The 97,494-nt window shown below is 72.2% G+C and carries 82 protein-coding genes, 1 tRNA gene and 1 pseudogene (1 of these 84 running past the window's edge); 48 read left to right on the forward strand and 36 right to left on the reverse strand.

The genetic code is table 11. The features are described from left to right. The 7 genes from AB0C73_RS06720 to AB0C73_RS06750 all read left to right on the forward strand — a co-directional run. Window positions 1-848 carry the 3' portion of a 4-hydroxybenzoate 3-monooxygenase gene (locus AB0C73_RS06720; RefSeq protein ID WP_362525410.1) on the forward strand. Its footprint begins 373 nt before the window's first position, so the window shows 848 of its 1,221 coding nt (coding positions 374-1,221); the start codon falls outside the window, past its left edge; its stop codon occupies window positions 846-848. A 99-nt stretch (window positions 849-947) separates the two neighbouring features. Beyond that, entirely contained in the window at window positions 948-1,997 is a 1,050-nt protein-coding gene (locus AB0C73_RS06725; protein WP_362525412.1) for an amidohydrolase family protein, read from the forward strand. Window positions 1,998-2,022: 25 nt separating this feature from the next. Beyond that, on the forward strand, window positions 2,023-2,712 hold the full coding sequence (gene ligK, locus AB0C73_RS06730) for a 4-carboxy-4-hydroxy-2-oxoadipate aldolase/oxaloacetate decarboxylase (protein ID WP_362525414.1): 690 nt from the start codon (window positions 2,023-2,025) through the stop codon (window positions 2,710-2,712). A gap of 3 nt (window positions 2,713-2,715) precedes the next feature. Further along, window positions 2,716-3,675, forward strand: coding sequence for an amidohydrolase family protein (locus AB0C73_RS06735; protein ID WP_362525416.1), 960 nt, complete (start codon window positions 2,716-2,718; stop codon window positions 3,673-3,675). A gap of 13 nt (window positions 3,676-3,688) precedes the next feature. Beyond that, window positions 3,689-5,011 (forward strand): protocatechuate 4,5-dioxygenase subunit alpha, encoded by a 1,323-nt coding sequence (gene ligA, locus AB0C73_RS06740; protein ID WP_362525417.1) that lies wholly within the window; start codon window positions 3,689-3,691, stop codon window positions 5,009-5,011. Window position 5,012: 1 nt separating this feature from the next. Then, complete coding sequence (locus tag AB0C73_RS06745) at window positions 5,013-5,990, forward strand: Gfo/Idh/MocA family oxidoreductase (protein ID WP_362525419.1); 978 nt, start codon at window positions 5,013-5,015, stop codon at window positions 5,988-5,990. Further along, window positions 5,987-7,030: an aldo/keto reductase gene (locus tag AB0C73_RS06750; protein ID WP_362525421.1), complete on the forward strand. Its 1,044-nt coding sequence runs from the start codon at window positions 5,987-5,989 to the stop codon at window positions 7,028-7,030. Before AB0C73_RS06745 ends, AB0C73_RS06750 begins: the two co-directional genes overlap by 4 nt. 111 nt (window positions 7,031-7,141) lie before the next feature. Here the strand turns inward: AB0C73_RS06750 and AB0C73_RS06755 are convergent, their stop codons facing one another. After that, window positions 7,142-7,906, reverse strand: coding sequence for a FadR/GntR family transcriptional regulator (locus AB0C73_RS06755; protein WP_362525423.1), 765 nt, complete (start codon window positions 7,904-7,906; stop codon window positions 7,142-7,144). 176 nt (window positions 7,907-8,082) lie between these two features. On the opposite strand from AB0C73_RS06755, the gene AB0C73_RS06760 reads away from it, so the two are divergent. Next, window positions 8,083-9,321 carry an FAD-dependent oxidoreductase gene (locus AB0C73_RS06760; RefSeq protein ID WP_362525425.1) on the forward strand — a complete coding sequence of 413 codons (1,239 nt, stop codon included), beginning with the start codon at window positions 8,083-8,085 and terminating at the stop codon, window positions 9,319-9,321. Between the two features lie 76 nt (window positions 9,322-9,397). On the opposite strand, the gene AB0C73_RS06765 is transcribed toward AB0C73_RS06760, so the two are convergent. The 4 genes from AB0C73_RS06765 to AB0C73_RS06780 are packed head-to-tail and all read right to left on the reverse strand — an operon-like array spanning window position 9,398 to window position 13,250. After that, the gene (locus AB0C73_RS06765; protein WP_362525426.1) at window positions 9,398-10,393 is read right to left on the reverse strand and encodes an ABC transporter substrate-binding protein; all 996 of its coding nucleotides are present in this window, start codon (window positions 10,391-10,393) and stop codon (window positions 9,398-9,400) included. A 3-nt stretch (window positions 10,394-10,396) separates the two neighbouring features. Then, a complete protein-coding gene (locus AB0C73_RS06770) occupies window positions 10,397-11,422 on the reverse strand; it encodes an amidohydrolase family protein (protein WP_362525428.1) in 1,026 nt (341 codons plus the stop codon). Continuing rightward, window positions 11,419-12,138: a 4-carboxy-4-hydroxy-2-oxoadipate aldolase/oxaloacetate decarboxylase gene (locus AB0C73_RS06775; RefSeq protein ID WP_362525430.1), complete on the reverse strand. Its 720-nt coding sequence runs from the start codon at window positions 12,136-12,138 to the stop codon at window positions 11,419-11,421. The genes AB0C73_RS06770 and AB0C73_RS06775 overlap by 4 nt, the downstream gene beginning before the upstream one ends. Then, window positions 12,135-13,250, reverse strand: coding sequence for a zinc-binding dehydrogenase (locus AB0C73_RS06780; RefSeq protein WP_362525432.1), 1,116 nt, complete (start codon window positions 13,248-13,250; stop codon window positions 12,135-12,137). The genes AB0C73_RS06775 and AB0C73_RS06780 overlap by 4 nt, the downstream gene beginning before the upstream one ends. A 76-nt stretch (window positions 13,251-13,326) precedes the next feature. Here AB0C73_RS06780 and AB0C73_RS06785 point away from each other — a divergent pair, with 76 nt between their 5' ends. After that, a complete protein-coding gene (locus AB0C73_RS06785) occupies window positions 13,327-14,268 on the forward strand; it encodes an ABC transporter substrate-binding protein (RefSeq protein WP_362525434.1) in 942 nt (313 codons plus the stop codon). 42 nt (window positions 14,269-14,310) lie between these two features. Beyond that, on the forward strand, window positions 14,311-14,757 hold the full coding sequence (locus tag AB0C73_RS06790) for an RpiB/LacA/LacB family sugar-phosphate isomerase (RefSeq protein WP_362525436.1): 447 nt from the start codon (window positions 14,311-14,313) through the stop codon (window positions 14,755-14,757). Window positions 14,758-14,822: 65 nt separating this feature from the next. On the opposite strand, the gene AB0C73_RS06795 is transcribed toward AB0C73_RS06790, so the two are convergent. The 5 genes from AB0C73_RS06795 to AB0C73_RS06815 all read right to left on the reverse strand — a co-directional run bounded on the left by AB0C73_RS06795 (window position 14,823) and on the right by AB0C73_RS06815 (window position 18,818). Beyond that, window positions 14,823-15,686 carry an alpha/beta hydrolase gene (locus AB0C73_RS06795; protein WP_362525438.1) on the reverse strand — a complete coding sequence of 288 codons (864 nt, stop codon included), beginning with the start codon at window positions 15,684-15,686 and terminating at the stop codon, window positions 14,823-14,825. Between the two features lie 3 nt (window positions 15,687-15,689). Continuing rightward, window positions 15,690-16,568 carry a 3-methyl-2-oxobutanoate hydroxymethyltransferase gene (locus tag AB0C73_RS06800; RefSeq protein ID WP_362525441.1) on the reverse strand — a complete coding sequence of 293 codons (879 nt, stop codon included), beginning with the start codon at window positions 16,566-16,568 and terminating at the stop codon, window positions 15,690-15,692. A 49-nt stretch (window positions 16,569-16,617) separates the two neighbouring features. Further along, window positions 16,618-17,106: a 3-methyl-2-oxobutanoate hydroxymethyltransferase gene (locus tag AB0C73_RS06805; RefSeq protein WP_362525443.1), complete on the reverse strand. Its 489-nt coding sequence runs from the start codon at window positions 17,104-17,106 to the stop codon at window positions 16,618-16,620. A 3-nt stretch (window positions 17,107-17,109) separates the two neighbouring features. Continuing rightward, window positions 17,110-18,396 carry an aromatic ring-hydroxylating dioxygenase subunit alpha gene (locus AB0C73_RS06810; RefSeq protein ID WP_362525445.1) on the reverse strand — a complete coding sequence of 429 codons (1,287 nt, stop codon included), beginning with the start codon at window positions 18,394-18,396 and terminating at the stop codon, window positions 17,110-17,112. A 98-nt stretch (window positions 18,397-18,494) separates the two neighbouring features. Further along, on the reverse strand, window positions 18,495-18,818 hold the full coding sequence (locus AB0C73_RS06815) for a 2Fe-2S iron-sulfur cluster-binding protein (protein WP_362525447.1): 324 nt from the start codon (window positions 18,816-18,818) through the stop codon (window positions 18,495-18,497). A gap of 134 nt (window positions 18,819-18,952) precedes the next feature. On the opposite strand from AB0C73_RS06815, the gene AB0C73_RS06820 reads away from it, so the two are divergent. From AB0C73_RS06820 to AB0C73_RS06865, 10 genes are all read left to right on the forward strand, one after another. Then, window positions 18,953-19,705 (forward strand): 2,3-bisphosphoglycerate-dependent phosphoglycerate mutase, encoded by a 753-nt coding sequence (locus AB0C73_RS06820; protein ID WP_362525449.1) that lies wholly within the window; start codon window positions 18,953-18,955, stop codon window positions 19,703-19,705. Window positions 19,706-19,823: 118 nt separating this feature from the next. Next, the gene (locus AB0C73_RS06825) at window positions 19,824-20,951 is read left to right on the forward strand and encodes an ethanolamine ammonia lyase-activating protein (RefSeq protein ID WP_362525451.1); all 1,128 of its coding nucleotides are present in this window, start codon (window positions 19,824-19,826) and stop codon (window positions 20,949-20,951) included. A 76-nt stretch (window positions 20,952-21,027) separates the two neighbouring features. Beyond that, window positions 21,028-22,533: an ethanolamine ammonia-lyase reactivating factor EutA gene (locus AB0C73_RS06830; protein WP_362525453.1), complete on the forward strand. Its 1,506-nt coding sequence runs from the start codon at window positions 21,028-21,030 to the stop codon at window positions 22,531-22,533. Between the two features lie 168 nt (window positions 22,534-22,701). Continuing rightward, window positions 22,702-23,814 carry an extracellular solute-binding protein gene (locus AB0C73_RS06835; RefSeq protein WP_362525454.1) on the forward strand — a complete coding sequence of 371 codons (1,113 nt, stop codon included), beginning with the start codon at window positions 22,702-22,704 and terminating at the stop codon, window positions 23,812-23,814. A gap of 32 nt (window positions 23,815-23,846) precedes the next feature. Next, a complete protein-coding gene (locus AB0C73_RS06840) occupies window positions 23,847-24,962 on the forward strand; it encodes an extracellular solute-binding protein (RefSeq protein ID WP_362525456.1) in 1,116 nt (371 codons plus the stop codon). Between the two features lie 4 nt (window positions 24,963-24,966). Then, window positions 24,967-26,742, forward strand: coding sequence for an iron ABC transporter permease (locus tag AB0C73_RS06845; protein ID WP_362525458.1), 1,776 nt, complete (start codon window positions 24,967-24,969; stop codon window positions 26,740-26,742). A gap of 62 nt (window positions 26,743-26,804) precedes the next feature. Further along, the gene (locus tag AB0C73_RS06850; RefSeq protein ID WP_362525460.1) at window positions 26,805-27,941 is read left to right on the forward strand and encodes an ABC transporter ATP-binding protein; all 1,137 of its coding nucleotides are present in this window, start codon (window positions 26,805-26,807) and stop codon (window positions 27,939-27,941) included. A 36-nt stretch (window positions 27,942-27,977) separates the two neighbouring features. Continuing rightward, a complete protein-coding gene (locus AB0C73_RS06855; RefSeq protein WP_362525462.1) occupies window positions 27,978-29,207 on the forward strand; it encodes an MFS transporter in 1,230 nt (409 codons plus the stop codon). 54 nt (window positions 29,208-29,261) lie between these two features. Beyond that, entirely contained in the window at window positions 29,262-30,329 is a 1,068-nt protein-coding gene (locus AB0C73_RS06860; RefSeq protein WP_362525465.1) for a cupin domain-containing protein, read from the forward strand. 51 nt (window positions 30,330-30,380) lie between these two features. After that, the gene (locus tag AB0C73_RS06865) at window positions 30,381-31,286 is read left to right on the forward strand and encodes an AAA family ATPase (protein ID WP_362525467.1); all 906 of its coding nucleotides are present in this window, start codon (window positions 30,381-30,383) and stop codon (window positions 31,284-31,286) included. 71 nt (window positions 31,287-31,357) lie between these two features. On the opposite strand, the gene AB0C73_RS06870 is transcribed toward AB0C73_RS06865, so the two are convergent. Beyond that, window positions 31,358-32,356: a cupin domain-containing protein gene (locus AB0C73_RS06870; protein WP_362525469.1), complete on the reverse strand. Its 999-nt coding sequence runs from the start codon at window positions 32,354-32,356 to the stop codon at window positions 31,358-31,360. A 139-nt stretch (window positions 32,357-32,495) separates the two neighbouring features. Between AB0C73_RS06870 and AB0C73_RS06875 the strand changes: the two genes are divergently transcribed. The 3 genes from AB0C73_RS06875 (at window position 32,496) to AB0C73_RS06885 (ending at window position 35,790) form a co-directional block, all read left to right on the forward strand. After that, window positions 32,496-33,230: a class II aldolase/adducin family protein gene (locus AB0C73_RS06875; RefSeq protein WP_362525471.1), complete on the forward strand. Its 735-nt coding sequence runs from the start codon at window positions 32,496-32,498 to the stop codon at window positions 33,228-33,230. A 69-nt stretch (window positions 33,231-33,299) separates the two neighbouring features. Beyond that, window positions 33,300-34,577 carry an MFS transporter gene (locus AB0C73_RS06880; RefSeq protein WP_362525474.1) on the forward strand — a complete coding sequence of 426 codons (1,278 nt, stop codon included), beginning with the start codon at window positions 33,300-33,302 and terminating at the stop codon, window positions 34,575-34,577. Beyond that, a complete protein-coding gene (locus AB0C73_RS06885; protein ID WP_362525476.1) occupies window positions 34,570-35,790 on the forward strand; it encodes an MFS transporter in 1,221 nt (406 codons plus the stop codon). Before AB0C73_RS06880 ends, AB0C73_RS06885 begins: the two co-directional genes overlap by 8 nt. Here the strand turns inward: AB0C73_RS06885 and AB0C73_RS06890 are convergent. The 6 genes from AB0C73_RS06890 to AB0C73_RS06915 all read right to left on the reverse strand — a co-directional run bounded on the left by AB0C73_RS06890 (window position 35,774) and on the right by AB0C73_RS06915 (window position 44,219). Beyond that, window positions 35,774-37,192 carry an MFS transporter gene (locus AB0C73_RS06890; protein ID WP_362525478.1) on the reverse strand — a complete coding sequence of 473 codons (1,419 nt, stop codon included), beginning with the start codon at window positions 37,190-37,192 and terminating at the stop codon, window positions 35,774-35,776. The two genes, AB0C73_RS06885 and AB0C73_RS06890, sit on opposite strands and share 17 nt — an antisense overlap. A gap of 119 nt (window positions 37,193-37,311) precedes the next feature. Continuing rightward, complete coding sequence (locus tag AB0C73_RS06895; RefSeq protein ID WP_362525480.1) at window positions 37,312-37,671, reverse strand: metalloregulator ArsR/SmtB family transcription factor; 360 nt, start codon at window positions 37,669-37,671, stop codon at window positions 37,312-37,314. Between the two features lie 32 nt (window positions 37,672-37,703). Continuing rightward, window positions 37,704-39,122, reverse strand: a complete 1,419-nt coding sequence (pntB, locus tag AB0C73_RS06900) for a Re/Si-specific NAD(P)(+) transhydrogenase subunit beta (protein ID WP_362525482.1) — start codon at window positions 39,120-39,122, stop codon at window positions 37,704-37,706. A 5-nt stretch (window positions 39,123-39,127) separates the two neighbouring features. Beyond that, window positions 39,128-40,654, reverse strand: coding sequence for a Re/Si-specific NAD(P)(+) transhydrogenase subunit alpha (locus AB0C73_RS06905; protein ID WP_362525484.1), 1,527 nt, complete (start codon window positions 40,652-40,654; stop codon window positions 39,128-39,130). Window positions 40,655-40,869: 215 nt separating this feature from the next. Next, entirely contained in the window at window positions 40,870-42,141 is a 1,272-nt protein-coding gene (locus AB0C73_RS06910; RefSeq protein WP_362525486.1) for an acyltransferase, read from the reverse strand. A 2-nt stretch (window positions 42,142-42,143) separates the two neighbouring features. Beyond that, on the reverse strand, window positions 42,144-44,219 hold the full coding sequence (locus AB0C73_RS06915) for a glycosyltransferase (RefSeq protein WP_362525612.1): 2,076 nt from the start codon (window positions 44,217-44,219) through the stop codon (window positions 42,144-42,146). Between the two features lie 266 nt (window positions 44,220-44,485). Here AB0C73_RS06915 and AB0C73_RS06920 point away from each other — a divergent pair, with 266 nt between their 5' ends. The 4 genes from AB0C73_RS06920 to AB0C73_RS06935 all read left to right on the forward strand — a co-directional run bounded on the left by AB0C73_RS06920 (window position 44,486) and on the right by AB0C73_RS06935 (window position 47,699). After that, window positions 44,486-44,641, forward strand: coding sequence for a hypothetical protein (locus AB0C73_RS06920; protein ID WP_362525489.1), 156 nt, complete (start codon window positions 44,486-44,488; stop codon window positions 44,639-44,641). A gap of 401 nt (window positions 44,642-45,042) precedes the next feature. Continuing rightward, a complete protein-coding gene (locus tag AB0C73_RS06925; RefSeq protein ID WP_362525491.1) occupies window positions 45,043-46,005 on the forward strand; it encodes a glycoside hydrolase family 16 protein in 963 nt (320 codons plus the stop codon). Between the two features lie 156 nt (window positions 46,006-46,161). Next, window positions 46,162-46,692, forward strand: a complete 531-nt coding sequence (locus AB0C73_RS06930; protein ID WP_362525493.1) for a DUF6221 family protein — start codon at window positions 46,162-46,164, stop codon at window positions 46,690-46,692. A 230-nt stretch (window positions 46,693-46,922) separates the two neighbouring features. Beyond that, window positions 46,923-47,699: a hypothetical protein gene (locus AB0C73_RS06935; protein ID WP_362525495.1), complete on the forward strand. Its 777-nt coding sequence runs from the start codon at window positions 46,923-46,925 to the stop codon at window positions 47,697-47,699. An 18-nt stretch (window positions 47,700-47,717) separates the two neighbouring features. Here the strand turns inward: AB0C73_RS06935 and AB0C73_RS06940 are convergent, their stop codons facing one another. Next, a complete protein-coding gene (locus AB0C73_RS06940; protein ID WP_362525497.1) occupies window positions 47,718-47,933 on the reverse strand; it encodes a hypothetical protein in 216 nt (71 codons plus the stop codon). A gap of 644 nt (window positions 47,934-48,577) precedes the next feature. On the opposite strand from AB0C73_RS06940, the gene AB0C73_RS06945 reads away from it, so the two are divergent. From AB0C73_RS06945 to AB0C73_RS06955, 3 genes are all read left to right on the forward strand, one after another. Further along, on the forward strand, window positions 48,578-50,152 hold the full coding sequence (locus AB0C73_RS06945) for an AMP-binding protein (RefSeq protein ID WP_362525499.1): 1,575 nt from the start codon (window positions 48,578-48,580) through the stop codon (window positions 50,150-50,152). Window positions 50,153-50,217: 65 nt separating this feature from the next. Continuing rightward, window positions 50,218-51,720, forward strand: a complete 1,503-nt coding sequence (locus AB0C73_RS06950) for an FAD-dependent oxidoreductase (RefSeq protein WP_362525501.1) — start codon at window positions 50,218-50,220, stop codon at window positions 51,718-51,720. A gap of 273 nt (window positions 51,721-51,993) precedes the next feature. Continuing rightward, entirely contained in the window at window positions 51,994-53,238 is a 1,245-nt protein-coding gene (locus AB0C73_RS06955; protein WP_362525502.1) for a saccharopine dehydrogenase NADP-binding domain-containing protein, read from the forward strand. A gap of 14 nt (window positions 53,239-53,252) precedes the next feature. Here the strand turns inward: AB0C73_RS06955 and AB0C73_RS06960 are convergent, their stop codons facing one another. Further along, window positions 53,253-53,888 carry a TetR/AcrR family transcriptional regulator gene (locus AB0C73_RS06960; protein WP_362525505.1) on the reverse strand — a complete coding sequence of 212 codons (636 nt, stop codon included), beginning with the start codon at window positions 53,886-53,888 and terminating at the stop codon, window positions 53,253-53,255. 105 nt (window positions 53,889-53,993) lie between these two features. On the opposite strand from AB0C73_RS06960, the gene AB0C73_RS06965 reads away from it, so the two are divergent. The 4 genes from AB0C73_RS06965 to AB0C73_RS06980 are packed head-to-tail and all read left to right on the forward strand — an operon-like array spanning window position 53,994 to window position 59,739. Beyond that, window positions 53,994-55,514, forward strand: a complete 1,521-nt coding sequence (locus AB0C73_RS06965) for an NAD(P)/FAD-dependent oxidoreductase (protein ID WP_362525508.1) — start codon at window positions 53,994-53,996, stop codon at window positions 55,512-55,514. After that, a complete protein-coding gene (locus tag AB0C73_RS06970; RefSeq protein ID WP_362525511.1) occupies window positions 55,511-56,443 on the forward strand; it encodes an alpha/beta fold hydrolase in 933 nt (310 codons plus the stop codon). The genes AB0C73_RS06965 and AB0C73_RS06970 overlap by 4 nt, the downstream gene beginning before the upstream one ends. A 33-nt stretch (window positions 56,444-56,476) precedes the next feature. Then, window positions 56,477-58,024, forward strand: coding sequence for a GMC family oxidoreductase N-terminal domain-containing protein (locus AB0C73_RS06975; protein ID WP_362525513.1), 1,548 nt, complete (start codon window positions 56,477-56,479; stop codon window positions 58,022-58,024). Then, window positions 58,024-59,739 (forward strand): aldehyde dehydrogenase family protein, encoded by a 1,716-nt coding sequence (locus tag AB0C73_RS06980; protein ID WP_362525516.1) that lies wholly within the window; start codon window positions 58,024-58,026, stop codon window positions 59,737-59,739. Before AB0C73_RS06975 ends, AB0C73_RS06980 begins: the two co-directional genes overlap by 1 nt. 167 nt (window positions 59,740-59,906) lie before the next feature. Here the strand turns inward: AB0C73_RS06980 and AB0C73_RS06985 are convergent. After that, window positions 59,907-59,980, reverse strand: a tRNA-Pro gene (locus AB0C73_RS06985). 114 nt (window positions 59,981-60,094) lie between these two features. On the opposite strand from AB0C73_RS06985, the gene AB0C73_RS06990 reads away from it, so the two are divergent. Next, entirely contained in the window at window positions 60,095-60,601 is a 507-nt protein-coding gene (locus AB0C73_RS06990) for a DUF309 domain-containing protein (protein ID WP_362525519.1), read from the forward strand. Here the strand turns inward: AB0C73_RS06990 and AB0C73_RS06995 are convergent. From AB0C73_RS06995 to AB0C73_RS07005, 3 genes are all read right to left on the reverse strand, one after another. Further along, window positions 60,591-62,018 (reverse strand): cytochrome P450, encoded by a 1,428-nt coding sequence (locus AB0C73_RS06995; RefSeq protein ID WP_362525521.1) that lies wholly within the window; start codon window positions 62,016-62,018, stop codon window positions 60,591-60,593. The genes AB0C73_RS06990 and AB0C73_RS06995 overlap by 11 nt on opposite strands. A 127-nt stretch (window positions 62,019-62,145) precedes the next feature. After that, window positions 62,146-62,523, reverse strand: coding sequence for a DUF488 family protein (locus tag AB0C73_RS07000; protein WP_362525523.1), 378 nt, complete (start codon window positions 62,521-62,523; stop codon window positions 62,146-62,148). A 73-nt stretch (window positions 62,524-62,596) separates the two neighbouring features. Further along, the gene (locus AB0C73_RS07005) at window positions 62,597-63,217 is read right to left on the reverse strand and encodes a TetR/AcrR family transcriptional regulator C-terminal ligand-binding domain-containing protein (protein WP_362525526.1); all 621 of its coding nucleotides are present in this window, start codon (window positions 63,215-63,217) and stop codon (window positions 62,597-62,599) included. Between the two features lie 292 nt (window positions 63,218-63,509). On the opposite strand from AB0C73_RS07005, the gene AB0C73_RS07010 reads away from it, so the two are divergent. From AB0C73_RS07010 to AB0C73_RS07040, 7 genes are all read left to right on the forward strand, one after another. Beyond that, on the forward strand, window positions 63,510-64,301 hold the full coding sequence (locus AB0C73_RS07010) for a phosphatase PAP2 family protein (RefSeq protein ID WP_362525615.1): 792 nt from the start codon (window positions 63,510-63,512) through the stop codon (window positions 64,299-64,301). Continuing rightward, window positions 64,298-65,338 carry a DMT family transporter gene (locus tag AB0C73_RS07015; protein WP_362525529.1) on the forward strand — a complete coding sequence of 347 codons (1,041 nt, stop codon included), beginning with the start codon at window positions 64,298-64,300 and terminating at the stop codon, window positions 65,336-65,338. Before AB0C73_RS07010 ends, AB0C73_RS07015 begins: the two co-directional genes overlap by 4 nt. Window positions 65,339-65,605: 267 nt before the next feature. Then, window positions 65,606-66,637: an SPFH domain-containing protein gene (locus AB0C73_RS07020; RefSeq protein ID WP_362525532.1), complete on the forward strand. Its 1,032-nt coding sequence runs from the start codon at window positions 65,606-65,608 to the stop codon at window positions 66,635-66,637. Beyond that, the gene (locus AB0C73_RS07025) at window positions 66,634-67,527 is read left to right on the forward strand and encodes a hypothetical protein (RefSeq protein ID WP_362525534.1); all 894 of its coding nucleotides are present in this window, start codon (window positions 66,634-66,636) and stop codon (window positions 67,525-67,527) included. Before AB0C73_RS07020 ends, AB0C73_RS07025 begins: the two co-directional genes overlap by 4 nt. A gap of 225 nt (window positions 67,528-67,752) precedes the next feature. After that, window positions 67,753-68,601 (forward strand): GNAT family N-acetyltransferase, encoded by an 849-nt coding sequence (locus AB0C73_RS07030; protein WP_362525536.1) that lies wholly within the window; start codon window positions 67,753-67,755, stop codon window positions 68,599-68,601. 619 nt (window positions 68,602-69,220) lie between these two features. Next, window positions 69,221-70,918 (forward strand): S8 family serine peptidase, encoded by a 1,698-nt coding sequence (locus tag AB0C73_RS07035; RefSeq protein WP_362525618.1) that lies wholly within the window; start codon window positions 69,221-69,223, stop codon window positions 70,916-70,918. A gap of 243 nt (window positions 70,919-71,161) precedes the next feature. Next, the gene (locus AB0C73_RS07040) at window positions 71,162-74,278 is read left to right on the forward strand and encodes a LuxR C-terminal-related transcriptional regulator (RefSeq protein WP_362525539.1); all 3,117 of its coding nucleotides are present in this window, start codon (window positions 71,162-71,164) and stop codon (window positions 74,276-74,278) included. A gap of 60 nt (window positions 74,279-74,338) precedes the next feature. Here AB0C73_RS07040 and AB0C73_RS07045 read toward each other — a convergent pair whose 3' ends face one another. Next, complete coding sequence (locus AB0C73_RS07045; protein ID WP_362525540.1) at window positions 74,339-75,151, reverse strand: caspase family protein; 813 nt, start codon at window positions 75,149-75,151, stop codon at window positions 74,339-74,341. A gap of 141 nt (window positions 75,152-75,292) precedes the next feature. On the opposite strand from AB0C73_RS07045, the gene AB0C73_RS07050 reads away from it, so the two are divergent. The 3 genes from AB0C73_RS07050 to AB0C73_RS07060 all read left to right on the forward strand — a co-directional run bounded on the left by AB0C73_RS07050 (window position 75,293) and on the right by AB0C73_RS07060 (window position 83,510). After that, window positions 75,293-76,216: a DNA/RNA non-specific endonuclease gene (locus AB0C73_RS07050; RefSeq protein ID WP_362525543.1), complete on the forward strand. Its 924-nt coding sequence runs from the start codon at window positions 75,293-75,295 to the stop codon at window positions 76,214-76,216. Between the two features lie 183 nt (window positions 76,217-76,399). Then, window positions 76,400-82,297, forward strand: a complete 5,898-nt coding sequence (locus AB0C73_RS07055; RefSeq protein WP_362525545.1) for a trypsin-like peptidase domain-containing protein — start codon at window positions 76,400-76,402, stop codon at window positions 82,295-82,297. Window positions 82,298-82,406: 109 nt separating this feature from the next. Then, complete coding sequence (locus tag AB0C73_RS07060) at window positions 82,407-83,510, forward strand: serine protease (RefSeq protein ID WP_362525546.1); 1,104 nt, start codon at window positions 82,407-82,409, stop codon at window positions 83,508-83,510. 324 nt (window positions 83,511-83,834) lie between these two features. Here AB0C73_RS07060 and AB0C73_RS07065 read toward each other — a convergent pair whose 3' ends face one another. Further along, complete coding sequence (locus AB0C73_RS07065; RefSeq protein ID WP_362525621.1) at window positions 83,835-84,527, reverse strand: HAD-IA family hydrolase; 693 nt, start codon at window positions 84,525-84,527, stop codon at window positions 83,835-83,837. Window positions 84,528-84,757: 230 nt separating this feature from the next. Between AB0C73_RS07065 and AB0C73_RS07070 the strand changes: the two genes are divergently transcribed. After that, window positions 84,758-85,222: a GreA/GreB family elongation factor gene (locus AB0C73_RS07070; protein ID WP_362525549.1), complete on the forward strand. Its 465-nt coding sequence runs from the start codon at window positions 84,758-84,760 to the stop codon at window positions 85,220-85,222. Between the two features lie 30 nt (window positions 85,223-85,252). Here the strand turns inward: AB0C73_RS07070 and AB0C73_RS07075 are convergent, their stop codons facing one another. Further along, window positions 85,253-86,077, reverse strand: a complete 825-nt coding sequence (locus tag AB0C73_RS07075) for a family 1 encapsulin nanocompartment shell protein (RefSeq protein WP_362525551.1) — start codon at window positions 86,075-86,077, stop codon at window positions 85,253-85,255. A 5-nt stretch (window positions 86,078-86,082) separates the two neighbouring features. Beyond that, the gene (locus tag AB0C73_RS07080) at window positions 86,083-87,096 is read right to left on the reverse strand and encodes a Dyp-type peroxidase (RefSeq protein WP_362525554.1); all 1,014 of its coding nucleotides are present in this window, start codon (window positions 87,094-87,096) and stop codon (window positions 86,083-86,085) included. 210 nt (window positions 87,097-87,306) lie between these two features. Here AB0C73_RS07080 and AB0C73_RS07085 point away from each other — a divergent pair, with 210 nt between their 5' ends. Both AB0C73_RS07085 and AB0C73_RS07090 read left to right on the forward strand, forming a co-directional pair. Further along, window positions 87,307-89,829 carry an ATP-dependent Clp protease ATP-binding subunit gene (locus AB0C73_RS07085; RefSeq protein WP_362525556.1) on the forward strand — a complete coding sequence of 841 codons (2,523 nt, stop codon included), beginning with the start codon at window positions 87,307-87,309 and terminating at the stop codon, window positions 89,827-89,829. Window positions 89,830-89,850: 21 nt separating this feature from the next. Beyond that, window positions 89,851-90,324: a hypothetical protein gene (locus tag AB0C73_RS07090; protein ID WP_362525559.1), complete on the forward strand. Its 474-nt coding sequence runs from the start codon at window positions 89,851-89,853 to the stop codon at window positions 90,322-90,324. A gap of 89 nt (window positions 90,325-90,413) precedes the next feature. Here AB0C73_RS07090 and AB0C73_RS07095 read toward each other — a convergent pair whose 3' ends face one another. The 9 genes and pseudogenes from AB0C73_RS07095 to AB0C73_RS07135 all read right to left on the reverse strand — a co-directional run. Then, complete coding sequence (locus AB0C73_RS07095) at window positions 90,414-91,052, reverse strand: contact-dependent growth inhibition system immunity protein (RefSeq protein ID WP_362525560.1); 639 nt, start codon at window positions 91,050-91,052, stop codon at window positions 90,414-90,416. 8 nt (window positions 91,053-91,060) lie between these two features. Further along, window positions 91,061-91,381 carry an RNase A-like domain-containing protein gene (locus AB0C73_RS07100; protein ID WP_362525562.1) on the reverse strand — a complete coding sequence of 107 codons (321 nt, stop codon included), beginning with the start codon at window positions 91,379-91,381 and terminating at the stop codon, window positions 91,061-91,063. Between the two features lie 43 nt (window positions 91,382-91,424). Beyond that, window positions 91,425-91,727, reverse strand: a complete 303-nt coding sequence (locus AB0C73_RS07105; protein ID WP_362525564.1) for a WXG100 family type VII secretion target — start codon at window positions 91,725-91,727, stop codon at window positions 91,425-91,427. 61 nt (window positions 91,728-91,788) lie between these two features. Continuing rightward, window positions 91,789-92,181, reverse strand: coding sequence for a WXG100 family type VII secretion target (locus AB0C73_RS07110; RefSeq protein WP_362525565.1), 393 nt, complete (start codon window positions 92,179-92,181; stop codon window positions 91,789-91,791). Window positions 92,182-92,224: 43 nt separating this feature from the next. After that, window positions 92,225-92,884 carry a hypothetical protein gene (locus AB0C73_RS07115; RefSeq protein WP_362525568.1) on the reverse strand — a complete coding sequence of 220 codons (660 nt, stop codon included), beginning with the start codon at window positions 92,882-92,884 and terminating at the stop codon, window positions 92,225-92,227. 10 nt (window positions 92,885-92,894) lie between these two features. Further along, window positions 92,895-94,598, reverse strand: a complete 1,704-nt coding sequence (locus tag AB0C73_RS07120) for an RNase A-like domain-containing protein (RefSeq protein WP_362525570.1) — start codon at window positions 94,596-94,598, stop codon at window positions 92,895-92,897. 466 nt (window positions 94,599-95,064) lie between these two features. After that, window positions 95,065-95,943, reverse strand: a complete 879-nt coding sequence (locus tag AB0C73_RS07125; protein WP_362525572.1) for a geranyl diphosphate 2-C-methyltransferase — start codon at window positions 95,941-95,943, stop codon at window positions 95,065-95,067. A 40-nt stretch (window positions 95,944-95,983) separates the two neighbouring features. Continuing rightward, window positions 95,984-97,276 carry a family 2 encapsulin nanocompartment cargo protein terpene cyclase gene (locus AB0C73_RS07130; RefSeq protein ID WP_362525575.1) on the reverse strand — a complete coding sequence of 431 codons (1,293 nt, stop codon included), beginning with the start codon at window positions 97,274-97,276 and terminating at the stop codon, window positions 95,984-95,986. Window positions 97,277-97,374: 98 nt separating this feature from the next. Further along, window positions 97,375-97,494: pseudogene (locus AB0C73_RS07135) on the reverse strand (hypothetical protein); the annotation flags it as partial.

Below are 97,494 nucleotides of genomic sequence, written 5' to 3' on the forward strand. Positions count from 1 at the left end.
ACCGCGACGGCGGCACGGTCCGTTTCGGGGTCAGGGACACCGAGGTCCTCGACATCACGACCGGTGCTCCGCGGGTCCGTTACACGGCGCCCGACGGCTCCCGGCACGAGATCCGGGCACGGTACGTGGTCGGTGCGGACGGATCGCGCAGCATGTGCCGCGATCTGGTGCCGGAGGACCGGCGGGTGCGGTACGGCAAGGAGTACCCCTTCGCGTGGTTCGGGATCCTCGCCGAGGCGCCGATGAGCGCGCCCGAGCTGGTCTACGCCCACTCCGAGCACGGCTTCGCGCTGATCAGCCAACGCACCGAGTCCGTGCAGCGCATGTACTTCCAGTGCGACCCCGACGAGTCCGTCGACGACTGGTCCGACGACCGGATCTGGGAGACCCTGCAGGCGCGGGTGGCCGGTGAGGACGGCTTCCGGCTGAAGGAGGGGCCGGTCACCGAGAAGACGGTGCTGCGGTTCCGCTCCTTCGTTCAGGAGCCGATGCGCTGGGGTTCGCTGGTGCTCGCCGGGGACGCCGCGCACACGGTGCCGCCGACCGGCGCCCGCGGACTCAACCTCGCCCTGCACGACGTGAAGATCCTGGCCGACGTTCTTCCGCGGGCCCTCGGCGGCGCGGGTGAGGCCGCGCTCGACGCCTACCAGCCGCGCGCGCTGCAGCGGGTGTGGCGGGCGCAGAACTTCTCCCACTGGATGACCCAGCTGCTGCACACGGCGCCCGGCGACTCGCCGTTCGACGTGCGGCGCCGGCTCGGCGAGCTCGACAACGTCGTGGGCACGCGCGCCGGACGCGCCTATCTCGCCGAGCAGTACACCGGCTGGCCCGTCGGCTCCCAGGGCTGATCCAACCAACCCGGCCGACCCGCCGACCCCGACGACCCGGCCGACCCGGCCCAGCCGCCCCGCCGCCCCGCCGACCCCGACGACCTCAGGAGACAACTCATGATCATCGACTGTCACGGTCACTTCACCACGGCACCACCGCAGTTGGCGCAGTGGCGGGACCGGCAGGTGGCGGCGGTCGGCTTCCCCGAGGACGCGCCCGATCCCGACGACCTGGTCATCAGCGACGACGACCTGCGCCAGGCGATCGAGGGCAACCAGCTGCGGCTCATGGACGAGCGCGGCAGCGACCTGACGGTCTTCTCCCCGCGGGCCAGCTTCATGGCCCATCACATCGGCGACTTCCAGGTCTCCTCGACCTGGGCGCGGATCTGCAACGACCTGGTCCACCGGGTCAGCACGCTGTACCCCGGCCGCTTCGCCATGGGCGCGATGCTGCCGCAGTCCCCCGGCGTCGACCCCGCGACCTGCCTGCCCGAGCTGCGCCGCGCGGTCGAGGAACTCGGCGCGGTGACCGTCAACCTCAATCCCGACCCGTCGGGCGGCACGTGGACCGCGCCGCCGCTGACCGACCGCAGCTGGTATCCGGTCTACGAGGCGATGGCCGAGTACGAGATCCCCGCCATGATCCATGTCAGCACCTCGTGCAACCCCGCCTTCCACACCACGGGCGCCCACTACCTGAACGCCGACACCACGGCGTTCATGCAGCTGGTCCAGGGCGACCTGTTCACCGACTTCCCGACCCTGCGGTTCGTGATCCCGCACGGCGGCGGCGCGGTGCCGTACCACTGGGGCCGGTTCCAGGGTCTCGCGATGGCCCTCGGCCGGCCGGAGCCCGAGACCCTCCTCGACAACGTCTTCTTCGACACCTGCGTCTACCACCAGCCCGGCATCGACCTGCTGACCCGGGTGATCCCCAGCAGGTCCGTCCTGTTCGCCAGCGAGATGATCGGCGCGGTCCGCGACATCGACCCGCGTACCGGCCACCACTTCGACGACACGAAGCGGTACGTCGACGCCACCCCGCACCTGTCGGACGAGGAGCGTGCCGCCGTCTACTCCGGCAACGCCCTGCGCGTCTACCCCCGACTCGCCGACCGACTCGCCGCCCGGCTCGCCGACCGCCCCGCCGCGGCCGGCCGCTGACCCCCGCATTCCAGGAGACGTACGCATGGAACACACCGAGATCGGCGTCGTCCGCACCAAGGTCGACCGTGCCGCCCCGGAGGCCGTGGCCGCGCTGTCGGAGTTCGGCGTGGCGACGATCCACGAGGCCATGGGCCGGACCGGACTGATGCGGCCCTACCTGCGCCCGGTCCACCCGAAGGCCCGGATGTGCGGCACGGCCGTGACCGTGCTGCTCCAGCCCGGCGACAACTGGATGCTCCACGTCGCGGCCGAGCAGATCCGGGACGGGGACGTCGTCGTCGCGGCCTGCACGACCGAGAGCGAGGACGGCTTCTTCGGCGAACTGCTCGCGACCTCGTTCCGCGCCCGGGGCTGCCGGGGCCTGGTCATCGACGGCGGTGTGCGCGACGTGACCGACCTGGAGGGCATGGGCTTCCCCGTCTTCTCGCGCGCGGTCAACGCCAAGGGCACGGTGAAGGCCACCCTCGGCTCCGTCAACGTGCCCGTGGTCTGCGCCAACGCTCTCGTACGGCCCGGTGACGTGGTCGTCGCGGACGCCGACGGTGTCGTCGTGGTGCCGCGCGAACGGGCCGCCGACGTGGCGGCCGCCGCGGCGGCGCGCGAGGCGAACGAGGAGGGCAAGCGTGCGCGGTTCCGGGCCGGCGAGCTCGGCCTGGACATGTACGGCATGCGCGGCCCGCTGGCCGAGCTCGGACTCCGGTACGAGGACTGAACGATGACGACGAACGCAGAGAACACGACCTTCGAGAAGACCCCCGGCTGGCTGGACTGGTACGCCGGGCCGAGCACGCCCCGGTACCGGCTCCCCGACGGCGCCGTCGACACGCACTGCCACATCTTCGGCCCGGGCGCCGAGTTCCCGTACGCGCCCGAGCGCAAGTACACGCCGTGCGACGCGTCCAAGGACCAGCTCTTCGCACTCCGCGACCACCTCGGCTTCGCCCGTAACGTCGTGGTGCAGGCGACCTGTCACGGCGCCGACAACGCCGCCATGCTCGACGCCCTGCGGGCCTCCGGCGGGCTGGCCCGGGGTGTGGCGACGCTGCGGCCCGACGTCACGGACGCGCAGGTGCGGGAGCTGCACGAGGCGGGTGTCCGCGGGGTGCGGTTCAACTTCGTCAAGCGGCTGGTGGACGCGGCGCCGCAGCAGGACCTGCTGGACATCGCCGAGAAGATCGCGCCGTACGGCTGGCACGTCGTCGTCTACTTCGAGGCGGCCGACCTCGCCGGCCTGCGGGACTTCTTCCTGTCGATCCCGGTACCGCTGGTGGTCGACCACATGGGCCGGCCGGACACCGCGAAGGCCCCGGAGGGGCCCGAATTCGAGGCGTTCCTCGACTTCCTGCGGGCCCGGCCGGACATCTGGTGCAAGGTGACGTGCCCGGAACGGCTCTCGGTGACCGGCCCGCCGGCCCTCGACGGCGAGCGGCACGCGTACCGCGACGTCGTCCCCTTCGCCCGGCGCGTGGTCGAGGAGTTCCCCGACCGGGTGCTGTGGGGCACCGACTGGCCGCACCCCAACCTCACCGACCACATGCCCGACGACGGGCTGCTCGTCGACTTCGTCCCGCACATCGCGCCGACGCCCGAGCTCCGGCGCAAGCTGCTCGTCGACAACCCGATGCGCCTGTACTGGCCCGACACCGCCACCGACACCGACCGCCCCCTCCCCTGATCGGAGCCCCGGCATGGCACTGGACAAGACCTACAAGCTGGTTCCGGGAACGACCATCTTCGACTCCGAGCAGTCGGCCAAGGGATACCACCTCAACCAGTTCTGCATGTCGCTGATGACGGCGGAGAACCGGGCGAGCTATCTCGCCGACGAGCGCGCCTATCTGGACGCGTGGCCGCTGCGGGAGGAGCAGAAGCAGGCGCTGCTCGACCGCGACCTCAACGCGGCGATGCGCGAGGGCGGCAACATCTACTTCCTCGCCAAGTGGGGTGCGACGCTGGGGCTCTCGTTCCAGCAGATGGCGGGCTCGATGACCGGCATGGCCGAGCAGGAGTACCGCGACATGATGGTCGGCGGCGGCCGCCCGGTCGAGGGGAACCGGATCGACCGCGCCGTCCTCGAAGCGGCCCGTGCCGCGGCGAGCCACGACCCGGCGGCGCCCGCCGAGCATGCCGTGATCACCGGAGCCGTCTTCACCTCGCACGTGCCGGCGATCGGCGCGGCCCTCGACCACGGCAGGACCGCCGAGCCGTACTGGCAGCCGGTCTTCGAGGGGTACGAGTACTCCAGGGCGTGGGAGCGGGAGAACACCCCCGACGTCATCTTCCTGGTCTACAACGACCATGCCAGCGCCTTCGACCAGTCGGTGATCCCGACCTTCGTGCTCGGCACCGGCGCCTCCTACCCCGTCGCCGACGAGGGATACGGTCCCCGCCCCGTGCCCGGCATCGAGGGCGACCCCGACCTGGCCGCGCACATCGCGCACTCGCTGATCCGGGACGACTTCGACCTCACCCTCGTCAACGAGATGGCCGTCGACCACGGACTGACCGTGCCGCTGTCGCTGATGTTCGGCGACGACGTCGAGAAGTGGCCGTGCAAGGTCATCCCGTTCCACGTCAACGTGGTGCAGTACCCCGTCCCCTCCGGTGCCCGCTGCTTCAGGCTCGGTCAGGCGCTGCGCAAGGCCGTCGAGTCGTACGACCGGCCGGTCAGGGTGCAGGTGTGGGGCACCGGCGGCATGAGCCACCAGTTGCAGGGCCCGCGCGCCGGCCTGATCAACCGGGAGTGGGACAACGCCTTCCTGGACAGGCTGGTCGAGGACCCGGCCGGCCTGGCCGGGATCCCGCACCTGGAGTACGTGGAGGAGGCCGGCTCCGAGGGCATCGAGCTGGTCATGTGGCTGATCGCCCGCGGTGCGATGAGCGATGTCGACGGCTCCGGCGAGGTCGAGGTCAAGCACCGCTTCTACCATGTGCCGGCGTCGAACACCGCCGTCGGCCATCTGATCCTGGAAAACCACCCGCGGGTCGGCGAGCCCGCCGTGAAGGAGTGACATGACTGACGACCGGACCCTGCGGATCGCGCTGGCCGGCGGCGGTGCCTTCGGCGCCAAGCACGCGGCCGGGCTGAAGCGGATCGAGGGGGTCGAGGTGGCCGCCGTCGTGAGCGACAGCCTGGAGAACGCGCGGAAGTTCGCCGCGGAGCAGGGCGTCGGCCGCGCCGTCGCCTCCCTGGACGAGGTGCTGGCCATGGACGACATCGACGCCGTCATCCTCGCCACCCCCACACCGCTGCACGCCTCGCAGACCCTGGCCTGCCTCGAAGCGGGCAAGCACGTCGAGGTCGAGATCCCGCTCGCCGACTCGCTCGCCGACGCCGAGGCGTGCCGGGCGGCGCAGGAGCGCACCGGGCTGGTCGCGATGGTGGGCCACACCCGGCGCTTCAACCCCAGCCACCAGTGGGTGCGGCGGCGGATCGAGGCCGGTGAGTTCCACCTCCAGCAGATGGACGTGCAGACGTACTTCTTCCGCCGGACGAACCTCAACGCGCTCGGGCAGCCGCGCTCCTGGACCGACCACCTGCTGTGGCACCACGCCGCGCACACCGTCGACCTGTTCGCGTACCAGACCGGCTCGCCGATCGTGCAGGCCAACGCCGTGCAGGGCCCGATCCACCCCGAGCTCGGCATCGCGATGGACATGTCGATCCAGCTGCGCGCGGCGAACGGCGCCATCTGCACGCTGTCGCTGTCGTTCAACAACGACGGCCCGCTGGGCACGACCTTCCGCTACATCGGCGACACCGGCACGTACCTCGCCCGGTACGACGACCTGTTCACCGGCGAGGAGGAGCCGATCGACGTGAGCGGCGTCGACGTGTCGATGGACGGCATCGAGCTCCAGGACCGCGAGTTCGTCGCCGCGATCCGCGAAGGCCGCGAGCCCAACACCTCCATCGCCCGGGTGCTGGCCTGCTACCGGACGCTCGCGGCCCTGGAGGAGCAGCTGAACGCCGCCGGCGCGGGCGCGTGAGCGCGCCGACGGGTGCCGGCGCGGGGTATGCCCCGCGCCGGATCGGGCCGCGCCGGATCGGGCCGTTCGAGGTCCCGGCCGTCGGTCTGGGCTGCATGAACCTGAGTCACGCGTACGGTGTCCCGCCGGCGCCGGAGGCCGCGGAACGACTGCTCCTGACGGCCGTGGAGGAGGGCGTCACGCTCTTCGACAAGGCCGCCCTGTACGGCTTCGGCGCCAACGAGGAGCTGGTCGGCCGGGTCCTCGCCGGCCACCGGGACCGGATCGTGCTCGCCAGCAAGTGCGGGATGACCGGGGTCGACGGGCGCCGTGTCATCGACGGGCGTCCGGAGACGATCCGGCGCACCGCCGACGAGGCACTGTCCCGGCTGCGCACCGACGTCATCGACCTCTACTACCTGCACCGCCTCGACCCGAAGGTGCCGGTCGAGGAGAGCGTCGGGGCGATGTCGGAGCTGGTCGCGGCCGGGAAGGTGCGTGCCCTGGGCGTGTCGGAGGTGTCCGCGGCGACCCTGCGCCGGGCGCACGCCGTGCACCCGGTCGCCGCGCTGCAGAACGAGTACAGCCTCTGGACGCGCAACCCCGAGGAGGGCACGCTCGCCGCGGCCCGTGAACTCGGGATCGCCCTTGTGGCTTTCAGCCCGCTGGCCCGCGGGTTCCTCACCGGCGCCCCGCCGGACCCGGACGCCCTGCCGGCCTCCGACATCCGCCGGGGCATGCCCCGCTTCGACGCCCACCACTACCCCGCCAATCTGGCCCTGCGGTCCGAGCTCGCGCGGCTGGCGGAGAAGGCCGGAATCAGCCTTGCGCAGCTGGCCCTGGCCTGGGTCGTCTCCCAAGGTCCTCATGTCGTCGCCATCCCCGGGACCCGGTCGGTGGCCCATCTGCGGGAGAACCTCGCGACGCTCGACGCCGACGTGCCTGGCGAGGTCCTCGCCATGGCGGGGCGGGTGCTGAACGCGGCGACCGTGCGGGGCGCCCGGTACAACGAGGCCGCCCTCGCCGAGGTCGACACCGAGCGCTGCGGTCGGGCGGGCTGAGGCGGGGGCGAGACCCTCGTACCAGCGCATGGGAAAGCGCCCCGGACCGCGAGGGTCCGGGGCGCTTCGGTTCGCTCCGGGGCGCTTCGGGACAGGTCGGCGGCCGCCGGGTCAGTCCTTGACCCGGGAGGCCGTGCGCTCCAGATGGGTGCGCATCAGCGTGCTCGCGGCCTCGGTGTCGCGGGCGGCGATCGCCTCCACGAGTTCGCGGTGCTCCTTGGAACCGCGCCGGCCCATCGTGTCCGGCTCGTTGGCCTGGGCCTCTCGCAGGCTCATGAGCATCGGGCCGCGGAAGGACTCCACGAGCATCTCGATCGCCGGGTTGTGGGTGCAGGCCGCGAGACGGATGTGGAAGGCGGTGGAGAGTTCCATGGTGTACTCCCCCTTCCTCAGCGCCTTGGCGTGTGCCTCGCACATGGCCCGCAGATCGGCGATGTCCTCTTCGGTGGCCCGCTCCACGGCCAGCGGGACCACGCCCAGTTCGAAGATCAGCCGGGCCTCGGTGACCTGCGAGGCGGTGAGCGGGGAGAAGGTGAGCAGGTCGGCGAGGCCCTCGCTGACCCGGCTGGAGGTCGGGGCCGTGACGAAGGCGCCGCCGCGGGCGCCGACCCTGATCTCGACCAGGCCGTTGGCCTCCAGGATGCGCAGCGCCTCGCGGATGGTGACCCGGCTGCACCCGAACTGCACACACAGTTCGCGTTCGCTGGGCAGGCGGTCGCCGGGCTGCAGCCGGTCCTCCTTCAGCAGGTGCCGGATCTGCTCGACGATCACCTGGGACACACGGCTCGAGGAGACGGCCTTGAACAGCTCCTGCGGCACGGCCGGCTGCCTGGAGGTTGCCTCGTTCTCCGGGGTCTGACTCGCTCGGGGGGACATGGGGGCCATTCTTCCACGACGGAGCCGCTCCCAGGCCCTGTTATGACCGACGGAATAACGTCATACCAAAATACCTTTCCACCCGAGCCCCTACCCGCCCCGCCTTCTCCATTGGTAGAATGGTCTGACCATGCTGTATCGAGCTGTACTTCACCGAGCCGGGAGAGGGTCGCACCATGGGGAGTGGGACAGTCGTCGTCGGAGCCGGCCAGGCGGGACTGCAGCTGGCCGTGTCGCTGCGCCAGGCGGGCGACGAGGAGCCGATCGTGCTCGTGGGCGAGGAGCCGCACGCGCCCTATCAACGCCCCCCGCTCTCCAAGGACTTCCTCGCCGGAAGAGCCGGACAGGACTCCCTGGCCTTCCGGGACCCCGCCTACTACGAGCAGGCCGGCATCCGGCTGCTCACCGGTGAGCGGGTCACGGGGGCCGAGCCCGGCCTGCTGCACACCGCCTCCGGCCGCACACTGCCGTACGAGCGGCTCGCCCTGACCCTGGGCGCGGAGCCCGTACGCCTGCCGGTGGAAGGCGTCGGCCTCCAGGGGGTCTGCACCCTGCGCGGGATCGAGGACGCACGCACCCTGCGGGAACGCCTGGCCCGCGCCGAGCGGGTCGTCGTGGTCGGCGGCGGCTTCATCGGCCTGGAGACGGCCGCCGCGGCCCGCTCCCTGGGCGTGCACGTCACCGTGGTGGAGGCCGGGGACCGGCTGATGGCCCGCGCCGTGGCGCCCGTGGTCTCCGAGTTCTACCGGCAGGCCCACACCCGGCAGGGCACCGAGGTCCTGCTGTCCGCCGCCGTCGCCGGCTTCGAGGGCGCCGACGGGCACGTACGTGCCGCGGTGCTCGCCGACGGCACCCGGCTGCCCGCGGACCTGGTGCTGCTCGGCGTGGGCGTACGGCCGCGGACCGGGCCCGCCCGTGAGCTCGGGGTCGAGGTGGACGGCGGCATCGTCGTGGACGCCTGCTCGCGCACCAACGTGCCGGGCGTCGTCGCGGCCGGGGACTGCACCGTACGGCCCCACCCGCTCACCGGCGAGGGCCGGCTGCGGCTCGAATCGGTGCCGAGCGCCGTCGCACAGGCACAGGCCGCGGCGGCGAGCCTGCTCGGCCGCAGCGAACCGGACACCTCCGTCCCCTGGTTCTGGTCCAACCAGGGCGCACTGCGGCTGCAGATCGCGGGTCTGTCCGCCGGCCACGACACCACCGTGGTACGCGGTGACCCGGCGAGCGGACAGTTCTCCGTCCTCTACTACCGCCAGGGCACGCTCCTCGCCGCCGACGCCGTCAACCGGCCCGCCGACTACATGGCCGTCCGCCGGGCCCTCACGAAGGGCGAGCACCTGCCCGCGGACCGGGCCGGCGACGCCGGCGTGCCCCTGAAGCGGCTGCTGACCGAAGGTGCGGCCGGCGTGCGCTGAGCCGGACAGGCGCAGCACGAAGGAGCCGGACCCGATCGGGTCCGGCTCCTTTCACATGTGCCGCCGGTCGGCCCGGTCAGATCACCGCCGACTCCAGGGCCTCCGGGGCGAACAGCTCCTCCGGCCGGTACCGGCGCGGGGAAAGACCCTGCTCGTGGTGGTAGCGCAGGAAGGTCTCCAGCGTCTCCCGGTTGCCGTCGCCCAGGCCGTACGACCAGTAGTCGCGGCCGAACAGTGCGCGGGCCTCCTCCAGTTGGGGCGTGAGCCAGGGCAGCATGAAGCGCAGCGCGGAGGTGTCGTACAGGCTGTCGAGCGCCTGGTTCTTCGCCTCCAGGAGTGCCTTGTAGAGGGACTGGGCAACCCAGGGGTTCGCCTCGTAGACGTCCCGGCGGATGACGACCACATGCATGATCGGGAAGATGCCGGTGGCCGCCCAGTACTCCTTCTCGGCCGCCACCACGTCGGGGAAGACCCGGCGCACCCGCGGGTCACCGGCCTGGAAGGGGCTCGGCACGCGCGGTGTGCACAGGGCGTCGATCTCCCCCTCGGCCAGCATGCGGGCGAGCGTGTCGTCCTCGGCGATACGGCTGATGCGCACCGAGTCCGGCAGGGCGACCCCCGCCTTCTCGATCCGGCCCGGGGTCTCCTGGCCGCCGGTCACATGGGTGACCGAGTCGAAGGGGACTCCGTGCCGGTCACCGACGATGCCGCGCATCCACACGCACGCCGTCAGCTGGTACTCGGGGGTGCCGACCACCTTGCCGCGCAGGTCCTCCGGCTTCGTGATGCCGGAGTCGGCGTGGCAGTACAGCGCGCCGTGCCGGAACATGCGCGAGGTGTAGACCGGCAGCGCCACGAACGGGGACGGGTCGGCACTCAGCGAGAGGACGTACGAGGAGAGCGACAGCTCCGCCACCTCGAACTCGCGGTGGCGCATCATGCGGAAGAAGGTCTCCTCCACGGGCAGCCTGAGGTAGTTGACCTCGATGCCGTCCGGGCGGACGGTGCCCTCGGCGATCGCGCGTGTGCGGTCGTAGTCGCCGCAGGCGAAGGTCAGTCGTAGGGGTGCCATCGGTCACCTTCCCTGGGAACGGAGCCTGGCGTCCAGGCGCGGATAGACCCGGCGGGCGTTCGCCTCGTACACCTGGTGCAGCTGGTCCGGGGTGAGGCCGGCGGCGTCCACGTACGTCCGGGTGTCGTCCCAGGCGATGCCGGTCTCGGGGGCGACCCCGCGGACGGCGCCGAGCATCTCCGAGGCGAACAGCACGTGTTCGGTGCCGATCACCCGGGTCAGCAGGTCGATGCCGGGCTGGTGGTAGACGCAGGTGTCGAAGACGATGTTGCCGAGGAGTCCGGCCGGGTCCGCCAGGCCCATGCGGACCGCGAGGCCCCGGTAGCGGCCCCAGTGGTACGGCACCGCTCCCCCGCCGTGCGGGATCACGAAGCGCAGGCCGGGGAAGCGGGCGAAGAGTTCGCCGCCGCCCTGGAGGAGCTGCATGAACGCGGTGGTGTCGGCGTTCAGGTAGTGCGCGCCCAGGGTGTGGAAGACCGGGTTGCACGCGCTGGAGACGTGCACCATGGCCGGCACGTCGAGCTCGCACAGCGCCTCGTAGAGCGGGAACCAGGAGGGGTCCGTCAGCGGCGGGGCCGTCCAGTGGCCGCCGGAGGGGTCCGGGTTGAGATTGGCGCCGACGAAGCCCAGCTCACCGACGCAGCGGCGCAGTTCGGCGACCGCGTCGGCGACCCCGCCCGCGGGGGTCTGCGGGAGCTGGCAGACCGGGGCGAAGTGCTCCGGGAACAGCTCGCCGACCCGGTGCACCAGGTCGTTGGAGATCCGCGCCCAGGCCCGGGCGGTGGCCGGGTCCGTGACGTGGTGCTCCATGCCCGAGGCCTTCGGGGAGAACAGCATCAGGTCGCCGCCGCGCTCGCGCAGGACCTTCAGCTGGTTGTGCTCCACGCTCTCGCGCAGGGCGTCGTCACTGATCGGCGCCGGCCGCGGGACCGGCAGCGAGGAGTCGGCCAGGCGGGCCAACTGGGCGTCCCGGAAGGCCTGGAGGGGGGCGGGGGCCGTGGTGTAGTGGCCGTGGATGTCGATGATCACGCGTCGGCCTCCACGGATCCGTCGGGCTCCCCTGGTCCGCCGGCCTCCACGTAGGTGAGGCCCTTGGCGGCGAGCCGCTCGCGCATGTGGTTCACGTCCAGGCCGAGTTCGCCGCCCTGGTAGCGCTTGCGCAGGGCCGCCTCCTTCTCCTCGCGGGCCCGGGAGGCGGCCAGGACAACGGCGGCCCGCGCGCGCGGCACGACCACCACGCTGTCGTCGTCGGCGACGATCACGTCCCCGGGGTGGACGATCTGCCCGGCGCAGGCCAGCGGCAGGTTCACGTCGCCCAGGGTCTCCTTGACGGTGCCGAAGGCGCTGATGTGCCGGGCCCACACGGGGAATCCCATCTCCCGCAGGTCGGCCACGTCGCGGCAGCCCGCGTCGATGACGAGGCCGCGCACCCCGCGCGCGGCCACCGAGGTGGCGAGCAGGTCGCCGAAGTAGCCGGCCTCGGAGGGGGTGGTCGGGGAGACGACCAGGATGTCGCCCTCGCGGCACTGCTCGACCGCGACGTGGATCATCCAGTTGTCGCCGGGCGGGACGCTGACCGTGACCGCGTTGCCGGCCACATGGGCGCCCGGCCACACCGGGCGCAGCGCGGGTGCGAGCAGGCCGGTGCGGCCCTGCGCCTCGTGCACGGTGGCGACGCCGTACCGCGCGAGGGCGTCGACGACGGCCAGGTCGGTGCGGGGGGTGCGGGTGACGACCGTGCTCATGCGGCCGCCCAGGGCAGCAGGGACACGTGGACGGCGTCCTCTCCGGTCTCGCCGCCGACGGTCCGGATCGCCCGGTCCGCCTCGTGCAGCGGGAAGGTGTGCGTGGCCAGCTTCTCCAGCGGGAAGCGGCCCGACGCGAGCTGCTCCAGGGCCAGTTCGCAGGAGCGGTAGCTGTGGCCGCGGGCGCTCTTGAGCGCGATGGACTTCTCGGTGAGCTTCTTCAGCGGGAAGTCGGGGAACGCGGCGAGCTCGCCCTGGGAGACCATGACGCCCTCGCGCCGCTTGAGCGCGTTGATGCCGAGGAGTACGGGTGAGGTGCCCGCGCCCGCCGTGCAGTCGAGGACCACGTCGACACCGCGGCCGCCGGTGAGCTCCCTGACCCGGCTCAGGGCGTCCTCCTCCAGGACGTCGATGACGTGGTCGGCGCCGAGTTCCTGCGCGAGCGAGAGGCGGGCGGCGTCCCGGGTGGTGCCGGTGACGATGATCTGCGAGGCGCCCGCCTGCTTGCAGGCCACGACCTGGGACAGGCCCTGCTGGCCCGGGCCCTGGATGAGCACGGTGGAGGCGTAGCCCACTCCGGCGGTCACGAGCGCCCACTCGATGCCGTTGGACAACGGCGTGACCAGACCGGCCAGTTCGGCCGAGACACCGTCGGGCACCTTGTGGGTGACCGCGTTCCACGGCAGGTACAGGTACTCGGCGAAGCCGCCCCACAGCGTGCCGGGCTTCTCGCAGGAGGTGTAGCCGTAACGCCGGGCGTCGGGGTTGGTGCGCCAGTCGGTCGTCTCGCAGTGCCGGTACTCGCCCGCGTGGCACCAGGCGCAGCGGAAGCAGCCCACATAGTGCTCGACGAAGACCCGGTCGCCCTCGACCAGGCCCTTGCGGGCGGTGAACTCCCTGCCCGCCTTGGCGATGACGCCGACGTTCTCGTGTCCCATGATCACCGGGTCGGGGAACGGGGGCTTGCCGTACATCTTCGCGTCGGTGCCGCAGATCCCGGCGACCTCGACCTTCAGCAGTGCTCCGTCCGCCGGTACGTCGGGCATGGGCAGTTCGCGCATCTCGGTGACACCCGGCGCCGTCCTGACCGCAGCCCGCACTGTTTCTGCCATGACCCCTCCTCGGGGTGGAAGCCGTCGTATGACGACAGTCTATGGACTGATGGTCTGACCATGCTACCTTTCCGTCATGACGGATGATCAACTACGGACAGTCACCCGGACCCAGGGCAACAACCAGGCGCTCAAGACCGGGGCCGTCAGGCCTCACGGCTTCTCCTTCGACTTCGAGGAGGTCCCGGTCCTCGTCCACGCCTTCCGCCGCATGGTCCGCGAACACGCCTACGACATCAGCGAGATGGCGCTCACCACCTATCTGGTGGCCAAGGAGCACGGCGCCCGCTTCACGGCCGTGCCTGCCTTCCTGGTGCGCGGCTTCCACCACGGCGCGATCCATCACCACACCGGTGCTCCGGTCACCGACCCCAAGGACCTCGAAGGCCGCCGGGTCGGCGTCAGCCGCGGCTACACCGTCACCACGGGGGTGTGGGCCCGCTCCGTGCTTCAGGAGGAGTACGGGGTCGACCTGTCCAAGGTCACCTGGGTGCTCTCCGGCGACGAGCACGTGGCCGACTACACGCCGCCCGGCAACGTCGAGTCGCTGAAGCCCGGCCGCACCCTCGAAGAGGCCCTCGTGGCAGGGGACCTGGCGGCCGCGATCGGCATCAGGCCCGAGTCCGAACAGCTCGTCCCGCTGCTGCCGGACGCCGAGCAGGCGGGCTACCGGGCGCTCACCGAGCGCGGCCTCTTCCCCATCAACCATCTGGTGGTCGTCCGCGACGAGCTGCTCGATCGGAATCCCGAGCTGGCGGCCCAGGTCTTCGACGCCTTCGCCCGCTCCAAGCAGCGGTACGTGGAGCGGCTGCGGGCCGGCGAGGGCGACACCGCCACCGACGCCATGCACCGCCGGGTCATGCGGCTGACCGGCGCCGATCCGCTGCCGTACGGGATCGAGCCCAACCGGGGCGTGCTCGAAGCGCTGCTGAGGCACGCGGTGGACCAGCGGATCCTGAGCCGTCCGCGGCCGCTGGAGGAGCTGTTCGCCCCGGCGGCCCGGGACCTGGTGGGCTGAGCCGTCGTCCGCACCACACGCAGGGACAGGGAAGTGATCCGCATGCGTATCGCCATCGCCGGTGACCACAACGGCTTCCGGCTCAAGGGCCGGCTCGTCTCCTGGCTCACCGAGGCCGGCCACACGGTGGCGGACCTGGGCAGCCACACACCCGAGGAGGTCGACTACCCGGAGCTGTGCGTACGGGTGTGCGCGCGGGTGACCGAGGGCACGGCCGACCGCGGCATCGTGCTCGGCGGCAGCGGCCTGGGCGAGACCATCACCTGCAACAAGCTGCCGGGCATCCGCGCCGGGCTCTGCCCCGATCTGTGGTTCACGCGGATCTCGCGCGGCAACAACGACTCCAACGTGCTCGTCCTGCCCGCCAAGGTGCTTGAGGACGAGGAGGCCGAGCAGATCGTGGAGACGTGGCTGACGACTCCGTTCAAGGGCGGCGTCCACCGGCGCAGGGTGGACCAGATCGCCGCCCTGGAACGCGAGCAGGGCTGAGACACGCAATGGCCGTCGGCCCCGGGGGGTGACCCGGGGCCGACGGCCGTTCACGTACCGGAGAGTCACATGTCGGAAAGACACGCCCCGGAGAGGAAGGAAAGGATCCGCTCCGGAGCCGTGGAGTCCGTCTGCTCGGCGACCGGGACGTCCCAGTACTCGTTGACCGGCAGGCACTCCTGCAGATAGCGCGCCGCCGAGGGCGCGTGCGAGGTGTCCTGGCCGGGCACGATCAGCGCCGGCACGCGCAGCGTGAGCAGGTCCTCCGGCTCCACGCCCGGCACCGTGTCCCGGTCGAAGAGCAGCCGGGCGCTGCCGGTCACCAGGGTGCGGTAGCGCTCCGGGTCGCAGTCGGCGTACTCCTTCGCGAACTCCGCGTCACGGCGCAGCACATGGGACCAGGGTCCCACCCGCGGCTCCTTGGAGAAGCCCTCCCCGGTGGACCGGGCCAGGTCCACCACGCCCCGCAGCCCGTGCTCGGCCGCGTAGGCGAGGTGGGCGTCGAACCGCTGGTGCTGCTTGCGCCGGTAGTGCACCCCGCCGGCCGGCGAGTAAAGGACCATGCCCGCCACCCGCCCGGGCGCGGCCACGGCGAGCGCGGCCGCGGTGGAACAGCCGACGCAGCCGCCCATCAGGAAGGCACGGTCGATGTCCAGATGGTCGAGCAGGCCGAGCCCCTGGCGCACGTACCCCTCCCAGGACAGGCGCTCCAGGCGGCCGCCGGAGCTGCCGGACTCGCGCCGGTCGAAGGTGACGCACGTGTAGTGCTCGGCAAGGCGGTCCAGGAGGCCGAGCCGGCGGTAGACGCCGGTGGTCCGCCAGGCCTCCAGGCTGGAGTCGAAGCCGCCGGGCGAGAACATGAGCAGCGGGGGCCCGTCCCCGGTGACCTCGTACCGGGTGCTGATCCCGTCGATGACGGCCGTGGGCACGGGTCAGCCCTCCTCTGCCGGCGCCGACGCCGAAGCGGGCACGGACGCGGGCACCGGGGCCGGCACCGGGATGCCGCCCGCGATCTGCCGGGCGGCGACCACGTCCTCGCGGTACGCGGTGAGCGCGTCCAGGGCGATCCGGGCGACGTGCGCGTACGTCTCCGGCGGGTCGTCAAGGGACCCGGCGGAGTAGCCGATCGCGGCGTTCGCCATCCGCATCCGGCCGTCGAGCCAGGGGCCGCCGCCGAAGCCGCCGACCACCGGCACCGAGACCGCGGCGGCCACCGCGGCGCCCACCACCGGCCCGGAGTTGGTGAAGTTCAGCAGGACGGCGCCCGCCTCCTCAAGGCGTTTCGCCTCGGCGACCATCGCCTCCAGCATCTCCTCGGGCACCTGGTCGGCGGCCGAGGGGATCTCCCGGTACTCCACGCCGTAGCGCAGCGCGGTCTGCGGGGTGATGCCGAACTGGGCGAACACCGGGACGCCGGCCCGCGTGACGGCCTCGACCGCCTCCGGATAGTCGGCGGCCGCATCCAGCTTGACCAGGTCGACCCCGGCCTCCTTGGCGAAGCGGATCGCCGCCCGTACCGCGGCCGCACTCCCCTCCTGGAGCGGTCCGTACGGGAAGTCCGCGCTCAGCAGGGCACGCTTCGTGCCGCGCCGCACCGCCTTGGTGACGACCAGCATCTCGTCCATGGTGATCTCGAAGGGGTTGGTGTGCCCCCACAGGTTCACCCCGACGGTGTCGCCGACCGAGATCAGGTCGACCCCGGCCCGGTCGGCGATGCGGGCCATCTGGCAGTCCCAGGCCACCACTCCGACGATCTTGCGCCGCTCGTCCTTCATGCGCCGCAGCGCGGTCAGCGTCACCTTGTCCGTCACAGGTTCCGCACTCCTTATCAGTTTCTCGGGCGGAAACCGCGCTCAGGGTCTACACCCTGAGCGCGGTGAGCAGTTCGACCGCGTCGCTCTCGTCCGCGGACAGCAGCAGCACCCGGGCGTACGGCCGCAGGGCGGCGACCGCCTCGCCGGCCTCGTACCCCTCCCCGAGCACCACACCGGCCGTGGTGATGCCGCGCCGCCGGCAGACGGCACCGATGGCGGCGGCCACCCGGTGGCCGCGGTCCTCGGTGGCGAGCACGACCACCACGTCGGTGCGGGCGATCACCCCGTCCAGCGGGACGGGGGTGCCGTCCAGCCGGTGCAGGGTCTCGGTGCTGACCGCGGTGTAGAAGCGCGCGCCGGCCCACCGGCGGGCGGCGAGCCGGTGCGCCACCCCGGCCGCGCGGTCGTCGAGGGCGACGATCCGCGCGGTCCGGGCGGGGGCGATGGGCGCGTCGATGCGGAAGCGGGACTCGTGGGCCGAGGCGGCCCGGGCGCTCTCACTCAGCCGCAAGCCGGCCTGACCCATGGATCCCATGGATCAGACCGAGGTCTGCGGGGTGCCCGGCACGACCTTGACCGCGTCGCGGCAGGAGTCCAGGAAGGACTCCGCCTGCGGCAGGACGATCGCGACCGAGCGGACCTTGTGGTGCTCGGGGTCGACCCCGGGCGGAACGACGCCCTCGTCGCGCAGCGCGATCGCCGCCTTCCGCAGCTTCTGGCGGGCCTTGATGATGCCGCTGTCGGCGGGCACCAGGCGCTCCTTGGTGCGGTCGACGATCGGGCCCATCGACTCCTGCAGCGAGGAGTCCTGGATGGCGATGCCCCGGATGCCCGAGTACATCTCGCCGCTTCGCTGGGCCTCACGGTCCATCAGATAGTCGTTGTCCATGTTGGCTTCCGGCCGGTAGGTGCCGGGGATGTTCTTGCTGTGGACGCCGTGGCCGTCCTTCATCGCCTGGCGCTCGGTGTCGGTCAGCGGCCGGACGGGGTGGTAGTCGAAGGAGTACGCCCAGCAGTTCTCGTCGTCGATGGGCACCCACCAGTGGCCGTGCACCGGGTGGTCGCCGCGCGGCGGCACCATCGTGAACGAGGGCATCACATAGGGGGTGATGCGCCAGTAGTAGTTGCCCTCCTCGGCGTTGCGCCGGGCGCCCACGAACAGGCCTCCCTCGAAGTCGGCGACCTCGAAGAAGGGCTTGGTGTCGTTGAGGTTGTACTCGTTGCCCTTGGCGCCCTTGAACAGCGGGTCCGACTTGAGGCCGCCGGAGTGCAGGAAGGTGACGTGGCTGGAGTCGATGCCGCCCTCGAAGGCCTGCAGCCAGTTGCACTGCTGCCAGCGCTTGGAGGTGTAGGTCTGCTCGGCGGGCACGTGGATCCACTCGAACTCCGGCGGCTCGGGCCGGGTGGCCGCGTCGCCCATGTGGGTCCACAGCACGTCACCGATCTTGACCAGCGGGTACGAGGTGAGCTTGACGTTCTGGCAGAAGCTGGAGTTGTCCGCCTCGGAGGGCACGTCGGTGCACTGGCCGGTCACGTCGTACTTCCAGCCGTGGTACGGGCAGCGCAGCCCGCCCTCCTCGTTGCGGCCGAACCACAGGGAGGCGCCGCGGTGGGCGCAGAACTCGTCCATCAGGCCGTAGCGGCCCTCGCTGTCCCGGAAGGCGATCATGCGCTCCGAGAGGAGCTTGACCCGCACGGGCGGGCAGTCGTTCTCCGGAAGCTCCTCGGCGAGCAGGGCCGGGATCCAGTACTGCCGGAACATCTCGCCCATCGGTGTGCCGGGGCCGGTCTGGGTGAGCAGCTCGTTGATCTCTTGACGGAGCACGGGGTTTCCCTTCGGTTGCTGGGCCCCGGACGGGGCGGCTGAGGCTGCTGCTGCGGGCGGTGCTCGGGGCTCAGGACTCGGGTCTCAGGGCTCGGGTCTCAGGACTCGGCCGGCGGGATGTCCACGGTCAGCCCCGCCAGCTCCTGGGTGAGCGCGATCTGGCAGGCCAGGCGGCTGGTCGCGCGCCGCTCCGACACCGCGAGGTCGAGGAGGTCGTCCTCCATGTCGCCGGGCGGGCCGACGAGTTCCGCGAATTCCTCGCGCACCCACACGTGGCAGGTGGCACAGGACTGGTTGCCGCCGCACTCGGCGACGATGCCGGGGACGCCGTTGCGGACGGCGGCGGACATCACGGAGTCGCCGGGCTGGGCGTCGACGATGTGCTGGGGCCCGTCGGAGGCAACGAAGATGACCTTGGTCAAGGTCCCTCCCTCTGCTGGAAGTTGACACCATTCCCGTACCGGGGGCACGGGCCGACATCCACACTCTGCCTTATGGTCTGTCCATTGGACCATATGCGTGAAGAGAGAAACAAGAGAAAGGAAAGGGACCCGTCATGAGCCACCCCCGGACCCTGGTGCTGCTGCGCCACGGCGAGAGCCAGGGCAACGCCCGCGGCGCCTTCACCGGATGGATCGACGTCCCCCTCACCGCGCGCGGCGAGCGCCAGGCCCACGAGGCCGGCCGGCTGCTGCTCGCCCACGGGCTGCGCCCCACCCGCGCGCACAGCTCGAACCTCGCGCGCGCCGTACGCACCTGCGCCCTGGCCCTGGCCGCCGCGGGCCGCCCCGACGTCACCCCCGCCCACACCTGGCGCCTCAACGAGCGGCACTACGGCGCCCTTCAGGGCCTTGAGCGCAGAGCCGTACGCGCCCGGTACGGAGAGGAGGCCTACCGGCGCTGGCGCCGCTCCGTGGACGCCGTACCGCCTCCGCTCCCCGACCACGAGGCGGCCGCCTACGCGGGAGATCCGCGCTACGGCGACCTCGACGCGGCGCGACTGCCGCGCAGCGAGTCGCTCGCGGACGTACGCGCCCGGCTTCTTCCCTACCTGTACGGCGTGGTGGCGCCGGAGCTCCGCTCGGGGCACACCGTCCTGGTCACCGCCCACAGCAACTCGCTGCGCGCCCTGGTCTCCCACCTGGACGCGCTGACACCGGACGAGACAGCGGAACGTAATATTCCGACCGGTATGCCGCTCTGCTACGAACTGGACGCGCGACTGCGTCCACTCCTGCGCGGCGGACGCTATCTGGACCCGGAGGGCGCCCGCGCGGCCGCCAAATCCGTGGCCGAGCAGGGCTTTTAGCGTCGCATTTCCGGACTCTGCAGATCCGTTGACGGGCCAACTACGTGGACTTATGGTTCTACCAATCCCAGCCCTCGTACGCCCCGCTCAGCGGCGCGACAAACCAGGAAGGGTCCCGATGTCCAAGGACGCCATCGTCGACGACACGTTCGCAGCGAAGTTCGCCACCGAGAAGGACTCCCCGTACACCCGCTGGGTCGCAGACGAAGGTCTCGACATCATCGCCGCGCACTACATCCCGGACCTGCGCACCGTGGAGCTCAAGCCCTGGGAGAGCCGCGGCGGGCGCGGGGTCTTCATCAACCACGAGGCCACCCGCACCTCCAACGACTGCTACGTGTGCGAGATCCCGGCCGGCGGCAAGCTGGCCCCGCGACGCCAGCTGTTCGAGGAGATGATCCTCGTCCTCGACGGCCAGGGCTCCACCCGCGTGTGGAACGACGAAGGGGCCTCGGTCACCTTCGAGTGGCAGACCGGCTCGATCTTCGCCATCCCGCTCAACGCGCACCACCAGCACTTCAACGGCTCCGGCCAGAAGGCCGCGCGCTTCGTGTCCTCCACGAACATGCCGCCGGTCATCAACCTCTACGGCGACCCCGAGTTCGTCTTCGACACCCCGCGCGACTTCCCTGACCGCTTCAACGGCGAGCCCGACTACTTCTCCCCCAAGGGAGAGCAGCGGGGCCTGCTCCTCGACACCAACTTCGTGGCGGACTCCGTCTCCCTGCCGCTGGTGGAGGCCAAGGAGCGCGGCGCGGGCGGCGGCCACATCCGCTTCGCGATGGCCAAGGGCTCGATGAACAGCCACATCTCGCAGTTCCCCACGGCCACCTACAAGAAGGGCCACCGGCACGGTCCGGGCGCCCATGTCATCATCCTGTCCGGCGAGGGCTACAGCCTCATGTGGCCCGAGGGCGAGGAGCCGCGCCGCTACGAGTGGGGCCCGGGCTCGCTCATCGTGCCGCCGAACATGTGGTTCCACCAGCACTTCAACACCAGCACCGAGCCGAGCCGCTACCTCGCCTTCAAGCACGAGGTCGTGTCCATGCGCAACGCCCAGGGCGTGCCGAAGGCGTGGATCAGCCGGCGCATCGGCGGCGACCAGATCGACTACGCCGACGAGTCCCCCTTCGTGCGCGACACCTTCCGCGAGGCCCTCGCCAAGCAGGACATGACCCCGCAGATGGACGCCACCTACGCGTCGGAGCTGGAGACCCTGCCGCCGCTTCCCGGCACCGAAGGCTGAGCCGGACGTGGTGCACACCCACACCGGCCCTCCCGCGCGCACCGCCCCTCTCCCACGCACCGTCCACGCCCCGCACGTGCCCGCGCACACGCACGACCACGACGACGACCCCCTGGGCCCGATCGAGGACAACCCGATCTGGCAGCAGGACAACGTCACCCTGCACAGCGTGGGCATCGACATCGGCTCCTCCGGCACACAGGTGCTGTTCTCCCGGATCCGGCTGCGGCGCATCGGCGAGGAGCTGACCAGCCGCTACCACGTCATCTCCCGGGAGACGCGCTATCTGTCACCGGTGGCCCTGACCCCGTACACCGACGGCGAGCACATCGACGCCGTCCGGCTCGGGGAGCTGATCGACGAGGCGTACGGGGCGGCCGGGGTCAGCCCCGAGCAGATCGACACCGGGGTGGTCATCCTCACCGGGGAGGCACTGCGGCGCCACAACGCGGAGGCGATCGCCGGCGTCCTGGCCGAGCGCGGCGGCCAGCTGGTGACCGCCACCGCGGGCCACCACATGGAGGCCCGGCTCGCGGCCTACGGCTCCGGTGCCGCCCGCCGTGCCTACGAGGAGCGACGACGGCTCCTCGTCGTGGACATCGGCGGCGGCACCACCAAGCTCGCCGTGGTCGAGGGCGGAGTCGTGCTCACGACCGCGGCGGTCCACATCGGCGGCCGCCTCCAGGTGACCGGCGAGGACGGGCGGATCGTCCGCCTGGAGCCGGCCGGCCGGCGCCACGCGGCGCGGGCCGGCTTCGACTGGCGGCTCGGCGACACGGTCCGCCCCGAGGATCTTGACCAGGTCGCCGAGGCCATGGCACAGGCCCTCGTGGACGTGCTGCGCGGCTCGCCCGGGGCGGACGGCCTGTACCTCACGGAACGGCTCGGTGATCCCGGCCCGCTCGACGGGGTGCTGTTCTCCGGCGGCGTGGCGGAGTACGTCTACGGGCGCGAGGAACGCGACTTCGGCGACCTGGGCCGACGGCTCGGGCACGCCGTGCGCCGACGGCTCGATGCCGGGGACATCCCCTGGCCGCTGCTGCCGGCCGGTGAGTGCATCCGCGCCACCGCGCTCGGCGCCTCGGAGTACAGCGTCCAGCTGAGCGGCAACACCGGCTTCATCAGCGACCCGGACGCCCTGCTGCCGCGGCGCGACCTGCCCGTGGTGCGCCCGCGCTACCCGCTGGGCGACACCGTCGACGCACAGGCGGTCGCCGAGGCGGTCCGACATCACCTCGACGACCGGGGGGCCGGGGACGATGTCGCGCTGGCCATGGAGTGGAGCGGGCTGCCGGAGTACGGCAGGCTGCTCGCCCTCGCCACGGGCATCCGCGACGGCCTGGCCGCACGCCTCGCGGCCGGCCGGCCGGTGTACGTCGTCCTCGACGGCGACGTGGCCATGACGCTGGGCCGGCTGCTGCGCGAGGAGCTCGGTGTCACGTCCGAGGTGCTCGTCGTGGACGGGCTGAGCCTGCACGACTTCGACCACATCGACATCGGGCGGGTGCGGCACCCCTCGCGCACCGTGCCGGTGACGATCAAGTCCCTGGTGTTCGGCGCGGATCCGCGCGAACAGGGCTGACCGGACACCGGTCACCACCGATAAAGGTCCGGTAACGTTTCCAGCTTATGGTTAGACCATAAGGCCAAAACTGCGCTTTCATTCGCAGTCAACGGCTCCTGTCAAGGGGCCGACAGTCCCTCGCAGTGCACGACGATCCACCGGCAATGACGCCCCAAGGAGCGATCGATGCATCATCACCGAACCCTCCCCGCCGTACTGCTGGCCACCGGTCTCCTGCTGGCCGCCTGCGGCACCCCGGTCACGACCGGCGCCCCGGACTCCAAGGGGTCCGGGGAGTCCACGGCCTACGCCGAGTACGACAGCCTCACCGGCCCGCAGCGGACCGAGAAGCTGCTCGCCGCGGCCAAGAAGGAGGGCGGGGTCCTCGACCTCTACACCTCCAACACCGACATCCAGGAACTGGTCGACGGCTTCCAGAAGGCCTACCCGGGCATCAAGGTCCGCGCCTTCCGCGCCAACTCCGAGACCGTCCTCCAGCGCATCCTGCAGGAGCACGGCGCCCGCAGGACGAACAACGACGTCGTCGACACCAACGACATCGAGCTGCGCGCCCTCCAGGACCAGCACGTGCTGTACGAGTACCGGGGCCCCGCCCTGGCGGGTCTCAAGCCCGAGGCGACCAAGCCCGACGGCTGGACGGCCGAACGGTTCAACGCCTTCGTCGTCGGCTGGAACACCGACGTGGTCCCCGCCGGCCAGGAGCCGAAGACCTTCTCCGACCTCGCCGACCCCAAGTGGAAGGGGAAGATCTCGGTCGAGATCGGTGACTGGGACTGGTACATGGCCATGTCCACCTACCTCACCGACGAGAAGGGCTGGTCGCAGGAGAAGGTCGACGACGTCTTCGCCAAGATCGCCAAGAACGCCCGGCAGACCAAGGGCCACACCGTCCAGGGCGAGATGCTGAGCGCCGGCCAGTTCGGCATCGCCGCTTCCGTCTACAGCCACACCCTGGACAAGGCGGTGGCGAAGGGAGCCCCCGTCGCCTGGCGGCCCTCGGTCGAACCGGTGATCCTGCGGCCCAACGGCCTCGCCCTGATGAAGGAACCGAAGCACCCCGCCGCCGCCCTGCTGTGGACGGACTGGGTGCTCACCGAGGGCCAGCGGGTCATCGCCGACTCCAAGCGCATCCCCGCCGCGAAGGAGGTCCCCGGCTTCAAGGACCCGATCCCGCCGGGCACCGAGGTCTACAGCCTCGACAAGTCCGACGCCTCCGACGGCCAGAAGTGGAACTCCGCCTACGACGCCCTGCTCCGGGGCGTCCCCAAGAACGACTGAACACCAGAGCCCGAAACCCCCGGGAGCACCCGATGAAGAGCCGTTCCGCAGTAGTCGCCGCGTTCACCGTACTGGCGGCCACGTCCCTGCTCACCGCCTGCGGAGGTGCCGTTCCCCAGGCGGCCGGCAGCGGCGCGTCCACCGAGACGTACGACAAGATCGCCTCGGCAGCCCCCGATCAGCAGCGCGCCGAGGCCGCCAAGGCGGCCAAGGCAGAGGGCAACACCCTGTCCCTCTACACCTCGATGACGGCCGACATCGTCGGCCCCATCTCCAAGGCGTTCACGAAGGACACCGGCGTCAAGGTCGAGGTCTTCCGCGGCAACTCCGAGACGGTCCTGCAGCGCATCTCCCAGGAGTCGCAGGCACGCCGGGCCGGCGCCGACGTCGTGGAGACCAACTTCGCCGAGATGGACGCCCTGTCGAAGCAGGGCGTCCTCGCGAAGTTCGACGGAGCCTCGCGCGACAAGCTCGACGCGACCGTGAAGTTCCCCGACTGGAGCGCCACCCGGCTCAACATCTTCCACCCCGCGTGGAACACCGATCTCATCAAGCCCGGTCAGGAGCCGACGAGCTGGGAGGACCTGGCCAAGCCCGAGTACAAGGGCAAGATCACCCTGGAGATCAGCGACGCCGACTGGTACGCCAACGTCACCACGTACTGGCTCGGCCACGGCAAGTCGCAGGCCGAGGTGGACGCCCTGTGGAAGAAGATCGCGGCCAACTCCAAGGCCGCCAAGGGCCACACCACGATGATGCAGTTCCTCACCGCCGGGCAGACCGCCATGGAGGCGATGAACTACACCTACATCACCGAGCGTGCCAAGGAACAGGGTGCCCCCGTCGCGTACCTCCCCGCGAGCGGCAGGTCGACCGTTCCCGCCTTCCCGCGGCCCAACGGCGTCGGCCTGATCAAGGGCGCCGCACACCCGGGCGCCGCCTGGCTGTTCTACGACTGGATGCTCAACGAGGGCCAGAAGGTGATCGTCGACCTGCATCTGTCCCCCTCCACCAAGGTCCCCGGCGACAAGAGCCTGGACGGCCTCACCCTGGCCCCCTTCGCCATCGAAGCGCTCACCGACAAGAAGGCCGACTGGGACGCGAAGTACGACGCGCTGCTGCGTGGCGCCGACAACCTGGAGAAGTAGCACTGTGGCTGTGACCTCTGCCCCCGCCAACCGCGCCGCCCCGCCACCGGACACACTCGCCCCGGGCCGGCGCCCCTCCCGGATCCTCGCGCTGCTGCGCGGCTGGATGACCCCGCAGACCCTGGTGGTCGGCGCGGCGATCGTCATCGTCGGATACATCGCCGTCGTGCCGCTCGGCTACCTGCTGCACGACACCTTCATCGACTCCGACGGCGTCGGCATATCCTTCGACGCCTTCGCCCGCGCCTACGGCGGCAACTCGCAGTCCGGCACCATGCTGTGGAACTCGCTGGTGTTCGCCTTCGGTTCGGCCCTGCTCTCGCTGGTCGTCGGCACCGCGCTCGCGTACGTGCAGGTGCGTACGGACACCCCGTTCAAGGGGCTGTTCTTCGCCGCCTCGATGGTGCCGCTGATCGTCCCGGGCATCCTGTACGCGACCTCGTGGATCTTCCTCGCCGACCCGGACACCGGGCTGGTCAACTCCCTGTTCTTCAAGCCGCTGTTCGGCACCTCGCCGATCGACGTCTACAGCGTCCCGGGCATGATCTGGGTCCAGGGCCTGCACCACGCCCCGGTCGCCTTCCTGCTCATGGTCTCGGCGTTCCGGGCCATGGACCCCTCCCTGGAGGAGTCGGCGGCGATGTCCGGCGCCGGCACCTGGACCGTGCTGCGCCGCATCACCGTGCCGCTGCTGCGCCCGGCGACCATCTCCGTGGCCCTGCTGATGTTCGTGCAGTCCCTGGAGAGCTTCGAGGTACCGGCCCTGCTCGGCCTGCAGAACGGCACCTACGTCTTCACCAGCCGTATCTACTTCGTCCTGCGCGCCTACCCCATCGACTACGGCGCCGCCGGCGCGTACGCCACGGGGCTCCTGCTGATCGCCGCCGTCGGCGTGCTGTTCACGCAGTGGCTGCAGCGCTCCTCGCGCAACTACCAGACGGTCACCGGCAAGGCCTTCCGGCCGCGCCCGGTCGACCTGGGCCGGGCCAAGCCGTGGGTCGGCGCCGGCGTCCTGCTGTACTTCGGGATCACGGTCGTGCTGCCGGTGGCGGTGCTGTTCTACGCCTCGCTGCTCAAGTTCTACGCGGCCCCGAGCGGCAAGACGCTGTCGAGCATGTCCCTGGCGAACTACGCCCGGGTGTTCGAGATGCCACAGGCCCTCGACGCCCTGAAGAACTCCATCATCGTGGGCGTGGGCGCGGCGACGGCGGTCATGCTCCTCACCTCGGTGGTCTCCTGGGTCGTCCTGCGCACCAAGGCCAAGGGACGCCAGGTCCTCGACGTCCTGGCCTTCACCCCGATCGTCATCCCCGGCCTGGTGCTCGGCCTCGCGCTCTCCTTCGTGTACCTGCGCATGCCGCTGCCCATCTACGGCACCCTGCTGATCCTGCTCATCTCGTACTGCACCCGCTATCTGCCGTACGGCATGCGCTACAGCACCTCGGCGATGTCCCAGATGTCGCCGGAGCTCGAGGAGTCCGCGCACGTGTCGGGCGCGTCCTGGTTCCAGACCTTCCGGCGCGTGCTGCTGCCGCTCATGAGCAGCGGTGTCCTCGCCGGCTGGGTCTACATCGTGGTCGTGTCCTTCCGCGAGCTGTCCTCCACGATCCTGCTCTACAGCCCCGGGACCGAGGTCATGTCGGTGCTCATGTGGGAGCAGTTCGAGAACGGTCAGTTCACCACCCTCGCCGCGCTCGGCGTGCTGATGGTGCTGCTGCTCTGCGTCCTCGTCGCCAGCGCCTACCGCTTCGGAGCCCGGTTCGGGCTGCAGGACGACTGACCGCGGGACGACTGACCGCGGGACGACCGACCCCGCCAGGATCCGGACTAAGGAACGAACCCATGCTGACCGTATCGTCCCTCAAGAAGAGCTACGAATCGCCCTCCAAGCGCAGGAAGCGTCGAGGGGGCGACGACACCCGCGCCTACGCCGTGGGCGGGATCGACTTCGAGATCCGGCAGGGCGAGCTGTTCACCCTGCTCGGCCCCTCGGGCTGCGGAAAGACCACCACCCTGCGCTCCATCGCGGGCCTGGAGAAGCCGACCGAGGGATCCATCACCCTCGGCGACCGGGTCCTGTTCGACGACAAGAAGGGCATCAACCTGCGGGCCAACTCGCGCGGGTTCGGCATGGTCTTCCAGTCGTACGCGATCTGGCCGCACATGACGGTGTTCAAGAACGTCTCCTTCCCGCTTGACGTGCTCCCCCGCGCCAAGCGGCCCGACCGCGCGGAGATCGAGCGGCGCGTGGCCGAGGTCCTCGACGTGATCGAGCTCGGCGCCTACTCCTCGCGGCCGGCCACCAAGCTCTCCGGTGGCCAGCAGCAGCGCCTGGCCCTGGGCCGCGCGCTCGTCACCCGCCCCGAGCTGATGCTGCTCGACGAGCCGCTGTCCAACCTGGACGCCAAGCTGCGCGAGTCCATGCGCTTCGAACTCAAGCGGCTGCAGCGTGAGTTGAACCTCACCGCGATCTATGTGACGCACGACCAGGCCGAGGCCCTCGTGATGTCCAACCGGATCGCCGTGATGAACCAGGGCCGCATCGAGCAGATCGGCAAGCCCCGGGAGATCTACACCAAGCCGGCCACCCGCTTCGTCGCCGAGTTCATCGGCACCTCCAACTTCCTGGAGGCCAGGGTCCGCGCGGTGCGCGGCGACGAGGTCGAGGTCGAGACCCCCCACGGCCGGCTGACCGCCCGCGGCGTGGAGAACGCGCCCGCGGTGGGATCCCCGGTGCTGCTGTCCATCCGGCCCGAGTCGGTCGACCTGACCCTCGAACCGCGCAGCGGCGTGCCCAACCAGTGGAGCGGCACCGTGGCCACCCGCGCCTTCCTCGGCGACACGGTCGACCACATCATCGACGTCGGCGGCGGCAAGGAGATCCGCAGCCGCTCCAACCCGAACGTCTCCGTCCCGGCGGGCGAGAGCGTCCACTTCACCGTCTCCCCCGACAAGGTCATCCTCGTCCCCGCCGAGTGAGACGTCCCGCAGCCCCCGACCTCTGAAAGGAGAGACGTGCGCGTACCCGAGGTGCTGCGTCACAGGGACTTCGATCTCTACTGGGGCGGAGTCGTCCTCTCCCAGATCGGGACACGGGGCGCCGTGGCCGCCAACCTCTACCAGGTGTACGAGCTCACCGGGTCCACCGCGCAGGTGGGCCTGGTGGGCCTGGCCCAGGCCGTGGCGCTCGTCGTCCTGTCCCCGCTGGGCGGCGTGTACGCGGACCGGCTCGACCGGCGGCGGCTGCTGCAGGCCTCGCAGGCCCTGGCGCTGCTCGTCTCGGCCGCCCTCGCGGCCGTCACCCTGGCCGGCCACGCCACGGTCTGGGCGGTGGTCCTGTCGTCGCTGCTCGCCACCGCCGCGGCCACCTTCGACCAGCCGGCCCGCCAGGCGCTCATCCCCGCGATGGTGCCGCGCGAGCACCTGGTCGACGCCTTCGCCCTGCTCAACCCCTCGCGCGAACTGGCCGTCCTGCTCGGTCCGGCGCTCGCGGGGCTGCTCATCGCGATCGGCGGCCCCGGCCTCGTGTACGCCTTCGACACCGTGACGTACGCGGTGCTCGTGGGGGTCCTGGCCCTGCTGCGCACCCCGGGCCTCAAGCCGCCGGACGGGGCGCGGCAGCCGGTGTGGCAGAGCATGCGCGAGGGCATGGCGTACGTGGTACGGCGTCCCGTGATCCGGCAGCTGATCGGTCTCGACCTGTCCGCCACGGTGTTCGGCGCCTACCGGGTGCTGCTGCCCGCCCTCGCCGCCGACGTCTGGCACACCGGAGCCACCGGGTACGGGCTGCTTTCGGCGGCTCCCTCGGCCGGCGCCCTGATCGGCTCGGTGTGGGTGTTCCGCCTGGTCCGCACCGCCCGCTCGGGACACGTCGTGCTGTACGGCACGGCGGCCTACGGGCTCGCCGTGGTGGGCCTCGCGCTCGCGCCCTCCCTCTGGCCGGCCCTCGTGATGGCCCTCGCGCTCGGCGCCGCCGACGCCGTCGCCACCACGGTGCGGCACGCGGCCGTCCAGCTGGAGACCCCCGACGAGCTGCGCGGCCGGGTCTCTGCGGGCTACCAGATCGCCTCCCGCGGCGGTCCCGCCGTCGGCGACTCCCTGATGGGTGTGGCCGCCGGGGTGCTCGGACCGGTCACCGCCCTCGCCGCGGGCGGCCTGGTACCCGCGCTCACCGCGGGGGCGAGCGCCCTGCGCAGCCGCACGATCCGCGAGTACGACGTGTCGCGCCCCGGGGCCACCGCGTAACCCCTCGTCTTTCCCGCCCGCCATCTTCCAGAACCCACTCATGCAGGAGGTTCGATGAGTACGCACACCACCACCGAAACCACCCACTACCACGTCCAGAAGCGCCGCCGCGCCAAGTTCCTCGAGGACTGGAGGGACAACCACCGCACCGTGGTCGGCCTCGCGGACGTGACGACGCACGAGACCGCCCGCGGCAGCAGGATCGGCGTCTACGTCGGCGCCGACGGCGACCGGCCCACCCGCACCATGGACGCCCTCGCCCATGAGATCGACCCCGGGGTGACCACCACGGTGCACCGCCACTCCTGGGACGCCATGGTCTTCGTCGTGGCCGGCCACGGCTGGACCGAGATCGACGGCAAGCGCATCGACTTCGGCCCCGGCGACTCGCTCCACCTGCCCTCCTGGGCCTGGCACCGCAGCGGCAACGACGGTGACGTCCCGGTGCGTTACCTGACCTTCTCCAGCCAGCCGATGCTGGAGACCATGGGCATGGCCGTCCTGGAGGACGCCGGACACACCCCCTTCGCCGAGCTGGCGCCCCGCCCGCCCTTCTCCCCCGGGATCGACGGCGCCGACCCGTACGCCAACCGGCTGCGCCGCCTGGCCAGGGAGCAGGAGCAGCGCCGCTCCGGCCGGCTGCACACCGACTGGGACGAACTGGAGCTGCGCAACACCCCGCGCGGCACCCGCACCACCTTCCTGCTCGACCGCGCCATCGGCTACCAGGCCTCCGGCATCACCATGGCGATGTTCGAGATCGGCCCGGGCCGGCAGCAGTCGATGCACCGCCACCCCGGCGAGGCCTGGCTGTACGTGGTCGAGGGCTCGGGCGAGAGCTACCTGGGCACCGAGCCGGAGGGCGGCAAGCGCCACCCGTGGAAGAAGGGCGACCTCATCGTCGTCGACCACTTCCTGTGGCACCAGCACATCAACACCGACCCGGACCACACGGCGAAGGTCGTGCGGATCCACATGTTCGACAGCCTCCTGGAGACCATGCGGGTGCTGTGCGACCCGCTGGTCCTGTTCGAGGAGCCGCCGACCCACATCCGTGACGCCCAGGCCGGCGACCCCTCGACCATCGAGTGGCCGGAGAACGACCGGCCCACCTGGCCGTAAGGAAGCAAGGAACCACGGAAGCAAGGAAGTACGGAAGGAGAAAGGCTCCTCATGAGCTCCCTGCCACACGGCGTTGCCGGAGTGCACGCCCTGCCCAGCGACCATCACGACGGTCCGTGGGACGCGGTGCTCATCGACCCGCGGGTCAAGGAGCGGCTGCTCGCGACCGCCGTCCTCGTGCTCCGGCACGGGCGGCGGCTCGCCGGCTCGGCCGTCGCCCCGCACGGCCTGATCGTCCTCGCCGGGCCGCCGGGCACCGGGAAGACGACGCTGGCCCAGGGCCTGGCCCAGGCCGCCGCCCGCGCCCTGGCCCCGCACGGGGCCACCACCCTGGTCGAGGTCGATCCGCACGCCTTTCCCAGCGAGCTGCTCGGCGAGAGCCAGCGTTCGGTGAGCCGGCTGTTCCGCGAGGACCTGCCGGAACTGGCCGCCCGCAGACCGCACACCGTGGTGCTCGTCGACGAGGTGGAGGCACTGGCCGTACGGCGGCAGAGCGCGTCCTTCGACACCAACCCCGTCGATGTGCACCGGGCCACCGACGCGGTGCTCAGCGGTCTCGACGCGCTGCGCGCCCAGCGGCCCGGCACCCTGCTGGTGGTGACGACGAACTTCGCCGACGCCGTCGACGAGGCCTTCCTGTCCCGCGCCGACCTGGTGATCCGCACCGAGCTGCCCCCGGCCGAGGTCACTCCGCTGATCGTGGCCGACTCGCTGCGCGAACTGGCCGCCCAGTGGCCCGAGTTGATCCCGCTCGCGAAGGACAGTGCGGTGCATGACGAGGTCGGGCGGCTGCTCGACGGAGTGGACGGCCGGCGGATCCGCAAGACCGTGCACGGGGCGCTCGCGCTCCGTCTCGCCACCGCCACCGACCCGGCCCTGCTGACGGCCGAGGACCTGGTGGAGGCCGCCCTGGAGACGGCCGCGCAGGTGACGGCCGACACCACCCACCGCGCCTGAGCATCACCGCGACGCCAAGGGCCCCGCATCCTGAGGATGCGGGGCCCTTCCCGTCGCCGTGGCCCTTCGGATCAGCCCTGGTACTCGGGAGCGTCCTCGAAGTAGTGGACCGTGTCGTAACCCAGGTGCTTGAAGACCCGGTTCTGCGCCGAGAACACCCTCAGCGGGGTGCCGTCCGCCGCGAACAGCTGGCAGATGTGGTTCTGCGGCACGTAGAGCGTGTCGCCCTTGGTGATCTCGTAGCGCTTGGGCTCCTTGGCGACGCGCGCGTAGTACTTCTCCGCGATCTCCGCCTCGACCTCCCACTGCAGCGCGTAGCCGCCGCCCTCGAGGACGTAGAAGACCTCGTCGGCCATCTTCCAGTACTTGCCCGAGCGGCTCCCCGCGGGGATGTCCAGCTCGTAGGCGTCGACGGAGAAGATGCGCCCGTCGGTCATCTCCGGCGAGGCCATCACCCGGGTGCGGCCCAGCGGGGTCGTCTCCCAGACGGTGTCCTTCGGGGTGATGACCTTCTTGCGGTCGAGCACGCCCGGTGTCCAGATCCGCGACCAGTCCTCGCGCTCGCCGAAGTCCTCGGGGCGGTCGATCGGGCCGGAACGGCCCTGCTGGATCAGGCCCATGAACATCCAGGTGCTCTTGGCCTTCACCACGAGCGCCACGGCCTTCTCGTCGTACGGATTGAAGTGCCGGTGCACCGAGTCCGTGTGGACGAAGACGAGGTCGTCCTTGGCCCAGTCGTAGCGCTGGTCGTCGTGGATCTCGTAACCGCGGCCTTCGAGGATGTAGAAGGCGGCCTCGTTCTGGTGCCCGTGGCCGTGGTTGCTCGACTCGGCGGGCAGCTCCACGAAGTGGACCTGGATGGTCTGGGTGAGGAAGTCCTCGTCACCCGGCCCCACCCGCCACCAGGTGCGCGACTTCGCACTGTCCCCGGAGTGTGCGACCTTCGCGTCGTCGACGACGACGGAATCGTCCCGGACCCGCTCGACAGCCAGCTGCTGCTCACGGAAATGGTTGAGGCCGTACGTCTCCGAGGTCATACCGCGGACGAAGACGCGTCCCTTCTTTGCCATGGATCCTCCTGTCGGAACAGCGGTGGTATCGGTCTAACCATAAGACCCATAGTCCGTCCCGCCAATCCCCCGGACGATGTTGACCACCCCGACCTCACGACCTAACGTCAGACCATTGATCCATCAGGGAGGGGAGCCCATGCAGCACATGCCGGAGCGGCGGCTGATCTCGGACGCCTGCCGCGTGCTGGCCGCCCGGGGCCTGGCCGACGGCATCCTCGGCCACATCAGCCTGCGCGTGGACGACACCACGCTGCTCGTGCGCTGCCGGGGGCCGCGGGAGCGCGGGCTGCGCTGGACCACGCCCGCCGACATCCGCCTGGTCGACCTGAACGGGCGGGCGGCCGCCCCCGGCGAGCTCGACGACTGGTCGGTGCCGAACGAACTCCCCCTGCACACCGAGGTCCTGCGCACCCGCCCGGACGTACGGGCCGTGGTGCACGCCCATCCGCCGGCCGTGGTCGCCGCGGACCTGGCCGGGCTCGCCCTCCGCCCGATCGTCGGAGCCTTCGACATCCCCGGCACCCGGCTCGCCGCCGGCGGAGTACCGGTCCACCCCCGCGGCGTGCTGATACGCGACCGGCGCCTCGCCCTGGAGATGGTGCGCGCCCTGGGTGAGCGCCCCGCCGTACTGCTGCGCGGGCACGGGCTGACCAGCACCGGCGGCAGCGTCCCCGAGGCCGTCCTGCGGGCGGTGTCCCTGGACATGCTCGCCCGGCTCTCCCTGGAGATCACCCAGGCCGGCGGCACCCTGCGCGACCTGCCCGAGGAGGATCTGGCCGAACTCCCCGACCTGGGCGGCTCCTTCCACCACGACACCGCCTGGCGCCACGAGCTGGCCCGGCTCGGCCCGGCGGCCGGACAGCTGTCGTGACCAGTCGTCAGGAGACCCGTCAGGAAACCCATCAGGAGCGCTGACAGGAGCGCCGTCAGGAGGAACCGCATGGCCAGGAAGGGCCGCCTCTTCTCGCCGATGCGACTGGACAAGCGGGAGGACGGGCGCCGGGGCGGGCGCGGGGGCGAGGGGGCGACCGGGCGCCGGTCGGTCCGGCGCCCTCCGCGCGACACCGTCGCCGCCGCGGGAAGCGCCGCCGTCTTCTCGTGCGCGCTGGGCCTGGCCTCGGTCGCGCTGCCCCTGCTGGCCCTCGACGCGGGCTACACCGGCGTCGAGGTCGGTGTCCTGACCGCCGTCTCGGGGGTGTCGCAGATGGCCACCCGCCTCGGGCTCGGCGTCCTGATGCGGCTGCTCCCCGACTGGACCCTGGTCGCCCTGGCGGCCGCCGTCCTCGCCGTGTCGAACGTCTTCGTGGTGGTCTCGGTGGCGGTCGTGCCGTTCGTGGTGGCGCAACTGCTCCAGGGAGTGGCGCGGGCCTGCTTCTGGACGGGCAGTCAGACCCATGTCGTACGCGGCGAGGGCTCGTCCGTCCGCGCCCTGGCGACGGTCAACTTCGTGTCCAACGCAGGCCTGCTGATCGGGCCGGTGCTCGCGGGCCTGCTGTCGGAGCGCAGTCCGTCGTACGCCCTCGGCGTCTGCGCGGTGATCGCGGCCGTCGCCGTCGTACCGGCCCTGTTCCTGGACCGGCTGCGGCCGTTCCGGCGGCCCGCCGACCGGCCCCCGGGCCGGATCTGGCGCCGGCCCGGAGTGTCCACCGGGTGCTGGGCGGGCGTGAGCGCGGGGGCGTGGCGCGGTCTTCTCGGCTCCTACGTCCCGGTGGTGCTGGTGCACGCCGGGCATGCCGCGGCCGTCGTGGGCACCCTCGTCTCGGTCGCCAACGCGACCTCGCTCGTCGGGTCGGCCGTCATCGGCCGGACCGGCCGGGCCGGCCTGGCGCGGGCCTTCGCCATCGGCACGATCGTCACCGGGGGCGCCCTGGCGCTGCTCGGCGTGCTTGCCGGTTCCGCCGTGGCCGCGGGCCTCGCGCTCGCCCTCTCGGGCGTCGGAGCCGGAGCCATCCAGACCCTCGGCCCGGCCATCGCCAGCGACGCGGTCCACCCCGAGGAGCGGGGCGAGGCGATCGCCGCGGCCGGAACCTTCCGTGCCGCCGCGCTGTTCGCGGTGCCGTTCGGTGCCGCCGGCCTGGTCGCCGTACTGCCCGTCTCCGTGACGCTGATGATCGCCGGGGCCGCGATCGCGGTGCCGGCGCTCACCGCCGGCCGCCTGCGCGAGCATCTGCGCGAGCACGTGAGCGAACCGCCGGCGGACGGAGCCGAACGTGCGTGACGGGATGGCCCGCACCCTGCGCTCGCTGTCCCACCGCGACTACCGCCTCTTCCTCACCGGCCACGCGGTGAGCGTGATCGGCACCTGGATGCAGCGCGTGGCCCAGGACTGGCTGGTGCTCGACCTCACCGACGACGCGGTCACGGTCGGCCTCGCCGCCGCGCTGCAGTTCCTGCCGGTGCTCCTGTTCGGGCTCTGGGGCGGCGTGCTTGTCGACCGGTGGGACCGCCGCCGGGTGCTCCTCGCCACGCAGGCGGCGAGCGGGGTGCTGGCCGCGGCGCTGGCCGTCGTCGTCCTCGCCGGGGCCGTCCGGCTCTGGATGGTCTTCGCGCTGGCCCTCGCGCTCGGGTTCGTCACCGTCCTCGACAACCCGGCGCGCCAGGCCTTCGTCGCCGAGCTCACGACCCCGGCCGACTACGTCAACGCCCAGGCGCTCGCCTCGACCGTGCACAACCTCGGCCGGCTGGTGGGTCCGGCGGTCGCCGGCGGGCTGATCGCCGCGGTCGGCCCCGGCTACGCGTTCGCGCTCAACGCCGTCTCCTTCGTACCGGTGCTCTGGGGACTGCTCCTCATCGACCCGCAGGCCACGCGTGAGCGTCTGGAGGCCGCCCGGACCGGTGCCGGCGGAGTCCGCGAGGGCCTGCGCTATGTGTTCACCCACCCCGAGCTGCGCGCCTGCATGCTGCTCATCGGCGTGGTCGCCCTGCTCGGGCAGAACTTCCGGGCGGTGCTGCCGGTGCTCGCCCGGGACACCTTCGACGGCGGCCCCGCGACCTACGGCTGGCTCACCTCGGCCCTCGGCGTCGGCGCGGTCGTGGGCGCCCTCGGCACCGCGGCGGCGCGACGCGTCACCAGCTGGGCGCTACTCCTCGCCGCGGTCGGCTTCGGCGCCGCGAACGCCCTCGTGGCGGCGGCCCCCTGGCTGGGGCTCGCCCTCACGGGGATGGTCGCGCTCGGCATCGCGAACCTCGCGTTCAACACCCTGGGCAAGAGCCTGCTCCAGCTCGGCACGGACCCGGGCATGCACGGCAGGGTGATGGCCCTGCACGGCCTGGTGGTCCTCGGCAGCACCCCCCTCGGCATGCCGCTCCTCGGCTGGATCTGCGACCTCTGGGGCGCTCGCGCCGGCATGGCCGTGGCGTCGTCGAGCGCGCTGCTCGCCGCCGCGGTCGTCCTCCCGCGCCTGAGGCGCCCGATCAGTCCCCCCGAGTGAGCGGCCGCCCGCCGCGACCCGAAGTGGCCGAGACGACCGCGCCGTGCGCGGACCGCAGGGTGGTCGCCGCCCCTGCGGGCCAGTGCCGGTGCAGGACGTCGATGTGGAAGTCGTGGGTGTGGTCCCGTCCGGTGCCCGCGAGGTGCGGGTGGTCACGGGGCAGTTCGGGGTGGGTGTGGGGCAGTTCGGCCGGGTCGGTGCGGGGCCACAGCCGTACGGCGACCACGGTGCCGGCGAGTGCGATCACCGCCAGGGCGCCGGCCGCGACGGCCAGGCTCGTCCGGGCGGCGAGCCATCCGGCCAGCGGGTAGGTGACGAGCCAGCAGGCGTGCGTCAGGGAGAACTGGGCGGCGAACACGGCCGGCAGGTCGGGCGTCGCCGCGGAGCGGCGGACCAGCCGGCCCCCGGGGGTGAGGATCGCCGAGGTCGCCGCCCCGATGAGCAGCCAGGCCGCCGCCAGCGCGGGCCACGCCCACGAGCTCCGCGCGAGCCCGGCCGCCAGACCGGTCGCGAAGAGCCCGAGCACACCGGTCATGGCGAAGGCCGCCGGCAGCATGAGGGCACGGTCCCCGACGCGGCCGAGCACGCGGGGCAGCAGAAGGGCCACGAGCATGGAGCCCGCCCCGTACGCGCCGAGGGCGAGCGACACGTCCCCGGCGGAGCGGCCCAGGGTGTCGCGGACGAGGACCACCGTGTTCACCAGGACCATGGCGCCCACGGCGGCCACGACGAGGTCGAGGGCGAGCAGGGCGCGCAGTCGCGGGGTGGCGAGGAAGAGGCGCGTCCCGAAGGCGGCCTTGGCTTGGACGCCGCCGGTGCGCTCGACCGGCCGGGGCCTGGGCAGCAGGACGGAGACGACCAGGACGCCGGAGGCGACGAAGCCCGCGGCGGTGCCGGTGAAGAGCCATCGGTAGGAGATCAGGGACAGGAGGGCCGCCGCGAGCGTCGGGCTGAAGAGGCTCTCCAGGTCGTACGCGAGCCGGGAGAGCGACAGCGCCCGCGTGTAGTCGCGTTCCTCGGGCAGCACCTCGGGGATGGTCGCCTGGAAGGTGGGGGTGAAGGCGGCGGAGGCGGCCTGGAGCAGGAAGATCAGCACGTACACCTGCCAGACCTGGGTCACGAACGGCAGGGTCAGTGCGACGCCGGCGCGGATCAGGTCCATGGACACCAGAAGTGCCCGCCGGGGTACGCGGTCCGCGAAGGCGCTGACGAGCGGCGCGATGCCGACGTAGGCGATCATCTTGACCGCCAGAGCCGTGCCGAGGACCGCCGACGCGTCGCCACCCGCGATGTCGTAGGCCAGCAGGCTCAGCGCCACGGTCGCCAGGCCGGTGCCGACGAGGGCGACAGCCTGGGCGGTGAAGAGGTGGCGGTAGGTGCGGTTCCTCAGGACGGACAGCATGCGGGGCATCCCTGGGTCGGCTACGGGCTCCTCCACCGTAGCCGACACGTGCACGATTGCGCACCTATTGACTTGTCGTGGGCATCGGACCCCACGCCGGACTCCGCGCCGGACTCCGGTCAGTCGTGCCAGGGCTCTCCCGTCACTTGGTGGTCGGCATGGCTGGCCGCCTCCACGACCATGCGCTTCATGTGCCCGTCCGGCAGGGAGTAGACCACACGGCGTCCCGCCTTGCGGGACTCCACCAGACCGCCCAGACGCAACTTGGCCAGATGCTGGCTCACCGCGGGCCTGGCGGCGCCGACCGCGTCGGCGAGGGCGGTCACGTCCGATTCTCCGCGCGACAGCAACCACACGAGATGCAACCGGGTGGGGTCGGCGAGCAGGGCGAAGACCCGCGCCGCCGCTGCCAGCTCGCGGGCCCCCGGCGCCTGCTGTTGCACACCGGTCGCAGATGAAAGGGTGTCGCTCGAAGACATGACGTCATCGTAGGCGTGCCCGGTCCCGCGGGTCAGAGGGCGCCGACGATGTCCTCGACGCGGGCCTTCGCGTCGCCGAAGAGCATCGACGTGTTGTCCTTGAAGAAGAGCGGGTTCTGCACGCCCGCGTAGCCGGAGGCCATCGAGCGCTTGAAGACGATGACCTTGTTCGCCTCCCAGACCGTGAGGACCGGCATGCCGGCGAGCGGGCTCGACGGGTCCTCGGCACCGGCCGGGTTGACGGTGTCGTTGGCTCCGATGACGAGGACGACATCGGTCTCGGAGAAGTCCTCGTTGATCTCGTCCATTTCGAGGACGATGTCGTACGGCACCTTCGCCTCCGCCAGGAGCACGTTCATGTGGCCCGGCAGGCGGCCCGCGACGGGGTGGATGCCGAACCGTACGTCGACGCCCTTGGCGCGCAGCTTCGAGGTGAGTTCGGCGACCGGGTACTGGGCCTGGGCGACCGCCATGCCGTAGCCGGGAGTGATGACCACCGACCGGGCGGAGCCGAGGAGTTCGGCGGCGCTCTCCGCCGTGATCTCCTGGTGCTCGCCGTAGTCGACGTCGGAACCGGAGGGCGCCTCGATGCCGAAGCCGCCGGCGATCACCGAGAAGAAGGAGCGGTTCATCGCCTTGCACATGATGTACGACAGGTAGGCGCCGGAGGAGCCGACCAGGGCGCCGGTGACAATCAGCAGGTCGTTGCCGAGGAGGAAGCCGGAGGCCGCGGCGGCCCAGCCGGAGTAGCTGTTCAGCATCGAGACCACGACCGGCATGTCACCGCCGCCGATCGAGGCGACGAGGTGCCAGCCGAGGGCGAGGGCGAGGACCGTCACGGCGGTGAGCAGCCACAGCTCCGGAGTGATGACGAACCACACCGTCAGGGCGAGGAACGCGCCGACCGCGCCGAGGTTGAGGGCGTTCTTGCCGGGGAGCATCAGCGGCTTGGAGCTGATCTTCGCGGAGAGCTTGAGGTACGCCACGATGGAGCCGGTGAAGGTCACGGCGCCGATGAACAGTCCGATGAAGACCTCGGCGTGATGGATGCCGAGCGTCCCGAGCGCGTCCAGGGCCTTCGCCTCGTGGCCCTCGGGGTCGTGCTCGACGTTCAGGAAGCCGTTCCAGCTGACGAGGACGGCGGCCAGACCGACGAAGGAGTGCAGCAGCGCGATGAGTTCGGGCATGCCGGTCATCTCGACGCCGCGGGCCCGCTGGATTCCGATCAGCGCGCCGGCCAGCATCGCCGCGGCCATCAGGCCGAGGCCGGCGGTGCTGATGTCGCCGTCGATCGCGAGCACGATCGTCGCGACGAGCGCGACGCCCATGCCGAGCATGCCGAAGGCGTTGCCGAGCCGGGCCGACTCGTGCTTGGAGAGCCCGGCCAGGGCCAGGATGAACAGCAGCGCGGCAACGAGGTAGGCCGCCTGGGCGGCGAGGGTCGCAGTCATCTCAGTCAGCTCCGGTTGAACATGGCGAGCATGCGACGCGTCACCGCGAAGCCGCCGAAGACATTGATACTGGCCAGCAGGATCGCGACACAGGACAGGACGGTCACCGTCGCACTCGTGTGGCCGATCTGCAGGAGCGCGCCGACGACGATGATCCCGGAGATCGCGTTCGTCACCGACATCAGCGGGGTGTGCAGGGCATGGTGGACGTGCCCGATCACGTAGTAGCCGATCACGATCGCAAGGACGAAGACCGTGACGTGCGGCAGCAGGGCCGCCGGCGCGAAGGCCGCGAGGAGGAACAGCGCCAGGGCGCCGAGGGCCACTCCGCCGAACTTCTGCCCCGTCGTCATCGGCGCCTTCTTCGGCGCCGGTTCCGCGGCGGGCGCCGCGGCGGCCGGTGCCGGGGCCGCCGAGACCTGGACCGGCGGGGGCGGCCACGCCGACTCGCCCTTGCGGACCACGGTGATCGAGCGCTGGACCGGGTCGTCCCAGTCGAGGACCAGCGACCCGTCCTTGTCCGGCGTCATCAGCTTCAGCAGGTTCACCAGGTTGGTGCCGTACAGCTGGGAGGCCTGGGCCGGCAGCCGGCCCGCCAGGTCGGTGTAGCCGATGATCGTCACGCCGTTCTCCGTGACGGTCTTCTCCCCCTTCACCGTGCCCACCACGTTGCCGCCGTTCGCGGCCGCCATGTCCACGATGACGGACCCCGGCTTCATGCTCGCCACCATCTCCGCGGTGACCAGCGTCGGCGCCGGACGGCCCGGGATCAGCGCCGTGGTGACGACGATGTCGACCTCGCGGCACTGCGCGGCGTAAAGCTCGACCTCGCGCGCCTTGTAGTCCTCGCCCATCTCCTTGGCGTAACCGGTCTTCGAGACCTCCACCTCCGGGGACTCGATCGACAGGTACTCGCCGCCCAACGAGCGGACCTGGTCGGCCACCTCGGGCCGCGGGTCGGTCGCCCGTACGATCGCGCCGAGCGAGCCGGCCGTGCCGATGGCCGCCAGACCGGCGACGCCCGCGCCCGCGACGAGCACCTTCGCCGGCGGCACCTTGCCCGCCGCCGTCACCTGACCGGTGAAGAAGCGCCCGAACTCGTGCGCCGCCTCCACCACGGCCCGATAGCCCGCGATGTTCGCCATCGACGACAGCACGTCCATCGACTGCGCCCGGCTGATGCGCGGCACGGCGTCCATCGAGAGGGCGGTGAACGGCCGCCGGCCCAGCTCCTCGACCATCGCCGGGTCGAAGGCGGGCGCGAACAGGGCGATCACCGTCGCCTCGGCCCGTACCCCGTCCAGCTGCGCGGGGCTTGGGGCGTTGACGCCGAGGACCACGTCGGCGGCCGTCGCGTCGCCGATGCGCGCCCCGGCGGCCTCGTAGGCGCTGTCGGTGAAGCCCGCGGCGACACCCGCGCCGGAGTCGACGACGACGTCGTACCCCAGTTTGCGGATCGGCTCGATCGTGGCCGGCGTGGCCGAGACACGATGCTCACCTGCCCGCGCTTCCTTGAGGACTCCGACAATCACGAGTGTGCTCCGTTCGCTGGAGGTGCCGTCGACGGTCTGCAAACGTCCCCGACCACGATTCGGGTTCTGAGTCCGACCAGAATCGGGCCGCCACCACCTCGATCGGAAGCGTGGGAGCGGTGATCCATCCCACATTGCCCGACGGGGCGGTCGTGAGCAGCCGCAGGGCGCGCAAGGCCGCCTCGGTGCGAGGGGAGCGGGCCGGACGGCCCGTGTCAGGCGCCGGCCCGGCGCCTGCCCCGCACGCGGCGCGGGTACGGGAAGAGGCGCGGAGAGCGCTTCGCGGCCACGTCCTCGACCCAGCCGAAGGTCAGCACAAGGAGGCCGATCAGTGGGATCGCCACCATCAGCGGAAACCACTGGCTGGTCAGCAGCCACTGGAAGTGCTCGTAGAAGAAGCCGACGGACCAGAGGGGGTCGATCAGCGGGATGGCCGCCACCAGCGCGGCCTCGTGCCAGAGGTAGACGCTGACAGCGCGTGCGTTGAGCAGGCTGATCAGGCCGTTCCAGCGTTCCAGCGGTCGGGGCCACTGTTCCCAGGAGGGACTGACGTGGAGCAGGAGGGCGACGAAGCCGAAGGACCACAGGGCCTGGGCTATCGGCCAGCTCTCGATGTCGGTGTGCACGGTCGGATCGACCGGTCGGGTCTGCAGGTACCACCAGCCGGCCACCATGATCAGCGGCGCGACGGACGGCACGACATACTGCGGGATCTTCTTGAGCAGGCCCTCCTGGTGTGCCATGCCGAGGATCCAGCAGGAGCCGAAGGTGGCGAAGTCGCTGACGGTCTCCCAGACCCGGCTGTAGATGAACTCCTGGTCGATGAAGAACGTGTTCATGACGATCGCCAGCGCGAGCGGCGCGGACAGCGTCACCACCGGCATCCGGCGCAGCGCCCACAGCATCAACGGTGAGAGCAGGACGTACCAGAGGTACGCGCGGAGGTACCAGAGCGGGACGATGACCTGCACCGCCCAGCCGTGCCCCACAAGATGGTCGAAACCGTTCAGCGACTCGGCGTACGGCGGAGTGCTCAGCGGCACGATCCAGAACAGCAGCTTGCCCCACCACCAGTCGGGGTGGCCCTCGGCCTCGGGCCCCCAGCCGTCGGCGATCTCGACGGTGAGCATGACCGCGCCGAACAGCCACATCGGCGGCAGCAGCCGGCGCAGGCGGCCCCGGATGACGCCCAGGGCGGGACGGCTGAGCGAGCGTGCCATCAGCGACCCGGCCAGCGCGAACATCACGCCCATCGACGGGAAGACGACGGGCAGCCAGAACCAGCCGAAGTTGTGGTAGAGCACCACGCGCACCAGTGCAAGCGCGCGCAGCAGGTCGAGATAGCGGTCCCGGCCGCCCTTGCGCGGGGACGGCGCCGACGGCTCCGGCTCCGGCTCCGGCTCCCGCTGGGGCTCCCGTCGCGGAACGGGCGGGACGCGCAGCCGGAGGGTGTCCTGGGCGCTCCCGAACTCGAAGGATGCGGTCATGGTCAGGCCTCCACCGGTGCGGCGACCTCGCCGGTGCGCCGGAGCTTCTGCCAGCGCAGCCGGCCGCCGGTCAGCGCCGTGATCGCGGACTGCAACAGGACGATGTACATCAGCTGCCGATAGACCACCTGCTGGATCGGCAGGCTGATCAGATGCAGGGGCTTCTCGCCGTCGAGCCGGAAGGCGTACCAGGACAGCACGGCCTGGATCAGGATGAAGCCGCCCCAGCTGGTGAGGGTGATCGGGGCGTCGGCGAACAGCACGCCGTACAGCAGGAACATGTCGACCAGCGGCGCGAGCAGCGGGGCGACCACGCCGAACATCACGACGAGCGGCAGTCCGATCCGGCCGAAGCGCCCGGCCGGGCCGCGGGAGGTCACGGCGCGCCGGTGCTTCCACATCGCCTGCATGGAGCCGTAGCTCCAGCGGTACCGCTGGGACCAGAGCTGCTGGATGCTGGCGGGGGCCTCGGTCCAGGCGCGGGCGCGCTCGGCGTAGACGATCCGCCAGCCGTCGCAGAGCACCGCCATGGTGATGTCGGTGTCCTCGGCGAGGGTGTCGTCGCTCATCCCGCCGACCCGCCGCAGGGCCTCCTTGCGGAAGGCGCCGACCGCGCCGGGGATGGTCGGGATGACGTTGAGCATGTCGTACATCCGGCGGTCCAGGTTGTGGCCGAGGACGTACTCGATGTGCTGCCAGGCGCCGATCAGGCTCTCGCGGTTGCCGACCTTGGCGTTGCCCGCGACCGCGCCGATGCCCGGGTCGCCGAACGGCTGGACCAGCTCGCGCACGGTGGACGGCTCGAAGACGGTGTCGCCGTCCATCATCACGACGATGTCGTGCGACGCGGCCGCGATGCCGGTGTTGAGCGCGCTGGACTTGCCGCCGTTGACCTGGCGGATCAGGCGGACGAACGGCAGGGCCATCGCCTCGACGATGTCCGCGGTGCCGTCCGTGGAGCCGTCGTCGATGACGATGACCTCGATCGGATAGTCACTGGCGGCCAGCGAGTTGAGGGTGTTCGCGATGCACTCGCGTTCGTTGTAGGCCGGGACGAGGACGGTGACCGGCTCGGTGACGGGTGGCCCCCACGCGTCCCGCCGCCGGGAGCGCCGGGCGTGCAGCGGCGCGAGGACGAGCATGAGCGCGAACCGGCCGAAGTTGAGGAAGCCGACGACGGCGAGGAGGGAGACCAGCACCGGCAGGGTGAGCACGGCGGCCTGGCTGGCCCAGATGAAACACTTGCCCGCCCACAGCTGGTAGCCGTGCACGGGCACGGTGGCGTTGGTGGCGCCGAGCGCCTCGGAGACGGTGGCGAAGCGGTAGCCCTCGCCCTGCAGCTTCACGATGATCTGCTCGAGCGCGGTGAGGGTCTCGGCACGGTCGCCGCCCGCGTCGTGCAGCAGGATCAGCTCGCCCGCGCCGGGCTTGCGCGGCATCGCCGCCTTGACGATCGCGTCGACGCCGGGACGCTTCCAGTCGTCGGTGTCGCGGTCGATGAACGCGGTGAGGTAGCCCTGGGAACCCACGTACTTGATCACCGGGTAGTTCCAGTCGTCGAGCGCCGAGGCGTCGGACGAGTACGGCGGGCGGAACAGCGCGCTGTGGACGCCCGCGACGCCGGCCAGCGCCAGCTGCGTCTGCGCCAGCTCCCAGCCGATCCGGGCGTGGGACTGGTAGGCCAGGTCGGGGTGGGTGAAGGTGTGCACGCCGATCTCGTGGCCGCCCGCGACGATCTGCCGGATCAGCTCCGGGTGGCGCGTGGTCATCGCGCCGGTCACGAAGAAGTCCGCGCGGACGTCGTGGTCCGCGAGCACCTTCAGGATCTTCGGGGTCCACTCCGGCGACGGGCCGTCGTCGAAACTGAGGACCACGGTGTGGTCGGGGACCCGATAGCTCACCGGGCGCTTGTTCTTGTCGCCGCGCGCGTCGATGATCGGGCCGCCCTTGAGCAGGTTCACCGGCACGGTCGTCTTGTCGACCGAGGTCGCGATCCGGGTGTCGTGGAACACCTCGTTGGTGGCGAGGCCGCGCAGGACGAGGAGCGCGAGCAGGCAGGCCAGCAGGGACAGCGGCATGAAGAAGCGCAGCGGCGGCGCAGCCAGTCGGCGTGGCCTCAGCAGGGACTGCCGACGACGCTGGTGGCGGGACAAGGGCGCTCCTGGAGATGGGTGGTGCGGACGATCAGGCACGCTCGGCCGGCCCGCAGGCGTCGCTCCGGGTGCGGCACGACGGGCGCGGTATGTCGTGGAATGTCACGGCATTCGGCGTGACGGCCGGACTCTTCGGGCGGGGTGTCGCGGACCGCGCCCTTCAGGGCCACAGGGGCGACAAGGGTCCCCTGGTGGGCAAGAACGAGGGTTTCGGCGGTATCCCCATCGCCGGGGCGTCCGACTGCATACCGATCAGGCTGCTGCCCATGGCGGCCGCCAGGATCGCGCCGACCACGGAGACCGGCCAGCCGAAGCGCCGGAAGAGGCGGCTGCGCAGACCCGACTGATCGACGAACACCGGCGCCGGAACAGGCTCCTCATGACGTGATTCAGCCACGCCGGGCTGTGCCGGGTGGACCGATCCGCGCCTGGAGGATGTGGCGACTTGGCGCATCATGTGTGGCCTTTTTGTGCAGGGTGTGGAGATCGGTGAAGCGTAGAGCGGACCGTATCGGATGACCCTGATCGATTGGTGTGCGATATCCCCTTTTGACATGATCCGATCGAATGTCGTAACCGGATCGGTATGTCGACGGGCACCTCCCGACCCTTGGGTGACCGGGTCGCGAACACACGGCGGGGTGGCTTGAATCCTTCGCTAGGATGACCGCTCGATTCATGCGATCAGCGATTGATCCACACGCAACGGGCGTGTCCAGACACCGCCTCTACGCCCCAAGGAGCCTGTGTGAGCCAGCCCCTCCGCACCTCTCGTCGCCGTGCGTGGACGGCGCTCACGCTGCCCGCCCTCCTGTGCGTCCTCGCCGCGTGTTCCGCCGGCCCCGCGGCCGGTGGGGGCGCCGACGCCGCCGCGCCCGCGCGGGAGTCCGCGCGGGAGTCCTCGCCGACGCCCACCGGACCGCCGGGAACCCTGTTCGACAACTTCAACTACACCGGCGCCGACGACCCTTCCCTCGCCGCGCACGGCTGGGAGATCCGTACCGGTGCGGGCGGCCCGGGGATCAAGAACACCTGGAGCGCCGACGGCGCGGCCTTCCCCTCCGACCCGGCCGCCGAGGGAGGCAGGGTCCTGCGACTGCGCTCCTCCACCGACGGCACCGAGCAGGGCACCACGCAGGCCGAGGTGCAGACCACGAGCCGGAACTTCCTCACGGGAACCTTCGCCGCCCGGGTCCGCCTCAGCGACCGGCCCACGAGCGGCCGCGACGGCGACCACGTCGTCCAGACCTTCTTCCCGATCTCCCCCTCGGACTCCTCGGAGAACTACAGCGAACTCGACTTCGAGTACCTGCCGAACGGCGGCTGGGGTTCGGCGGGTCCGCAGCTCGACAACGTCAGCTGGTACAAGGCCGACCCGCCGGACCGGGTCCACGACACCCTCGAGCGGCGCCTCGACGGCTGGCACACCATGATGATCACCACCATGGGCGGAAAGGTCACCTACTCCCTGGACGGCGAGGAGCTGTTCACCAGCTCCGGCAAGTACGTCCCGCGCGAGCAGATGGACATCCACTTCAGCAACTGGCTCATCGACCTCCCCTTCACCGGCGGCCCGCGCACCTGGGACATGAAGGTCGACTGGGTCTACTACAAGGCCGACGAGGCCGTCTCCCTTGCGGACGTCCAGAAGACGGTGGACGGCTTCCACAGCACCGGCACCGACTACATCAACACCGTCCCGAAGCCCTGAAAACGATCCCCACGCGGCCCCTTCCCATGGTCCGGCCGACACCTCGTGCGAACTCGGCTTCTGCTTCGCCCCTCGAAGCCGGCGTCCCAGAGCACCCGTTCCCCCTCGACCAGCTACTGTGGCGGCGCACCGGATGAGTCGGGGAGGGCGACGGGGATGGCGACCAGCAATAGGTACGGCGCTCTGTGCGCCGCCGAGTTGTGCGCGACCTTTGTGCCGCCGGGTGGCGGCATTCTGGTCCGTGGTGAAAACGGCTGGCTCACCTATTGCCCCGACGACGACCCTGCCCTCGGGCCCCGCAGATTCTCGGCCGACCCCGATGAACGTGACCACGACCCGATGGTCGCGTTCCTTCTTGCTCGCCTTGACGAGGAGGAGGCCACTGCCGGAGCCGCGGGTGTCACCCATTGGCGCCATTGGCCGGCCCGTAGCCAGAGGGTCGTCGACGACCACGACGAGCTGGTCGTCGCCTGTCCGCTGCGGGATGTTGCCGAACAGATCGCCACCTGGGGGCCGATGTCAGCCGTGGCGAACATCGAAGCGCGCCGTATGGTGCTGGATCAGTACGAACAAGCCGCACCCGGCCCCGCACGCGACGCCCTCCGTCAGGCGGTACAGGCACTGGTGATGGCCTACCGCGATCATGTGGACTACGACATCTCATGGACTCTGCGCCAACAGCTGTAGTCCCCACCGTACCGTCGGGCGAGTGCGGTACGGACAGAAAGCATTGCTGCCACGCCCCGGAACGTTCGCTGACGAGAAGGCTCTCGGTGCCTTCGTTCTGGGCAAGTTGGACCAGTGGTTCCAGGCACCGGCGAACGCTACGGCTGGGTCGCACAGGCCGTCGGATACACCCAGGTGTAGTTTGCCGAGTCTGTGCCGTCGGCCCGTGGGTGGTGAAAGGATGCCTCGTCATGGCAACGAGAGATGTCAGCGACGAGACGTACGTCATCGGGTTGTGCGACCACATCCTCGGGGAAGCGGCCCTGATGCAGCACAGGTTCGACTGGCTGCTGGGAGACCCCGGAGCAGGCGGCCGACGAGTCAGACTTCCGGTCGACGCCTACTGGCCCGGGCATCAGCTGGTGGTCGAGTACCGCGAACTGCAGCACGACCAGCCGACGCCTCATTTCGACAAGCCGGACCGCCTCACGGTCAGCGGCGTCCACCGTGGCCGGCAGCGAGCCCTGTACGACGCCCGGCGCGATACGGAGATTCCCGCGCACGGGCTGCGCCTCGTCGTCATCCGCCCCGCCGATCTGGATGCGGACAGTCGCGGACGACTGCGCCGCACCGAAGAGTCCGACCTCGCAGCACTGCGGAAGATCCTGGCTCGCAAGAGTGACGAGGACCGGGTCACCGACACCTTCCGCACCTGGCTCCTGACCGGCGGCTGGACACCCGTCGATCCCACGGACCGGTGGACCGACCTGGAAGCCGTACGCGGCCAGGAACGGCTGATCTGCGAGGCCAAGGGCCGCACCAGCGAGAAGGGCATCGACGCCGACATCGCATACGGCCAACTACTACGCCGCATGACGAGCCAGAACCCACACACCCGCTACGCCCTCGTCGTACCGTCCTCCTCCGCCAAAGCCGCCACTCGCGTCCCGGCCCACGTCCGCCAGCTCCTGCGCATCGACGTGTACGAGGTAACAGACGACAACCGGGTATGCCGGCTGACCGACTGATCTGTGCCGGGCACTGCGTCAGTGCGGCTTCGCCGCCTGCACATCCTCCGGACGCCACGCGCTGCGCGTCGACACCTCGTCAGCCGCCTTCGCGTTCGACGGTGATCCGGGTGACGACCTGGTGGCCCCGCCGACGGCGGTCACTTCGCGCCGCTCGACGCCGGCCCGTACCCGCGAGCCGGCCATGACTGGCGCCGGGAACCTGACCTTGTTCACCCCGTGGTTCACGCTCATGCGCACGCCCCCGTAACTCGTACACCTCCCAGCACAGCATCATCGGCGAACGTGTCGATCTGCTTCTGGCTCAAAGACTCCCACCAGCCCCGAGGCGATGCCCATGGAGCGCCGCGCCGAGGTCCCGGAGCGGGAGGCGCCCACGCGCAGGATCAGGTGGGGCATCAAGGCCGTTCCGAGGATGACGATCATGTGGTCGCTGAGCGTGTTGAGCGGACCGAGACCCGCCGTGTGCGCCCATTGCCCGGGCTTCAGATAGCCCTGGGGCGACGCGCTCCCGTCGACCGCCGCCGCGAGCAGGTCCCCGGGGTCCCACCGATGAGCAGCGCGGCAGTGATCCCACCGGCCCTCCACTGGACGATGAGCAGCGGAATCGAGCGACGTGGCGACGACGGGACACCCGGCTCGCACCGAACGGGCCCCCGCAAGCCCCCCTGCCCGAGAGACCTTGACGGCGCCCCGCCGGCAGGTAAACTCGAATCAATTCGAGTTTGAATCCCGAGCCCCGACCCTCGGTGCCCAGCGCCCACGATGCGCCTTCCGCGGCACGGGTACGAGACGGCCACCGCCTGCCGGTCGGGTCAGCGCTCCGGTCGCATCGGCACACGGCACTCGCCGCCCCCGCACACTCCTTGGAGAGCCCCATGGCCCTTGAAGTCAGCGAGATCCCGCGCTCGCACAACCCCTTCCCGCGGCAGGGCGTCGTGAGGGACGCCGACGGCGTCCCGGGCCACTCGGATCTGCCCGCGACGCTTCTGGACATGCTCCGGGCCCACGTCGACGCACGCCCGGAGGTCGAAGCGGTCGTCGAACTCGGCGCGGGACGCCTGACCTACGCCCAGCTGTGGGAGCGCGCTTCGCGGGTCGCCGGTGGTCTGCGGGCCGCGGGCGTGCAGCCCGGCGACCGGGTGGCCGTACGGTATCCGGCGGGAACCGACTGGGCGCTCGCCTTCTGGGGCACGGTCCTGGCCGGCGGCATCGCCGTGGCGGTGAACACCCGGTCAGCCGACCCGGAGGTGGACTTCGTGCTCGGCGACGCCGGCGTGAAGGTCGATCTGGCGGCGCACACCCCGCTGCCGGACGGCGCACCGTACGTGGCGGACGGCGTCGAACCCTCCCACGTGGCCGCGCTGTTCTACACCTCGGGCACGACGGGGCGCCCCAAGGGCGTACCGACCACGCACCGCGCGTTCCTCACCAACGCCGAGAACCTGATCCGATGTCTCGGCATCCCGGGCGAGATCGGTGCGGACCTGCGCACCCTGATCTCCGTGCCGCTGTTCCATGTCACCGCCTGCAACTCGCAGTTCACGGTCGCCGCGTACCTCGGCGGGACGTCGGTGATCATGCCGGCGCTCGATCTGCCGCGGCTGACGGAGGCGCTGTCGGCCGAGCGGATCTCCTTCGTGGTCACCGTGCCCGCCGTGTACTCGCTCCTGCTGCGGCATCCGGGCTTCGCCGGCGCCGAGGTGTCCGGGGTGCGCTGGGCGGCGTACGGAGGCGCTCCGATCGCCCCGTCGCTCGTGAAGGCACTGAAGGCCGCCTTCCCGCAGGCCCGGCTCATCAACGGCTACGGCATGACCGAGACGGCCTCGCTGATCACCGTCCTGCCGGACGAGGACGCGGTCGAACACGCGGATTCCGTGGGGTACGCGGTGCCGTCGGTGGACATCGGCGTCGTACCGGTCGGGGACGACCCGAGCGTCGGCGAGCTGGTGGTCCGCGGTGCCACCGTGACCACGGGGTACTGGAACCGGCCGGAGGCCACCGAGGAGACGATCGTCGACAGTGGGGGCACCCCCGCCAGTGAGGGCGTAGCCGGCGGGGGATGGCTGCGCACCGGTGACATCGTCCGCGTCGACGACGCCGGCCGCGTCCACATCGTCGACCGCAGCAAGGACATCATCAACCGCGGCGGCGAGAACATCTCCAGCGTGGAGGTCGAGGCCGTCCTGCTGTCCGCCCCGGGCGTCACCGACGCCGCCGTCCTCGCCGTGCCCGACGACGTGATGGGCGAGAAGGTCGGCGCCGTCCTCTTCACCGACCAGGACCGGATCAACGTCGATGCCGTGATCGCCCACTGCCGGGACCACCTCGCCGACTTCAAGATCCCCCAGTACGCGACGGTCGTCGCCGAGGCACTGCCGCGCAACGCGGGCGGCAAGCTCCTGAAGAACCGCCTGCGTGAGCAGGTCCGATGGGGCGCCCCGCTGCGCTAGGCCTCCGACTGCCGCACGTATCTCCTTCCCCTCCCCAGAAATTCGCAGCAAGGAGAAGAGCACCCATGACAGAGACGACAGGGCAGGACAAGAGCGGCATCCCACGGCGCGTCATGCTGGCCGGCGGCGGGGCCGCGGCCATCGGCGCGGGATTCGCGCTCGGACGCGTCTCTCCCGCCTCCGCGACGCCCCCGGGGCCCGTCAAGCAGTCCAGCGTGGACGTGGCGATCGTCGGGGCCGGTGTCTCCGGCCTCACCGCGGCCCGACGCCTGGTCCAGGCCGGCCGCTCGGTGATCGTCCTGGAGGCCGACGGCCGGGTGGGGGGCCGGACCCTCAACCTCAGCGTCGGCAAGGGCGTCATCACCGAGGGCGGCGGGCAGTGGGTCGGCCCGGGCCAGGACCGCCTCTTCGCGCTCCTCGACGAGCTCGGTCTGAAGACCTTCAAGACCTATGTCGACGGCAAGTCACTGCTCCACCGCAAGGGCGTGCGACAGGAGTTCACCGGATCGGTCCCCGCCCTGCCGGCGAAGGCGCTCGAGGACTTCGGCCGCTTGGCGGCGACCCTGGAGAAGATGGCCGCGACCGTCCCCGTGGACGCCCCGTGGAACGCGAAGAACGCCGTCGAATGGGACGCCACGACCTTCGGGCACTGGCTCGACACGAACGCCGCCACGGAAGAGTCCAAGTGGCTGTTCACGCTCGCGTTCACGGTCATCCAAGGGGAGGACCCGCACAACACCTCGCTCCTCATGACTCTCTTCCACATCGCGGGTGCCGCCGGGATCGAGCACATGATCTCCACGACCGGGGGCGCCCAGGAGTCACGCGTGGTCGGCGGCACGCAGCGGATCTCCCTGAAGATGGCCGAGCAACTCGGCGACCGGGTGGTGCTCGCCTCGCCGGTCGGCGAGATCCGCCGACGGGACGGGGACGTCCTCGTCAGGTCGGCGAAGGCCGACGTGCGCTGCAAGCAGGTGATCGTCGCCATGTCGCCGGCGGACGCCGAACGCATCAGCTTCACCCCGCATCTTCCCGCCCGTCGCACGTCGCTGCAGCGCAAGTGGCACAACGGCACGGAGAGCAAGCTGTTCCTGGTCTACGAGAAGCCGTTCTGGCGGGCCAAGGGGCTCAACGGGTCGGCGATGACCGACCTGCCGTTCGCTCGTTTCGTCGTCGACAACTCGCCGCCCGACGGCAGTGTCGGCATCCTTCTGACGTTCATGGGCACCGCGGGCTCCGGTCCCGGCCACACCTGGAGCGACAAGGTCCTCGACGACCCCCGTGAGCGCCGGGCCGCGTTCCTCGCCGACATGGTGACGCTGTTCGGCCCCGAGGCGGCGCATCCCCTCCGCTTCCTGGAGCAGGACTGGGCCCACGAGCCCTGGATCGACGGCTGCGTGAGCACGGCCCCGCCGGGTCTGCTCACCCAGTACACGGATGCCCTGCGCAATCCGGTGGGCCGGATCCACTGGGCGGGCACCGAGTCGGCGACCGCGTACCAGGGGTACATCGAGGGAGCGATCCAGGCCGGCGAGCGCGCCGCGAAGGAGGCCGGCGCGGCGCTCTGACGCCACGTCCAAGCCCCCCCCACACGCCGTCCGTAAAGAGTTGGCCTCACCCACAACGAGACCTTGACGGCACCCCACCGACAGCTAAACTCGAATCAATTCGAGTTTGCATCTCGCGCCCTCGGCCAGAGCCGACGAGACCCGCGACAAGCACACCGCCGCACCGTCCGGCGGCATTCCCCAGAAACACGCATCGGCCGCGGCACTGCGGCAGCTATGAGCCATACGTACGTCGCCGCGCAGTCCAGCGGCGACCAGCAGAACGGAGATGCCATGACGCAGCGAGTCGTCTTCATCGGAGCCGCGGGTGAGATGTGCCGGCTGGCCATCGAGCGCTTCGCGAAGGCCGAAGGTGACTGGAACCTCACCCTTTGCGACATCCGGCCCGAGCTCCTGGAGCCGCTGGCGAAGAGGCTCCCCGCCGGCCTCGCCACCGTCCGCCGCCTCGACCTGTACAACCGCGAGAACCTGCTCGACGTGATCAACGGCGCCGCCCTGGTCGTCCTGGGCGCGGGCCCCTACATCCGCACCTCGGAGCCGGTGATCGAGGCGTGTCTCGAGGCCCGTGTGCCCTACCTCGACTTCGACGACGACGTCGAGAGCACCACCCACGCGCTGTCGCTGGCCGGCAAGGCCAAGGAGGCCGGCATCCCGATCTACGTCGGCTGCGGCGCCTCTCCCGGCATGAGCAACGTCCTCGCCGTCGACGCCGCGAGCGAGCTCGACACCGTCGAGAACATCGAACTCGGCTGGGTCGTCGGCGACGAGCGCCCCAACGTCGGCCGCGCCGTCCTCGAACACCTCATGCACATCGCCGCCGGCGAGTGCCTCACCTGGGAGAACGGCGGCCCCGTCGTCCACGACTCCTACGTCGAGACCGCCATCATGCCGATGGGCGGAGGCATGGGCGACACCCTCCTCTACGAGACGGCCCACCCCGAGCCCGTCACCCTGCCGCGCAAGTACCCCCAGGCCAAGCGCATCCGCTGTCTCGGCGGCCTGGACCCCATGCCCTTCAACGGTCTCGCCCGCGGTCTCGGACTCGCCATCCAGAACGACAAGATGACCGTGAAGGAGGCGGTGGACTACATCCAGGAGGTCCTCCACAACCGCTTCACCAACGTCACCGGCCTGCGCCACACCCTCAAGGGCATGAAGGGACAGATCAGGCGCGGCGAGATGCAGACCGGCGAGATGATCAAGTTCCTCGCCAAGTCCACCCTCCGTCAGCGCTACCCGTGGCGCGGAGGCCTCCTCGCCCGGGTCACCGGCACCCGCGACGGCATCCCTGCCGTCGCCATTCGCCGCACCCCCATCAGCGGACCCGACCTCTACCTGGTCAACAGCATGGGCGGCCTCACCGGCACCGCCTGCGCCGCCTTCATGCTCCTCGCCCTGGACGAGGCCGGAAAGCGCACCGGCTCCTTCGCCCCCGAGGACTGGGCCGATCCCCAGGCCTTCTACACCGCCCTCGAGCGCGTGGGCACCCCTCGCAAGGAGATCGTCGAGTCGGTCTGACGGACGGCGGTCCGTCAGTCGCGCGTCTCCGGCGGCACGGAGTACGTATCGAGGTAGGCGGTGATGAAGCGGCGCGCCTCGTCGATCGTCACGTCGTCGCCGGTCGGCACGGTGCGGAACGCGACGTCGAAGAGCCTGTTGCCGGCTTCGAAGGCGAGCTGCACGACGAGCGCAGGGGTGTCGTCGACGAGGAGCTGCTGCTCGACGAGGAAGGAACGGACCCGCTCCCCCTGCACCCGGTCGAACTCGCGCACCAGTTCGTCGATCCGCTCGCTGCGTCCGGAGAACCAGACCTCGGCGCAGTCCCGGTGACTGCGGAAGTAGTTCAGGAGCGCGTCGACGACGGCGTCGACGGCGTCGCGGAGCGTGGCCGGTCCGGGCTCGTCGAACAGGGCGGCGACGATCGCGTCGAGCGCTCCGATGTGCCGCTGCAGAAGCACGGCCTCGACCTCATGGCGGTCGGAGAAGTAGTGGTACACGGACGTGATCGGAATGCCGACCCGCTCGCTGACCGCCTTGAGGGTCGCCCCCTCGTAGCCCTGCTCGACGAGCAGGGCCTCGGCGGCGTCGACGATCGCCCGTCTGCGCTCCACTCCGCGGCGCTGTGCCGGACGGCTCGACGCCTGAGTTGCCGGGTTTTGCTCGAACACGATTCCAGATCGTAGCAGTTGCCAGGTCACACCCCCTTGTCACTCCGCGTCGCCCAGGTCGGTGCGCATCGGCGAGGGATCGAGTTGACGGTTCAGGAGACACCAGTGACAGACACGACCACCCACCAGACGAAGCCCGTGCACGTCGATGTGCTGATCATCGGCGCGGGAATCTCCGGCATCGGCGCGGCCTCCCACCTCAAAGCCCGCCGCCCGGGGACCTCGTTCACGGTCCTGGAGGCGCGTGACACCCTCGGCGGCACCTGGAGCCTGTTCCGGTACCCCGGCATCCGGTCGGACTCGGACATGCCGACGTACGGCTTCGGCTTCAAGCCCTGGACGCACCGCAAGTCCATCGCCGACGGGCACATCATCCTGGACTATCTGAAGCAGACCGTCGCCGAGAACGGGCTCGCCGAGCACATCCGTTACGGATACCGGGTGGTCGGCGCGGAGTTCTCCTCCGTGCAGGGACGGTGGACCGTCACCGCACAGCATGCGCACACCCGCAAGAAGGCGAGGTTCACGGCGCGCTTCCTGTTCCTGGGTACCGGCATGTACGACCACGACCAGGGCTTCACCCCCGTGTTCGACGGCGTCGAGGACTTCCAGGGACAGATCGTCCACCCGCAGCAGTGGCCGGAGGGGCTCGACTACACCGGCAAGCGCGTGGTCGTGATCGGCAGCGGCGCCACGGCCGTCACGCTCATCCCGTCGATGGCGCGCACGGCAGGCCACGTCACCATGCTGCAACGCTCGCCGAGCTACATCTTCTCGGCGCCCGCCGCGGACCCGGTCACGAACGCGCTCAACGCCCTGCTCGGCCACCGGCGTGCCCAGCCGATCGTCCGGCGCAAGAACATCGCGGTGACCCGCGGGATGTACAAGGTGTGCCGGCGGGCGCCGAGGCTGATGCGCAGGCTGCTGATCGCCGACGTGCGCCGCCGGCTGCCGAAGAACTTCGACGTGGACACCCACTTCACCCCGCGGTACGACCCGTGGGACGAGCGGCTGTGCGTGGTGCCCGACGGCGACATGTTCAAGGCCATCTCGGCCGGTCGGGCCTCGGTCGTCACGGACCGGATCGACCGGTTCACCAAGACGGGCATCCTGCTCGAGTCCGGTCAGGAGCTGGCCGCCGACATCATCGTGACCGCGACCGGGCTCACCATGCTGCCGTTCGGCAAGATCGGGCTGAGCGTCGACGGCCGCCCGGTGGATCCGTCGGACACGACGGCGTACAAGGCGATGATGCTCTCCGGCGTGCCGAACCTGGTGTTCGCGCTCGGCTACACGAACCTCTCCTGGACGCTCAAGGTCGACCTGGTCTGCGAGCACTTCTGCCGCCTGCTCGACCACATGGACCTCCACGGACACAGCACCGTCGAGCCGGTCCTCGACGACCGGTACCTGGAGCGGGTGCCGTACCTCGACCTGAAGTCGAACTACGTCCAGCGCGGCATCGCGCGGTTCCCGTGGGCGGGCACCCGCGGACCGTGGACGGTCGAGATGGCGTACGAGAAGGACGTCAAGCGGCTGCGCGAGGGGCCGGTCGAGGACAGCGGGCTGAGGTTCACCACCGCCGGCGCCGTGCTGTCGGCCGCCCGCCCGGAGGGATCACGATGAAGAAGGACCTCACCTTCACCAGCCACGGCGTACGGTGCGCCGCCTGGCACCTGCCGGCCACGAGCGCCGCGCCGGCCGGGCCTGGCGGCCGCCCCTGCGTGGTCATGGCCCACGGCTTCGGCGGCACCCGCGACAGCGGGCTCCTCGCCTACGCCGAGGGCTTCGCCGAGGCCGGCATCGACGCGTTCGTCTTCGACTACCGCGGCTTCGGCGCCTCCGAGGGCACGCCCCGACAGAACGTCTCGGTCCGCCGCCAGCGGGAGGACTACCACGCCGCCCTCGCGGCCGCCCGCCGACTGCCCGGCGTCGACCCGGACCGGATCGCGCTGTGGGGGACGTCGTACGCCGGCGGTCATGTCCTCCCGGTCGCGGCACAGGACGGGCGCATCGCGGCGGTCGTCTCGCTGACGCCGGCGGTGGACGGCCTGGCCACGCTGGGCCACGTCCTACGCCACGCCGGGGTCGGCCGGCTGCTGCGACTCACGGGACACGGCCTGTGGGACGCCGCCCGTGCCGTCACCGGGCTGGCCCCCCACCACCTGCCGGTCGTGGCACACCCCGGGACGGCGGCCATGATGACGACGCCGCTCGCCGACCGGATCGCCGTCACGATGGCCGGCCCGACCTGGCGCAACGAGGTCTGCGCACGGGCTGCCCTTGCGGTCGGACTCAACCGGCCCACCGCCTACGCCCGCCGCGTGGACTGTCCGATCCTGCTGCAGATCGGCACCGACGACCACGTGGCGCCGCCGGACGCCGCCCGTCAGGCCGCCCGGAAGGCCGGGTCGTGGGCGGAGATCAGCGAGTACCCCGTCGACCACTTCGACGTCTACGACGGCGAGTGGCAGAAACGGGCGCTCGCCGACCAGCTCGCCTTCCTGACGCGCTGCCTCGACCCGTCGCGTCCACCGCGACACAACGCTTCGTAACCACGCACTCTTCATTCAAGGGACGGAATGAACATGTACGACTACGTCATCGTCGGTGCCGGATCCGCGGGCTGCGTCCTGGCGGCGCGACTGTCCGAGGACCCCGGGGTCAGGGTGGCCCTCATCGAGGCGGGCGGCGCCGACACCGCCCAGGAGATCCACATCCCGGCCGCTTTCCCGCAGCTGTTCAAGTCCGCGCTCGACTGGGACCTCGACACCGACCCGGAGCCGGGCATCGGCGGACGCCGGGCGTACCTGCCCCGGGGCAAGGTGCTCGGCGGCTGCAGCTCGATCAACGCCATGATCTACATCCGCGGCGCCCGCGCCGACTACGACGGCTGGGCCGCGAACGGCGCCACGGGCTGGGGCTACGACGACGTCCTGCCGTACTTCAGGCGCGCGGAGGACAACGAGCGCGGCGAGGACGCCTACCACGGCGTCGGCGGTCCGCTGACCGTCAGCGACGGCCGCTCGGGGCACCCGCTGTCCTCGGCCTTCGTGCAGGCCGCCCAGCAGGCCGGGTACAAGGCGAACGACGACTTCAACGGCGAGGAGCAGTTCGGCGTCGGCCGCTACCAGCTGACCCAGCGCGGCGGCCTGCGCTGCAGCGTGTCCGTCGCCTACCTGCACCCCGCCCTGGAGCGGCCGAACCTCACCGTGCTGTCCTCCACCCATGCCCGCCGCGTGGTGGTCGAGAACGGCCGGGCCACGGGCGTGGAGGTCGAGCGCGCCGGCGCCCTGGAGGTCGTCCGCGCCGAGCGCGAGGTGATCGTGTCCGCCGGCGCCTACGAGTCCCCGAAGCTGCTGATGCTTTCCGGGATCGGGCCCGCCGCCCAGCTGTCGGCCTTCGGCATCGAGGTCGTACGCGACCTGCCGGTCGGTCAGGGCCTGCAGGACCACTACATGGCGATGCTGAACTTCCGCACGGACGCCGAGTCGCTGATCAGCGCGGCGTCCCCGGAGAACGCGGCGCTGCTGCAGAGCGAGGGACGCGGCCCGCTGACCTCGAACATCGGCGAGGCCGGCGGCTTCTTCCGCAGCCGTCCCGAACTGGACGCCCCTGACGTGCAGTTCCACGCCGCTCCCGTGCTCTTCCACCAGGAGGGGCTCGGCGCGGCCACCGAGCACGGCTTCGCCTTCGGCCCGCTCGTGCTCGCCCCGACGAGCCGCGGCGCGGTGACGCTGCGCTCCCCGCTGCCGCACGCCGCGCCCCGGATCGTGCACAACTACCTGGTGTCGCGCGAGGACCAGGAGTGCATCGTGGCCGGCGTGCGGATCGCCCTGGAGGTCGCGGCGCAGCAGGCGGTGGCCGACCTGGTCACGGGGCCGTTCGACGTGCCGGCCTCCGACTCCGAGGCCGACATCCTCGCCTGGGCGCGGCGGATCGGGCAGACGCTCTACCACCCCACCTCGACCTGCGCCATCGGCTCGGTGGTCGACCCCGAGCTGCGCGTGTGCGACGTGGACGGCCTGCGGGTCGTCGACGCCTCCGTCTTCCCGACGGTCCCGCGCGGCAACACCAACGCGCCCGTGATCATGGCCTCGGAGAAGGCCGCGGACCTCATCAAGGGAGCCGTGTGATGACGACTCTCCAGCCGTCCGTCGAGCAGGTGTGGGAGATCGACCAGGCCGTCGAGGACCTGGTACGCGGCGAGGCCGCCTGGGCCGCCTGTGGCCTGGCGAAGCGGCGCGAGCTGATCGAGCGGGTGCACGCGGCCACCGCCGAGCAGGCGGAGGCGTGGGTGCGCGCGGCCGCCACGTACAAGAAGCTGCCGGAGGACAGCCCGCTGCTCGGCGAGGAGTGGATCACGGGCCCGTACCCGGTGCTGACCTCCGCGGGCGCGCTGGCCGCGAGCATCGGCGCCCTGGAGGCGGGCCGCAGTCCCGTCGACGGGTTCTCCGTGACCCCGGCGCCCGGCGGGCGGGTCGCCGTCCGGGTGCTGCCGCACAGCGTCTGGGACCAGCTGCTGCTGAGCGGTTTCAGCGCCGAGGTCTGGATGCCGCCGGGCGTCACCGAGGGCACAGTCCGCCGTCAGGCGGGCCTGGGCCAGCGCCGCCCGACCGAGACCGGCGGCGTCGGCGTGGTGCTCGGCGCGGGCAACATCACCTCGATCCCGGTCCTGGACGTGCTGTACGAGCTGTACGCGCACAACCGGGTGGTCGCTCTGAAGCTGAACCCGGTCACGGACGGCCTGTTCGAGGTCTTCAGCCGGGTCCTGGCCCCGCTGATCGAGCTGGGCGCGGTGCGGATCCTGACCGGTGGCGCCGACGTCGGCACGTACCTCGTGCACCATCCGAAGGTCGGCCATGTCCACATGACCGGCAGCGCGGCGACGCACGACGCGATCGTCTTCGGCACGGGCGAGGAGGGGGCGGCCCGGAAGAAGGCGGGGACGCCGCTCCTGGACAAGCCGGTCACCAGCGAACTGGGCGGAGTGTCGCCCACCATCGTGGTGCCGGGCGCCTGGTCCGAGGCGGACCTGCGCTACCAGGCGGAGCACATCGCCACCCAGAAGCTGCACAACGGCGGCTACAACTGCGTGGCGAGCCAGGTCGTCGTGGTCAGCTCCGACTGGCCGCAGAAGGACCGCTTCCTGGCGCATGTGCGCCGGGCCCTGTCCGAGGCCCCGGCCCGGCCCGCGTACTACCCGGGCAGCGACGGCCGGGTGGAGGGTGCCGTCGATGCGTACGCCGGCTCCGAGCGCATCGGTCGAGGACGGGTGCTGATCACGGGCCTGGACGCGGCCGATCCGGGCCCGGCACTGACCGCCGAGTACTTCGCGCCGGTCCTGGCCGTCCTGGAACTCCCGGGCGAGACAACGGAGTTCCTGGGGAATGCCGTCCGAGCCGCGAACGAGAGGTTCACGGGCACGCTCGGCGTGAACCTCATCGCGCACCCGCGCACGATCGCGCAGCTGGGTCCTTCACTCGACGATGCGATCACCGAACTCCGGTACGGGACCGTGGCGTTGAACGCGTGGACGGGTGTCGGCTACCTGACGGCGACCGCCACGTGGGGCGCCTTCCCCGGGCACTCTCTCGCCGACGTGCAGAGCGGGATCGGCGTCGTGCACAACGCGCTGCTGCTCGACGCACCGGAACGCACCGTCGTCCGCGGCCCGTTCCGGCCCGCGCCGCGATCGGTCCTGCACGGCGAACCCGCCCTGTCGCCGAAGCCCCCGTGGTTCGTCAGCAACCGCACCGCCGCCACCACGGGCCGTCTCCTCGCCGACTTCGCCGCGGCGCCCCGCTGGTCCGCCCTGCCGGGAATCTTCGCCTCCGCACTACGCGGCTGACCCCGGCCCACCACCCGGGGGCCGGCACTCCACCGGCCCCTTCCTGGAGATCAACCATTCCCCGCTCCGGTCGGTCAAGTGCGCTGGTCCCCGAGCGGTCCCCGGAAACGAGTCAGGGGCCGTTTCAGATTGCTCTGAAACGGCCCCTGACCTGCGACTCTTTCGAGTCGGGACGACAGGATTTGAACCTGCGACCCCTTGACCCCCAGTCAAGTGCGCTACCAAGCTGCGCCACGTCCCGGTGCTTCCGTCCCCGGGTTGTCCCCGGCGGCGGCGTGCAAGAGAACATTACCTCACTTCACGAGGTGGATCAGCACACGGGGTGTCACCGGGCGGGGCGGCGGAGAATGGGGGGATGGACGAGGAGCCGGGCAGGGATCGGGACGCGGAGGGGCGGGCGCGGAGTGGGCGGCCGCGGGACGGGCTCGGGCGGCCGTTGGCGTACGGGGCCGAGGGGGTCGCGCGGCAGCCGGAGGGGGTGGTGCGGACGCCCGAGGGGACGGTGCGGGAGGCGCAGCGGCTGCTCGACGCGGGGATGCCGTTCCATGCGCACGAGGTGTTCGAGGACGCGTGGAAGGCCCGGCCGGCCGATGAGCGGGAGCTGTGGCAGGGGCTTGCGCAGCTGGCCGTGGGGCTGACGCACGCGGCGCGCGGGAACGCGACGGGCGGGGCGCGGTTGCTGCTGCGCGGGGCCGGGCGGGTCGAGGGGTACGTGCGGGACGGGGCGGAGACGTACGGGGTGGATGTCGCCGGGCTCGTGGCCTGGGCGTGCGAGCTGGCCGCCCGGGTCGGGGCGGGGACCGGAGCCGGGGCGGTGGATCCGGTGGCGGAGGCGCCCCGGCTGCGCGGGGTCAGCGGCTGAGGAGCAGTTCCTCGGGCGAGCGGTGGATGAACGTGGGCCGCATCCGCGGTGGGGCCGCGGGGTCGGCGAGCCGCAGGTCCGGCAGGCGGCGGGTCAGCGCGGTGAGGGTGGCCTGGAGTTGGACACGGGCGAGCTGGGCGCCGGGGCAGCCGTGCGGGCCGTGGCCGAAGGCGAGGTGGTGGCGCGGGTGCGGCCGCGGCCGGGAGAGGTCGAAGACGTCGGGGGCGTGGTGGCGGGCCGGGTCGCGGTTGGCGGAGCCGTACGCGACGAAGACGGTGGCTCCGGCGGGCAGTTCGGTGCCCGCGAGGGCGACCGGCCGGGTGGTCGTACGGCGGAAGCCCTGGACGGGGCTGTCGTGGCGGGCGGCCTCCTCGACGGCGACCGGGACGAGTTCGGGCCGGTCGACGAGGAGTTCCCACTGCTCGCGGTGGCGCAGCAGGTGCAGCAGCGTCGTGCCGATCAGGGCGGTGGTGGTGAGATGGCCGGCGATGAGCAGGTTCTGCAGGTTGGCGACGAGTTCGCAGCGCTGGTCGTCGGTGAGCTCGCGCGGTCCGGGCCCGAGGCCCGCGTCGGGGGCGAGCGCGGTGACCATGCCGGTGATCAGGTCGTCCCGGGGGTGGGTGCGGCGGTCGCGGGCGTAGCGGTCGAGGAGCCGCTGGAGGGTGAGGACGTCCTCGGCGGCGGCGACCTGCCCGTTCTCGGGGAGCGGGCGGAAGAGGAGCCGTTCGGCGCTGTACGAGCAGTGCACGGCGGTCGGCACGTCGTCCGGGTCCAGGCCGAGCAGATGCCCGATGACGGCGCCGGGGAGCGGGCGCGCGTAGTGGGTCATGAGATCGGCGCTGCCGTGCGTGTCGAGGGTGGCGGCGAAGGCCTCGGCGAGGGTTTCGGCCCGCTGGGTGACGTACGGGGTGAGTGCCGCGGTCCGGGCGGCGGACAGGCCGCTGTTGAGCGGCGCCCGGTGCCGGTGGTGGGCGGGGCCGTCGGTGGAGACGACGGTCGGACGGGGCGCGAATCCGCCGGCGAGCACGGCGAGGGCGGCGGGTGAGGGCTGGACGTCCGGGCGCAGCGCCTGCGCCGAGGAGAAGTCCTGGGGGCGAAGGAGCACCTCGCGGATGTCGGCGTCCCGTGCGACCAGCCACGCGTCGAGGAGCGGCACATGGGTCAGTCCCGGGGTGCGGCGGGCCTGTTCGTAGAGGGGGTACGGGTCGCGCTGGAGGGCGTCGAGGCGGGTGTGGTGCTCGCGCAGGGCGGCCGCGGCGCGTTCGGCCGCGGAGTCTTCGGCCGCCGCGTCTTCGGCCGTGGCGCGTTCGGCCGCGGCGCGTTCCGGTCCGCCCTCGGCTCCGTCCGTGACGCCTCGGGTCTGCTGCCTGGGCTGCCGGGGCTGCTGCCGGAATTGCTGCTGCCGGGCCTGGTCCATGTGCGCCTCCTCGCCGGGGGGGTGGTGCCGTGGGTCCGTCGCGGTCATGGTGCGGTGGGACGGGCGGGTGTGACCAGGGCGGTGTCGGCAGGTGGCGGGAAAGCACCGCGCCGGACGCCGGACCGCCCTATTCCGCACCCAGGGCCTCCACGAGCACCGCCGTGTGGCTCGCCGAGGGGTCCTTGGCGGAGGTGAGGAGCGTGACTGGCCCCTCGGCCGCCCGGGCGCGCAGCTCCGACAGCGCCTCGGCGGCGGCCGGGACGGCGAGCTCCCGCTCGTAACGGCGCCGGAACTCCTCGTACTCCCCCTCAGGGCTGTGGTACCAGCGCCGCAGTTCGTTCGAGGGGGTGAGGGCCTTGGGCCACGCGTCGATGTGCGCGTCGGCCTTGGCGAGGCCGCGCGGCCAGAGGCGGTCGACGAGCACCCGCAGGCCGTCGTCGGGCTCGGGCGCCTCGTAGATCCGGCGGACGCGGACCCGGACCGGGGGCCGTGAGGAGTGGGGCATGGGTTCAGGGTGCCGGACGCCGGGAGGCCTCACACCTCGGGGCGGGACGTCTCACCCTTCGGGGCGGAAGGTCTCACGCCTCGGGGCGGGCGGACGGCGCCACGCCCAGCGCCGGCAGCAGCACCGCGTCGACGAAGGTCCGCATGGTCGCCGCGTCGGCGAAGCGGTCCTCGAAGAGGCGCTCGATGCGGAGCATGCCCAGGAAGCAGGGGGCGACGAAGCCGATCGCCGGGTTGTCCGCGGCGAGTTCGCCGCGCTCGACCGCCCGGCCGAGCATCGTGTCGAGCGCCGCGACCTCCGGTTCGATGACGGTCTCGCGGAGCGCGGCGCGCAGGTCGGGGTGCTGGAGGTACGCCTGGCTGACCGCCTCCATCAGCTCGGCGTCGTGCTCGACGCGGGAGGAGGCGATCCGGGCCGCCTCGCGCAGGTCGCCGACGAGCGAGCCGGTGTCGACGCCGGCGAAGACGACGCAGCGGGTCTTGTCGAGGGCGGCGGTGACGAGCCGGGGCTTGGTGCCCCACTGGCGGTAGAGCGTGGCCTTGCCGCACTTGGTGCGGGCGGCGACGCCCTCCATGGTGACGGAGTCGTAGCCGCCCTCGCGCAGGAGGCAGATGACGGCCTCGTAGAGCTCGGTCTCCCGTTCGGGGGTGAGCTTGCCGCGACGGGCGGCGGCGGTCGCGGCGTGCGTGGACATCGGTTCCTCCCGAAGACCCGGTACCCCAGCGGATGGTTCTCCGCACATCCGAGAGTAGGGGGTGCACAATCGAGACGCAAACGTATCGAGACGCTTGCGTCTCGATGAATTCGGATCTAGAGTTCCTCCGTTTGCTGCCCGAATTGACGGAAAAGGGGGCCACGCCATGGCTGCCGGGATACGCGGGATACGACGCACACGTCCTGCTGGACCGGGGTCGACGGCTACCCCCGTACACGACCCGGGGCCGACGCCCGCAGCGGCGCCCGCGGCGGCGCCCGTACGGCCGCCGCTGGTGCGCGAGCTGCTGCTCGTCACCGCGCTCTTCCTCGTCTACAAGGCCGGCCGGCTCTTCGCGAACGGGCACGAGACCCGGGCCTTCCACAACGCCGACCGCGTGTGGGACCTGGAGCGGGCCGTGCACCTGCCGGGCGAGGGCACGGTCCAGCAGCTGCTGCTGCACGGCGACGGGCTGATACGGGCCGCGAACACCTACTACGCGGCCGTGCACTTCCCGGCCACCCTGGTCTTCCTCGCCTGGCTCTACTGGCGCCGGCCCGCGCACTACCTCTGGTCGCGCCGGGTCCTGGCCGTCCTCACCGCCGCCGCGCTCGCGCTGCATCTGCTGCTGCCGCTCGCGCCGCCCCGGATGCTCGCGATGAGCGGTCTGATCGACACGGCGCGGGTGTACGGGCCCTCCGTCTACGGCGCGTCGCCCGAGACCGACTCGATGGCGAACCAGTTCGCGGCGATGCCGTCGCTGCACTTCGGCTGGGCGCTGATGGTCGCGATCGGCCTGATCGCGGCGACGCGCTCGCGGTGGCGGGTGCTGTGGCTGCTGCACCCGCTGCTCACCCTGCTCGTGATCGTCGGCACCGCCAACCACTACTGGTTCGACGCGCTGGTCGCCGCCGTGCTCCTCGCGCTCGCCCTGCTCGTCGTACCGGCGCCGGTACGGCACGGCCGGCCGCCGCACGACGATGTACGGGCGCTGGGCGACGATGTACGGGCGCCGCGCGCGCCGCGCACCACGCCGGTCACCGCCGCCGCGGCCGCGACCGCGACCGCGGGAGCGCTGCGATGAGCGGCGCCGGCGGGACCGCCGGTACGGTCGTCGCGGTCCTCCTCTCCCTCGTCTCGGCCGCCGGGTACGCCCTCGCCGCCGTCGCCCAGTCCCGGCTCGCCTCGACCTCCGCCGGCGGGCGCGGCGCGCTGCGCCGGCTGCTCGGGCGCCCGCAGTGGTGGTCGGCGGTCGGCCTGAACGCGGCCGGCGCGCTCGCGCATGTCGCCGCCCTGCACTACGGGCCGCTCACCCTCGTACAGCCGCTGGGCGCGCTGACCCTGGTGGCGGCGCTGCCGATCGGCGCGTACGGGGCGCACCGGCGGGTCTCGCGGGTCGAGTGGCGCGGTGCGCTGTGGACCCTCGCGGGCCTGGTCGGGCTCGTGGCGGTGACCGGGCCCGTGGCGCCCGACGAGGCGCTCGACCTGCGCGAGACCCTGATCGTCACGTCGGCGACCCTGCTGCTCATCGCGCTGCTCGCCTCGCGCGGGCGGGGCGGCGCACAGACACGGGGCGGGGGGCAGGGCCGTGAACGCGGCGGTGAACGCGGCCGGGGACTCGGGCACGCGACGGCGTCCGGGGTGGCCTCGGCGGCGGGCTCGGCGCTGACTCAGACACTGACCGTCGCACTGGCCCGCGACCTGCCCGGCGGACCCACCGCCTGGTGGCAGACGGCGCTGCTCGCGCTGCTGATCGCCGCCTTCGCCGCGGGCGGTCTGCTGCTCTCCCAGGCCGCCTACCGCGGCGGCCTCGCGGCCCCGCTCGCCGTCGTCAACCTCTCCAACCCGGCCGCCGCCGCGGTCATCGGCGTCGCCCTCCTCGGCGAGACCTTCCGCGCGGGCCCCTGGGGCTGGGCGGTCGCGGCGGTCGCCTCCCTGGTGGCGGCGCGCGGTGTGGTGCTCCTGACGACGGGCCTGGGTACGGAGGCGACAGGGGACGGCACGGCTGACGGCTCCGTCCCGACGCCTCGCGAGGCCGCGCCGTCGCTCGACGAGGCGGCACGCCTTGTCGTACCGGACACGCTCGCGGGTCAGGAACCGCTGCCGGAGCCGGTGCGGTAGATCTGCCGTTCAGGCCCCCAGGACCGTGGGCGGCCGCCCGGCGATGTCCGGGTGGTCGCACGATCGTCTACGGCACCGAGGGCCGCCCGGCGGAGCTGTGCCTCTGGGGCCGCACCGGCGACTGATCCGGGCCACGGCGACAGGGACCGTATCCAAACGGCATCCAACGGCGCCGCACGTTCACCGTTCGCATGGACCTATTTCGTCATCTTGACGAAAACCCTCCCCCGCCCCTATTGTCACACTGACGACAAGGGGAGGTTCATCATGGCCGACATCACCCGCCGGGCCGGCTGGCGCCACCTGCGCTCCGCGCCCACCGCGCACATCCGGCACCACCGGCGCGGGCGGCTGCTCCACGAGGGCACGGGGCTGAGCTTCTGGTTCCGGTCGCTGTCGGCCGCGCTGTCCGAGGTGCCGGTCGACGACCGCGAGCTGGCGATGGCGTTCCACGCCCGTACCGCCGACTTCCAGGACGTGAGCGTGCAGTCGACCGTCACGTACCGGATCGGCGACCCCGCGGCCGCCGCCACCCGGCTCGACTTCTCGCTCGATCCGGACACCGGTGCCTGGCGCGGCACGCCGCTGGAGCAGATCGGCACGCTGCTCACCGAGACCGCGCAGCAGCACGCGCTCGCCGTGCTCGCCCGGATCCCGCTCGCCGAGGCCCTGGTCGACGGCGTCGGGGCGGTGCGCGAGCGGATCGCCGGCGGGCTCGCCGCCGAGCCGCGGCTGCCCGAGACCGGGATCGAGGTGGTGGCGGTACGGGTCGTGGCGCTGCGCCCCGAGCCCGAGGTCGAGCGCGCCCTGCGCACTCCCGCCCGCGAGCAGATCCAGCAGGAGGCGGACCGGGCGACGTACGAGCGGCGCGCCGTCGCCGTCGAGCGGGAACGCGCCATCGCCGAGAACGAGCTGGCCAGCAAGATCGAGCTGGCCCGGCAGGAGGAGCGGCTCGTCGACCAGCGCGGTATCAACGCGCGCCGCGAGGCCGAGGAGAGCGCCGCGGCCGACGGCGTACGGGCGGAGGCCGAGGCCGCGCGCACGGTGCGGCTCGCGCGGGCCGAGGCGGAGGCGGCCCGGGAGGTCGGCGCGGCGCGCGCCGAGGCGCAGGCCGCCTGGCTGCGGGCGCACGCGGAGGTCGCCCCGGCGACACTCCACGCGCTCGCCGCGACCCGGGCGGCCGAACAGCTGCCCAGGATCCAGAACCTGACGCTCTCGCCGGACGTCGTGACCGGACTCCTCGCCAAGCTCGGCGGCGGCGACAGTGGTGAGAACCGGGGTGGGGGCGCGGGGTCGTGAGCCTGGCACCGCGGGCCGTGCTCGTCCACCGCACCACGGAGTACGAGGAGTTGCTCGCCCGGTACGGCACGCTCGGCCAGGCCGCGTTCCAACTCGCCGCGCGCGGGCGGTCGGTGGACGAGGTGCGCGAGCGCCACGAGCGGAACGCGCGGGCCCTCGCCGAGGTCGCGGCGGCGGTGCCGCTGCGCTGGCGGCAGGCCCGGGTCGAACGGGCCGACCTCGACCGCTTCCTCTTCGGCCCCGAGGACGTGGTCGTGGTGGTCGGGCAGGACGGCCTCGTGGCCAATGTCGCCAAGTACCTGACCGGGCAGCCGGTGGTCGGGATCGACGCCGATCCCGGACGCAATCCTGGCGTCCTGGTCCGCCACCGGCCGGCCCAGGCCCGTCGGCTGCTGCCGTCCGCCGTGGCGGTACGGGCGGCGGCGGAGCTGCTCACCATGGCCGAGGCCGTCACGGACGACGCGCAGCGGCTGCTCGCGCTCAACGAGATCTACATCGGCCCGCCGGGCCACCAGACGGCCCGCTACACCCTGCGCACCCCGTCCGCCCCGCCCGAGGCGCAGGCCTCCTCCGGCGTCCTCATCGGCACGGGCACCGGCGCCACCGGCTGGCTCCGCTCCCTCTGGCAGCAGCGTTCCAGCGCGCTTCCGCTGCCCGCGGCCACGGACGCGCGGCTCGCCTGGACGGTACGGGAGGCCTGGCCGTCGCCGGCCACCGGCACGACGCGGGTGGAAGGACTGCTCGGGGCGGGCGAACAGCTGGGCCTGGTGGTGGAGTCGGACCGGCTGGTCGCGTTCGGGGACGGAATGGAGTCGGACGCGCTGGAACTGACGTGGGGTCAGTCGGTGCGGGTGGGGGTGGCGGAGACGGCACTGCGGCTGGTGGGGTGAGCGGCGGGTCCATCGACGTCGAGGCCGGCGGGACGCGGGGGCCGGAGGGCCGCCGGGAGACGCGGGGGCCGACGGGCCGCCGGGCCGCCGGGCCGCCGGGCCGCCGGGCCGAAGCCTCGAACGTCGGCCGGAAAGCGACCTCACCCGGCTCGGGGCGGCCTCCGGCCGCACTATGCTCGCCGCTCCCGCGCCCTCCGCTCCCCCTCCGCCGTCGAAGGATCCCCCATGACCCTCCACGTCTCCCGAGCCTCCCTCCACGACTGGGCCCTGGTGCGCGACTGGTGCGCCGAGGAGGGCTGGAACCCGGGGGCGGCGGACGCCGGGGCGTTCTTCGCGCAGGATCCGGAGGGGTTCTTCATCGGGCGGGTCGACGGGGAGCCGGTGTCCGCGATCTCGGTCGTCAACTACGACGCCGCGTATTCCTTCCTGGGGTTCTATCTCGTACGGCCGGATCTGCGCGGTCTCGGCCACGGTCTGGCGACCTGGCGCACCGCGCTCGCGCACGCGGGCGAGCGGACGGTGGGGCTCGACGGGGTGCCGGCGCAGCAGGACAACTACCGTCGCTCGGGCTTCGAGACGGCCTATCGCACCGCCCGCTACGTGGGCGAAGTCCCGCTCCCCGAACGGCCGGTGGAGGGCGTGGTGGCGGCCGGGCGGGTGGACCCGGACGAGCTCGCCGCGTACGACAGCGCATGTCATCCGGCCGACCGGCCGCGCTTTCTGACGCCGTGGCTGAGCACGCCGGGCCACCGGGCGCTCGTACGCCTCACGGAGGGGCGGATCAGCGGGTACGGCGTGGTCCGGCCGGCCGAGTCGGAGGCCCGGATCGGCCCGCTGTTCGCGGACACGCCCGCGGACGCGTCCGCCCTGCTCGACGCCCTCGCCGCCGAGGCGCGCGCGTTCGGCTCCCCGCGCATCGCCGTCGACATGCCCGGGGCCAACCCGGCCGCCGCCCCCCTCGCCCTCTCCCGCGGCCTGGAGCCCACCTTCGAGACGGCCCGCATGTACACGGGCCCGATCCGACCGATCGCCCAGGAGCGGGTCTTCGGTGTGACGACCCTCGAACTGGGCTGAACCGGACACGGCGGGCCGGCTGCCGGGCCACTCCGTCACAGGAACGCGTGGCAGAATGCGCGGCCCGGCCGGGCCGCAGCGGGTCGTAGCCGGGACGCACCCGGGCCGTGGCGGAGGCGTACGCGGACGGAGACGCCGATCGCCCCGTCACCCCCCGCGCCTGCCTGCCCCGTACGTCCGTGGTCTACCCCTCCCCCACCCTCCCCCTCGCCCTGACAAGGGTTTTCCCCGTATCGAGTTCACCTCGGCGTTCCCTACTGTCTGCCGCACCGGCAGATCCTTCCCTCACCTCCACCTGTCAGGTGCATGAGGACAGATGGGTGGTGTCCGCCGGGGACGGCCTTGACCCGGGCCGTCGCGCCGGTGGCGGCGCACGGGCCCCCACGCCCAGGGAACGACGGCAGGCGACCCCACTGCGCCCCCGACGTTCCCGCGCCGCCGCCACTGCTCCCTCACGTCGTAATTCCGAAAGGGCCCCACCTTGAACGGTTCCAGGCGGAGAGTCATATCCGTGCTGGTCGCCAGCGCCGCGATCCTCGGTGCCGCTGCCACCACCTCCGGGGCGTTCGCCGCCGTCCCGGCCGCTCCTTCCCCGAAGCCGGCGCCGGCTTCGCAGGCGATGACCGGGCTGCCCAGCGCGCCCGTCGACAAGGTCATCGTCACCTACAAGTCCTCGGCCGCCGAGGCGGGTTCCAACTCCGCCGCCAAGAGCGACGCCGCCGACAAGGCCGCGCGCACCGGCGAGAAGCTCTCCTTCGAGCGCCGCCTGGCCGGCGGCGCCGCGCTCGTCGACCTCGGTGGGGCCGCGAGCAAGCAGGACGTCGCCGAGGTCATGGCCGCGTTCAAGGCGGACCCGCAGGTCGCCTCCGTCGAGCCGGACATCCGCGCGTACCCGATGGCGGTCACGCCGAACGACACCGACTACGCCAAGCAGTGGGACCTCTTCGAGCCCACCGGCGGCATGAACGTCCCCACCGCCTGGGACAAGACGACCGGTTCCGGCGTCACCGTCGCCGTGATCGACACCGGCTACGCCACCCACTCGGACCTGGCCGCCAACGTCATCCCCGGTTACGACTTCATCTCCACCGCCGCCGACGCCCGCGACGGCAACGGCCGCGACGCGGACTCGAGGGACGAGGGCGACTGGAACGCCACCGACGGCGAGTGCGGCACCGGCTCCACCGCCTCGAACTCCTCCTGGCACGGCACCCACGTGGCCGGCACCATCGCCGCGGTCACCAACAACACCAAGGGCATCGCGGGCATCGCGTACAACGCGAAGATCCAGCCCGTGCGCGTGCTCGGCAAGTGCGGCGGTTCGTCCTCCGACATCGCCGACGCCATCACCTGGGCCTCCGGCGGCTCCGTGCCGGGCGTCCCGGCCAACCCGACCCCGGCCAAGGTCATCAACATGAGCCTGGGCGGCGCGAGCTCGACCTGCCCGAGCGTCTACCAGACCGCGATCAACGGCGCCGTCTCGCGCGGCACCACCGTCGTCGTCGCCGCGGGCAACAGCAACGCCAACGCCTCCGGCTTCACCCCCGCGAACTGCACCGGCGTCATCACCGTCGCGTCGACCAACCGCGCGGGCTCCCGGTCGTACTACTCCAACTACGGCAGCATCGTGGACGTGGCCGCTCCCGGCGGCGAGACCCGCAACGCCACCGACACGCCCGGCACCGTCACCACCCCCGAGAACGCGATCTACTCCACGCTGAACTCGGGCCTGACGACCCAGTCCACCGAGACCTACAAGCCCTACCAGGGCACCTCGATGGCGGCCCCGCACATCGCCGGTCTCGCCGCGCTGCTGAAGTCGGCCAAGTCGACCCTGACCCCGGCCGACATCGAGGCCGCGATCAAGAACAACGCCCGCCCGCTCCCCGGCACCTGCACCGGCGGCTGCGGCACGGGCATCGCCGACGCCGCCGCGTCGGTGGCCGCGGTCACCGGCACGACCCCGCCGGCCGGCACCGTCTTCACGAACGCGACCAACGTCACGATCTCGGACAACACCACCGTGTCGTCCTCGATCGCCGTCACCGGCCTGACCGGCAACGCCCCCGCCGCCCTCAAGGTCGACGTGGACATCAAGCACACCTACCGCGGCGACCTGGTCATCGACCTGATCGCCCCGGACGGCACCGTGCGCAACCTGAAGCAGTCCTCCTCGTCCGACAGCGCCGACAACGTCCTCGCGACCTACACGGTGGACGCGTCCAGCGAGGTCGCCAACGGCACCTGGAAGCTGCAGGTGCGCGACGTGTACTCGGGTGACACCGGCTACATCGACTCCTGGAGCCTGACCTTCTGACCGGCCCGGTCCGCCCGTCGGACCGGCCTCGATCCACCCCCCACACACCAGTGTTTTCGCTGGTCAGCGAAGCGCCCGTGGTCTAAACCACGGGCGCTTCCGGCAGTTGGGCGCGAACAGCTCACCGGAGCCGGATGTCCGTATGCCGGACACAGGGCCTGGACTGCTGCGCCACTCTCCGTATTCTCTCTGCGCAACGGGGCTCACGGGGCAGGGGCCCGAGTTCCGGAGGGTGGTGGACACATGACGACAGCGCCGCTCCGGCCTGCGCCCGTGGGCCGGGAGGAACTCCTCTGCCGGCTGGAACGCGTCCTGACGGCCCGCGGCCGCGCGCTGCTCACCGGGCCCGCCGGTGTCGGCAAGACGGAGGTCGCGGCGGCCGCGGCGGCCCGCGCCGAGGCGCGGGGCGAGACCGTGCTCTGGCTCGCCACCCTCCCCGCCGACCGCGACATACCCGGCGCGGCCGCCGCCGCGCTCGTCGCGTCCGTGGCCACCACCGTCACCTGGCCGGGCATGACCCCGCCCGGGTCCGCTTCCGGCGCCGTACACGGGGCCGGGGCCGGAGCCGGACAGGGCGCCGTCTCCGGGGCCGGTGAACCGTTCCCGTACGACGGCGGATCCGGTACGGACACGGGCGCCGCGCCCGCCGACGGCGAGGTCCGTACGCGGGACGCCACGGCCCCGCCGTCCGGCGCCGACGACGGCGCGAGCGGCCACGACCCGCACGCACCGGGCCGGTGCGGGCACGCGCCGGTCGGCGGGATCGGTGTCCTCGCCTCCGGGGTCTTCGACGGCCTGCCCGGGCCGCAGCGGGCCGCCGTCGCCATGCTGTGCCGCGAGGCGCCCGCGCAGGACGGCGGCTGGGACCCCATCGCACTGCGGCTCGGCATCGCCGGGATCCTGCGCGCCCTGACCGTGCGCGGCCCCGCGCTGCTCGTGGTGGACGGGGTGCAGCACATCGACGCGGACAGCGCCGACCTGCTGCGTTTCGCCCTCCATCTGGCGCCGCCCGCGCTCAAGGTGATCGGCGTCGAGACGCCCGAGGCGTACGCGGCGTACGGCACGGACGGCTCAGCCGGCGGCCCCGGAGCGGGCGCCGCGCCCACGGCCACCGACCCGCACGGAACGCGCCTGTGGGTGCCCTCGGAGGCGGACGTGCTGCTCGTGCCGCCGCTGCAGGCCGACGAGATCGCCGAACTGCTCATCCACCACCGGCTGCCGTCCCGGATGGCCGGCCGCATCCACAAGGCGAGCGGCGGCAATCCGCGGCTCGCGCTCGCCGTGGGCCGCTCGCTGGCCGACGCCCGCACCCCGGTGCACCACGCCGAGGCGCTGACGCTGTCCGGCCGGGCCCGGGACCTGGCCCGGCAGCTGCTCGGTGCCGCGCCGCCCGAGGTGCGCGCGACGCTGCTGCTCGCCGCGCTCTCGCTGCGCCCGCACGCGGCGCTGGTGCGCCGGGCCGGGCGCCCGGACGCGGAGGCCGATCTGGCGGCGGCCGAGCGGGCCGGTCTGGTGTCGCTCTCGGAGGACGGCACGGTCGCCTTCACCGCCGGGCTGCTCCCGTCCACCCTGGTGCACGACGCGAGCTGGGCCGAACGCAGCGCGGGGCACGCCGCGTTGGCGCGGGTCGTGGACGACCCGGTGGAGGCGGTCCGGCACCGGGCGCTGGCCACCGACGCGCCCGACGAGGAGCTCGCCGCCGAGGTCGCCGAGGCGGCGGACCTCGCCCGGCGGCGCGGCAACAACACGCTGGCCGCCGAACTCGCCCTGCTCGCCGCCGAGTCGACGCCGGGCCGGCACGGGCAGCAGCGGATCTCCCGTCTGGTGGACGCCGCCGAGGAGGCCGCCCGGGCGGCCCGCGCCGACCTCGCGATGCGCGCCGCGACCGACCTGCTCGCCCGGGACGCGGCGCCCGCGGACCGGGTACGGGCCCGGCTCGCCGTCCTCGACACCGCGGGCCAGGGCCTCACCGGCCTCGACGAGATGTACGTGCACGCCATGGAGGACTCCGAGGACGACACCGCGCTGCGCGCCGCCGTACAGCTGCGCCTGGCCATCAAGTACGTCCTCGCGGACGGCGATCCGCTGCGTTCCCGGGCGGCCGCCGTGGAGTCCGCGGCACTCGCCGCGTCGATGGGCGACCCGCGGACGGCGGCCCAGGCCCTGACCGTACAGGCGCGGATGGAACGGGCGCTCGGCGTGCCGGACGCGGAGGCGGTCCTGGCCCAGGCGCGGGCTCTGGAGACGGCCGAGCGGCCGGCCGGAATCCGTAACACCGCCCAGATACTGACGATCCGTCACGCCCTGTACGACGGGCGTCTGTCGGACGCGCGGGCGCATCTGGGCGCGCTCCTTCCGCTCGTCCAGCGGCGGGGCTCGGTGGAGGACTCGATCGAGCTGCTCAGCACGCTCGCGGAGATCGAGTCGCGGATCGGGCCGTGCGCGTCGGCGCTCGCGCACGCCGGGCAGTCGCTCGCCCTCACCCTGGAGGCGGGCCTCTCACCGGGGCCGGCCTGGTGCTCCCTCGCGCTCGCCGAGACCGCGGGCGGCAGCTTCGCGCGGGCGGCCAGCTACGCGCGGCGCAGTGTGCAGGCCTCGGAGGAGGAGGGCGACCGGGTCTTCCTGTCCCGGAGTCTGTACGCGCTCGGCCGGGTGCAGCTGATCAACGGGGACGTGAGCGCGGCCCTGGAGACGCTGCGCCGGGTGGAGGCGAACGAGCGGGCGCAGTCGACGGTGGATCCGTCGATGCTGCGCTGGCACGAGGAGCTGGCGGAGGCCCTGCTCGCGCACGACGCGGTGGACGAGGCGACGGCGCTGCTCGCCGAGGTGCGGCCGGTGGCCGAGCGGCTCGGCCGGTCCACGGTGCTGCTCGGCTTCGACCGGGCGTACGCGCTGTGCCTGGCGGCGGAGGGCCGGACGGACTCGGCGGCGGAGCTGCTCGCGGGCACGGCGGCCCGGTTCGGCGAGGCGGACCTGCCGATCGAGCGGGGCCGGGCGCTGATCGCCCTTGCCCGGGTGGAGCGCCGGCGTCGGCGCCGTTCGGCGGCGCAGGCGGCGCTGCAGGCCGCGGCGGCGGTGTTCGAGCGGGTGGGCGCGGCGCCGTGGCTGGCGCTTGCCGGCGAGACCCCGGCCGGGCCGGCGGGCGAGGGGCCGGTGGGCGAGGACGCGCTGCCGGGTCTGTCCTCGCTGACGGAGGCGGAGCTGCGGCTGGCCCGCCTGGTGGGCTCGGGGGCCAGCAACCAGGAGGCGGCGGCGAAGCTGTATCTGAGCGTGAAGACCGTGGAGGCGCGGCTGACCCGGATCTACCAGAAGCTGGACGTCCGCTCGCGCGCCCAGCTCGCGACGGCGCTGCGGCCGTAGGCCCGGTCCCCGGCCGCAGGCCCAGGGCCTGGGCCTGGGCCTGGGCCCGGCCCTGACTGCTCAGACCGTGAAGGGGCGCTGGCCGAGGAAGGCCGGCTCGGGGGCTCCCGTCGTGTAGAGGTTGGGGCTCTGGGTGGGCGGCAGTCTGCGCTGGATCGCCCGGTGGAAGGCCGGGTAGTCGCCGCGGAAGACGCCGTCGTCCCACACCTCCAGGAGCGCCCCGGTGAAGGCGCCGTTGACCGGGCCGTCGGCGGCCGTCTGGTTGTCCTGGCAGGCGGAGATCAGGATCACCGGCGGGCCCTGGCCGTCGCCGGTGACCGCGGCGGCCTTGGCGAGGTCGCGCTGGAGGTCGTCGTAGAAGGCGCGGTCGCGTTCGTAGAGCTCGATCTGCCGCGGTTCGGGCAGATAGCGGCCGGTGGCGGCCTCGGCTGTGCCGGGGAGTTCGACGCTGCTGCCGCTGTGGCAGCAGTCGAAGAAGGTGACGATCCGTACGCCGTGGTCGAAGCGCCGGAACTCCTGCTGGACCTCGTCGTCCAGGAACTGGCGGTCGTAGAGCACCAGGGTCTCGTCGCGCCGGTCCGGCTCGTCGTCGGGTCCGGTGACGTCGGGGACCTGGCCGCCGTGGCCCGAGTAGGTGAAGAGCAGGATGTCGCCGGCGGCGAGCCGTTCGGCCGCCGCGCGCAGGGCGCCGGTGACCCCGTCGACGGTGCCCTCGCGGGTGAGCAGGACGGTGTCCGCGAATCCGGCGGCTCTGGCCAGACGAGCCATGTCGCGGGCGTCGTTCTCGCAGGCCAGAAGGGTGCCGTCCCAGCCGCCGTAGCGGTCGGGGTCGACCTGGTTGAGTCCGACGTGCAGGGAGAGTCCGGTGGGCATGGGGTGCCTCCTGAAAGCCTGGGACGGCTGGGGAAAGCCTGGGAAGAGCCATGGGAGGAGCGGGGCGCCGGGGGCGTCTGTTCGAGTGGCCGGCGGGTGCGGTGCCGTGGGCGGCCCTCGTCCGCGCGGTACTTACATCGTATGAACCCCAGCGATTCCCGGCACGACCAGCCGGACCGGAACGAACGTCACGAGCGGAGCGACGAGGCAGGTCGGGCCGCCCCGCAGGATCTGCTCGCCGACCGCACCGGCTACGACGAGACCTTCCTCGGCCCCGCGGTGCCGCTCGCGCTGCCCGCCCGCGCCTCGGTGGAGACGGTGATCCTGCCGTACACCCACTTCACCGTGGTGTTCCGGCCCGACCGGCGGCTCGCCGCGTCCACCGCCGTCTGCATCGAGGGCGGCGAGCTGCTCGACGACGTGGAGCGCGACGACGTCTGGCTGTACGACCCGCGGCTTCCGCGCGAGCAGCAGGCCGGTGAGGCCGTGTACAAGAACAACAGCCTGGACCGCGGGCATCTGGTGCGCCGGCTCGACCCGGTGTGGGGCGCGGCGGCGGTGGCGGGGCGGGCGAACACGGACACCTTCCACTTCACCAACGCGGCGCCGCAGGCGGATGTGTTCAACCAGGGCAAGCAGCTGTGGCAGGGCCTGGAGAACTATCTCCTGGACCACGCGGCGGCGTTCGACCGCAAGCTGGTGGTGCTGACCGGGCCGGTGCTCCAGGAGTCCGATCCGCCGTACCGGGGCATCCAGGTGCCGCTGCGCTTCTGGAAGGTCGCGGCGTTCATGCAGGACGGGGCGCTCGCGTCGACCGGGTACGTGCTCGACCAGAGCCCTGACCTGAGCCGGGACGCGGACCGGGCGTTCGCCGGGGCGACCCCGGGCGCGCCGCCGCCGCTCGGGCCGTTCCGCACGTACCAGGTGCCCGTGTCGGACGTCGCGGAGATCACGGAGCTGGAGCTGGGGCCGCTGCCGGACGTGGACCTGATGCCGCCGTCGCGGGGGCCGGAGGACCGCTGGCGGCGTCTGGAATCGTACGAGGACATCGCGATGATGGACTGAGTACGGCTCCGGCGTACGCGGCCGGGCCGGGACGGGCGGCCGGGACGGGCCAGGGTGCGCGGCCGGGCCGGGCCGCTGGGCGGGGGCGGGCAGCGATTGCGGGGGCCCGCGCCCGGCGGGACGATGACAGCACAGCCAGCACGCGTCCCCCACACGGCGCAGGGATGCCCGGGCAGGTGCGTCATGCCGCTCACCGAGACGGAATGGGGCCTCGTCACCAGCTGGGTGCGGGACCATCTCCTCGACGATCCGGATCCCCGGACCAGGCTGCTCCACACCTCGTTGACCACGGATTTCGTGACGGGCCTGCCGCTCACCCCGGACCGCGACGCCAACGCGCGCCTGATCGTCGGCGCGGCCCGGCGCGATGTCGTCCACCAGCGGCGGCTCCTCGACGCGCTCGCCCGGCTCGACGCCCTGGACCGCCTCGACGCCGCCGACGCGGTCGGCCGGGGCATGGAGGTACGGGCGCTGCTCGGGCGGCTGCGCGAGGACGAGGGGGCCGCCCGGGACTCGGCGTCCGACCCCTACGAGGCGGTGGTGCTGCGGCACGGCACGGAGGTCTTCGTCGGGCGTACGGAGCTGCGCGAGACGCTGCGCCGCTTCGTGGCGGACCCCGAGCAGACGGTCCTGGTGGTGGACGGCGAGCCGGACAGCGGCCGCTCGTACACCTACCGGCTGATCCGGCACCTCGGGCAGCACTGCGGGTTCCGTCCGGTACGGGTGACACTGTCGCGGACGTCGACGGCGGAGCGGCTCGTGGCCCGGCTCTGGGAGTTCGTCGCGGGCCCCGAGGCGGACGGATTCCCGTTGAATCCGACACGGTTGAACGATCCACTGCCCTCGATCGACGACGCGGTGCACCGGATCGTGAGCCGGGCGACGGCGGCCGACGACCGCTTCTGGCTGGTGCTCGACGAGTGCGACGCGCTCGATCCGAACTCGGACGTCTACGACTGCGTCGGCAAGCTCGCGCTCGCGATCTACGAGCACACGCCGGTGCGGAAGGAGACGGTGCCGCGTCTGGTGCTGCTCGGTTACTCGACGACCGTTCACCAACTCCCGTACGACATCAGGAACAACGAATGCCACGACACGGCGGTGGCGGCCGGTCCGGACGAACTGCGCGACTTCTTCGGGCGGTTCCTGCGCGAGGCCTCGAGGGATCCGGCTTCCGGTCCACCGGCGCCCGGGCTGGTGGAGAGCGCGGTCACCGAGGTGCTTGAGGCCGTCGACTCGGCGGATCCCGGGGACAGTTACATGCGGCGGCTGTGCACGGCGGTCGAGGACGCGGTACGCATCCGGCTCGCCCTCACGCCCGGTGAGGACTTCGCCGTACGACTCAGGTCCGGGCTGCACTCCGCCGCCGCGCCCGCGGTCACCGCGCTGCCCGAACTGCGGCGCGCCTACCGCGAGGCGGCCTGCCTGCTCGACTCCTTCGACCCCGCGGAACTGCGGCTCCCGGGCGAGCGCCGGGCCAGCGGCCGCGCCGTCCTCGAACTCGTCGACGACTGCACGGCCCTGGCCACCCCACAACGCTCCGTCCGCTGGGTCCTCACCCCGGAAGTGCGCACCGCGACCCTGCGCGGCTTCGCCGGCCCGGAGGCCGCCCGCCGCGCCCTGGCGGCGAACGCCGCCGAGTCCGCGGCGGCCCCTGGCGTCGCCCAAGCGGCCCTGGCCCTCCTCTCGGGCGCACCGCCGGAGGCGGTGGCCGGCGAGGCGTGGGACGAGGGCGGGACGGGCGAGCCGGGCCGTCCCGGCGGGCCGGCCGCGTCGGCCGGACCGGACACAGCGGTCACGCCGGGCGAGCCGGCCACGCCGGGCGGCCCCGGCGCCCCCGGCGGGCGGCCCACGGCCCGCACGGCCTCCCACGCGCTCGCGCAGGCCGCCGTGCCGCCCGAGGCCGAGGTCGAGCGGCTGGCCGATCTGCTCCAGGCGGTGCTGTGGCTGGGCCAGGTTCCCGGAACGGCCGGGATGCTGCCGGAGGTCGAGGAAGTGCAGCGGCGCCTGGAGCGGGCACGGCTGCTCCAGCCGCTGCGGCTCCTGGTACGGGACACCTTCCACGGGCGTACCCGTGAACTCGACGCGCTGCGCGCGTACTTGGCGCTGCCGACCGAACCGGCCGAACCGCCCGTCCTGCTCCACGGCATCGGCGGCATCGGCAAGAGCACGCTGCTCGCCCGCTTCCTCCTCGACAGTCTGCGGGAGGCCGCGCCGGACGGATTCCCGTTCGCCTCCATCGACTTCGAGCGCCCGACCCTCTCCATCCACGAACCGGCCACCGTCATCGCCGAGTCGGCGCGGCAGCTCGGCATCCAGTACCCGGAGCACCGGGAGGCCTTCGACTCGCTCGCCGACCGCTGCGGGCGGACCGCGAGCGTCCAGCGCGGCGAGCGCACCGAGCTCGACGAGCTGTCGCGGCTCTCCGCGACCCGCGCCACCTACGGCCGGGACTACTCGGCCGGTTTCCACGCCCGGGCCAGCGCCCGCGAGCAGGACCTGGCGCGTGAGCTCGCGAACCTGGTGGCGAAGGCGGTCGCCACCCCACCCGGGGTCATGCAGCCGCCGCTGGTGATCGCGGTCGACTCGTTCGAGGAGGCGCAGTACCGCGGTTCGCCGCTGATGTCCCGGATGTGGGCGGTGTGGACGGCGCTGCGCGCGGCGTATCCGCGGCTGCGGTTCGTGGTCGCCGGGCGGGCCCCGATCGACCACCCGGCCCGGGTCATCGTGCCGCGCGACATGGAGCTGACCGAGCTCGACGAACAGGCCTCCGTCGACCTGCTGATGTCCTCGGGCATCGCCGACGAGGCGGTGGCGCGCGCGTTGTACGCGCGGGTCGGCGGCCATCCGCTGAGTCTGCGGCTCGCGGCGGAGACCGCGCGCTCGCTCGGCGCGGACAGCGGGGCGGCGGCCGAGCTGCTCGGCGGCCTGACGGCGCGCCGGCGGCTGCACACCGGGGTGGACCAGATGCTGATCCAGGGCACGCTGTACGACCGGCTGCTCAAGCACATCGCCGACGCGGACGTACGGGCGCTGGTGCAGGCGGGACTCGCGCTGCGGGTCATCACGCCGGAGCTGCTGCGGGAGGTGCTCGCGGAGCCCGCCGGGGTCGCGGTGCCGTCCACCGCCGAGGCGGGCCGGCTGTTCGGGCTGCTGACCTCCCGCGTTGATCTGATGGAGTCGGCGGGGCCGCGGACGATCCGGCACCGGCCGGATCTGCGCTCGATCATGCTGCGTCTCTCGGACGGCGCCCGCACCGATCTGATGCGCGCCGTGGACACCCGGGCGGTCGCCTACTACGCGGCCCGCGACACGGTGCGCGACCGGGCCGAGGAGATCTACCACCGGCTGCGGCTCGGCGAGAACCCCCGTACGGTGGAGGCGCGTTGGCAGTCCGGGGTGGAGCACCACCTGGCGGGCGCGGACCAGGACATGGCGCCGCGGTCGGCGGCCTTCCTGCTCGGCCGGATCGGCGGGCACGTGCCGGACCAGATCATGGCCGAGGCGGAGCAGGAGGACTGGGAGCGGATCGCCGCGCGCGAGGTCGAGGACCTGCTGACCCAGGGGTACGTGGAGGCCGCGGCGCGACGGCTCGCCGAGCGGCAGCCGTGGACGCCGTGCAGCCGGCTGCACGCCCTGCTCGTGGAGACCCTGGCCCGGTCCGGGCGGACGGCGGACGCCCGGGAGACGGCCGAGCGGGCGCTGGACCGGGCGGAGGAGGCGGGCTGCGCGGAGACCCGGCTCGAGCTGCTCCAGCTGTCCGCGCGGCTCGCGCAGGACGCGGGTGACTTCGCCGATGCGGACCGCGACCTCCAGGAGGCGGAGGGCGTGGCGGGCGGTCTGGGCCTACCGTACGAGTCGATCGGGGTCCTGGTGGCCCGCTCGCGGCTCGCCGAGGCCGCGAACGCGGACTCCGGCGACACGGACGCGCGGCTCGCCCGGCGGCTGCGCGGGCTGCCCGACGAGGACCTGGCCCGGCAGCCGGCGCTCGCCCGGGCGGCGGCCGTCTCGGCCTGCCGGGTCGACCCGCCGGCCCTGGCCCGCACCCTGCGGCTCGTGGGCCTTCCGGAGGACGACGAGGCGGTGGTGGGGGCGCTCGCCCACTGGTTCGACGCGGCGATGGCGGACGAACCACAGCTCCGCGAGCCCCTGGCCCGGATCCTGGACTCGGCGGCGACGGGCGCGCGGGGGCCGGCACTCGGCGGTCCGGGCCCGGCCGGTCCCGGTACCGGCGGGCCCGGATACGGCGGTCCCGAGCCTGGTGGACCAGGACGGGGCGGGACTGGGCCTGAAGAAGCCGGGCCTGACGTGGCCGGGCCAGGCGTGGCCGGATACGCCGGGGCCGAACCGGGTGGACCGGGGCTGGAGGGCCCAGGACCGGAAGGGCCAGGACCGGAGTGGTCGGGAGACGGCCGGCCCGAGCCCGGCAGGCCAGGACCGGAGGGCCCAGGACCTGAGAGGCCAGGACCAGGCGGGCCCGAACCGGGCACGCCAGGACTGGAGGGCCCAGGACCGGAGTGGTCGGGAGACGGCCGGCCCGAGCCCGGCAGGCCAGGACCGGAAGGTCCAGGACCTGAGAGGCCAGGACCAGAGGGGCCCGGACCCGGCTGGCCCGGACCAGGCGCCCCCGGGCCGAGCCGGCCCGGGCCGGCCGGCCCCGAGCCCGGCGGTCCCGCATACGGCGCCGCCGCCATGCCCCCCGACCAGGTCGAGGCCGCACTGCGCGAAGCGCGGGCGCACGGGACGCTGGACAGTCTCGCCTGGCGGGCGCTGACGCTCAGCGATCGGAGTGGCGATCTGCTGCTCGGGGTGGCCGCCGCCGTGGACGCGGGATCCGGGCTGCGGGACCGGGGCGGCGGGCCCGGGTACGGGCCGGTGCCGGGCGGTACGGAGCTGGTGGGGCGCACCCCGCCGCCGGACCAGGCCGAGGCGGCGTGGCGGGAGGAGCCGTATCTGAGCGCCGACGAACTGCTCGGGGTGGAGAACACGGCGATGGAGTCGGGGCTCGCCGACCGGGCGCTGCGCGGGCGCCTCTTCGCGGGGATCAAGGACCACTTCTGGATGGCGCTGCTTCCGCAGCCCACCCCCTTCCAGCAGATCCAGTCCGACCTGCGGACGATGAACCGGGTCGAGCGTCTGCTGGAGGGCGAGGTGCCGCTGGAGCTGTGGCTGCGCAACGCGATCGGCCTGGCCGCCGATCCCGGCGCGGTCGCCGTGTTCCAGCGGGCCCTGGACCATGTGGTGCGGGACGCGGGCGGCGAGCCCGAACTCCCGGCGGAGTTCCTGTCGGTGGACTTCGAGGAGGAGATCGTCGTCCGCGACGACATGGTGCCCTTCGAGTTCCTGCAGGAGGGCTTCGTGGCCGGCGCGGCGGTCGCCCGGGTGACGGTCCCGCCGTACGAGTCGGGCCGGCCGCTGCACCCCGCGTACCCGCACGTCGGCACCGGCTGGCTGATCGCGCCCGGGCTGCTCGTCACCAACCACCATGTGGTGAACGCCCGCAACGGCATCGGCGGCGGCCGCAAGCAGGCCGCCGATGAGGACCTCCAGCTCCAGGTGCGCAACTCCCGCTCGCGCTTCGACTACGGCGCCGACCAGGCCGAGACCGAGGAGGCGACGGCCGTCGAGCTGGTCGCCTGGGACCCGAAACTCGACTACGCCGTCCTGCGTCTGACGGTGGCTCAGCCGGAGCGGCAGGTGCTCCGGGTGGCGACGGAGCCCTTCGAGAACCGGGCGGGCGACGCCCAGGCGGTCAACATCATCCAGCACCCCAAGGGCCTGCCGAAGACGGTCGCGCTGCGCAACAACCTGGTCTACCAGGCGAACGAGGACAGCCTCGCCTACTTCACCGACACCCAGGGCGGCTCCTCCGGCTCCCCCGTGTTCACCGACCGCTGGACGGTGGTGGCGCTGCACCGCGGGGCGCGCCGGGTCACCGACGTCGAGTACCAGGGCCGTACCACGGCGGTGGTGAACGTCGGCACCCACATGAGCCGGATCCTGGCCCATCTGCGGGAGCACCGTCCGGAGTTGTACGAGGAGATCATGGCGGCGCAGGCGGCGCTGCCGGTGGAGGAGTGAGCCGCGCGAGCGGGGCGAGGGCAAGGCCAGAGCACCAACGGAGACAAGGGCAAGGCAAAGGCAAAGACAGAGGCAAGGGCAAAGGCAAGGCGGAGGTAGGTGGCGGGAGATGGGTTACGGATCACGCAGCGGCTCGCACGCCGGGTCACCGGTGGCGACCGGCCCCGAGCAGGTCTTCGGCGATCTCGGCGCGGTGGCGGAGCGGGTGCGCGGCCGCCTGGAGGCGGAGCTGGAGATCCAGGAGTCCGCGGAGGAACTGCCGCCGGCCGTCGCGCCGGGCGCCGAGATCGGGCGCTTCGCGCAGGAGGAGCGGGCCCGGGTCCTGGAGGCCGGGCTCACCGGCCTGGAGAAGCTGGCCGCGGACCGGGCTGACGAGATCGACGAGGACGAGTACTTCGGGGTGGAGGCGATCGTCCTCCTGGAGGGCCGGCCCGCGATCCTGGTGCAGGGGCAGGACTTCCCGTCCCAGGAGGGCGACTGGTCGGTGCTCGACGCCGCCCGGGCCGCGATCCACGAGTCGATCCTCCGGGTGGGACGGGTGGAGGTCACCGGGCATCCGAACCTGGACTGGATCGGCACGGCCTTCGTCGTCGGCCCCGAGGCCGTGATGACCAACCGGCACGTGGCCGCCGAGTTCAGCCGGGCCGAGGGAGCGGGCTGGACCTTCCAGCAGGGCATGACGGCCCGGGTCGACCCGGCCGAGGAACTGCCCGCGCACCCGGCGCCCGGACCGGTGCCGGCCGCCGGCCCCCTGCCGTACGAGATCACCGAGGTGATCGGCATCCACCCGGACGTGGACCTGGCGCTGCTGCGGATCGCCCCGCCGGACGGCGAGCCCCTGCCGACCCCGCTCGCGGTGGCGGCGGACGCCCCGGCGAACGTGCCGGGCCGCCCGGTGTACGTGATCGGCTATCCGGCGTGGGACGGGCGGCGCAACGAGCCGGAGTCGATGCGCCGGATCTTCATGGACATCTACAACGTGAAGCGGCTCCAGCCGGGCATGGCCACCGAGTTCACCCCCGGCGGCCTGGTGATGCGCCACGACTGCTCGACGCTCGGCGGCAACAGCGGCTCCCCGGTCTTCGACCTCACCGACCACCGGGTCCTCGGGCTGCACTTCGGCGGCCGCTACCGGATCGGGAACGTGGCGGTGCCGCTGTGGGAGCTGGAGGACGATCCGCTGCTCGCGAAGGCGGAGATCAACTGGGTGTGAGGGATCGGCGGCTCGCCTCGCGGGAAGGGCGGAGGACGGGAAGGGCCGTCAGCGGGCGGACATCAGCGCGATGAGCCCGGACAGGTCCCGCTCGAAGGTGAGTTCGCGCAGCAGCGTGGTGGGCCGGCCCGCCGCGTCGAGCCGCCAGAGGAAGTGGTAGAGCACGGGCTCACCGTCCTTGACCCGGCGCATCACGACGCGGCTCGCCGATGTTCTGCCCGGCCTCCTTCAACGCCCGGAATCTGGCCATGAAGTGAGCCTTCGTCAGGGCGACGGTACGGCCGCCCTGATCGACGCGTACGTTCTCGAACCCGGCGTCGTGCGTCAGGCCGTGTCGCCGAGCAGGCCGAAGACGGGGAGCAGGCCGTGCGGGCGCCGGTCGACGGGGAGCGGGTCGACGAAGTGCACCCGGGCCCCGAGCGCCTCGGCGCCGCCGTCGGCCGTACGGTCGTCGCCGACCATCAGGGTCTCGGCGGGGGCGAGGCCGAGCCGCTCGCAGGCGTAGCGGAAGATGCCCGGATCGGGCTTCTGGACGCCGACCTCGAAGGACAGGGCGTAGACGTCGACCCATGTGTCGAGCCCGTGGGCGCGGAACACCGGCCGCAGGTCCCAGCCGATGTTGCTGACCACGGCGACCGCGACGCCGCCGCGGCTGAGCTCGCCGAGGGTGCGGGCGGTGTCGGGGTAGGGGTGCCAGGCCTCGGGCGTCTTGTGCCGGTCGTAGAGGGCGTCGACCAGCGCCGGATCGGTGACGCCGGCCTCACGGATCAGGCCCGTGTACGCGGCACGGTGCCGCTCCTCGTCCAGGTCGCGCCCCTGCCAGAGCTTCTTCAGACGCTCGGGCACCCTCCGGGGGTTCGGCCCGCCGGGCATCGCACCGTGATAGGTGAGCCGTTCCACGGTGTGGGCGAACTCGTCCCCGGACAGCCCGACCCCCGTTCCCACCGCGGCGAGGACCGCGTCCAGCCAGTGGGCGACGGACTCGACGCGCAGCAGCGTGCCGGAGAAGTCGAACATGACGCCTTTGATCACCCCTCGATCGTAGAACGCCACGCCCGGGCGAATCGGTGATCGGCGATCGGGATCGGGATCTGCGGAATTCCCTCCACCGCGGGGAACTCCCGCACCGCCACCTGCGCAATACCCCCCAGGGGTATGTCCGGATTGCCGGGCATGGCGGGCGGTGCGGTAATGGAGGCGACCGGTCTCTCCGACCCCACTCCCCCGAACCCACGACGGGAGCAGCCATGACCGACGGTCCCGAGCCGATCAACGGCGACGCCCTCCGGGCGCTCAAGGAGGAACTGGCCGAGCTGCGCACCGAGCGCGCCGCGGTGGCCGCCGCGCTGAGGGACGAGGCCGGTGCGGTCGGCGACCGGGCCGACGAGGCCGACGAGTTGCAGCGGGCCGACGAGCTCGCGCGGCTCGACCGGCGGATCGCCCGGATCGAGGAGCGGCTGAGCGGCGCGGCCGCGGCGGGCGCGCCGTCCGCCGGCGCGGTGGGGGTGGGCTCCACCGTCACCGTACGTTTCGAGGACGGCGGCGAGTCGACGGTGCACGTCACCGAGCTGGCCGACCCCGACGACCCGGCCCTGGTGACCTCGGACAGCCCGCTCGGCACCGCGCTGCTCGGCCGCCGGGCCGGCGACACCGTCACGTACCGCGCACCCGGCGGCCCGATGAGCGCGGTCGTCGTCTCCGTGGGCGGCTGACCATCCGCGGGCGGCAGGCGGCGGAACCCGTCAGTGTTCGAGGACGACGACGGCCTCGTCGGTGTAGGTGAGGAAGGTCAGCGTCTCCTGGAAGTACAGGTCGACGCCCTCGGCGTCGTGGCCGGTGTAGCCGATGGCCAGGTCCTGACCGAGGCGCAGTTCGAAGTCGCCGCCGCGCAGGGACAGCACGAACGCGCCGGTGAGCGCGGGCGCCCAGATCGGCGGGCCGTCCAGCATCCGGGCCAGGTGGGCGGCGATGGGATAGCCGTGGTCGGAGGTCTCGCTGACGGCCCGGTAGTCGTCGGCGCCGAGCAGCAGCGCGTACGGTCCGTCGACACCGGCGAGCCGGAGCGCGGTGAGGGCGCGGCTGACCGCGTCGGGGTAGTCGCGGGGTTCGGTGGGCAGTCCGAGCACCGGGTTGGAGCTGCGTTCGCGCAGACCGTCGATGCCGGCGGCCCGGTAGCCGTCGAAGACGGCGCGGTCCTCGGCGAAGGCCATGGCGCGGGCGGCGTCCTTGACGGGCTGCCAGTCGGAGTCGTTGGCGCCGCGTTCGACGTCGTCCACGGCCTCGCGGCTCACGGTGAACGGCACACGCAGTTCGACCAGCGGCTTCGCCTCGCGCAGCCGGGCGGTGACGCCGGGGGCGGGCGCGTCGATGCCGGTGAGATGGCCGGTGCCGACGGCGGCGAGCCCCGGTCCCGCCGCGTCGGGCACGTCGACGACGCGGCGGCCGGCGACATGCCGGCGGAAGGTCCGCGCGGCCTCCTCCTCGATCTGCGCCCACGCGGCGCCGGTGACCGGGGCGAGTTCGCGGTGCAAATTGGTGCCGTCGGCAGGGTCGCCGGGAGGTGTCATGGCGGTCAGGCTCCTTTCAGGCTGCCGATGCCGAGCGAACCTGCGGTCGACACTGCGACGGGGGCCGTAGCGGGTGCGGTCGCGCCGGCGGGCGACGGGTCGGGGAGGGCGTCGAGGAAGTCGGCGCTCGGGACGAAGAAGAGGCAGCCGGTGACGGCCGTGGAGAAGTCGAGGATGCGGTCGGTGGTGCCGGGCGGCTCGCCGAGGAACATCCGGTCCAGCATCCGCTCGGTGACCTCGGGGGCGCGGGCGTAGCCGATGAAGTAGGTGCCGAACTCGCCGCGCCCGGCGGCCCCGAAGGGCATGTTCTCGCGCAGGATCTGCCGTTCGGTGCCGTCCTCGTCGACGAGGGTGTTCACGGCCACGTGCGAGTCGGCGGGTCTGGCGTCGCCGCGGAGCTCGATGTTGGCGGACTTGGTGCGCCCGATGACCCGTTCCTGCTCCTCGACGGGGAGCGCCTCCCAGGCCGCCATGTCGTGCACGTACTTCTGCACGATCACATAGCTGCCGCCGGTGTACGCGGGGTCCTCGTCGCCCACGTACACGGCGGCGGCCGCCGCGCGGCCCTCCGGATTCTCGCTGCCGTCGACGAAACCGAGCAGGTCACGCTCGTCGAAGTAGCGGAAGCCGTGCACCTCGTCGACGACGGTGACGGCGTCACCGAGGGACGCGAGCACGAGCCGGGTCAGCTCGAAGCACAGGTCCATACGCAGGGCCCGTACGTGGAGCAGCAGGTCGCCCGGGGTGGCCGGGGCGGTGTGGCGGGGGCCGCGGAGTGCCCGGAAGGGGTGCAGGTCGCGGGGTGGCGTGGCGTCGAAGAGGCGGGGCCAGGCCTCCGCGCCGATGCCGACGACACCGGTGAGGCCGTCCTCGGGCGCCCGGAAGGACACGGAGCGCACGAGTCCCGCGAGGCCGTCGAGCGCGTCGCGGACCGTGGCCTCGCCACCGGGGTTCACCGTGGCCACCAGGAAGACGGCGGCTTTCGCGGGAGGGGCGAGGACGGGCTGCGGGGTGCTCACACGACTCCCTGATGGCGTTCGCCGACTGCGCTCGGATGCGTACAGACATGCCCATTTCGGACACCTGGACCGGGGTCAGCGTATCCGCGCCCCCGGATACCCGCACCCGGATACCCGCACCCGGGTGCGGGCGGGTGGGTTGCGGGGTGCCGGAGGGCGGGTTTGAGTGGGAATGCCCACCACCTCCTCAGGCCTCCTCAGGAGCCCCAGATGTCGATGGCGTTCGGTTCCCCCTTCGGCCCGTCCGATCCCTTCGGTTCGTCCGATGCCTTCGGCGATCTGCTGAACCGCTTCTTCGGGATGTCGCCGGCGTCCTCTCCCCCGGCCGTCCAGCGCGTGCCGATCGGACGTCTGCTCACCGAGTCGTCCCGTGAGCTGATCGGCCGGGCGGCGCGGCGGGCGGCCGAGGACGGCACGGACGACCTGGACACCGAGCACCTGCTGTGGGCGGCGACGCGAATCGAACCGTCGCGGCGGATCCTGTCCGAGGCCGGGGTGGACCCGGACAAGCTCGCCGAGCAGATCTCCCAGGTGCTGCCCCGGGAGTCCGGCGAGCCGTCCGCGGAGCCCGGGCTGACCCCGGCGGCCAAGCGGACGCTGGCGGCGGCGCACGGGTACGCGCGGGCCGCGGGTGTCTCGTACATCGGCCCCGAGCACATCCTCGGCGCGCTGCTGCGCGATCCGGACTCCGGTGCGACGCGCTTCCTGCGGGCCGAGGACCTGGACGTACAGAAGCTGCGCGGGCTCGCCGAGCAGGCGTCGCGGCCGGAGAGCGCGCCGGCGGCGGCGCCGAAGGAGCCGGCGACCACCCTGGACGAGTACGGCCGTGATCTCACGGAGGAGGCGCGGGCCGGGAAGCTCGATCCGGTGGTCGGGCGGGCCGAGGAGATCGAGCAGACGGTGGAGATCCTGTCCCGCCGCTCCAAGAACAACCCGGTATTGATCGGCGAGCCGGGCGTCGGCAAGACGGCGATCGTGGAGGGCCTGGCCCAGCGGATCGTGGCGGGCGAGGTGCCGGACACCCTCAAGGACAAGCGGGTCGTCTCGCTCGACCTGTCCGGCATGGTGGCGGGCGCGCAGTACCGCGGCCAGTTCGAGGAGCGTCTGAAGAAGGTCATCGAGGACGTGCAGCAGGCCGAGGGCGAGATCATCCTCTTCATCGACGAACTGCACACCGTGGTCGGCGCGGGCGCGACCGGCGAGGGCTCGATGGACGCGGGCAACATGCTCAAGCCCGCCCTGGCCCGTGGCGAGCTGCATGTCGTCGGGGCGACCACCATCGACGAGTACCGCAAGCACGTCGAGAAGGACGCGGCCCTCGAACGCCGCTTCCAGCCGGTCCTCGTCCCCGAGCCGACGGTCGAGGAGACCGTGCAGATCCTCGAAGGACTGCGCGACGCGTACGAGGCCCACCACCAGGTCCGGTTCGCCGACGGGGCCCTCGCGGCCGCGGCCGAACTGTCCGACCGCTACATCAGCGACCGTTTCCTGCCCGACAAGGCGATCGACCTGATGGACCAGGCGGGCGCCCGGGTCCGGCTGCGCAGCGCGGGCCGTTCCACCGAGGTCGTCAGTCGCGAGGACCGGCTGGCGAAGCTGCGCCGGGAGAAGGACGAGGCCGTCGCGGGCGAGGAGTTCGAGCGGGCCGCCGAGCTGAAGAAGCAGATCGCCGAGGTGGAGGGCGAGCTGGCGGGCATCGAGGAGCGCCGCGAGGGCGTGGTGTCGGTGACCGCGTCCGACATCGCCGACATCGTGTCCCGCCGTACCGGCATCCCGGTCTCCCAGCTCACCGCGGGCGAGAAGGAGCGTCTGCTGCGCCTTGAGGAGGAGATGCACGCCAGGATCGTCGGCCAGGACGAGGCCGTCACGGCGGTGTCCGAGGCGGTGCGCCGCAACCGCGCGGGCATGGGTGACCCCGACCGCCCGGTCGGCTCCTTCCTCTTCCTCGGCCCGACCGGTGTCGGAAAGACCGAACTCGCCAAGACGCTGGCGGAGTTGCTGTTCGGTGCCGAGAACCGCATGGTCCGCTTCGACATGAGCGAGTTCCAGGAGAAGCACACGGTCGCCCGGCTCGTCGGCGCGCCGCCCGGATACGTGGGGTACGAGGAGGCCGGCCAGCTCACCGAGAAGGTGCGCCGCCAGCCGTACAGCGTGGTCCTCTTCGACGAGGTGGAGAAGGCGCACCCCGACGTCTTCAACACCCTCCTCCAGATCCTGGACGACGGGCGCCTGACGGACGGTCAGGGGCGCACGGTCGACTTCCGCCACTGTGTCGTCATCATGACGTCCAACATCGGCGCCCACCGCATCCTCGCCCACGAGGGCGACGCGGCCGAGCTGAAGGACGAGCTGATGGAGGACCTGCGGGGCCGTTTCCTGCCCGAGTTCCTCAACCGCATCGACGACATCATCGTCTTCCACAGCCTCACCGAGCAGGATCTCACCCGGATCGTGGAGCACCTCCTCGACCGCAGCGAACACCGCGTCCACGCACAGGGGTTGAAGCTGGAGGTCACCGAGGCGGCGAAGAAGCTCCTGGTAGCGCACGGCTACCAGCCCGAGTTCGGCGCCCGCCCGCTGCGCCGCACCATCCAGACCGAACTCGACAACCGCATCGCCTCGCTGCTGCTCGGCGGCGAGGCGAACCCGGGCGACACGATCGTCGCGGACGTCATCGACGACTCGCTGCACTGCACGATCCGCCCGGCGCCCGGGGAAACGGCGGCGGTGTGAGGCGGCGGCGGTGAGCGTGCCGTGACGCGGGTGACCGTGGAAGGGACGGAGATCGTGGTCCGCCTCGGGCCGCGCGAGGCCCTGGCCGCCCGGCGGCGCACGGTCCACGCGCCCGTCGCCGCGCTGCGCGCGCTCGGCGTCGAGCCCAGCTGGTGGCGCGTGCTGCGCGGCCGGACGGGCCGGGGAGTGTGGCTGCCGGGCCACTGCGTGGGCCTCCGCCACGGTCCGGCCGGCACGGACTTCGTCGCCGTACGGGCCGGGTCACCGTCCCTCTGGATGGACCTGGCCCCGGACTCGCCCTTCGCCCGGATCGCCGTCGCGGTCCCGGACCCGGACCAGGTCGAACGCGCCCTGCGGCTCCTCATGCCCGAGGAAGCCCTGCCCCCGGACGCCCCCGGCCACCCGGGCATGCTCCCCGAACCCGGCCGCCGGGAGGGCCCCGACGAGCCCCAGAGACCGGCGGACCCGGAGGGGCCCCGGGAGCCCGGCGCGTAGGCCGTGTCCGGAGAGTCTCCCCGGGGCTTCGTCTGGGAGGGGCCCCGGATCGGCCTCAAGGCCGAAGCTCCACACCCCCGGCTCCGGCGTCAGCCGCGCAGTCGCACCGCGAGTGCCGCCAGCCACGCCCCCGGCGTGTACGGCACCGGGGGCTCGACCTCCGCGCCGAGGGTGACCAGGGCCAGGGCCAGGCCGTCCTCGTCGAGCCCGAGAGCGAGCAGGTCGTGCAGCTCCCCCGTCAGCTGGGCGGCCAGACCGGGATCCGTGCCGTCCAGGTAGTCGGCGAGCGCGGACTCGTGGTCGACGAACTCCTGCGGCATGTCCTGGGTGAACCAGCCGCCGAGCAACTGCGCCAGCTCCGGGAAGCGGGCCCGCCACTCCCACGGCGTCGCGGGCGCGGCCGGCGGCGGCGCCTGGCCGGTCACCAGGCTCTCGTCGAGCCGGTCGGCGAGCCCGGTCAGCCAGTCCCGGATCTCCTCCGGCGGCAGCCCGAGGTCGGGCAGCCGGTAGTACTCGCCGAGCCGCAGTCGCAGCCGCCCCGGCGGGTTCTCGGCGAGCACGCGCAGCTGCTCGGCGGCGACCGCGATCGCCCACGGCCGGGTGCGCCAGGTCTGCCGCAGATAGCCCTCCGTCGCCTCCGGGGCGTGCGGACCGAGGCCCAGATGGGCACGGACGACCTGGTCGAGCTCGCCGTACTTGCGGTCGTGCTCGGCGGGGTTCAGGGACACGGGCGCCTCTACAGGTCGACGGGCAGGGAGGAGTGGACGCTGAAGGGGTACGCGCCGGGCTCGCCGTCCCCGTTCCGGCGCAGCACGACCCGGACGGCCCGCACCGGAACGGGCTCCTGCCCGGCCAGCATCATCCCCGTGGTGAGCACCGTGCCCACCGGCTCGGGGCGCGAGGGCCACGCGGCCTCGATCACCAGCCGCCGCCGGGTGGACTGCGCGAGCCAGCGGTGGACGAGCTGCTCGTTCAGCGCGATGGCCTGCTGGGTGGCCCACTGGGCGGTGGCCCGGTCGGGGAAGCTCGCGGCGCGGTCGGCACGGGCGGCAGGCACGGGGGGTGCGGGGGGTGCGGGGGGCACGGGGGGTGTCGTCATGTCAGGCCCCGCCCCAGCCGCGCAGGGTGGCCCGCCGGGCGGCGGAGTAGTTGGCGTGCCCGGTGGTGACGATCGCGTGCAGCCACTTCTGCGCGGCCTGCAGATCCTCCATCTGCCGGTCCCAGCGGTCGAGTTCGTCCACGAACGCCTCACGGGCCTCGCCCTGCCAGGCGAGGACGACCGGCACGGTGCGGTCGTACAGCGTGGTCAGGCGCTGGTTGAGCGCGCGCAGGATGTCCTCGAGGTCGCCGGCGATCTCGCGCAGCGCGACCAGGTCGACGCTGATGGAGCCGTCGTCGCTCATGTCTCCCCCTCTGTGGTGCGGACGTTCAGAGCTCTCAAAGCTCTCAGGGCTCTCAGGGCTCTCAGAGCTCGCTGATCCTGCTGGTCGGTGCCGGAGCGGTGGGCGCTTCTCCGGACAGTCCCCGCACCTCCGCGTCGATGTCGACCTTCTTCATCTCGGCCCGGAACTGACGCAGCATGTCCAGCTCCTGCCGGGTGAACCCGTCCCGGCTCATCCGTACCGCCTTCGCGAGCACCCCGATGATCTCCCGGACCCTCACGGCGTCCGCCCCGGCCTCCCGGTGCAGCTTCCGGTACGCCGTCGCCGCCTCGCTCCGCCACCGCGCCTCGGCCCGGTCCACCAGCGCGTCCATCCGGCGCACCTGTCCGTCGATGTGCGCCCGCATGGCGTCCAGGTCCTCGGCGAGACGCTTCAGGTCCTCGTCGGTGACGTCGAGGTTCGGCTCGGTGGACATGGCGGCGGCTCCCGGGTCGGTACGGTCGGTGCGGTCGGTGCGGTCAGTGCTGCTCGGCGAAGTGGGCGTGGACGGCGTCGAGGAGCAGCCGCAGCCGGGCGTGCGTCACCGACGGCATGACGGGCGCGAAGGCCGCGTCGAGCTCGGCGGGCGAGCGGAACATGTAGAGGACTCGCTGGAGCTGCCCGGCGAGATCGGCGACTCTGCCGTGGCAGTCGGGGTGGTCCATGGCGACCAGGTCGCGCGCCTCCGCCTCCGGGTCACGGTCGTACTCACCGGTGGGCAACTGCGAGGCGAACTCGTTGACGACGTCGAAGCGGGCGAGCGCCTCCCACTGCGAGAGCGGGAGTTCGTCGTAGCCCGGGCAGTCGCCGAACCAGGGGTCGCGGACGAGTGCCGCGAGGGAGCGCAGGAAGGCGTCGACGGGTTCGTCGCCGGCGGCGCGAGCGAGCCGGTCACGGAACACGGCCGGTCTTTCCGCGAACCTCTCGGTGGCGCATGCGTCCGCCAGACCGTCGAGGAGCGAGGCCACCACGTCGAAGGGCATGACCCAGGCGATCGCGTGCGAGTCCTGCATCAGCCGGGAGAAGCGCTGGAGTTCGTCCTCCAGCGGGGCGGCCCCCGGGTTCCGTGAGGCCGCGGCGAGGTCGACGAGGCGGGCGAGCACCCCGCTGGTGAGGACGGCGTCGGTCGGTTCTGTCACCTGACGCATGCTAAGGGGCCTTCGGGTAGGCGGTGAGCACGTAGAAGGACTTCGACTCCGGCGAGTAGGCGAGGACCACGTGCACCGTGTGCACGTCCTTGGCCTGGGCCGAGTAGCCCGAGTTGGCGAAATCCGTCTGGCTCACGGAGCTTCCCACGGCCACCGGCTGCCCGTTCGCGTCCTGGACGGGGAAGTCCCAGGCCTTGACGGACTTGGGGTTGAAGCTGCCGTCGGCGACCTTCCGCTCCTGGTTGCGCATCCACGTCTCCAGCTCGGTCTTCTTCGCGGGGTCGTTCACCGCGGTCTGGACGTACTGCTGGGCGGACGGGAGGTCGCGGAACGTCGACGCGTCGGCGCCGCCCTGGTCGCGCAGCCGGTGCATCAACTGCTCCGGGGTGAGTCCGATGTGCTTGTCGACCGTGTGGGCCTCAAGACCGGGCCTCAGTGCTCCGGACGGGGGCTGGAAATCGTTGCGCTCCCACTCCGTCGAGGCGAGGTCGATGCCGAACCTGACGTTGGGGTCCCGGGACTGCTCGTTCAGCGGCACGATCGACCGGTCGAACTCGAACAGCGAACGCGCCCCGAACGCCTCCGCCCGCGCCTCCTCCGACGCGAAGGTCGGCACCGCGCGGGCGGCCTCCCGCAGTGGCTCAAGGAGTTTCTTCACCACCTCGATCTGCTCCCGCAGCGCGGTCTCGTAGGTGTCGACGGCCCGGTTGACGGCGTCCGTGTCGATGTTGGCCATCACCGCGGCGCCGAACCCCTTCCATGACTTCTTGAGGCGCTCCCAGAAGTGCCCGAGGTCGGTGAGGTCGAGGACGGCCACGGCGTCCTTGATGGCCTTGTACAGGATCTCGCGCAGCTCGGTGCGCACCTTCTGGGCGGCCTCCGCGTACGAGCGGATGGCCTCGGCGAGCATCTGGGCCGTGGTGCTCAGGACGCCGAAGACCGGGAGGCTGGTGCCCGCGCCGGTCTGCGGCTTGTGCCCCCACTCGTAGCCGGCCGTGCTCTTGCCCCAGGCGGTCGTGCCCCAGAGCGACGACACGAACTGAAGCATCGCCCCGTGCCAGTCGCCGTTGGCGTTGTCCGTGATGGCGTCGACGGTGCCGCTGAGCTGTCCCTGGATGATGCCGAGGCCGGTCTGGTACGGCAGCCAGGCCTGCGAAAGGGTGTTGACCCTGAGGTAGTTCGGGAGCGGCAGGATCTCCAGGGCGCGGCCGGTGCGCAGCGCCTCCTCGATCACGCTGCGCATGATGGAGCCGGGGATGTCGCCGTCGTCGAAGATGTCGGCGAAGTCGTCGACGGCGTTGCCGTCGCGCACGCCGAACGGCGGCGGGGCCTGGTACGCCGGCGGCGCGGTGATGACCTGTGGCGGCGGCTGCGGTGTGAAGGGCGGACTGAGCGGGTGGGTGGCCGCGTCCGCCTGCCGGAAGTTGTTGGCCGTGGTCGTGAAGCCGACCGCCGCGCCGCCGATCGCGACGACGGCCTTGCCGTGCACCTCCAGGAGCAGGGCGACGACCGCGGCGTACTGGGTGGCGAACTCGACCGTGACCGTGCCGGATCCGCCGACCTTGGAGTAGCCGGCGTGCACGTCGAGGAACTGCGTCAGCGCCCGGTGGAACGACTGCTGCTCGACGGCGAGCGCGGCCGCCACCTGGTACAGGTGGAACGGCTGGACGTCGAAGCCGCCGGGGCCCGTCCACGGGTTCGTCACCGCGGGCGGTGTCGCCGGGGGCAGCTGGGGCGGCGGGCCGGAACTCGGCGGGGTCGGCGGCGCGTTCGGGCTCGGCGAGGGCGTCGGCTGGGGGCTGGGCGTGCCCGGGGACGGTGCCGGCGACGGCAGGTGTGTGGTGCCGGGGCTCGGGGTCGGCGAGGGCTGCGGGGCCGGACCGGTGCTCGGACTCGGACTGGGGCTCGGGCCCGGGCCCGGTGTCGCGGTACCGGTCGGGCTGGGGCTCGGCGTACTCATCGGGTCGTCCCGTCCGTCGCGCGACAGCGCGCGTACGTGCCCGTTCCCCGCCCCATGAGTCCCCCCGGCTCCGTCGGTTCGCTCGCGAAGTTAGCAGGAGCACACGCGAAAGCCCATGGCCCATGGGGAAGTTGACCGGATTCCGATCACGCAGCGGGCCGGGCCCGTCCGCAGGACGGGCCCGGCCCCTTTCCGCCGGTGGGGCGGCGGATCAGACGCGGTCGGCGGCGATCAGGAGGTACTGGAACGAGCCGTCCTTGTACGACTCGATGAAGGCCTCCTCGATGCCGGTGACCAGCGAGGACGTGGCGCGCAGCTCCCAGTACGGGAGGGTCGCGGCGGTCAGGTCGATCACCGCGTTCGGGACCAGGCGGTTGTCGGCCATGGCGCGCAGGTATTCGCGGCGGGAGTGGATGTTGCACTCGAAGTGGGCGTTGATCTGGGAGACCCACTTGGAGGGCTGGCCGTACTTGGGGTTCCAGCAGCCGGTGATGGTGACGTAGCGGCCGCCGACCCTCAGGAGGCGGGAGTGCTCGGCCATCAGGTCGTCGAGGTCGACGTACATGCTGGACTCGTTGTTCCAGGAGGCGGCGATGCTGCCCTTCTCGAACGGGGTGTCGAGCATGTTGCAGACCTGGGCGTGCACATGGCTGTCGATGCCCAGCTCGCGGGCGCGCTTGTTGCCGAACTCGGCCTGGGTGGAGGAGAGGGTGACACCCTCGACCCTGCACCCGAAGCGCTGGTGGGCCATGACGCTCGATCCACCGCGGCCGCAGCCGGCGTCGACGAGGGTGTCGGCGGCGGTGATCGGGCCGAGGTGGTCGAGGAGGACCTCGGCCTGGGCGGACTCCAGGCGGTGCAGCTCGGCGATCAGCTTCTTCTCGTACTCGCTGTCCTCGGGGGTGCCGAGGGAGGCGTGGTCGATCTCGCCGATGCCGTAGTGGTGGTGGTAGAGGCCGTCCACGTCACCGAGGCGCAGGTTCACGGGCCGGGCCTCGGCGTTCCAGTAGCGGGCGATGTCGCCCTGGTACGGGTTCGCGGGGCCGGGGATGATCGTGGAGGCGTCGGTGGGGGTCAGCTCGGTGGTCACAGAGAAATCCTTTTCTCGCCGGACGTCGGGTGGCGGGTGCTCACCAGAAGTCGGGCAGGCTGTAGCGGTAGGTGTTGGTCTGGTGCCAGTAGTGGTTGCCGTCGACCCACGCGGCCACGCCGCGCAGGAAGCGCAGCAGGCTGGGTACGGGGCAGGAGGCGGCGAGCGCGGCGGCCTCGGCCTCGAAGGCGTGCATCAGGTCGTTGTGGACCTCGACGGCCTTCAGATAGCCCTCCTTGGCGGAGACGCCCTCGCGTTCGGCGATCACCACGGGCAGGTTGAGATGCGTGCCGGGACTGGCCAGCTCCTTGGTGTAGGAGTACAGGTCGTTGACGATGGTGGTCGCGTTCCCGGCGAGGGCGATGACCCGCTGCATGGCGGGCTGTGCGTGCAGGTCCGCCGGCAGTTCGTAGCCGCCGACGGTGTCGGTGATGGTCGGGCAGGGGCGGAAGTTGTTGAACTGGCGCATCGCCAGGTACTCCCACACCTCGGGCACGTGGTCGGTCTCGGCCCACGCCGCCTCGGCCAGGTAGCCCATGTGCAGCCGCGCCATGTCGTGCCGGTAGCGGTCCGCCTGGGACGGCGTGGCCAGCCGGGTGAAGTACTCCATGGCCGAGCGGTAGGCCCGGCGCGGGGCGTCCGACTCCAGCGACTCGCGCCAGGCCGGTTCGTACTCCGCCGTGGTGTGCAGCGGGTCGAGCGCGGTGTGCGCGAGGAGGAGCCGGCTGCCGAGGCCGATCGGCGAGCCGCCGTGGTCCTCGCAGTAGCAGTCGTCGACCGCGTTCTCGGCGACCATCAGGCGGGTCGCGACCATGAGGTGGTCGACGGTCGGGGCGTCCGGGTGGCAGGCGACCATGTAGCGCCCGACGGAGAAGCCGTCGAACTGGTCCTCCCACTCGGGTGGGTACGCCTGGACCTCGTCCACCGCCCATTCCTTGATCCGCCGGCTGACCTCCGCGACCCGGGCCGCGTCGGGCTCGGCGATGGGATGGAAGTAGAGACCGGGGATCGGCGTGCCCTGGTCGGCCGTGGTCCCGGTCTCGGTCCCGCTCTCGGGCAGCGATTCCGGTACGGCGTCGGGTACGAGCTCCGGCAGGGGTACGGCGTCGGGTTCGGGTACGGGCAGCGCCTCCGGGGCCGGCCGCCGGGCCAGGGAGAGCGCCGACGTGCCCAGACCGCTGGGCCCGCGCAGGATGCGCTCGATGGCGGACTCCGGCGGTACGGGCGCCGGCGGCGCGGGCACCGGTGGTGCGGCCGGAACCGCGGCCGGAACCGCGGACCGGAACGGGACGGAGGGCGGGCCGGGCAGCGGGGAAGGCCCGGGATCGGGCATCCGTGGCTCCTTGCTGGGATGAGGGGGCCGCCCCGGCCGGATGGACCCGGCCGGGCACGGCCCTCGGACAGAGGAAGACCCGCCTGGCGGGGGTCCGCCTAGTCGTTCCTGCGGGAGATCTGCACGTTCTCCAGCACGCCGAGCGCGTCGGGCACGAGGATCGCGGCGGAGTAGTAGGTGGTGACCAGGTACGAGATGATCGCCTGCTCGTTGATGCC

Source organism: Streptomyces sp. NPDC048623, from assembly GCF_040650755.1.
In the GTDB taxonomy this organism is placed as follows: Bacteria; Actinomycetota; Actinomycetes; order Streptomycetales; family Streptomycetaceae; genus Streptomyces.

Excerpts from the sequence above, each read along its gene's own strand:
- AB0C73_RS07065 (WP_362525621.1), bottom strand. The coding sequence starts at position 84,527 with ATGTTCGACTTCTCCGGCACGCTGCTGCGCGTCGAGTCCGTCGCCCAC.
- AB0C73_RS07085 (WP_362525556.1), top strand. The coding sequence starts at position 87,307 with ATGTCGATGGCGTTCGGTTCCCCCTTCGGCCCGTCCGATCCCTTCGGT.
- AB0C73_RS07075 (WP_362525551.1), bottom strand. The coding sequence starts at position 86,077 with ATGACACCTCCCGGCGACCCTGCCGACGGCACCAATTTGCACCGCGAA.
- AB0C73_RS06915 (WP_362525612.1), bottom strand. The coding sequence starts at position 44,219 with ATGCCGCTGTCCCTGCTGGCCTGCCTGCTCGCGCTCCTCGTCCTGCGC.
- AB0C73_RS06765 (WP_362525426.1), bottom strand. The coding sequence starts at position 10,393 with ATGGCACCCCTACGACTGACCTTCGCCTGCGGCGACTACGACCGCACA.
- AB0C73_RS06820 (WP_362525449.1), top strand. The coding sequence starts at position 18,953 with ATGAGCCACCCCCGGACCCTGGTGCTGCTGCGCCACGGCGAGAGCCAG.
- AB0C73_RS06895 (WP_362525480.1), bottom strand. The coding sequence starts at position 37,671 with ATGTCTTCGAGCGACACCCTTTCATCTGCGACCGGTGTGCAACAGCAG.
- AB0C73_RS06950 (WP_362525501.1), top strand. The coding sequence starts at position 50,218 with ATGACAGAGACGACAGGGCAGGACAAGAGCGGCATCCCACGGCGCGTC.
- AB0C73_RS06860 (WP_362525465.1), top strand. The coding sequence starts at position 29,262 with ATGAGTACGCACACCACCACCGAAACCACCCACTACCACGTCCAGAAG.
- AB0C73_RS06775 (WP_362525430.1), bottom strand. The coding sequence starts at position 12,138 with ATGAGCACGGTCGTCACCCGCACCCCCCGCACCGACCTGGCCGTCGTC.
- AB0C73_RS06930 (WP_362525493.1), top strand. The coding sequence starts at position 46,162 with ATGGCGACCAGCAATAGGTACGGCGCTCTGTGCGCCGCCGAGTTGTGC.
- AB0C73_RS06790 (WP_362525436.1), top strand. The coding sequence starts at position 14,311 with ATGCGTATCGCCATCGCCGGTGACCACAACGGCTTCCGGCTCAAGGGC.
- AB0C73_RS07060 (WP_362525546.1), top strand. The coding sequence starts at position 82,407 with ATGGGTTACGGATCACGCAGCGGCTCGCACGCCGGGTCACCGGTGGCG.
- AB0C73_RS06755 (WP_362525423.1), bottom strand. The coding sequence starts at position 7,906 with ATGTCCCCCCGAGCGAGTCAGACCCCGGAGAACGAGGCAACCTCCAGG.
- AB0C73_RS07030 (WP_362525536.1), top strand. The coding sequence starts at position 67,753 with ATGACCCTCCACGTCTCCCGAGCCTCCCTCCACGACTGGGCCCTGGTG.
- AB0C73_RS06780 (WP_362525432.1), bottom strand. The coding sequence starts at position 13,250 with ATGGCAGAAACAGTGCGGGCTGCGGTCAGGACGGCGCCGGGTGTCACC.
- AB0C73_RS07015 (WP_362525529.1), top strand. The coding sequence starts at position 64,298 with ATGAGCGGCGCCGGCGGGACCGCCGGTACGGTCGTCGCGGTCCTCCTC.
- AB0C73_RS06955 (WP_362525502.1), top strand. The coding sequence starts at position 51,994 with ATGACGCAGCGAGTCGTCTTCATCGGAGCCGCGGGTGAGATGTGCCGG.
- AB0C73_RS06875 (WP_362525471.1), top strand. The coding sequence starts at position 32,496 with ATGCAGCACATGCCGGAGCGGCGGCTGATCTCGGACGCCTGCCGCGTG.
- AB0C73_RS07035 (WP_362525618.1), top strand. The coding sequence starts at position 69,221 with ATGACCGGGCTGCCCAGCGCGCCCGTCGACAAGGTCATCGTCACCTAC.
- AB0C73_RS06910 (WP_362525486.1), bottom strand. The coding sequence starts at position 42,141 with ATGACCGCATCCTTCGAGTTCGGGAGCGCCCAGGACACCCTCCGGCTG.
- AB0C73_RS07105 (WP_362525564.1), bottom strand. The coding sequence starts at position 91,727 with ATGAGCGACGACGGCTCCATCAGCGTCGACCTGGTCGCGCTGCGCGAG.
- AB0C73_RS06865 (WP_362525467.1), top strand. The coding sequence starts at position 30,381 with ATGAGCTCCCTGCCACACGGCGTTGCCGGAGTGCACGCCCTGCCCAGC.
- AB0C73_RS07005 (WP_362525526.1), bottom strand. The coding sequence starts at position 63,217 with ATGTCCACGCACGCCGCGACCGCCGCCGCCCGTCGCGGCAAGCTCACC.
- AB0C73_RS06805 (WP_362525443.1), bottom strand. The coding sequence starts at position 17,106 with ATGGGATCCATGGGTCAGGCCGGCTTGCGGCTGAGTGAGAGCGCCCGG.
- ligK (WP_362525414.1), top strand. The coding sequence starts at position 2,023 with ATGGAACACACCGAGATCGGCGTCGTCCGCACCAAGGTCGACCGTGCC.
- pntB (WP_362525482.1), bottom strand. The coding sequence starts at position 39,122 with ATGACTGCGACCCTCGCCGCCCAGGCGGCCTACCTCGTTGCCGCGCTG.
- AB0C73_RS07130 (WP_362525575.1), bottom strand. The coding sequence starts at position 97,276 with ATGCCCGATCCCGGGCCTTCCCCGCTGCCCGGCCCGCCCTCCGTCCCG.
- AB0C73_RS06725 (WP_362525412.1), top strand. The coding sequence starts at position 948 with ATGATCATCGACTGTCACGGTCACTTCACCACGGCACCACCGCAGTTG.
- AB0C73_RS06980 (WP_362525516.1), top strand. The coding sequence starts at position 58,024 with ATGACGACTCTCCAGCCGTCCGTCGAGCAGGTGTGGGAGATCGACCAG.
- AB0C73_RS07055 (WP_362525545.1), top strand. The coding sequence starts at position 76,400 with ATGCCGCTCACCGAGACGGAATGGGGCCTCGTCACCAGCTGGGTGCGG.
- AB0C73_RS06785 (WP_362525434.1), top strand. The coding sequence starts at position 13,327 with ATGACGGATGATCAACTACGGACAGTCACCCGGACCCAGGGCAACAAC.
- AB0C73_RS06835 (WP_362525454.1), top strand. The coding sequence starts at position 22,702 with ATGCATCATCACCGAACCCTCCCCGCCGTACTGCTGGCCACCGGTCTC.
- AB0C73_RS06935 (WP_362525495.1), top strand. The coding sequence starts at position 46,923 with ATGGCAACGAGAGATGTCAGCGACGAGACGTACGTCATCGGGTTGTGC.
- AB0C73_RS06990 (WP_362525519.1), top strand. The coding sequence starts at position 60,095 with ATGGACGAGGAGCCGGGCAGGGATCGGGACGCGGAGGGGCGGGCGCGG.
- AB0C73_RS06880 (WP_362525474.1), top strand. The coding sequence starts at position 33,300 with ATGGCCAGGAAGGGCCGCCTCTTCTCGCCGATGCGACTGGACAAGCGG.
- AB0C73_RS06870 (WP_362525469.1), bottom strand. The coding sequence starts at position 32,356 with ATGGCAAAGAAGGGACGCGTCTTCGTCCGCGGTATGACCTCGGAGACG.
- AB0C73_RS06735 (WP_362525416.1), top strand. The coding sequence starts at position 2,716 with ATGACGACGAACGCAGAGAACACGACCTTCGAGAAGACCCCCGGCTGG.
- AB0C73_RS06940 (WP_362525497.1), bottom strand. The coding sequence starts at position 47,933 with ATGAGCGTGAACCACGGGGTGAACAAGGTCAGGTTCCCGGCGCCAGTC.
- AB0C73_RS06995 (WP_362525521.1), bottom strand. The coding sequence starts at position 62,018 with ATGGACCAGGCCCGGCAGCAGCAATTCCGGCAGCAGCCCCGGCAGCCC.
- AB0C73_RS06825 (WP_362525451.1), top strand. The coding sequence starts at position 19,824 with ATGTCCAAGGACGCCATCGTCGACGACACGTTCGCAGCGAAGTTCGCC.
- AB0C73_RS06850 (WP_362525460.1), top strand. The coding sequence starts at position 26,805 with ATGCTGACCGTATCGTCCCTCAAGAAGAGCTACGAATCGCCCTCCAAG.
- AB0C73_RS06945 (WP_362525499.1), top strand. The coding sequence starts at position 48,578 with ATGGCCCTTGAAGTCAGCGAGATCCCGCGCTCGCACAACCCCTTCCCG.
- AB0C73_RS06840 (WP_362525456.1), top strand. The coding sequence starts at position 23,847 with ATGAAGAGCCGTTCCGCAGTAGTCGCCGCGTTCACCGTACTGGCGGCC.
- ligA (WP_362525417.1), top strand. The coding sequence starts at position 3,689 with ATGGCACTGGACAAGACCTACAAGCTGGTTCCGGGAACGACCATCTTC.
- AB0C73_RS06760 (WP_362525425.1), top strand. The coding sequence starts at position 8,083 with ATGGGGAGTGGGACAGTCGTCGTCGGAGCCGGCCAGGCGGGACTGCAG.
- AB0C73_RS06745 (WP_362525419.1), top strand. The coding sequence starts at position 5,013 with ATGACTGACGACCGGACCCTGCGGATCGCGCTGGCCGGCGGCGGTGCC.
- AB0C73_RS07000 (WP_362525523.1), bottom strand. The coding sequence starts at position 62,523 with ATGCCCCACTCCTCACGGCCCCCGGTCCGGGTCCGCGTCCGCCGGATC.
- AB0C73_RS07050 (WP_362525543.1), top strand. The coding sequence starts at position 75,293 with ATGAACCCCAGCGATTCCCGGCACGACCAGCCGGACCGGAACGAACGT.
- AB0C73_RS06970 (WP_362525511.1), top strand. The coding sequence starts at position 55,511 with ATGAAGAAGGACCTCACCTTCACCAGCCACGGCGTACGGTGCGCCGCC.
- AB0C73_RS06975 (WP_362525513.1), top strand. The coding sequence starts at position 56,477 with ATGTACGACTACGTCATCGTCGGTGCCGGATCCGCGGGCTGCGTCCTG.
- AB0C73_RS07110 (WP_362525565.1), bottom strand. The coding sequence starts at position 92,181 with ATGTCCACCGAGCCGAACCTCGACGTCACCGACGAGGACCTGAAGCGT.
- AB0C73_RS06890 (WP_362525478.1), bottom strand. The coding sequence starts at position 37,192 with ATGCTGTCCGTCCTGAGGAACCGCACCTACCGCCACCTCTTCACCGCC.
- AB0C73_RS07045 (WP_362525540.1), bottom strand. The coding sequence starts at position 75,151 with ATGCCCACCGGACTCTCCCTGCACGTCGGACTCAACCAGGTCGACCCC.
- AB0C73_RS07040 (WP_362525539.1), top strand. The coding sequence starts at position 71,162 with ATGACGACAGCGCCGCTCCGGCCTGCGCCCGTGGGCCGGGAGGAACTC.
- AB0C73_RS07020 (WP_362525532.1), top strand. The coding sequence starts at position 65,606 with ATGGCCGACATCACCCGCCGGGCCGGCTGGCGCCACCTGCGCTCCGCG.
- AB0C73_RS07070 (WP_362525549.1), top strand. The coding sequence starts at position 84,758 with ATGACCGACGGTCCCGAGCCGATCAACGGCGACGCCCTCCGGGCGCTC.